At 43.2% G+C, this 113,559-nt stretch carries 121 protein-coding genes, 9 tRNA genes and 2 riboswitches; of the genes, 33 read left to right on the forward strand and 97 right to left on the reverse strand.

The features are described 5' to 3' along the window. Window positions 1-74: 74 nt before the first annotated feature. The 25 genes from E2626_RS05105 to acpS form a co-directional block, all read right to left on the reverse strand. Window positions 75-151 (reverse strand) — tRNA-Arg (locus tag E2626_RS05105). Window positions 152-160: 9 nt separating this feature from the next. Beyond that, window positions 161-246: transfer RNA gene (locus E2626_RS05110), tRNA-Leu, on the reverse strand. Between the two features lie 73 nt (window positions 247-319). Continuing rightward, window positions 320-401, reverse strand: a tRNA-Leu gene (locus E2626_RS05115). Window positions 402-413: 12 nt separating this feature from the next. Next, window positions 414-489, reverse strand: a tRNA-Lys gene (locus tag E2626_RS05120). A gap of 4 nt (window positions 490-493) precedes the next feature. Then, a tRNA-Gln gene (locus E2626_RS05125) sits at window positions 494-568 on the reverse strand. Between the two features lie 8 nt (window positions 569-576). Then, window positions 577-652 (reverse strand) — tRNA-Asp (locus E2626_RS05130). Between the two features lie 30 nt (window positions 653-682). Continuing rightward, window positions 683-757 (reverse strand) — tRNA-Glu (locus tag E2626_RS05135). A 6-nt stretch (window positions 758-763) separates the two neighbouring features. Further along, window positions 764-854, reverse strand: a tRNA-Ser gene (locus E2626_RS05140). A gap of 7 nt (window positions 855-861) precedes the next feature. Beyond that, a tRNA-Asn gene (locus E2626_RS05145) sits at window positions 862-936 on the reverse strand. Between the two features lie 310 nt (window positions 937-1,246). After that, complete coding sequence (locus E2626_RS05150; protein ID WP_134380398.1) at window positions 1,247-1,720, reverse strand: SprT family protein; 474 nt, start codon at window positions 1,718-1,720, stop codon at window positions 1,247-1,249. Window positions 1,721-1,736: 16 nt separating this feature from the next. Further along, complete coding sequence (locus tag E2626_RS05155) at window positions 1,737-2,150, reverse strand: hypothetical protein (protein WP_134380401.1); 414 nt, start codon at window positions 2,148-2,150, stop codon at window positions 1,737-1,739. A gap of 14 nt (window positions 2,151-2,164) precedes the next feature. Further along, the gene (locus E2626_RS05160) at window positions 2,165-4,336 is read right to left on the reverse strand and encodes a Tex family protein (RefSeq protein ID WP_134380404.1); all 2,172 of its coding nucleotides are present in this window, start codon (window positions 4,334-4,336) and stop codon (window positions 2,165-2,167) included. 99 nt (window positions 4,337-4,435) lie between these two features. Beyond that, on the reverse strand, window positions 4,436-5,029 hold the full coding sequence (locus E2626_RS05165) for a PP2C family serine/threonine-protein phosphatase (protein ID WP_134380407.1): 594 nt from the start codon (window positions 5,027-5,029) through the stop codon (window positions 4,436-4,438). After that, a complete protein-coding gene (gene sigB, locus E2626_RS05170) occupies window positions 5,029-5,823 on the reverse strand; it encodes an RNA polymerase sigma factor SigB (protein WP_134380410.1) in 795 nt (264 codons plus the stop codon). Before sigB ends, E2626_RS05165 begins: the two co-directional genes overlap by 1 nt. Beyond that, on the reverse strand, window positions 5,801-6,271 hold the full coding sequence (gene rsbW / locus E2626_RS05175) for an anti-sigma B factor RsbW (protein ID WP_134380413.1): 471 nt from the start codon (window positions 6,269-6,271) through the stop codon (window positions 5,801-5,803). The genes sigB and rsbW overlap by 23 nt, the downstream gene beginning before the upstream one ends. Window positions 6,272-6,273: 2 nt before the next feature. Beyond that, window positions 6,274-6,606 carry an anti-sigma factor antagonist gene (locus E2626_RS05180; RefSeq protein WP_134380416.1) on the reverse strand — a complete coding sequence of 111 codons (333 nt, stop codon included), beginning with the start codon at window positions 6,604-6,606 and terminating at the stop codon, window positions 6,274-6,276. Window positions 6,607-6,770: 164 nt separating this feature from the next. Continuing rightward, window positions 6,771-7,781, reverse strand: coding sequence for a PP2C family protein-serine/threonine phosphatase (locus E2626_RS05185; RefSeq protein ID WP_134380419.1), 1,011 nt, complete (start codon window positions 7,779-7,781; stop codon window positions 6,771-6,773). A 16-nt stretch (window positions 7,782-7,797) separates the two neighbouring features. Beyond that, window positions 7,798-8,199 carry an anti-sigma regulatory factor gene (locus E2626_RS05190; RefSeq protein ID WP_134380422.1) on the reverse strand — a complete coding sequence of 134 codons (402 nt, stop codon included), beginning with the start codon at window positions 8,197-8,199 and terminating at the stop codon, window positions 7,798-7,800. Window positions 8,200-8,203: 4 nt separating this feature from the next. Continuing rightward, window positions 8,204-8,560 carry an STAS domain-containing protein gene (locus tag E2626_RS05195; protein WP_039807352.1) on the reverse strand — a complete coding sequence of 119 codons (357 nt, stop codon included), beginning with the start codon at window positions 8,558-8,560 and terminating at the stop codon, window positions 8,204-8,206. A 3-nt stretch (window positions 8,561-8,563) separates the two neighbouring features. Continuing rightward, entirely contained in the window at window positions 8,564-9,391 is an 828-nt protein-coding gene (locus E2626_RS05200; protein ID WP_134380425.1) for an STAS domain-containing protein, read from the reverse strand. Between the two features lie 115 nt (window positions 9,392-9,506). After that, window positions 9,507-9,857 carry a type II toxin-antitoxin system PemK/MazF family toxin gene (locus E2626_RS05205; RefSeq protein ID WP_134375994.1) on the reverse strand — a complete coding sequence of 117 codons (351 nt, stop codon included), beginning with the start codon at window positions 9,855-9,857 and terminating at the stop codon, window positions 9,507-9,509. Between the two features lie 4 nt (window positions 9,858-9,861). Further along, on the reverse strand, window positions 9,862-10,143 hold the full coding sequence (locus tag E2626_RS05210) for a CopG family ribbon-helix-helix protein (RefSeq protein WP_134380428.1): 282 nt from the start codon (window positions 10,141-10,143) through the stop codon (window positions 9,862-9,864). 151 nt (window positions 10,144-10,294) lie between these two features. Continuing rightward, window positions 10,295-11,449, reverse strand: a complete 1,155-nt coding sequence (alr, locus tag E2626_RS05215; protein ID WP_424955117.1) for an alanine racemase — start codon at window positions 11,447-11,449, stop codon at window positions 10,295-10,297. A gap of 45 nt (window positions 11,450-11,494) precedes the next feature. Then, window positions 11,495-12,508, reverse strand: a complete 1,014-nt coding sequence (locus E2626_RS05220; protein WP_134380434.1) for a LolA family protein — start codon at window positions 12,506-12,508, stop codon at window positions 11,495-11,497. A gap of 565 nt (window positions 12,509-13,073) precedes the next feature. Next, on the reverse strand, window positions 13,074-13,430 hold the full coding sequence (gene acpS, locus E2626_RS05225; protein ID WP_134380437.1) for a holo-ACP synthase: 357 nt from the start codon (window positions 13,428-13,430) through the stop codon (window positions 13,074-13,076). Between the two features lie 65 nt (window positions 13,431-13,495). Here acpS and E2626_RS05230 point away from each other — a divergent pair, with 65 nt between their 5' ends. Then, window positions 13,496-14,092 carry a rhomboid family intramembrane serine protease gene (locus tag E2626_RS05230; protein ID WP_134380440.1) on the forward strand — a complete coding sequence of 199 codons (597 nt, stop codon included), beginning with the start codon at window positions 13,496-13,498 and terminating at the stop codon, window positions 14,090-14,092. Window positions 14,093-14,131: 39 nt separating this feature from the next. Here E2626_RS05230 and E2626_RS05235 read toward each other — a convergent pair whose 3' ends face one another. After that, complete coding sequence (locus E2626_RS05235) at window positions 14,132-15,652, reverse strand: PH domain-containing protein (RefSeq protein ID WP_134380443.1); 1,521 nt, start codon at window positions 15,650-15,652, stop codon at window positions 14,132-14,134. After that, entirely contained in the window at window positions 15,645-16,127 is a 483-nt protein-coding gene (locus tag E2626_RS05240; RefSeq protein WP_134380446.1) for a PH domain-containing protein, read from the reverse strand. The genes E2626_RS05235 and E2626_RS05240 overlap by 8 nt, the downstream gene beginning before the upstream one ends. A gap of 162 nt (window positions 16,128-16,289) precedes the next feature. Between E2626_RS05240 and E2626_RS05245 the strand changes: the two genes are divergently transcribed. After that, a complete protein-coding gene (locus E2626_RS05245) occupies window positions 16,290-16,844 on the forward strand; it encodes a hypothetical protein (RefSeq protein WP_134380449.1) in 555 nt (184 codons plus the stop codon). Window positions 16,845-16,884: 40 nt separating this feature from the next. Here E2626_RS05245 and cshA read toward each other — a convergent pair whose 3' ends face one another. From cshA to E2626_RS05270, 5 genes are all read right to left on the reverse strand, one after another. Beyond that, complete coding sequence (cshA, locus tag E2626_RS05250) at window positions 16,885-18,345, reverse strand: degradosome RNA helicase CshA (RefSeq protein ID WP_279587251.1); 1,461 nt, start codon at window positions 18,343-18,345, stop codon at window positions 16,885-16,887. Window positions 18,346-18,423: 78 nt separating this feature from the next. Then, complete coding sequence (locus tag E2626_RS05255; RefSeq protein WP_134380452.1) at window positions 18,424-18,624, reverse strand: hypothetical protein; 201 nt, start codon at window positions 18,622-18,624, stop codon at window positions 18,424-18,426. Between the two features lie 82 nt (window positions 18,625-18,706). After that, window positions 18,707-19,420, reverse strand: a complete 714-nt coding sequence (locus tag E2626_RS05260) for an alpha/beta hydrolase (protein WP_134380455.1) — start codon at window positions 19,418-19,420, stop codon at window positions 18,707-18,709. Between the two features lie 594 nt (window positions 19,421-20,014). Continuing rightward, window positions 20,015-21,376 carry a UDP-N-acetylmuramoyl-tripeptide--D-alanyl-D-alanine ligase gene (locus tag E2626_RS05265; protein WP_134380458.1) on the reverse strand — a complete coding sequence of 454 codons (1,362 nt, stop codon included), beginning with the start codon at window positions 21,374-21,376 and terminating at the stop codon, window positions 20,015-20,017. A gap of 13 nt (window positions 21,377-21,389) precedes the next feature. Next, entirely contained in the window at window positions 21,390-22,460 is a 1,071-nt protein-coding gene (locus E2626_RS05270; RefSeq protein ID WP_134380461.1) for a D-alanine--D-alanine ligase, read from the reverse strand. 280 nt (window positions 22,461-22,740) lie between these two features. Here E2626_RS05270 and E2626_RS05275 point away from each other — a divergent pair, with 280 nt between their 5' ends. Then, on the forward strand, window positions 22,741-23,928 hold the full coding sequence (locus E2626_RS05275; protein ID WP_134380464.1) for a dicarboxylate/amino acid:cation symporter: 1,188 nt from the start codon (window positions 22,741-22,743) through the stop codon (window positions 23,926-23,928). Window positions 23,929-24,146: 218 nt separating this feature from the next. Here E2626_RS05275 and E2626_RS05280 read toward each other — a convergent pair whose 3' ends face one another. Then, window positions 24,147-25,226: an NAD(P)/FAD-dependent oxidoreductase gene (locus E2626_RS05280; RefSeq protein WP_166786743.1), complete on the reverse strand. Its 1,080-nt coding sequence runs from the start codon at window positions 25,224-25,226 to the stop codon at window positions 24,147-24,149. Between the two features lie 136 nt (window positions 25,227-25,362). Here E2626_RS05280 and E2626_RS05285 point away from each other — a divergent pair, with 136 nt between their 5' ends. Next, on the forward strand, window positions 25,363-27,093 hold the full coding sequence (locus tag E2626_RS05285; protein ID WP_134380470.1) for an ABC transporter ATP-binding protein: 1,731 nt from the start codon (window positions 25,363-25,365) through the stop codon (window positions 27,091-27,093). A gap of 262 nt (window positions 27,094-27,355) precedes the next feature. On the opposite strand, the gene E2626_RS05290 is transcribed toward E2626_RS05285, so the two are convergent. The 7 genes from E2626_RS05290 to E2626_RS05320 form a co-directional block, all read right to left on the reverse strand. Further along, window positions 27,356-27,937 (reverse strand): CDP-alcohol phosphatidyltransferase family protein, encoded by a 582-nt coding sequence (locus tag E2626_RS05290; RefSeq protein WP_134380473.1) that lies wholly within the window; start codon window positions 27,935-27,937, stop codon window positions 27,356-27,358. Window positions 27,938-27,949: 12 nt separating this feature from the next. After that, complete coding sequence (locus tag E2626_RS05295; RefSeq protein ID WP_134380476.1) at window positions 27,950-28,615, reverse strand: TVP38/TMEM64 family protein; 666 nt, start codon at window positions 28,613-28,615, stop codon at window positions 27,950-27,952. A 25-nt stretch (window positions 28,616-28,640) separates the two neighbouring features. Then, window positions 28,641-29,600, reverse strand: coding sequence for an ABC transporter ATP-binding protein (locus E2626_RS05300; RefSeq protein ID WP_134380479.1), 960 nt, complete (start codon window positions 29,598-29,600; stop codon window positions 28,641-28,643). Beyond that, a complete protein-coding gene (locus E2626_RS05305; RefSeq protein WP_134380482.1) occupies window positions 29,597-30,388 on the reverse strand; it encodes an ABC transporter permease in 792 nt (263 codons plus the stop codon). The genes E2626_RS05300 and E2626_RS05305 overlap by 4 nt, the downstream gene beginning before the upstream one ends. An 8-nt stretch (window positions 30,389-30,396) precedes the next feature. Beyond that, complete coding sequence (locus tag E2626_RS05310; RefSeq protein ID WP_134380485.1) at window positions 30,397-31,260, reverse strand: ABC transporter permease; 864 nt, start codon at window positions 31,258-31,260, stop codon at window positions 30,397-30,399. After that, a complete protein-coding gene (locus E2626_RS05315) occupies window positions 31,241-32,458 on the reverse strand; it encodes an ABC transporter substrate-binding protein (RefSeq protein WP_134380488.1) in 1,218 nt (405 codons plus the stop codon). The genes E2626_RS05310 and E2626_RS05315 overlap by 20 nt, the downstream gene beginning before the upstream one ends. A gap of 106 nt (window positions 32,459-32,564) precedes the next feature. Further along, window positions 32,565-33,329: a hypothetical protein gene (locus E2626_RS05320; RefSeq protein ID WP_134380491.1), complete on the reverse strand. Its 765-nt coding sequence runs from the start codon at window positions 33,327-33,329 to the stop codon at window positions 32,565-32,567. 232 nt (window positions 33,330-33,561) lie between these two features. On the opposite strand from E2626_RS05320, the gene E2626_RS05325 reads away from it, so the two are divergent. Beyond that, the gene (locus E2626_RS05325; RefSeq protein ID WP_134380494.1) at window positions 33,562-34,743 is read left to right on the forward strand and encodes an FtsW/RodA/SpoVE family cell cycle protein; all 1,182 of its coding nucleotides are present in this window, start codon (window positions 33,562-33,564) and stop codon (window positions 34,741-34,743) included. A 50-nt stretch (window positions 34,744-34,793) separates the two neighbouring features. On the opposite strand, the gene E2626_RS05330 is transcribed toward E2626_RS05325, so the two are convergent. Both E2626_RS05330 and E2626_RS17435 read right to left on the reverse strand, forming a co-directional pair. After that, the gene (locus E2626_RS05330; protein ID WP_134380497.1) at window positions 34,794-35,693 is read right to left on the reverse strand and encodes a diacylglycerol/lipid kinase family protein; all 900 of its coding nucleotides are present in this window, start codon (window positions 35,691-35,693) and stop codon (window positions 34,794-34,796) included. Between the two features lie 113 nt (window positions 35,694-35,806). Next, entirely contained in the window at window positions 35,807-35,941 is a 135-nt protein-coding gene (locus E2626_RS17435) for an Lmo0850 family protein (RefSeq protein WP_279587252.1), read from the reverse strand. A 382-nt stretch (window positions 35,942-36,323) separates the two neighbouring features. Between E2626_RS17435 and E2626_RS05335 the strand changes: the two genes are divergently transcribed. After that, window positions 36,324-36,731: a CBS domain-containing protein gene (locus E2626_RS05335; RefSeq protein ID WP_134380499.1), complete on the forward strand. Its 408-nt coding sequence runs from the start codon at window positions 36,324-36,326 to the stop codon at window positions 36,729-36,731. Between the two features lie 456 nt (window positions 36,732-37,187). Here E2626_RS05335 and E2626_RS05340 read toward each other — a convergent pair whose 3' ends face one another. From E2626_RS05340 to E2626_RS05350, 3 genes are all read right to left on the reverse strand, one after another. Beyond that, window positions 37,188-39,590 (reverse strand): heavy metal translocating P-type ATPase, encoded by a 2,403-nt coding sequence (locus tag E2626_RS05340; protein ID WP_134380502.1) that lies wholly within the window; start codon window positions 39,588-39,590, stop codon window positions 37,188-37,190. 78 nt (window positions 39,591-39,668) lie between these two features. Then, a complete protein-coding gene (copZ, locus tag E2626_RS05345; protein ID WP_134380504.1) occupies window positions 39,669-39,875 on the reverse strand; it encodes a copper chaperone CopZ in 207 nt (68 codons plus the stop codon). 24 nt (window positions 39,876-39,899) lie between these two features. Beyond that, window positions 39,900-40,223: a metal-sensitive transcriptional regulator gene (locus tag E2626_RS05350; protein ID WP_279587253.1), complete on the reverse strand. Its 324-nt coding sequence runs from the start codon at window positions 40,221-40,223 to the stop codon at window positions 39,900-39,902. A 283-nt stretch (window positions 40,224-40,506) separates the two neighbouring features. Here E2626_RS05350 and cls point away from each other — a divergent pair, with 283 nt between their 5' ends. Beyond that, a complete protein-coding gene (gene cls / locus E2626_RS05355) occupies window positions 40,507-41,970 on the forward strand; it encodes a cardiolipin synthase (protein WP_134380506.1) in 1,464 nt (487 codons plus the stop codon). Window positions 41,971-42,169: 199 nt separating this feature from the next. Here the strand turns inward: cls and E2626_RS05360 are convergent, their stop codons facing one another. The 4 genes from E2626_RS05360 to E2626_RS05375 form a co-directional block, all read right to left on the reverse strand. Continuing rightward, window positions 42,170-43,153: an NAD-dependent epimerase/dehydratase family protein gene (locus E2626_RS05360; RefSeq protein WP_166786744.1), complete on the reverse strand. Its 984-nt coding sequence runs from the start codon at window positions 43,151-43,153 to the stop codon at window positions 42,170-42,172. Between the two features lie 18 nt (window positions 43,154-43,171). Then, window positions 43,172-44,062: an ABC transporter permease subunit gene (locus E2626_RS05365; protein ID WP_134380513.1), complete on the reverse strand. Its 891-nt coding sequence runs from the start codon at window positions 44,060-44,062 to the stop codon at window positions 43,172-43,174. Then, window positions 44,059-45,003 (reverse strand): ABC transporter permease subunit, encoded by a 945-nt coding sequence (locus E2626_RS05370; RefSeq protein WP_166786745.1) that lies wholly within the window; start codon window positions 45,001-45,003, stop codon window positions 44,059-44,061. Before E2626_RS05370 ends, E2626_RS05365 begins: the two co-directional genes overlap by 4 nt. Window positions 45,004-45,153: 150 nt before the next feature. Further along, window positions 45,154-46,005, reverse strand: coding sequence for a M15 family metallopeptidase (locus E2626_RS05375; RefSeq protein ID WP_134380519.1), 852 nt, complete (start codon window positions 46,003-46,005; stop codon window positions 45,154-45,156). A gap of 168 nt (window positions 46,006-46,173) precedes the next feature. Here E2626_RS05375 and E2626_RS05380 point away from each other — a divergent pair, with 168 nt between their 5' ends. The 3 genes from E2626_RS05380 (at window position 46,174) to E2626_RS17170 (ending at window position 48,133) form a co-directional block, all read left to right on the forward strand. Beyond that, entirely contained in the window at window positions 46,174-46,590 is a 417-nt protein-coding gene (locus E2626_RS05380) for an organic hydroperoxide resistance protein (RefSeq protein ID WP_134380522.1), read from the forward strand. A gap of 166 nt (window positions 46,591-46,756) precedes the next feature. Beyond that, window positions 46,757-47,896, forward strand: a complete 1,140-nt coding sequence (locus E2626_RS05385; protein ID WP_134381116.1) for an MFS transporter — start codon at window positions 46,757-46,759, stop codon at window positions 47,894-47,896. A 63-nt stretch (window positions 47,897-47,959) separates the two neighbouring features. Further along, the gene (locus E2626_RS17170; protein ID WP_166786746.1) at window positions 47,960-48,133 is read left to right on the forward strand and encodes a hypothetical protein; all 174 of its coding nucleotides are present in this window, start codon (window positions 47,960-47,962) and stop codon (window positions 48,131-48,133) included. A gap of 242 nt (window positions 48,134-48,375) precedes the next feature. On the opposite strand, the gene E2626_RS05390 is transcribed toward E2626_RS17170, so the two are convergent. The 4 genes from E2626_RS05390 to E2626_RS05405 form a co-directional block, all read right to left on the reverse strand. Continuing rightward, window positions 48,376-48,975, reverse strand: a complete 600-nt coding sequence (locus E2626_RS05390; protein ID WP_134380525.1) for a pyroglutamyl-peptidase I — start codon at window positions 48,973-48,975, stop codon at window positions 48,376-48,378. A 125-nt stretch (window positions 48,976-49,100) separates the two neighbouring features. Next, window positions 49,101-49,379 (reverse strand): DNA primase, encoded by a 279-nt coding sequence (locus tag E2626_RS05395; protein WP_244094249.1) that lies wholly within the window; start codon window positions 49,377-49,379, stop codon window positions 49,101-49,103. 117 nt (window positions 49,380-49,496) lie between these two features. Next, a complete protein-coding gene (locus tag E2626_RS05400) occupies window positions 49,497-50,237 on the reverse strand; it encodes an SDR family NAD(P)-dependent oxidoreductase (RefSeq protein WP_134380528.1) in 741 nt (246 codons plus the stop codon). A gap of 25 nt (window positions 50,238-50,262) precedes the next feature. Then, window positions 50,263-51,162, reverse strand: a complete 900-nt coding sequence (locus E2626_RS05405) for a diacylglycerol/lipid kinase family protein (protein ID WP_134380531.1) — start codon at window positions 51,160-51,162, stop codon at window positions 50,263-50,265. Between the two features lie 126 nt (window positions 51,163-51,288). Here E2626_RS05405 and E2626_RS05410 point away from each other — a divergent pair, with 126 nt between their 5' ends. Both E2626_RS05410 and E2626_RS05415 read left to right on the forward strand, forming a co-directional pair. Beyond that, a complete protein-coding gene (locus tag E2626_RS05410; protein WP_134380534.1) occupies window positions 51,289-52,101 on the forward strand; it encodes a DUF368 domain-containing protein in 813 nt (270 codons plus the stop codon). A gap of 98 nt (window positions 52,102-52,199) precedes the next feature. Then, a complete protein-coding gene (locus tag E2626_RS05415) occupies window positions 52,200-52,526 on the forward strand; it encodes a DUF4870 domain-containing protein (protein ID WP_166786747.1) in 327 nt (108 codons plus the stop codon). Window positions 52,527-52,530: 4 nt separating this feature from the next. Here the strand turns inward: E2626_RS05415 and E2626_RS05420 are convergent, their stop codons facing one another. Continuing rightward, on the reverse strand, window positions 52,531-53,154 hold the full coding sequence (locus E2626_RS05420; RefSeq protein WP_166786748.1) for an FMN-dependent NADH-azoreductase: 624 nt from the start codon (window positions 53,152-53,154) through the stop codon (window positions 52,531-52,533). Window positions 53,155-53,401: 247 nt separating this feature from the next. Between E2626_RS05420 and pulA the strand changes: the two genes are divergently transcribed. From pulA to E2626_RS05440, 4 genes are all read left to right on the forward strand, one after another. Beyond that, on the forward strand, window positions 53,402-55,936 hold the full coding sequence (gene pulA / locus E2626_RS05425) for a type I pullulanase (RefSeq protein ID WP_134380543.1): 2,535 nt from the start codon (window positions 53,402-53,404) through the stop codon (window positions 55,934-55,936). A 34-nt stretch (window positions 55,937-55,970) separates the two neighbouring features. Beyond that, a complete protein-coding gene (locus tag E2626_RS05430; RefSeq protein ID WP_134381118.1) occupies window positions 55,971-56,156 on the forward strand; it encodes a YqaE/Pmp3 family membrane protein in 186 nt (61 codons plus the stop codon). A 50-nt stretch (window positions 56,157-56,206) separates the two neighbouring features. Then, entirely contained in the window at window positions 56,207-56,434 is a 228-nt protein-coding gene (locus E2626_RS05435) for a DUF2164 domain-containing protein (protein ID WP_134380546.1), read from the forward strand. 80 nt (window positions 56,435-56,514) lie between these two features. Beyond that, complete coding sequence (locus E2626_RS05440) at window positions 56,515-56,772, forward strand: metal-sensitive transcriptional regulator (protein ID WP_134380549.1); 258 nt, start codon at window positions 56,515-56,517, stop codon at window positions 56,770-56,772. A 59-nt stretch (window positions 56,773-56,831) separates the two neighbouring features. Here E2626_RS05440 and E2626_RS05445 read toward each other — a convergent pair whose 3' ends face one another. Then, window positions 56,832-57,101: a hypothetical protein gene (locus E2626_RS05445; RefSeq protein ID WP_134380552.1), complete on the reverse strand. Its 270-nt coding sequence runs from the start codon at window positions 57,099-57,101 to the stop codon at window positions 56,832-56,834. A gap of 406 nt (window positions 57,102-57,507) precedes the next feature. After that, window positions 57,508-57,969 (reverse strand): hypothetical protein, encoded by a 462-nt coding sequence (locus tag E2626_RS05450; protein ID WP_134380555.1) that lies wholly within the window; start codon window positions 57,967-57,969, stop codon window positions 57,508-57,510. A 253-nt stretch (window positions 57,970-58,222) separates the two neighbouring features. On the opposite strand from E2626_RS05450, the gene E2626_RS05455 reads away from it, so the two are divergent. Then, window positions 58,223-58,414 (forward strand): DUF2187 family protein, encoded by a 192-nt coding sequence (locus tag E2626_RS05455; RefSeq protein ID WP_134380558.1) that lies wholly within the window; start codon window positions 58,223-58,225, stop codon window positions 58,412-58,414. 24 nt (window positions 58,415-58,438) lie between these two features. Here the strand turns inward: E2626_RS05455 and E2626_RS17175 are convergent, their stop codons facing one another. Both E2626_RS17175 and E2626_RS05460 read right to left on the reverse strand, forming a co-directional pair. Continuing rightward, entirely contained in the window at window positions 58,439-58,600 is a 162-nt protein-coding gene (locus E2626_RS17175) for a hypothetical protein (protein ID WP_166786749.1), read from the reverse strand. Further along, the gene (locus E2626_RS05460; protein ID WP_134381119.1) at window positions 58,597-59,067 is read right to left on the reverse strand and encodes a GNAT family N-acetyltransferase; all 471 of its coding nucleotides are present in this window, start codon (window positions 59,065-59,067) and stop codon (window positions 58,597-58,599) included. The genes E2626_RS17175 and E2626_RS05460 overlap by 4 nt, the downstream gene beginning before the upstream one ends. 82 nt (window positions 59,068-59,149) lie before the next feature. On the opposite strand from E2626_RS05460, the gene E2626_RS17440 reads away from it, so the two are divergent. Then, window positions 59,150-59,281 carry a hypothetical protein gene (locus E2626_RS17440; protein WP_279587254.1) on the forward strand — a complete coding sequence of 44 codons (132 nt, stop codon included), beginning with the start codon at window positions 59,150-59,152 and terminating at the stop codon, window positions 59,279-59,281. 7 nt (window positions 59,282-59,288) lie between these two features. Here E2626_RS17440 and E2626_RS05465 read toward each other — a convergent pair whose 3' ends face one another. Both E2626_RS05465 and E2626_RS05470 read right to left on the reverse strand, forming a co-directional pair. Next, window positions 59,289-59,714 carry a pyridoxamine 5'-phosphate oxidase family protein gene (locus E2626_RS05465; RefSeq protein WP_134380561.1) on the reverse strand — a complete coding sequence of 142 codons (426 nt, stop codon included), beginning with the start codon at window positions 59,712-59,714 and terminating at the stop codon, window positions 59,289-59,291. A 182-nt stretch (window positions 59,715-59,896) separates the two neighbouring features. Beyond that, a complete protein-coding gene (locus E2626_RS05470; protein WP_134380564.1) occupies window positions 59,897-60,862 on the reverse strand; it encodes an ABC transporter substrate-binding protein in 966 nt (321 codons plus the stop codon). A gap of 158 nt (window positions 60,863-61,020) precedes the next feature. Between E2626_RS05470 and E2626_RS05475 the strand changes: the two genes are divergently transcribed. The 3 genes from E2626_RS05475 to E2626_RS05485 are packed head-to-tail and all read left to right on the forward strand — an operon-like array spanning window position 61,021 to window position 63,790. After that, window positions 61,021-62,022 carry a FecCD family ABC transporter permease gene (locus E2626_RS05475; RefSeq protein WP_134380567.1) on the forward strand — a complete coding sequence of 334 codons (1,002 nt, stop codon included), beginning with the start codon at window positions 61,021-61,023 and terminating at the stop codon, window positions 62,020-62,022. Continuing rightward, on the forward strand, window positions 62,019-63,077 hold the full coding sequence (locus tag E2626_RS05480) for a FecCD family ABC transporter permease (RefSeq protein WP_134380570.1): 1,059 nt from the start codon (window positions 62,019-62,021) through the stop codon (window positions 63,075-63,077). Before E2626_RS05475 ends, E2626_RS05480 begins: the two co-directional genes overlap by 4 nt. Next, the gene (locus E2626_RS05485) at window positions 63,077-63,790 is read left to right on the forward strand and encodes a hypothetical protein (protein ID WP_134380573.1); all 714 of its coding nucleotides are present in this window, start codon (window positions 63,077-63,079) and stop codon (window positions 63,788-63,790) included. Before E2626_RS05480 ends, E2626_RS05485 begins: the two co-directional genes overlap by 1 nt. 44 nt (window positions 63,791-63,834) lie before the next feature. Here E2626_RS05485 and E2626_RS05490 read toward each other — a convergent pair whose 3' ends face one another. The 5 genes from E2626_RS05490 to E2626_RS05510 form a co-directional block, all read right to left on the reverse strand. Then, window positions 63,835-64,296: a DUF4064 domain-containing protein gene (locus tag E2626_RS05490; protein WP_134380576.1), complete on the reverse strand. Its 462-nt coding sequence runs from the start codon at window positions 64,294-64,296 to the stop codon at window positions 63,835-63,837. 81 nt (window positions 64,297-64,377) lie between these two features. Beyond that, window positions 64,378-65,160 carry an HAD family hydrolase gene (locus E2626_RS05495; RefSeq protein WP_134380579.1) on the reverse strand — a complete coding sequence of 261 codons (783 nt, stop codon included), beginning with the start codon at window positions 65,158-65,160 and terminating at the stop codon, window positions 64,378-64,380. Window positions 65,161-65,455: 295 nt separating this feature from the next. Continuing rightward, window positions 65,456-66,205, reverse strand: coding sequence for an amino acid ABC transporter ATP-binding protein (locus E2626_RS05500; protein ID WP_134380582.1), 750 nt, complete (start codon window positions 66,203-66,205; stop codon window positions 65,456-65,458). A 12-nt stretch (window positions 66,206-66,217) separates the two neighbouring features. Next, on the reverse strand, window positions 66,218-66,919 hold the full coding sequence (locus E2626_RS05505; RefSeq protein WP_134381120.1) for an amino acid ABC transporter permease: 702 nt from the start codon (window positions 66,917-66,919) through the stop codon (window positions 66,218-66,220). After that, the gene (locus E2626_RS05510) at window positions 66,906-67,706 is read right to left on the reverse strand and encodes an amino acid ABC transporter substrate-binding protein (RefSeq protein ID WP_134380585.1); all 801 of its coding nucleotides are present in this window, start codon (window positions 67,704-67,706) and stop codon (window positions 66,906-66,908) included. The genes E2626_RS05505 and E2626_RS05510 overlap by 14 nt, the downstream gene beginning before the upstream one ends. 187 nt (window positions 67,707-67,893) lie before the next feature. Here E2626_RS05510 and E2626_RS05515 point away from each other — a divergent pair, with 187 nt between their 5' ends. The 3 genes from E2626_RS05515 to E2626_RS05525 are packed head-to-tail and all read left to right on the forward strand — an operon-like array spanning window position 67,894 to window position 70,271. Continuing rightward, on the forward strand, window positions 67,894-69,306 hold the full coding sequence (locus E2626_RS05515; protein ID WP_134380588.1) for an MBL fold metallo-hydrolase: 1,413 nt from the start codon (window positions 67,894-67,896) through the stop codon (window positions 69,304-69,306). A gap of 16 nt (window positions 69,307-69,322) precedes the next feature. Further along, on the forward strand, window positions 69,323-69,670 hold the full coding sequence (locus tag E2626_RS05520) for a rhodanese-like domain-containing protein (RefSeq protein ID WP_134380591.1): 348 nt from the start codon (window positions 69,323-69,325) through the stop codon (window positions 69,668-69,670). Between the two features lie 19 nt (window positions 69,671-69,689). Further along, a complete protein-coding gene (locus E2626_RS05525; protein WP_134380594.1) occupies window positions 69,690-70,271 on the forward strand; it encodes a sulfurtransferase TusA family protein in 582 nt (193 codons plus the stop codon). A 251-nt stretch (window positions 70,272-70,522) separates the two neighbouring features. Here the strand turns inward: E2626_RS05525 and E2626_RS05530 are convergent, their stop codons facing one another. After that, window positions 70,523-71,167 carry a DUF4166 domain-containing protein gene (locus E2626_RS05530; protein ID WP_134380597.1) on the reverse strand — a complete coding sequence of 215 codons (645 nt, stop codon included), beginning with the start codon at window positions 71,165-71,167 and terminating at the stop codon, window positions 70,523-70,525. Between the two features lie 123 nt (window positions 71,168-71,290). After that, window positions 71,291-72,343, reverse strand: coding sequence for a ribosome small subunit-dependent GTPase A (rsgA, locus tag E2626_RS05535; RefSeq protein ID WP_244094250.1), 1,053 nt, complete (start codon window positions 72,341-72,343; stop codon window positions 71,291-71,293). Window positions 72,344-72,810: 467 nt separating this feature from the next. On the opposite strand from rsgA, the gene E2626_RS05540 reads away from it, so the two are divergent. Next, on the forward strand, window positions 72,811-73,329 hold the full coding sequence (locus E2626_RS05540; protein ID WP_134380603.1) for a DNA topology modulation protein: 519 nt from the start codon (window positions 72,811-72,813) through the stop codon (window positions 73,327-73,329). Between the two features lie 129 nt (window positions 73,330-73,458). Then, window positions 73,459-75,015 (forward strand): BCCT family transporter, encoded by a 1,557-nt coding sequence (locus tag E2626_RS05545; RefSeq protein ID WP_134380606.1) that lies wholly within the window; start codon window positions 73,459-73,461, stop codon window positions 75,013-75,015. Between the two features lie 51 nt (window positions 75,016-75,066). Here the strand turns inward: E2626_RS05545 and E2626_RS05550 are convergent, their stop codons facing one another. The 6 genes from E2626_RS05550 to E2626_RS05575 form a co-directional block, all read right to left on the reverse strand. Further along, window positions 75,067-75,549, reverse strand: a complete 483-nt coding sequence (locus tag E2626_RS05550; RefSeq protein WP_134380609.1) for a hypothetical protein — start codon at window positions 75,547-75,549, stop codon at window positions 75,067-75,069. Window positions 75,550-75,731: 182 nt separating this feature from the next. Beyond that, window positions 75,732-77,231, reverse strand: a complete 1,500-nt coding sequence (locus tag E2626_RS05555) for a phytoene desaturase family protein (RefSeq protein WP_134380612.1) — start codon at window positions 77,229-77,231, stop codon at window positions 75,732-75,734. 18 nt (window positions 77,232-77,249) lie between these two features. Beyond that, window positions 77,250-77,804: a methyltransferase family protein gene (locus tag E2626_RS05560; protein ID WP_134380615.1), complete on the reverse strand. Its 555-nt coding sequence runs from the start codon at window positions 77,802-77,804 to the stop codon at window positions 77,250-77,252. Window positions 77,805-78,135: 331 nt separating this feature from the next. Beyond that, window positions 78,136-79,593, reverse strand: a complete 1,458-nt coding sequence (locus E2626_RS05565) for a carbon starvation CstA family protein (RefSeq protein ID WP_134380619.1) — start codon at window positions 79,591-79,593, stop codon at window positions 78,136-78,138. A 138-nt stretch (window positions 79,594-79,731) separates the two neighbouring features. Next, entirely contained in the window at window positions 79,732-80,451 is a 720-nt protein-coding gene (locus tag E2626_RS05570; RefSeq protein ID WP_134380621.1) for a LytR/AlgR family response regulator transcription factor, read from the reverse strand. Between the two features lie 2 nt (window positions 80,452-80,453). After that, a complete protein-coding gene (locus tag E2626_RS05575; protein WP_134380623.1) occupies window positions 80,454-82,214 on the reverse strand; it encodes a sensor histidine kinase in 1,761 nt (586 codons plus the stop codon). Window positions 82,215-82,318: 104 nt separating this feature from the next. Between E2626_RS05575 and E2626_RS05580 the strand changes: the two genes are divergently transcribed. From E2626_RS05580 to mscL, 3 genes are all read left to right on the forward strand, one after another. Continuing rightward, window positions 82,319-82,660, forward strand: a complete 342-nt coding sequence (locus E2626_RS05580; RefSeq protein WP_134380625.1) for a CHY zinc finger protein — start codon at window positions 82,319-82,321, stop codon at window positions 82,658-82,660. Between the two features lie 80 nt (window positions 82,661-82,740). Then, window positions 82,741-83,535 (forward strand): alpha/beta fold hydrolase, encoded by a 795-nt coding sequence (locus E2626_RS05585; protein WP_134380628.1) that lies wholly within the window; start codon window positions 82,741-82,743, stop codon window positions 83,533-83,535. 79 nt (window positions 83,536-83,614) lie between these two features. Next, window positions 83,615-83,995, forward strand: coding sequence for a large-conductance mechanosensitive channel protein MscL (mscL, locus tag E2626_RS05590; RefSeq protein ID WP_166786750.1), 381 nt, complete (start codon window positions 83,615-83,617; stop codon window positions 83,993-83,995). Between the two features lie 36 nt (window positions 83,996-84,031). Here the strand turns inward: mscL and E2626_RS05595 are convergent, their stop codons facing one another. The 7 genes from E2626_RS05595 to E2626_RS05625 all read right to left on the reverse strand — a co-directional run bounded on the left by E2626_RS05595 (window position 84,032) and on the right by E2626_RS05625 (window position 92,740). Further along, window positions 84,032-84,928 carry an ABC transporter permease gene (locus tag E2626_RS05595; protein WP_134380634.1) on the reverse strand — a complete coding sequence of 299 codons (897 nt, stop codon included), beginning with the start codon at window positions 84,926-84,928 and terminating at the stop codon, window positions 84,032-84,034. Window positions 84,929-84,959: 31 nt separating this feature from the next. Continuing rightward, complete coding sequence (locus E2626_RS05600; RefSeq protein ID WP_134380637.1) at window positions 84,960-85,964, reverse strand: ABC transporter permease; 1,005 nt, start codon at window positions 85,962-85,964, stop codon at window positions 84,960-84,962. 232 nt (window positions 85,965-86,196) lie between these two features. Beyond that, window positions 86,197-87,840, reverse strand: coding sequence for an ABC transporter substrate-binding protein (locus E2626_RS05605; RefSeq protein ID WP_134380640.1), 1,644 nt, complete (start codon window positions 87,838-87,840; stop codon window positions 86,197-86,199). Continuing rightward, window positions 87,833-88,861 (reverse strand): ABC transporter ATP-binding protein, encoded by a 1,029-nt coding sequence (locus E2626_RS05610; RefSeq protein ID WP_134380643.1) that lies wholly within the window; start codon window positions 88,859-88,861, stop codon window positions 87,833-87,835. Before E2626_RS05610 ends, E2626_RS05605 begins: the two co-directional genes overlap by 8 nt. Beyond that, window positions 88,833-89,852, reverse strand: coding sequence for an ABC transporter ATP-binding protein (locus E2626_RS05615; RefSeq protein ID WP_134380647.1), 1,020 nt, complete (start codon window positions 89,850-89,852; stop codon window positions 88,833-88,835). Before E2626_RS05615 ends, E2626_RS05610 begins: the two co-directional genes overlap by 29 nt. A gap of 394 nt (window positions 89,853-90,246) precedes the next feature. Continuing rightward, window positions 90,247-91,182 (reverse strand): DUF1002 domain-containing protein, encoded by a 936-nt coding sequence (locus E2626_RS05620; RefSeq protein WP_424955118.1) that lies wholly within the window; start codon window positions 91,180-91,182, stop codon window positions 90,247-90,249. Between the two features lie 79 nt (window positions 91,183-91,261). Further along, window positions 91,262-92,740 (reverse strand): methyl-accepting chemotaxis protein, encoded by a 1,479-nt coding sequence (locus E2626_RS05625; RefSeq protein ID WP_166786751.1) that lies wholly within the window; start codon window positions 92,738-92,740, stop codon window positions 91,262-91,264. Between the two features lie 185 nt (window positions 92,741-92,925). Here E2626_RS05625 and E2626_RS05630 point away from each other — a divergent pair, with 185 nt between their 5' ends. Beyond that, window positions 92,926-93,840, forward strand: coding sequence for a ketopantoate reductase family protein (locus E2626_RS05630; RefSeq protein ID WP_134380659.1), 915 nt, complete (start codon window positions 92,926-92,928; stop codon window positions 93,838-93,840). Window positions 93,841-93,906: 66 nt separating this feature from the next. Further along, complete coding sequence (locus E2626_RS05635) at window positions 93,907-94,221, forward strand: winged helix-turn-helix transcriptional regulator (protein ID WP_134380662.1); 315 nt, start codon at window positions 93,907-93,909, stop codon at window positions 94,219-94,221. 38 nt (window positions 94,222-94,259) lie between these two features. Here the strand turns inward: E2626_RS05635 and E2626_RS05640 are convergent, their stop codons facing one another. Together E2626_RS05640 and E2626_RS05645 are read right to left on the reverse strand one after the other, a co-directional pair. After that, a complete protein-coding gene (locus E2626_RS05640; RefSeq protein ID WP_134380665.1) occupies window positions 94,260-95,402 on the reverse strand; it encodes a S1C family serine protease in 1,143 nt (380 codons plus the stop codon). A 9-nt stretch (window positions 95,403-95,411) separates the two neighbouring features. Continuing rightward, complete coding sequence (locus tag E2626_RS05645) at window positions 95,412-96,521, reverse strand: hypothetical protein (protein WP_134380668.1); 1,110 nt, start codon at window positions 96,519-96,521, stop codon at window positions 95,412-95,414. 233 nt (window positions 96,522-96,754) lie between these two features. Here E2626_RS05645 and E2626_RS05650 point away from each other — a divergent pair, with 233 nt between their 5' ends. Beyond that, window positions 96,755-97,294 (forward strand): YceI family protein, encoded by a 540-nt coding sequence (locus E2626_RS05650; protein WP_134380671.1) that lies wholly within the window; start codon window positions 96,755-96,757, stop codon window positions 97,292-97,294. 47 nt (window positions 97,295-97,341) lie between these two features. On the opposite strand, the gene E2626_RS05655 is transcribed toward E2626_RS05650, so the two are convergent. After that, on the reverse strand, window positions 97,342-98,925 hold the full coding sequence (locus E2626_RS05655) for a long-chain-fatty-acid--CoA ligase (RefSeq protein WP_134381121.1): 1,584 nt from the start codon (window positions 98,923-98,925) through the stop codon (window positions 97,342-97,344). A gap of 354 nt (window positions 98,926-99,279) precedes the next feature. Between E2626_RS05655 and E2626_RS17445 the strand changes: the two genes are divergently transcribed. Then, a complete protein-coding gene (locus E2626_RS17445; RefSeq protein WP_279587255.1) occupies window positions 99,280-99,411 on the forward strand; it encodes a hypothetical protein in 132 nt (43 codons plus the stop codon). A 41-nt stretch (window positions 99,412-99,452) separates the two neighbouring features. On the opposite strand, the gene E2626_RS05660 is transcribed toward E2626_RS17445, so the two are convergent. The 14 genes from E2626_RS05660 to E2626_RS05725 all read right to left on the reverse strand — a co-directional run bounded on the left by E2626_RS05660 (window position 99,453) and on the right by E2626_RS05725 (window position 112,905). Continuing rightward, complete coding sequence (locus E2626_RS05660; protein WP_424955119.1) at window positions 99,453-100,310, reverse strand: dimethylarginine dimethylaminohydrolase family protein; 858 nt, start codon at window positions 100,308-100,310, stop codon at window positions 99,453-99,455. 78 nt (window positions 100,311-100,388) lie between these two features. Next, window positions 100,389-101,126: an ABC transporter ATP-binding protein gene (locus tag E2626_RS05665; protein ID WP_134380674.1), complete on the reverse strand. Its 738-nt coding sequence runs from the start codon at window positions 101,124-101,126 to the stop codon at window positions 100,389-100,391. 14 nt (window positions 101,127-101,140) lie between these two features. Further along, window positions 101,141-101,914: an ABC transporter permease gene (locus tag E2626_RS05670; protein WP_134380677.1), complete on the reverse strand. Its 774-nt coding sequence runs from the start codon at window positions 101,912-101,914 to the stop codon at window positions 101,141-101,143. Between the two features lie 13 nt (window positions 101,915-101,927). Continuing rightward, window positions 101,928-102,902, reverse strand: coding sequence for an aliphatic sulfonate ABC transporter substrate-binding protein (locus E2626_RS05675; RefSeq protein WP_134380680.1), 975 nt, complete (start codon window positions 102,900-102,902; stop codon window positions 101,928-101,930). Between the two features lie 53 nt (window positions 102,903-102,955). Then, window positions 102,956-104,026: a homoserine O-acetyltransferase MetX gene (metX, locus tag E2626_RS05680; RefSeq protein WP_134380683.1), complete on the reverse strand. Its 1,071-nt coding sequence runs from the start codon at window positions 104,024-104,026 to the stop codon at window positions 102,956-102,958. Between the two features lie 16 nt (window positions 104,027-104,042). Continuing rightward, window positions 104,043-105,344, reverse strand: a complete 1,302-nt coding sequence (locus E2626_RS05685; RefSeq protein WP_134380686.1) for an O-acetylhomoserine aminocarboxypropyltransferase/cysteine synthase family protein — start codon at window positions 105,342-105,344, stop codon at window positions 104,043-104,045. A gap of 114 nt (window positions 105,345-105,458) precedes the next feature. Next, window positions 105,459-105,575: riboswitch (SAM riboswitch) on the reverse strand. Window positions 105,576-105,672: 97 nt separating this feature from the next. After that, window positions 105,673-106,380: a hypothetical protein gene (locus tag E2626_RS05690; protein WP_134380689.1), complete on the reverse strand. Its 708-nt coding sequence runs from the start codon at window positions 106,378-106,380 to the stop codon at window positions 105,673-105,675. Further along, window positions 106,377-107,117: a hypothetical protein gene (locus E2626_RS05695; RefSeq protein WP_134380692.1), complete on the reverse strand. Its 741-nt coding sequence runs from the start codon at window positions 107,115-107,117 to the stop codon at window positions 106,377-106,379. Before E2626_RS05695 ends, E2626_RS05690 begins: the two co-directional genes overlap by 4 nt. Further along, a complete protein-coding gene (locus E2626_RS05700; RefSeq protein ID WP_134380695.1) occupies window positions 107,089-107,994 on the reverse strand; it encodes an ATP-binding cassette domain-containing protein in 906 nt (301 codons plus the stop codon). The genes E2626_RS05695 and E2626_RS05700 overlap by 29 nt, the downstream gene beginning before the upstream one ends. Beyond that, entirely contained in the window at window positions 107,991-108,374 is a 384-nt protein-coding gene (locus E2626_RS05705; RefSeq protein ID WP_341785734.1) for a GntR family transcriptional regulator, read from the reverse strand. The genes E2626_RS05700 and E2626_RS05705 overlap by 4 nt, the downstream gene beginning before the upstream one ends. Before the next feature lie 146 nt (window positions 108,375-108,520). Further along, the gene (locus E2626_RS05710) at window positions 108,521-109,708 is read right to left on the reverse strand and encodes a cation:proton antiporter (RefSeq protein WP_134380701.1); all 1,188 of its coding nucleotides are present in this window, start codon (window positions 109,706-109,708) and stop codon (window positions 108,521-108,523) included. Window positions 109,709-109,720: 12 nt separating this feature from the next. Next, window positions 109,721-110,518: an SDR family NAD(P)-dependent oxidoreductase gene (locus tag E2626_RS05715; protein WP_134380705.1), complete on the reverse strand. Its 798-nt coding sequence runs from the start codon at window positions 110,516-110,518 to the stop codon at window positions 109,721-109,723. Between the two features lie 99 nt (window positions 110,519-110,617). Next, window positions 110,618-111,790: a cystathionine beta-lyase gene (gene metC / locus E2626_RS05720; protein ID WP_134380707.1), complete on the reverse strand. Its 1,173-nt coding sequence runs from the start codon at window positions 111,788-111,790 to the stop codon at window positions 110,618-110,620. Then, on the reverse strand, window positions 111,787-112,905 hold the full coding sequence (locus E2626_RS05725; protein ID WP_134380709.1) for a methionine biosynthesis PLP-dependent protein: 1,119 nt from the start codon (window positions 112,903-112,905) through the stop codon (window positions 111,787-111,789). Before E2626_RS05725 ends, metC begins: the two co-directional genes overlap by 4 nt. Window positions 112,906-112,983: 78 nt before the next feature. Next, a riboswitch (SAM riboswitch) is annotated at window positions 112,984-113,081 on the reverse strand. Between the last annotated feature and the right edge of the window lie 478 nt (window positions 113,082-113,559).

Raw genomic sequence — 113,559 nt, forward strand, 5'->3', positions numbered from 1 at the left:
CGAACTCACGACATCAGCTTGGAAGGCTGAGGTTTTACCACTAAACTACACCCGCGGTATGTTATGAAAAAATATGGCGCGCCCGAGAGGAGTCGAACCCCTAACCTCTTGATCCGTAGTCAAACGCTCTATCCAATTGAGCTACGGGCGCTAACTTGTTTGGTGCGGTCGAGAGGAGTCGAACCTCCACGGGATTTCTCCCACTAGGCCCTCAACCTAGCGCGTCTGCCATTCCGCCACGACCGCTCGTATCCGAGCGATAAATAATATTATATCAATATATCATTTCGTTGTCAATCATTTTTAAAATAAATAATAATGCGGGTGGAGGGACTTGAACCCCCACGCCTTGCGGCACTAGATCCTAAGTCTAGCGTGTCTGCCAATTCCACCACACCCGCATATAAAAATCATGGTGAGCCATGAAGGACTCGAACCTTCGACCCTCTGATTAAAAGTCAGATGCTCTACCAACTGAGCTAATGGCTCTAAATGGCTGGGCTAGCTGGATTCGAACCAACGCATGACGGAGTCAAAGTCCGTTGCCTTACCGCTTGGCTATAGCCCAATAAAAAATGGCGGTCCCGACCGGGATCGAACCGGCGATCTCCTGCGTGACAGGCAGGCATGTTAACCGCTACACCACGGGACCAAATCATAGTATGTACTTTTCAAAAATAAGTGGTGACCCGTACGGGATTCGAACCCGTGTTACCGCCGTGAAAGGGCGGTGTCTTAACCACTTGACCAACGGGCCTAATTCTGGCGGAGAAGGAGGGATTTGAACCCTCGCGCCGCTTACACGACCTACACCCTTAGCAGGGGCGCCTCTTCAGCCACTTGAGTACTTCCCCATAAAAATGGCTCCACAGGTAGGACTCGAACCTACGACCGATCGGTTAACAGCCGATTGCTCTACCACTGAGCTACTGTGGAACGATAACATTCAATTTTGCAGCAAGCCTTATGTATTTCATATAGCGTCTCTCTTGCCGACGTTTAATATCATAACAGACACTCAAAACGAAAGTCAATCATTTTAATAAAATAATTCAAATGAATTTTCTTATGTAATTCGTCTGCTTCTAAGCCTAGTGAATGTAATTTACCACATTTAAATGGTGATGTCAAAAGCAATACCCCCAGAAGAAACAACTATATAAAAACTGATTACGTTCCTTCTATTATGATATCAACCATTTAAAAAAGTTCCCGGAACTTTCAAGATCTCCGGGAACCTTTCGTGTTAAACAAGCGACTGATCCACACCTAAGTAGTTCAGCTTTCCTCTGCATTTGCCGCAGCGGTATTTGCTAGTATTGAATTTTCTTTTTCGGTGATATACAATTCCGCAGGCTTCACATTCATAAACCTTGTTTCTCGGAATCTGCCTTTTCTTTTGTGATGGAAGCGGTGTACAGAATCTTGGCGCACCTACTCTTTTAATCAGTTCCCTGAAATCACGGTCACGATGCTGATACCCTTTTCCTTCTATATGAAGGTGGTAGTGTGCGAGTTCGTGTTTAATGATTCCCACAAGTTCTTCATAACCGTGCTCATCCAGATACTTTTTGTTTATTTCAATGTGATGACTCACTAAAAGATATCTTCCACCCGTTGTTCTGAGCCGTCCATTGAAGTAAGCAAGGTGACAAAACTTCTTTCCGAACGACTCAAGAGAAATGTGCTCTGTTAATTTTTGCAGTTCCTCATTTGTCACAGTCTGAACACTCCATTTAAATGAATAGGAAGATGACAGCCACTAATGGCATGGAAATGATTAATTGCAGACTGATTAAAGAGAATGAACGGACCTGCCCTTTCACTTCTGCGGGAACTTTCTGGTTCATTCTTGTCAGCACTTGCATAATACCAAAGGCAGCTGCAGCAAATATGATCACGAGCGGTATGATCGGGAGTCCGTTGTCCGGCTTATCCATTAAAACATACGCAAGTATCATGACGACGATTGGCACGAGTTCGATGATCATTGTTGAAAAGAAGAAGCGTGTTAAGACTGTTGATACTGTCATACCCTGATCACCGCGTCCCTCTGCAGTTTTTACAACTGTACCGAGGTGGGCAATATAATTAAACGTGATGCCAAGCGCTGCAATGGCTGCAGCGATGGCAATGATATAGTAGACCATTTATTTTCCTCCAATTAATTAGCTTGATCTGCAGGCGGCAGCATTGTGATTGCGATTCTGCCTTTTTTCACATCAACCTGCTCAATCCATACTGTTACAACGTCACCTAGTGATACGACATCGAGCGGATGCTTAACAAATCCCTTTTTTAATTTCGAGATATGCACTAAACCATCCTGTTTTACACCAATGTCTACGAAGGCTCCGAAATCCACTACATTGCGGACAGTGCCCTGAAGTTCCATGCCAGGCTTCAAGTCTTCCATTTTTAATACATCTTTTTTCAGAATCGGTTTATCGAGCTCATCACGCGGGTCTCGTCCCGGGCGGATCAGCGCTTCAATGATATCTTTCATTGTATGAATGCCGATGCCGGTCTCTTCAGACCAATTTTCCGGTGTTTTTTGGATGATGGCTGCTTTCAGGTCTTCTGAACCGATCGCATTCAAATCAAACCCAGTCTGTTTGATCATTTTTTCAACGTCCTGATAATTCTCAGGGTGAATGCCTGTACGATCTAAAGGATTTTCCCCTTCTGCAATACGGAGGAATCCGATACACTGCTCATATGTTTTTGCGCCGAGACGTGGAATCTTCTTTAACTGCTTTCGGTTGCTGAACTTACCAGCTTCATCACGTGCTTTGACAATATTCTGTGCAACGGTTTTTGATAAGCCTGCCACATATTGCAGAAGTGATGGTGAGGCTGTGTTCACATTCACTCCGACTTTATTTACTGCCGTTTCAACAACAAATGTCAGAGATTCATTCAGTTTCTTTTGTGAAACGTCATGCTGGTACTGACCGACACCGACTGATTTCGGATCAATCTTCACAAGTTCAGCCAGCGGATCCTGCAGTCTTCTTGCAATGGACACTGCACTTCGTTCTTCTACCTGCAGATCAGGAAATTCTTCGCGTGCAACTTCAGAAGCAGAATATACACTTGCTCCCGCTTCATTGACGATTAGATAATATACTTCCTGATCGATTTCCTGAAGCTGATCCGCTACAAATTGTTCAGTTTCTCTGGAAGCAGTCCCGTTCCCGATTGCAACAAGTTCAATGTCATAGTCTTTTACAACTTTTTTAAATATTTGAGCTGCCTTTGAAGGATCCTTTGTTGTATGCGGATAAATAACGCCAATATAAAGCATTTTCCCTGTATCATCTACAACCGCCAGTTTACAGCCTGTCCGGTAAGCAGGGTCAACTCCCAGCACTTTCTTCCCTTTTAAAGGAGCCTGAAGCAGAAGGTTTTTAAGGTTTTCAGAAAAAATATGAATTGCCTGGTTTTCCGCTTTTTCTGTCAGCTCGTTCCTGATCTCTCTTTCGATCGAGGGTAGGATCAGTCGCTTATAGCTATCTTCAATGGCTTCTGAAATTTGGCCTGCTGATACCGACTGAGGATATTTCACATGCTTACGTTTCAATTCAGACAAGATTCTTTCCTGATCAGGATGAATTGATACGCGCAGCACTTCTTCTTTTTCTCCTCGGTTAAGCGCAAGGGTACGGTGCGGAACAATTTTCGAAACGGGCTCTTCGTATTCATAGTACATTTCGAAGATTCCTTTTTCATCAAGCTCTGCTTTTTTAACGGCAGAAGTGATTTTACCGTTTCTGAATGTCTGGTTTCTTATGTATTCACGTATCTTCGCATCATCTGCGAGCATTTCAGCGATGATATCTCTTGCACCTGCAAGTGCTTCTTCTGTGGTTGGTACTTCTTTTTCCACAGAAATAAATTCGGAGGCTTTCTCTTCCACGTCTCCTGATTTAGGGAAAGATAACAGCCATTTCGCCAGCGGTTCAAGTCCTTTTTCTTTCGCTTTTGTCGCACGTGTTCTTCTTTTTTGTTTATATGGACGGTAAAGATCCTCTACTGCCTGAAGTTTATCTGCTTTTACAATGGACTGTTTCAGCTCATCGGTCAGCTTGTCCTGATCTTCTATAAGGCGAAGCACTTCTTCTTTTCTTGTTTCAAGATTCTGCAGGTATACCCAGCTGTCAGAAATATTTTTGATCTGAACTTCATCAAGCGCACCTGTCATTTCTTTCCGGTAACGTGCAATAAATGGCACTGTATTTCCTTCATCTAAAAGCTGAATGACTTTCTCAACTTTAGTGGCGTCAATTGAAATATTTGCTGCCAGACGGGCGATCTGTTGGTTATGTGTTTCCATCCCATTCACTGCCTTTCTATAATGATATCCGTGATCAATTGTACCACAATCACGCTAACTGCTTTGCGACTTGTCATTGCAAAAAAAAGAAACCACCTTTTAAGGCAGTCTCCCAATGATAAAAGTTGTATCATCATCTTCCGAAACAATCGAATCGAGATACGTTGAAATATAGTCAATTGAACGTCCTGACTGTAGCAGCGGCCGTACACGCGTGATCTGAAGTCCGTCTGAGTGAATAAGGAAAGATGCGCCATCTTCATAGGTAAAACTCTGGGTTTTGTATTCCTGGGGTCTGCCTGACAAATAACCTGTTACAGGTAAAGGGTAAGTCAGTTTCCCTTCTTCAGAGTAAAAGTAAAAACGGATATTTCCCACACAGCTGTATGTAACCTGTCTGGTTGCATATTCAATTTTCACAATTGCGACTGCCGCTCCTCTTTTTTTCACCACAGAATCATTCGCTCTTACCATCAGCTGCGCTACATCTTCCTCCACATGTTCTTCCACAACACTACACACAGCCTGGGAAGCTTCATGGGCATATTTCCCACTTCCAAGACCATCTGCTAAAACACAGATGAAATAATCATCAGTCGCAGTGAAATAATAACTGTCACCGCAGTCCTGACGTCCTTTTTTTGTGTACTGTCCAGCGTGTACTGTTACTAAACTGTTGTCAAGTACTTCCATCAGGCAAAATCACTATCTTGTGAATTTTCCTGCTGGATCGCATCACGCAGTTTTTTGATGGCTCTTCTCTGCAGTCTGGACACATGCATCTGAGAGATACCAAGCATATCACCGGCGTCTTTTTGACTCATGTTTTCAAGGTACGTATATTGAATAATCTGTTTTTCTCTTTCACTCAACACGTGAAGTACTTTTTCAAGTACCATACGCTGATCCGTTTTTTCATAATTGTCATCCATGCTTCCAACAATGTCGAGCAGCGTAACGGTGCTGCCGTCAGAGTCAGCTTCGATTGAATGATCCACCGAAAGAGCCTGATAACTTTTACCCATCTCCATCGCTTCCAGAATTTCTTCTTCAGAAACTTCAAGATGCATCGCAATTTCGCTTACCTTTGGCGAGCGCTGCAGATCTGTTGTCAGCTCTTCTACAGTGGCTTTGATTTTCGGACCGAGCTCTTTAATTCTTCTTGGAACATGAACGCTCCAGGTTTTGTCACGTAAAAATCGTTTGATCTCACCAATAATCGTTGGGATAGCAAATGCTTCGAAGCTTTTTCCAAAAGTATCATCATAACGACGGATCGCACCAAGCAGACCAATCATGCCAACCTGAGCGATGTCTTCATGATAAGATTTACCTTTTGAATATTTTCTTGCAATGGATTCTACAAGGTTCTTGTAATGCACAACCAGGTTATGCTGTGCTTCCTGATCTTCTGTTTCCTGGTAGGCTTTAATCCATTTCAGCACTTCGTCTTTGCTTGGTTGATTAGGTTGAGACAGTTTCCGCATCCCTCTCCACCTGCTCTTCCTCAATGTACTTTGTCATGAAGACTGTTACACCCTCTTTTTGACTGATCTTCACGTTGTCCATCAGACTTTCAATCAGGTAAAGACCAAGCCCGCCTTCACGAAGCATGTCGACATCAGAACCTTCATTGTAAGGCCCCACTTCTTCTTTCACCTTCACAAAATCAAAGCTTGAACCATGATCTGCCACAATGACTTCCAAACGGTCACTATACAGCGCAAAGCCAACAACGATTTCACCTTCATCATTTTCTTTATAAGCATGCTGTACAGCATTTGTAATGGCTTCGCTCGTTGCAATCTTCAGATCTTCGATATCATCATAAGTGAAGCCCATACGACTTGCTATGCCTGAAATAGTCAGACGTATAACACCTACGTACTGGGCTTTAGCGGGAATTTTCATTTCGATATAATCAAATGGTTTCATTTTTACATTCCACCTTTTACTTCGGGGTTAATATCCATGATCTCTGCAAGCCCAGTAATATCAAAAAGTCGTTTGAGACGGTCAGAAAGTCCAGTTAGCTGGAGGTGTCCGCCATTCGCTTTAATCCCTTTGAATAACCCGACAAACACACCGATGCCTGTACTGTCCATATAGCTTACTTCAGATAAATCTGCCACAACCTTCATACCTTCCTGCTTTGAAAGCGGCTCAGTTTTTTCTCTCAGCACTGGCGCTGTATAAGCATCTATTTCACCGGCGATAACAAGTTTCGCAAAATCCTCTGTCTGCTCTTTTATATCAACTTTAATATTCATGTTATTTCCACCTTTTTTCTAATGTCCTGCTTCAGTGTCTGACTGCCACTCAGCTTTAATGTATAACTAAAGTGAGCAGTGCACTGTCACTGTTCTCAAAATCTCCGTAAGACGTACTTGTAAACTACCCTAACTTTTGATAGCTAAACCTCTTAGTCTTAAAACTATTTCGTTCTTTTAAGGATAATAATTGTAAAGTCATCTCTCAATTGAAAATGCTGAAGACGTTCAAGGTCCCGGAATATTTTATTCACAATTTCCTGAGGCGGGAGCTCTATGTACTCATTAATGTAGGAGATTAAAGTTTCACGTTCAATAAACCCTTCATCTGTACGGCATTCCGTTACACCATCTGACATGAGAATCACCATATCCCCTATTTCAACAGCCTGCTCATACCGCTTATATTTAGCGTTTTTATCAACGCCGAGAAGAAGTCCTCTAGCTTCAAGGTCCAGAAACTCCTTATCTTTATAGCGATAGAAGAAGCCGGGCTCATGACCTGCAGAAGCAAAATGCAAAATATTGCTTCTAAGTTCATACATTCCGTAAAACATGGTGATAAACATTGAATCGTCAACGTTCTGTTCAACCACTCTGTTCAAGCTTTCAAGTACAGCACTTGGGTCTTTTCTGTACTCAGGAAGACTGTCCATTGCATATTTAATCATAGACATGCAAAGAGCAGCAGGTATCCCTTTTCCGATTACATCAGCAATCGCAATATTGACCGAGTGATCGCCGTCGTGAACAAAGTGATAGTAATCACCATTCATCTGTTTGGCAGGCACACTGAGCGCTCCTATTTCAAGACCGTCTACTTCAGGCACTGAGGTCCCGAGCAGAGTCTCCTGAACATTCGATGCAATTTCCATCTCATTTTTTAACTCTTTTTGTGTAGCCAGCAAACTCTGGTGTTCTCTAAAAGCAAATCCATAGGCAGTCATGACTTCCAGCAGAATATCAAAAGAATGCCAGACTTCCGGTGAGAGGTCGGGCATTAACTCCTGCATCGCGCTTTTTTGCAGACTGATCACTTCTTCCGGCGGCACCTTTTTTTCAAGGGCTGTCCGGCTGAATTGCTGAGCAGCGTATAAGGCCTGCTCAGACTGGTTATTTATATATTCCTGTAAAATCTTACTGAATTGCTCTTCTAATGTTTCCTGTTTATTCATTCGTCAAACGCCTCCCTTATCGGAGCCATTTAGTTGAGCGGATTTCTGTACCTTCACCCGGGTCAGAGTCAATGTTAAAGTCATCCATTAACCTTCTTACACCCGGTAGGCCAGCCCCCAGACCCCCTGAAGTTGAAAAACCATCTTCCATTACTTTTCTGATATCTGGAATACCCGGACCTTTATCCAGTGCAATAATCCGAAGCCCTGCTTTACCATTTTCATTTAATCGGTCAATACATAACTGACCTTCTCCTGCATAGAGGTAAATATTTCGGGCAAGCTCACTGATGGCTGTCGTAATTCTAGCCTGATCCACAGTTCCAAATCCCAGTTCTTTCGCTACGTTTCTACCGAGCTGACGGGCAGCTACGATATCCCATTCATTGAGAATGGATACACAGGATTGGATTTCCATATGGTCAGTCCCCCAATTCCTGTTGAAGTTTCTCTAAACCTTTTTCCAGGTCGAGGGCTGTCATCACGTCATCAAGTCTGATTCCAAGCTCGATCAGTGTAATGGCTACTGCTGGCTGAATACCTGTAATGACGACTTTAGCTCCCATCAACCTTGACATATTGATCACATCTCCAAGTACCTTGGCAATAAATGAATCAATAAAATCAATTGATGTAATATCAATTACAACGCCACGTGCGTTGGTTTCGTGAATTCTTTTTAGCAAATCTTCCTGAAATTCAAGGGCAGTCTGGTCATCCAGCTCCCATTGAATCGAAATCAAAAGGCAATCGTTCAGTTTTAAGATAGGAATTCTCACTGTTTACCCCTCCAACTCCACTATTTTTCTGCCAGTCATCTCTAGTGCCAACTCAACACCTTTTTTCATTGTGCTGGTGGTAATGAATCTATCCAAATCAATGCCCAGATTCACAATCGTTTGAGCAATTTCCGGGCGTATGCCTACGAGCATGCATTTTGCGCCTACCAGGTGAACAGCTTCTGCTGCCTGGATAATATGATGAGCGACCATTGTATCTACGACAGGTACGCCTGTAATGTCAATCAGCACGACCTCTGAGCGATGGTTTACCACTCCGTCAAGCAGATTTTCCATCACAAGTCTTGCACGCTCTGTGTCAATTGTTCCGACCAGCGGCATGACTGAAATCTGGTCAACTACCGGGATTAATGGAGCAGAGAGCTCCTGAAGCGCCATCTTTTGCAACGATACGGTTTTTTCCCATGTTTCAGCATAAGTTTGTACAATTTCATTTGAAATAGGGGTCATCCATTTATCAAGCAGCTCAAGATAATCGCCTTCACGTTCTTTATCAATACTTCCATATTGGACTAAGTTTTCCTGCACAGTATGTACAAATTCTCTCAATCCTTTCATAACCAGCGCAACTGGCCAGCCGAGCCTCACAACCTTATCAGAGAAGTTTACAAGTTTCACCTTGTACTCTCTGCCTTTGTCTTTAAGATTCAGAAGAATAATGTCAAAAAAGTCCGTGCTTGTTGATTCAAATATATGCTGAGGCATCACGTCAATGATGCGTTCTTCTCCATCGTTGATCAGCCTGTCCTTCCAAATCTTTTCGAGCTCTTCGCGATGTTCTTCGATATGCCCGGCTATTTTGTTATACAAAGAATTCACCTCTTACCTATCATTCTATATTCGTACTTATGTTCCATTATAGATGAGTGTAGCCTGTGGGTCTATTCATAAGAAAAAAAACGCTCCACAAAGAGCGTTTTCCACATTAGAGGTCAACCAAGCCAAGGCTGATTTGAAGTGCCTCGTCTACCTTATCCATCGTCTCGTCATCCAGATGGGTTATTTTGTCTGTTAATCGTTGTTTGTCTAACGTTCTGATCTGTTCCAGCAAAATAACTGAATCACGTTCAAAGCCGTTACGCTTTGAACTGATTTCAACGTGGGTAGGGAGCTTGGCTTTTTGAATCTGTGCTGTAATTGCGGCGACCACTACTGTGGGGCTAAACCGATTTCCGATGTCGTTTTGGATGATGAGAACGGGGCGGACTCCACCTTGCTCTGAACCGACAACGGGAGATAGGTCAGCAAAAAATACGTCTCCACGCTTCACTATCAAAGCGTTATCCCCCACTTACCAGTCGTTCAATGGTATGGTCTGCTTCGTATTCTGCCTGAAGTGCTTCCGAAGCCATTGATAAATTGATTTTCGCCATTTCCATATAGCCCCGGCGCATAGCATCCTGAGTTTGTTTTCTGCGTCTGTCACGGACATAAGATTTTGTTGCGCGATAAATACAATCGCTGCAGCTTAATTCTTCTTTCTCCGCAAACGCTTCCAGTTCTGTGAGCAGTTGCTTTGGTAAACGTACCAAGATTTCTGTTGTTGCGCTGGATTCCGACACAAACTACACCTCCACCATCATGCGTACCTATTTTTTGTTATCAATTATTCTCTTGTTCATTCATCATTCAAGTCCATGTTTATATTAACACTAAATGTGGAACCTGAAAAGGTACTCTGAGAAAATATCTGACAATTCTTTGCAAAAATGATTAATTAAGATGATTAAAGACCTTATTTTTTATACCGTTTTTCCTATAAATCCGTGGAACCCGTGCTGCTAAAAGACAGGCAGATTCATAGTGAATGGTGCCATTGTGGGCCGCGATATCATCCAATAGAATACGATCTTCACCCTCGCTTCCAACTAGAATGACTGTTGTCCCTTCTTTCATTTCAAAAGGAAGCCTGATCATGCACTGATCCATGCAGACCCGTCCGACGATCTCTGCACGCTGTCCTCCTGCAATCACTTCAAACCCCTGCATTTGCCTGATCCACCCATCAGCATAACCAATTGGCAGCGTTGCAATCCATTCGTCCTGTCCTGCTGTGTAAGTGGCGCCGTAACTGACTTTCCCGCCCTGCTTCAGCTTTTTAACCTGAACGATCTTCGTGAACAGGGACAGCGCCGGGTTTAACCGCACAGGCATTTCACTGCGAATGTCACCTGAAGGCACTAGTCCGTACATTGAGACCCCGAACCGGACAGCATTAAAAGCCGTATTATCCCGCAAAAAAGCACCTGCACTATTAGAAGCGTGAATCATCTTCGGCTCGTGATTTAACACATTCAGATATTCCATGAAACGCTCATGCTGCTGATCAGCATAAGCCCGGTCAGGCTCGTCCGCTGTTGCAAAATGAGTAAACGCGCCTTCAATTTGCAGCTGCGTATAATCCGATGCAAGCCTTTCCGCTTCCATCAGGTCATTTTTTTCAGTAAAGCCCAGCCGGCCCATACCTGTATCAATTTTAAGATGAATATTAAGTGTTTCATGGTCTAAAAATCCCCGTGCCGCTTTCATCCACGCTGCTGAAAATACAGTGAGACGTATTCCGTGCTGTGCGGCAATACCCGCATCTTCAGGACGTGTTGCGCCAAGCACCAGAATCGGAGCGGTAAAACCGTGCTTTCTCAGAAAAAGTGCTTCATCTAAAAACGCAACTGCAAGCCATTCCGCTCCGCTCTCAAGTGCTGTTTCCGCAACTTCCAAATAGCCATGTCCATAAGCATTCGCTTTTACAACTGCCATAATGACTGTGTCTTTATGAAGCTGTTCAGACAGTTGACTGATATTGTAACTGATCGCATCCAGATCAACTTCAATCCAGGTATCTCTGTAAAATTCGCTGTTTGTCATCATATGGCACCTTCTCTTATAACAGGATTCTCTCCTGTCAGGATGCCGTTATTTTATCATAGACCCTTGAACTGAGCGAGCTACTTCGAGCATTTCTTCCTGTGTCAGATCATGGGAAGCAAGAAGATAACTTACACCATTGTAGGTCCACTCAAGTGAATGCTCTGTCATTGCGCCTACTGCAAAACCGAGATCTGCCATTTCTCCTGACGCCTCAGAGGTTGTCAGCATCACTGGCGCAGCATCCAGCTTCTCCTGAATAATGGTATAACTTTTTGCTCCTTCATATGTCAGGATCATGCGGCTTCCGTTATCTGTTTTCACTTCTTTTTCTTCCGTCAGGGCAGCCCCTTCAATTTCTGCTGTCGGGTAAAGCACAGCCCAATCCTCTGTTTCTTCACCATCACCGGATACCGGCATTTCAAGCTGGGCACCCATCATATTCTTCTCAAGGTTAAAATCACTCTTGTCGAATGACGCTTCATAATCCACTTCACTGAAGCTCAGCTCAATCTTCACGTTCCCTTCCTCATCCTTCACCTTCACGTCTGTAGGTGCCAGTGTTTTTTTATCAAAAATAACCTGCTGGAGAGGGAACATATGCTGATGCTTGTACCTGGTTTTCGTATCAAATACATATTGTCCTTCTTTTTCAGTAAAGACTGCTTCCTTGTCTTCCTGAATATCCTTTACAAGAGATTCTGCCAGATAAGCCTGACTGCCGTTTGAAGGCCAGTCACTCTGGAAGCGGAAGCTTTTATTGAGTGCCGGCGTCAGTACAAATACACCTTCGTCGTTTCTGATAATCATCTGGCTTTGCTTATCTTCAGCATGCTTCAGGTGAACACGGTAAAAGTGAGGTTTCATATGCCACACTTCCACATCGTATTCCTGAGGAGTTTCCCCAGTTTTAAATACCATTTTCGCCTTTGCTTTGTAGCTGTCTGTCTGCTCCACCTTGTCCATTAAATCCTTAGCCGCTTCTTCCCTTGTCTTCTCACCGCACGCAGCCAGCAGCATCACTAAAAAGACCGTTATCAAACAGAGAGCGATTTTCTTCATGGTTTCCTCCCCTTCACTCATTAAGCGTCTTTGCCAATGCACTCTAAGTGTATGAAAGGAGATGGGCTTGTATGACATGAAAAGCGGAGGGTGCTCGTTCAGCTCCGACAGGCATAAGACGCGGAGCGGGAAAAGGGTGCACTTCCCCTTTTTCGCTGCGTGACTTATGACCCGAGGAGCTAGCGCCCGGAGCTGGACAACATGAAAAGCGGAAGCGGGCGTTTAGGGCGTATGCGCTGGACTGAAGCGATTAAGATAAAGGAAACACGGTGAACAGAGTGAGCCGATGTTGACTGATCGAAATGAGCTGCGGGAAGCGCACTAGTCCCTGCGAGCCGGAGCTGGACAAGTAGAAAAGCGGAGGCGGGCGTTTTTGGGGACGGACACAACATTCAAATTAGCAAATTGCTACCGCTCACCCGGTGCATTACTACAACTTCCCGGGTGGATTGCTACCTACTGCGTGCGGAACGCTACAACCTGCACAGTAATTGCTGCATCTCCGGACCTCGCGCGAGCTGCGAATCCCGCCATGCACGCGATTCACATAAAAAGACAGGCGTACCTACTCGCCTGTCTTCTCTATCACTACCTGCGCGGCAGCATATTCTTTTGTATGGGTAATACTCACGTGTACTTTATAATCCGAATTGTAAATGTAAGGACGTCCTGAATCCTCTTTTAAAATTTCTATATTCTGAAAAGATAATTCACGTCCAATGCCGCAGCCAAGTGCTTTAGCATAAGCTTCTTTGACCGCAAATCTCCCTGCGAGAAATTCAATTTTTCTATTTTTTCCAAGCAGCTCAAACTGTTTCTGCTCCCGCTCAGTCAGCACGCGGCTGCTTATTTTCGGCTGTCTTTCCAGCAGTTTTGCAATCCGGTCTATTTCTACGATATCCAAGCCGATTCCATGAATCATCTGAGTCACCTTTTTCGTATAAAATCCTGTATGATTAAATTAATCAGTTACAGGGAGGATTTCATTTGTTTTTACGTACTGAAAGCTTATCACAGTTTATCAGGTTTTACCCTGTCGTATCGCTGTTGATTTTGATACATGCGCTTGTATTTATTGCCACTTCCATTCCGGGTGGTACTGGATGGAATGTTCTTTTGTCTCTGGCTGGAATCAATGGTTTGATTTCCGAGGGAGAATACTGGCGGCTTGTCACACCGATCTTTGCACACGCTGATCTGTGGCATGTTCTGTTTAACACTTTTTCTTTAGTGTTGTTTGCACCGGCGCTTGAGCGGCTTCTTGGGTCATTCCAGTTTATCGTCGTGTACATGCTTGCAGGTATTATTGCCAACGTAGCAACCTGGATGCTGCAGCCTCCCGATTATCTCTCAGTCGGCGCTAGCGGGGCGATCTTTGGATTATTCGGTCTGTATGGGGCGATCTGGCTCATTTACAAACAGGCTGCCCCGATGGAAATCAGGCAGGTCATGGTACCCGTTATCGTCATCAGTGTTGTCATGACGTTTTTCGGATCAAACATCAACATAACCGCGCACCTTGCAGGACTTGCAGCCGGTATATTCATTGGTTTGTTCATCTTTCAGCAGCGGCGACGTGAATAGAAAATGCCTGGAGCTCAGTGGCTCCAGGCATTTTTCACGTTAATGACCTTCAACTTCAGGATCTAACCTGACCGGATCATGCACCTTTTTCACTTCTGCTTCAGGACTATACCATTCCATCAGCAGTTCTGCATCGTCCTGCGCTACATGTGCAATACTGCTGTGACTTCCGCTGGCAAAAGATTTAATCGTTGAATGAATCGTTGCGACATCACCTCTGCGCTGGAAGATCGTCTGCGTCCACGCAAGGGATTGTATCCGCTTCTTCTTCATATACACAATCTGTTTACTGAATCCGCGGTACTTCAACGTCAGCTGATCATGAGAAGCACTCCAGCCGGCAGTTTTGTACTGAAGCCAGCCAAGTCCGGCAGCAAGCGGAATCAATACGAGTGAAATAAGACCAAGCGGGAAAAAGAAGTAAGACACCGGCCCGATGATGACAAGCGAAAATAGCATCTTCCAGAATATATATCGCTTTAGAGATCGCTTCGGCACGCCTGTAAATGCTGTTTTCCATTGATAATCCGGCATAATTTCGTTGAGAATTGGAAATGCCTCTTTTTCACGAATCATCGGGAGCAGCCTGATCGCATTGGAATCTTTTTCAAGCACCGAACCACCCGCACTTTCAATCGTGACAGAGGTATAACCAAAAGGTTCTCTTGCAATATTCTGATCAAATCGGATACCCTGAATTCTTTTCAAAGGAACAGTGGTCTGTTTCTTTTCAAGCAGACCTCTTGTAATCACAATGTCCTTATCAACCAATTTCACTGTGAAATCTGCATAACGGAGAAAAGTCATACCTACAGCAATCAGCCAGGCAATTAAAAATACAAATACTGCCGCAACACCCGCGAGCAGAAATCCTGTCTCTACAATATCAACAAGTTCTTCAAAAACGGCTTCGTAAGGAATAAATTCTCCGAACTGTGATAGAAATATCAGCACACCACCGAGTACAACACCCGCGCCTCCTGAAGTCGTTGCCATCACGATGAGATCTTTTGCGCTCATTTTATACAAAACACGCTCTTCCGGCTGTTCCTCAACAATTGAAGTGTCACCATCAAACTCTTCTGTATTACCTTCTTTAAGCTTTTTCTTTGCAGCAGATATAATACGATTCAGTTCATCTGCTTCCTCTTTCGTAATCGCCGTTAATTCGGCTTCTGATTCCTGACTCGCAGAGCTGCCCGCCGTTTCGACCTTAATTTTAACGAGCTTTAAAGGTCTGTGAAGGATGCCTTCTGTATAATTCAGGCTTTGAATACGCTCAAAAGGAATATATCGCTTTTTCTTAACAAAGAGCCCCTGTTCAATTCTGAGCTCTCCTTCCTCAAGCCAGTACTTGAACCTCCACCATTTGATAACACCGAGAAATAAAAAAAGAATAATCATTGCACCCATGATAAAGAATGGTAAATAGTCCAAAATTGACTCAGCTTCACCACGGTTCAAAAATACGAGTATCACAATCGGAATAAACGCTTCTTTTAACGTTTTCAGTGCATTCATGACGGTTGTAATCGGATGCAGGCGTTTCTCTTCAGACATCGTCTTCCGCCACCCTTGCTAAAGCAGAAATCGAGTCTCTCAGCTCATCCGCTTCGTTAATATCAAGTGCAGGGATCTGATGAATCGTTGCTGCTGTTGAAATGCTGATCGTAGCTAGATTGTATTTACGCAAAATAGGCCCCTGCTCTGTATCAACGTGCTGCACGCGAACCATCGGCACAAGTGTACGTGTAATAATAAAAATCCCGTGCTGTAATTCTATTTCTTCTTCTCTTACTTCGTAGCGCCAGCGTTTCCACTTCAGTGTCGGCAAAACGAATACAAATAATATGATTTCAAGTATTAACGCTGCCACAGCGCCAATAATAAACCACACAGACCAGTCAAATAAAATAGCCAATACCGTAACTGCTGCCCCCGCAAGCAAAGTAAATGCTGCAGAAATCCAGCCATACAGCTTCCAGACGGTTAAAGCCCGCTCTGAAATCCGCATTTTAGGCTCCTGTCTCCCCATCGTTTTCTCTCCTATCTATATGTCTCTTATGTACTTACTTTATCATACGAGTCCGGTTCCTTATATGTTTCAGAAATTTTTAGCGCAAATAGTTAAAAAAATGAAACTTTTCTCAAAAAAATCTGTATAGTAGAATATGAAATTATTGTAAGGAGGATTTACATGAACCCGGATTTTTCTGAAGGGAATATGATGTGGATCGTGCTAAGCGTTATCACATTTATTACCGGTCTTATTCTTGCTTTTATCGGCCCGAACATGCTTCATTACTTATTCTTTTCTTATGGTGATGTGATCACTATTCAGACACCGATGATCTCCAATATTTTGTTTGGTGCTTTCGGTCTTCTGCTCTCAGCCTTTTTCTTTTTCATGTATAAGGAAGGAAAGGTTTTCAAAGGAGCCGGATTTGGGGCATTAGCTGTTGCACTCATAGTTCTTGTGCTGAGTGTTACAAACTACTCCATCTTAAGAGAGGAAAAGATTATACATAATGACTTATTTTCTTTCTCAGCAGATGAGTACGCCTGGAGTGAAATTGAGGGTGCAGTATTGCTGAAACAAAACGAAGAAGTGGAGCATGATACATTAATTCTTAAAATGAGTAATGGTGAAGATCTCGCGTTCCATAGAAATGGGCAGATGCAGAGTGCATTCCCTAAAATCGATGGTATGCTGCAGTCCAATGGAATTATTTTTACGTTTGAAGAAAGATAAAAGCTGCTCCGGATTTCCGGAGCAGCTTTTTCATACCTAATTATGAGTCTCTAGATTGACGCTTCGGCTGACGCTGACGGCTGTTGTAAGGTTTGCCTCCGCCGCCGGATTTGCCTCCACGGTTTCCACCGCGGTTGCCGAACTTTTTATCGTCTTTGCGATATGATTTCTTTTTAGAAGTGAGTGGGCGTTCAGGTGTGATGTCAATTGGTGTTTCGTCAGGCTCTTTTGTCAGAATCTTAAGAGCAGCTGCGATTAGATCCAATGAGTCGTCACCATTGTTTACCAGCTCACGTGCAAGTACTTTGTACTCTTCAAGGTTGTTCTTCTTAACTGTTTCTGTCAATTCATCAACAGCTGCGCGCTGAAGTCCTTCAAGTGCTTCAGATGAACTTGGTGGACGCATTTGCTCCATTTTCTTTCTTGTTGTCTGCTCAACAACACGAAGATAGTTCATTTCACGAGGTGTAACGAATGTCATCGCCATTCCCTTTTTACCAGCACGGCCTGTACGTCCGATACGGTGTACATAGCTTTCTGGGTCCTGAGGAATATCATAGTTATAAACGTGTGTTACGCCTGAAATATCAAGTCCACGTGCAGCAACGTCTGTTGCAACAAGCACATCAATGCGGCCTGCTTTGAACTTCTTAAGAACGCTCATACGTTTCGCCTGTGTAAGGTCACCGTGAATTCCTTCAGCCATGTAGCCTCGGATTTCAAGTGCACGTGCAAGCTCATCAACGCGGCGCTTCGTACGTCCGAAAACAATTGCAAGTTCAGGTGACTGAACGTTAAGCAGACGTGAAAGAACGTCGAACTTCTCGCGTTCATGAGATTTTACGAAAAACTGTTCGATGTTCTCTACAGTCATCTCTTTTGCCTGTACTTTTACAACTACAGGGTCTTTCATGAAACGATCAGCAATTTTGCGGATTGGTCCAGGCATTGTTGCTGAGAACAATAGCGTCTGGCGTGTGTCAGGAACATTTTTAAGAATCGATTCGATATCATCGATGAATCCCATGTTAAGCATTTCATCTGCTTCATCAAGTACAAGTGTGTTTACTTCATCAAGTTTAAGCGTGCGGCGCTTAATATGATCAAGAAGACGACCAGGTGTACCTACAATGATATGAGGTCCTTTCTTCATTGCGCGAATCTGGCGCTGAATGTCCTGTCCGCCGTATACCGAAAGAACGCGTACACGCTTTTCGCTACCGATACGGTCAAGTTCTTCTGATACCTGAATCGCAAGTTCACGAGTTGGAGCAATAATCAGACCCTGAATATTTTGTGATTTTGTATCAATTTTCTCCAGCATAGGAATTCCGAAAGCAGCAGTTTTACCTGTACCTGTCTGCGCCTGTCCGATAATGTCTTTTCCTTCTGATGATAAAGGAATTGTTTCAGCCTGAATCGGCGTTGCCTCTTCAAACCCCATACGTGTTATTGCTTTTTGGATAACTGGACTAATTGGTAATTCTGAAAAAAGTGTCAAATCCTTCAAACTCCTTTGTTTTGTGAATCATCTATTTCATACACATAGCTAAGATCGCTCAGAAGACTGCGACAGCCTTTATTCGTTGTCCTTAACGGTTAAAATAAGCGGGGGCATTTCTTCCCCAAAAAATAAAACCCGGTCATAGGCCGAGTGCGTCAGAGATGCCAATACTTCAATTGGTCTTTCATACTGGTTAAAGACAACCATCAAAAATACGCAGGACGCATTCAGTCCATTACGGAGAAATCCGTTTAACGTATTTAAAAGTTTTATCACACTCTTCTCATAAATAAGAGAGCTTTTTGCTAATTGTAGCAGATGTCTTACGTATCTTATCATGTCTATTTTCAAAACACAATCATCCATTGTCGGGAACTTTCTCCTGTTTCAAAAAGAAAGCGATCTCATAAAAAAGCTTGTCACAGTCGGACCCATAGCAGATCAGGTGTTTCGACGATTTTGATAAATATAATCTTTTTTGGTAAGTTCCAACGCGATCATAAACGAACCTTGCAGCTTTTGGAGGGACGATTCCATCCATTTGTCCCTGGGCAATGAAAACGGGTACTCTGATTTTTGGCAGGAGCGGTACAACGTATGAAGCCAGCCGTCTGAATTCTCTCGCAGATCGGATGGGTGTGTGAAAAAGCTTATATTTATAATGACCAAACCACTCATTTTCATGCAGTTTTTTTCGCAGTGTATCCGTCATCACGACTTTCATGTCGCTGAAAATCTGTTTCGGGTTTATATAAAGCGCTGCTGCACTTAACAGGACAAGTTTTTTTACCGGATAATGTATAGTCAGATAGGTTGCAATTAAGCCTCCCATTGAAAAACCGATGACATATACTTCGTCACAGTATAGATAGAGTCTTTTCAGTTCTTCTTCAGCATAGGTGATCCATTCTACTGCATTTGTTTCGTGAAGTCTGAGGTGCCTTCCGTGTCCTGGAAGCACTGGTACTGATATGATCCAGTCGGTGTGTTCGCGCAAGTATCTCGCGAGCGGGTTCACTTCATAAGCACCGCCTGTAAACCCGTGAAGCAGTAAGCATCCTGTCTGTCCCATGACTTCCCTCCGTTCAACCTTCTGTTGTTTTTATACCCATTTTTGTGTTTTTTGAATCAGCATGTTATTTCTACAAGTGTCTTCTTAAAAAACCGCTGCCCCTCTCCGTGGAGGACTGCGCTTTCCTGCCCCCGGGCGGTGAGCCTCCTCATGCTTCACATTCCGGGGTCTCACCTGTCCCTTCCTGGGGCGGGAGTCTCCGCCCTCCACTCCGAGGGGCAGCTAGTTTCTGCATAAAACAATAGCTGCACCGTTATAGTCATAGTGAATATGACCCGATCAAGAAATTGATCTTCCATTTTACAGACAGCGCAGCAGAGCGGAGTCTGCCGGTTTAATTTTAGAATGATTAAAAAAGTGTCTCTTTGAACTCCGACCCCGCTGTGTTGGCTTGCGACGGTTGTGATATGTCCGTTGACGGTAGGATACATCAGGGTTCACGGTCGTATCGGCAGCGTTGACGGCAGTATCCGGCCATTCCATGGTAATGATACCGAAATTGACGGTTTATTGTCACCAGCATCGATCACACCACCAGCCTATATAGTCAACTCAAAAAGCCGCCCTCAATGGACGGCTTTAGAAATACGTTCTTTATCTGAATGCGTCGATTACTTTTTCGAGTTCCATGCCGCGCGATCCTTTTACGAGGATGAGGTCACCTTTTGAGAGATGTTTTTTCAGTTCTCTTACCAATTCTGCATGATCTCTGAACCAGTAGACGAGCGGTGTTCTTAGTATGGCTTCTTCTGCCAGCCATCTTGATCGCGGTCCGAAAGTCAGGAGTACTGGGATTTCGTTCACATTCATTTGCTGTCCAATTTCACGATGGAATTGTTCTTCGTTTTCACCGAGTTCGAGCATATCACCGAGAACAGCAATTTTCTTACCTTCAACCTTTGCTTCTTCAAGAAATTGAAGTGCAGCCATCACTGAAGTAGGACTGGCATTGTAGGTGTCGTTGATAAATACTTCGCCACCGGATCCTTCAACACGTTCCATACGCATTGCAGTCATTTCCATCTTCCCAAATCCTTCTTCAATTTCCTCAAGCGTCAGCCCGAGGTGAAGTGCTGTGCGGATTGCTGCCAGACCATTCAGCACATTATGTCTGCCCAGTACCGGAATTGATACCCACGCTTCTTCCGTGCCAAGCTGAATACGACTTCCTGCTTCATCAATTTCTGTTTTTCGTGGATAAAGTCCATTTGTTTCATCATAACCATAGGATGCACTCTTCAATCCATCTGCTTTTTCAACGAGTGATCTTAGCAATGGTTCGTCACCATAGTAAAACAGTATGCCATTTTGATTTAACCCGGAGATGATTTCAAATTTCGCTTTAGCAATGTTTTCTCTTGAACCAAGATCCTGGAGGTGGGATTCACCGATGTTCGTGATAACCGCAATGTCCGGCGTAGCGATATTACTCAGCAGTTCGATTTCACCAAATCCGCTCATACCCATTTCCAGCACCGCAACATCAGTCGTTTCTTTGATATTCAATAATGTCAGCGGGAGTCCAAGGTTATTGTTGAAATTGCCATCAGTTTTCTGCACGCTGTATTTTGTTGAAAGGACGCCGGCAATCATATCTTTTGTTGTCGTCTTCCCGTTGCTTCCGGTAATTGCAACAACTTTAAAATGGTTTTCCCGTCTATAAGCCGCTGCCAGATGCTGAAGTGCTTTTTCAGAATCATCCACTAAAATAACCGGCAAATCTTCCGGTGCATCCGGCACATCTTTTTGCCATAATGCAGCACCGGCTCCTTTTTCTAAGGCCTGGCGAACATATTTGTGGCCGTCTGTACGCTCACCTTTAAATGGGATAAAAAGATTCCCGGGCTGGATGGTCAGCGTGTTAATACTGGCCCCTTCAACGACTGTGTCTGCAAATTCCGGTGAAGGAGCATCTGCATGAAGCATCGCAGCAATCTCTTTTAACGTTTTTTTCATAGCTGACTTCTCCTTAAATTGAAGTTTTTAATTTCTGTTTCTCTTGATAACGTCCGATTCCAAACTGGACGAGCTTTTCAATCAGTTCAGCATATGCAACGCCTGTGTTTTCCCATAATAACGGGAACATGCTGTAAGGAGTAAATCCTGGCATGGTGTTGATTTCATTGATAAAGATTTGATTGTCCTCTGTGACAAAGAAGTCTGCACGGACTAAACCTGAACAGTCGACTGTCTGAAATGCTTTTTTAGCCATCCGCTGTAGTTCTTCAGTCAATCCTTCAGAAAGCTCTGCAGGGATGACCATCACGGAATCACCATCGACATACTTCGATTTGTAATCATAAAAATCCTTTTTAGCCACAATTTCACCTGGAACGGATACTTCAGGAAAGTCGTTTCCAATCACACCAAGTTCTATTTCACGGGCTTTAACGCCTTGTTCAATCACAATTTTACGATCAAATTGAAACGCTTCTTCAAAGCCTGCTTCAAGTTCAGCACGGTTCGTACACTTACTGATTCCCACACTTGATCCCAGGTTGGCCGGTTTAATAAAGCATGGATAGCCAATTTCTTCTTCTGTTTTCAAGTAACTTACTTCCCGATCCTGTTCCCATGCAGAACGGATAAATGAAGTATAGTTCACCTGGGGCAGCCCAGCATCACGGAAAAGATTTTTCATAATCACTTTATCCATTCCTGCTGATGAAGCCAGCACACCATTGCCCACATAAGGAACATTCAACACTTCCAAAAGTCCCTGGACAGTACCATCTTCTCCGTTTGGTCCATGCAGCAGCGGAAAGACAATATCATACGTCGCACCGGGTGCTGCCGGCACATTTGTCATTGCTTCAGCAGGTGAAACTTCTGACTGTTGACCAAACTGAAGCTCTTTTACATCTTCTACAGGCGCCGATAAGGACGCCCCCTTTCTCCATTCACCATCTTTAGTAATGAATACTGGATCAATATCAAATTTTGTTAAATCCAGCGCTTTAATGACTGCTTTAGCAGTTTGCAGTGAAACTTCATGCTCTGCAGACTTTCCTCCGAACAATAAACATAACTTTATTTTCATTTATATAATCCTCCAATTGATCTCTATGTAAAAAAATTGTTTTTAAAAATCTCTTTCCATCTTATCACGTTTTTCAAAAACAGAAATGAGTTTGACGAATCGAATTTTTGTTTTTTTACTATAACAAAAAACCTACTTCACCCACCATAAACCTTTAATTTTACTGATAATTCTAAATAATTTTATTATTATTTTTTAAGTTTTTTCCCTTAACAAGCTATAACCATCACGTTATAATCCTTCTATTAAATACAACTGTACACAACAGGAGGACTTTACCATGAGAAAAATTGGATTACTTCCCCGCATTATCATTGCGATTGCGCTTGGTATAGCAATAGGCAGCATCAGTCCCGAGTGGCTGGTTCGCGTAGCGGCAACTTTCAATGATCTATTCAGCGGCTTTCTGTCATTTGCGATTCCTTTAATCATCATTGCTTTTATCGCTCCAGGTATTGGTGCAATGGGTCGAGGTGCAGGTAAAGCGCTTGGCCTGACTGCCGGTATTGCCTATGCGTCTACGATTATTGCCGGGGTACTTGCTTTTTTAAGTGCTACAACCCTATACCCCATTTTGCTGGGTTCTCAAGCATCAAGAGCATTCGATAATCCTGAGGAAGCATTGCTTAGCGGATACTTTGGTGTAGAAATGACACCAGTGATGGGCATCATGTCTGCTCTATTACTGTCATTCATATTAGGAGTAGGGATTTCTGCTTTCAAAAACAGCGTTCTGCAAAAAGGACTTGAAGAATTCAGGTCGATTATTCAAATGCTGATTGAAAAGATCATTATTCCACTCCTTCCTATTCACATATTCGGTATTTTCGCTAATATGACTCAGGGTGGGCAAGTAAGTGCAATTATCAACGTTTTCCTGCTTGTGTTTGTCATGATTATCATTTTGCACATCTTGTACCTGGCGATGATGTATACAACTGCCGGTTCACTGCACGGAAAAAATCCATTTGTCATGTTCAAAACCATGATGCCGGCATACTTTACTGCACTTGGTACGCAGTCTTCTGCGTCAACGATTCCTGTGACACTTGAACAGTCAAAGAAAATGGGCGTCCGTGAAAAAACAGCAGACTTTTGTGTACCGCTCCTCGCAAATATTCATTTAGCAGGAAGTACGATTACGCTTGTCAGCTGCGCAATGGCTGTCATGCTGATTCAGGGAGAAACTGCAACGTTCAGTCAAATCTTCCCGTTCATCCTGATGCTTGGTGTCACGATGATTGCTGCACCAGGTGTTCCTGGAGGTGCTGTTGTGGCTTCACTCGGACTCCTCGAATCAATGCTTGGTTTCTCAGGTGCCATGACGTCACTGATGCTTGCACTATATCTGGCACAGGATAGCCTGGGCACTGCAACAAATGTAACTGGCGATGGTGCCATCAGTTCAATTGTAGACCGTTTTACTAAGCGGAAAGTGAAGGGTGAAGCGGCGGTGAAGGCTGGTTAATTAGTGGGGTAACAGGTTCGGAGAAAAACACGTGGTGTTCGGAGAATAAACGCGGTTGTTCGAAGGTTACCGCCCAATGTTCGGAGAAAAACATCCCACGTTCGGCGTTCAGACAGGCATGTTCGAAGCTTCATGACAATATACCCACTACCCCGAAACTGACTATTAACAGAAAAACCGGAGCGTGCACCCAGCACGTTCCGGTTTTTTCTGTTCACTCACTGATACTTCTTCATATAACTCCGGTCGATATAATCCTTCCACCACCAGGCCCAGCTACCGAATTGACGCCACTTTCCGTAAAGCATAAGTGCCTGTTTCCCACCTGCGGAAAGCAGGATCAATGCACGGCGTTGAGGTGTATAGTCTTTCATTCCCTCACGCTTGAGGCTCGCCATCAGGTTATGATGGAGTACTTCCCCCTGCCTCACCGCATAGACGCCGCTTTTTGGCAGTTCCGGGTGTGTGGTCAGCGCAGCGCAATCTCCTGCTGCAAAAACCTTGCTGTCATCAGGCGTCTGAAGGCAGGCGTTGACTTTGATAAAGCCTTTTTCATCAACCGGCAGGCCGGATTCTCCCAGCAGTTCAGGTGCCTGGGCACCCCCGAGGAAGATGACTTCATTATACGAAACCTCTTCCCCGCCTTCGGTTACCACATAACGGTCTGTTACCTTCACTGCGACATCGTTCTTAAAATAGCGGATGCCTTTATGGTTAAAAAGTGTTTCAATTACAGCATCTGATTTTTGATCAATCAGGTCGCTCGATGCGATGACAGTGACGCGGTCATATTTACGGCCGTTCTGCTGCTTCCACTGATGAAATGAGAAAGCCATCTCAACGGCTGCTGCACCTCCGCCGATGATCACAAGCTCTTTTGCTTTACGGCAAGCTTCAATCCGATCCGGAAACAGATGAGCAGGTTTAATCTGCACCTGCTTTTCTGTGAGACCTTCTATTTTGTCCGGCGCTGTGTGTGAGCCGATATCGAGTGAAAGACGGTCGTAGGGCAGCCGCTCTCCTGATGATAAGACGACTTCTCTTTTTTCAGGGTCAAAAGATTGAAGCGTATCTTCTATAAAATCAATATTTTTATCTGTGCATATTTTCTTCAGATCAATCCGGATTTCTTCAAGCGTATAGAGTCCTTCGGCAAAGCCTGAGAACATGCCGGAATAATAATGGTAGCGGGATGCTGACACGAGAATCCACTTCACCTCTGTATCACGTTCAGCAGTAAGCCGGCGTAATACTTCAAGATGCGTGTGCCCACCCCCGGCAAGTACAATTGTTTGCATCATTTCCTCCTGAGCGTTTTCTCTATTCTATCAGGCAGCTGCCGGGAAAATAAAGCGTACATGCTTCTGACACAGCTTGCGGGGTTGAAATAGGATATAATTTTCATAAGAAAATCTGAAAAGATGGGAGTCTTTTATGGCACAGAATGACGCAGGGTTGAAACCTTTTATTCAATTAATATTATCAACTAAAATTCCGAGGCTTGCTTTAACGCTTGGATTGGTCGGGAGTATTCTTACGACGCTTGTCGGACTGACGATTCCGTTGCTGACGCGCGAGCTGGTCGATGGCTTTTCAGTTTCTATAAGCGGATGGCTCGTCGCAGCGATTGCGATCGTCTTTATTGTGCAGGCACTGATTGATGGCGGCTCGACTTATCTGCTCGGTTATACGGGTCAGGTTGTTGTGGCGAGGCTGCGTGAACAGATGTGGGAGAAGATGATTCGCCTGCCTGTCAGCTACTATGATCAGAAGGCAAGCGGTGAGTCGGTGAGCCGCGTGGTAAATGATACAGGGATTGTGAAGGATCTGATTTCCCAGCACTTCCCGCAGTTTATCACTGGCATTATTACGATTTTCGGTGCTGTCATTATTCTTTTAGTGATGGACTGGCGGATGACGCTTCTGATGCTGATATCTGTTCCTGTGACGGTTGGGATTATGATTCCACTCGGCAGACAGATGTCTAAGATTTCACGCGGACTGCAGGATGAGACGGCTGATTTTACAGGAAAGATCCAGCAGACTTTAAGTGAGATCAGATTGATGAAGGCCTCCAATGCAGAGACATTTGAATCAGCAAAAGGTAAAGGCGGCATCAGAAATTTATTGATGTTCGGCTTAAAAGAGATGCGGATTTTTGCGATTATCGGACCGCTGATTTACCTGGTGATGATGGCTGTCATTGTGGTCATTATCGGATATGGCGGCATCCGGGTGGCAGAAGGGTCCATGACGACAGGGTCGCTTGTTGCTTTCCTGCTGTATCTGTTTCAAATTGTCTTTCCAATCACGTCATTTGCGATGTTCTTTACACAGCTTCAAAAAGCGAAGGGTGCAACTGAGCGGATTATCGGAATCATTGAGCTTACACCGGAGGACGGCAGAACTGGAGAAGACATCGATATCAGCGGGATGCCGGTTCATGTGAGAAACGTATCATTTGCTTATGAAGCGGGTGAGCCGATTATTTCGAATGTGTCATTTGACGCTGCACCAGGTGAGATGGTCGCTTTTGCGGGACCGAGCGGCGGCGGTAAGTCCACAATGTTCGGTCTGCTTGAACGCTTTTATGAACCTGCAGAAGGCGGCATTTTTATCGGAGGCACACCGATTACCGACCTTTCAATGAATGCATGGCGGAGTCAGATCGGGTACGTGTCACAGGACAGTCCGATGATGGCAGGGACGATCCGTGATAATTTAACTTATGGATTAGAGGATGCGGATTCCATCAGTGATGAGAGGCTCTGGGAAGTGGCGGCGATGGCTTATGCTGAGCCGTTTATCAGAGAATTTTCTGAAGGACTGGATACTCAGGTTGGTGAGCGCGGCGTGAAGCTTTCAGGCGGGCAGCGTCAGCGGATTGCGATTGCCAGGGCTTTTCTGAGAGATCCTAAAATCCTGATGATGGATGAGGCGACAGCAAGCCTTGACAGTCAGTCTGAGGCCATTGTTCAGCAGGCGCTGAGCAGGCTGATGGAGGGGCGGACGACATTTATCATTGCACACCGGCTGTCGACGATTGTGGATGCGGATAAAATTATTTTTATTGAAAAAGGACGGATTACAGGGATCGGGACGCATCACCAGCTGATCCAGACGCATCCGCTTTATAGAGAGTTTGCTGAGCAGCAGCTTGCATAGTATTGAAAAGAGGATGGGCTAATGCTCATCCTCTTTTCATCGTTCCACTGCGCTTCGGGCGGATGCTTTCCGGACGTCGGACCGTTTTGTGGTCCGATCTTTATCGCTCGCCCTTGGCTGCGGGGTCTCAGCTTCCCTCTATTCGTCCCGGAGTCACCGCCCTCCGCTCCGTTACACTATAATGGCTTCACTCAAAATGAAGGTGCTTTATCATTCAGAAAATCTCAGCAACTATGTTATCTGCTATCAACCTAATCTATACTCACCCAAGCAATCTCTTCGCTTCCATAAACCGCTGACCTGCTGTAAATAGTTCTACTGCGAAAAAGGCGAGTATGGTCCATAAGACTATGGATGGCGCGAGCATCATGACGCTCAGGAAAATGAAGCCTTCGGTCCGCTCGGCAAGTCCTGCCTGATAGCGGAATGACTTTACTCCGTTATTTTCAGATACGTTCCCTACCGTGAGGAAGATCGTCATTGAAACTACGATTGACGCCATTAATAGCAGTGCAGCCCACATGATGTCCGGATAGAGAAATGCAACGCCAAGGATGACGCTGATTTCTACGATGCGGTCAAAGGTGACGTCCATGACTGTTCCGAACGGGGACGTTTTTGTGGCGCGGGCCATTGAGCCGTCGACTGCATCAAGAAAGCCGGATAGCCATAGCACAATGACTGCGATGACCGGAAATCCGAGATAATAAATGAGACCTGAAGTGGAGCCGATGATGAATGCACCGATCGTTACCTGATTGGCCGTCCAGCCAAATGTCAGGAAGCGGTCAGCTGTTTTACGGATGACAGGCTCTGCGTATTTTCTTCCATATGTATCAAGCAGCTTCTACACCCCCTACTCCTCTTTATCTTCTTTTTGCAGTCCTAACCAGACTGCCATTTTCTTTCTGAATATGATCGGAATCGTAATCACGACAGCAAAAAACGCCAGTCCAAGCAGAATAATTCTAATATCCCCTTCTGCCAGGCTCGATCCTAAAAAGATGTAGCCAAACGTACCGGGAAGAATGCCAATGATCGTTGCCAGCGTAAAAGCTTTAAGCTTTACATTTGCAAGGCCGGCAGAATAACTGACCAGATCAAAGTTTAACAATGGAGCGAGCCTTAAAAGCAGTACATATAAAAAACCTTTCTCCTCCATCTTGGTCGTGACCAGCTGTACGCGGGGATCCTGAATCTTTTTTATAAAAGTATGGTTGAATCTCCGGGCAATTAAGTAAGCAACAATTGCACTGAGGACCGCACCAATCATGACATATATAAATCCGAAAATCGCTCCAAAAGCAAGACCGCCTGCAATAGAGAGGATTGAGGCAGGAAACAATATAAGCGGTCTGAAAGCATAAATGGTCATAAACAGCATTGGGCCCCACCAGCCGATGGACTGGATCCAACGCTGAATATCTGTAGGCGACACATCCAGATAGGTCCTGTTGAACCAGTACAGGAAGATCGCGATGATTAACACGCTCACTGCCGCTGTAACTGTTTTCCTTTTCATCATCTATCCCCCTCTCTATGAAACGTTATTGTGCATGAAAATATCTGATCTCGTCTTCCGGTATGATGACATATCCCTTTAAAGCTGAATGTTGTTCTCCAGCTGGAATCGTTATACTCCCGCCACCATCCAGCAAAACATGGGCATACCTGCGGCCGAAGTGGTATGTTTCATTTACCCATTCTGCCGCGAACCACTCCCCATCCACTGTTTTTTCTGAAGACCACCTTGCCTTCTCAGCGGGACAGTAGCGCGTTTTATCAAGAACAATCACATCAGAATAAAGAGAGGCCACGAGGGCATTTTGCGGTGAATGGTAAAGCTCCTCAGGATAACCGATCTGCTGGATACGCCCCTCTGCCATGACTGCTGTACGGTCGCCGAGCAGCATGGCTTCTTCCTTATCATGGGTCACAAAGATCGAGGTCATATCTTCTTTTTTCAAAAATGCCCTTACCCACTCTCTTAAATCTTTCCTTAGCCCCGGGTCCAGACTCGAAAATGGTTCATCAAGAAGAAGCAGCTTCGGCTTTAACAGCAGGGCACGGACAAGCGCTGCCCGCTGCTGCTGACCGCCTGAGAGTTCGTGTGGATACTGATTCAACTGCTGATCAAGCCCTACTTCTTTTAAATAGCTGCGCGCCATCTCGTAAGCTTGCTTTTTTCCATCTGTCAACTTTTTACCGTAAGCTACATTTTCAAGCAGCGTCATATGTGGAAAAAGCAGGGCCTGCTGAAAGACCATGCCGACCGGTCTGTGTTTGATCTGTTTATTTAACAGGTCAGACCCTTCGATCATCACTTCGCCTTGTGAAAAATAATCAAGCCCTGCAATGCAGCGGAGAAGTGTTGATTTCCCGGTTCCGGATGGGCCTGCCAATGAGAGGATTTCTCCTTTTTGCAGAGAGAAAGAAAGGTCTGTAAATATATTGTTTGTATCAAAAGTTTTTGACACGCTTTTTACGTCTAAATAGGGGAGACTCATACTTCGCCCCTCCTTTTCATAAATGATCTTCCTGCTACGAGCATTGCCGCTGCTTCTGCGATGATGATTGCGGCTGCAGGAATGAGTACAAAAGCAATTGAAAATGCCGCCATGACCGTATCATCAGCTGACTGCAGGAATGGATAGTAGATCATTGGCATTGTCAGTACGGTGCCTCCACCGATAATCGCAGTGAGAACGTATTGTCCTGCACTGATTGTCACCGCAAGAAAAATCGAGCTCCTGATACTTGGGATCAATAGTGGCAGTTCGATCGTACGAAATGCCTGCCACACCCCGGCTTTCAGCATCCTGCCCTGACTCAGCATATCCTGAGGAATCCGGTCGTAGCCCGCTTTTAAAACCTTGATTGTATAAGGAATCGTTGGGACGAGGTGGACGATTGTAACACCAAGCCATGTATTGGCGAGTCCCATGCGGATCATTGTAATATGAAGGCCCATTGCTGCCGCCATAATCGGCAGGAATAACGGAAGAAGCAGAATCACTTCGAGCGTATTTTTTAATGGGAATGAGCGGTGGGATAATGCTTTTGCAATCGGTACACCTGCAAGCAGATTAATCAGTGCGACAGCAAGCGCAATGAGAAGCGTTGTCCACATTGATTCAATGACCCTGCTGTCCTGAAAAACAACCTCCCATCCCCTCGATGTCCAGTCAAGATCAACTCCTGACCGCCAGGGTGTTGTCACACTTTTGATCAGCATTAAAAGGACCGGGACGATAAAAAAGATCAGACAGCTGATATAGAAAAGTTTCTTTTTCATAGTCCCTCCTAATAACGATGGCTGCTTTTTGACAGCAGCATTCTTCTTTTATTCATCAGTGCAAAGCCTATGAGTGCAATTGTTCCAAAGATCAGCGCAACAAACATTAATAGGGCAAACGCCATTGTACGCTCATCCTGCGAAGCACTGTAAAACCACTCATAAGCGAGTACCGGCGTCATCTGCGGATAGGATACACCGAGCAGACCCGGCACTTCATAAGCAGTGAAGACAAATGCACTGATGATCAATGCCGTCTCAAACATCACGGGCTTCACCCACGGCCATTCAACCGTTTTGAACCAGTCAGCCCCGCTCCCGCCAAGCACTGCATTCACTTCTTTAAACTGCTTTGGCAGCTGAAGGTATACGGGGAGCAGCATTAAAATAACAAAAGGGATTTCCTTCCATACGTAAGTAATGAAAATTCCGATACCTGACTGATCCTGCACAAGAACCGGAAAAAGTGTTCTGTCTTCAAGCAGACCAGTCTGCAAGAGGAAGGTTGAAATCAATCCACTTTGTCCAAGTAAGAGCAGGACAAAATATCCCCACACAAAATGCGGGAATAGCATTGGAATCCACACCATCCACTTGCCATTGCCATCAATAAACGGATAAAAGCTTCTGACAATCAGCCAGCCTGCAGCGAGTGAAACAAGCGTTGAGCTGAATGTGATGATAAGACTGTAGAGCAGACTGTCAACAAGCTCCCGCCTGTCAAAAAGCGCGCTGTAATAGGTCCAGGAGAAGCCACTTTCTCCTCTTACACTTTCCATAAATGCGAGTAGCAGACTCCCTCCTGCCAGCAGTAAAAATGCGCATGCAGGAAGGAGTAGAAGAATGAGCCCGTTAGTCTGCCGCCACTTCATTGCGCCACTCCGATTCAATCCATTCCACATAACCCGCATCTATTTCAGGAAGATATGACTCAGCCAGCACTTCCGCATCAAGCACAGTATTTCCCCGGTCCAGTTCCTCAAAGCCTGCCCGCTCTTCCTCACTTAGACTGCCAATATCAATCGGTGAACTCTCTCCCCAATAGTCAGGCTTTAACTTTTCAAGCTGAGCTTCCGGACTTAGCAGAAAATCGATCGCAGCCATTGCGGCTTCTTTATTTGGACTGTTATAAGGAATTGACAGGAAATGCGTATTCCCGATTGATCCTGGATCTTCAAGTACAAATGATTCAGTTGTCTCAGGGAAGATACCATCTCTCACAAGCGATTCGGCACGTGCTTCGTTATAGCCCATTGTCATCCAGACCTCTCCCTGACTGTAAAGCCGATCCAGCTCTTCAAGAGAAGAAGGATATGTCTCTCCACTTCTCCATAAGTCAGGTTCAATTCCATTTAAGTAATCCCACATAGCAGCTGCCTGCTCTTCTTCAAGCGGTGCATAAGGTTCTCCAAGCAACTCTTCTGCTTCAACTGCTTCACCGAGCATCACATGTCTGACAAATGCGTTGCCAGTAAAATCACTCGCTTCAGGGTAAGTAAATTTCCCGGGGTTTTCTTTCACCCAGCTTTCAAGCTCATCCAAGGTCGACGGTGGATTGTCAATTCTTGCTGCATCATAATTGAACACAAATTGTACTTTGCCCCACGGCGCCTCATAGCCTTCTGTTGCTGTGCCAAAGTCATATGCATAGTCATCAGCCTGATAGAACTCCTGATAAGAAGGAATCTCTTCTGTAAAAGGACCGAAAAGGAGCTCCCCTTCTTTTGCGCGTTTGAAGTTTTCACCGTTCATCCAGATGAGATCAATCGTTCCTTCATCCTGATTCGCTCTTTTTTCAGTTTCAAGCTTCTGAATAATCTCATTTGTATCAAGCGGCACCCGCTCAAGTGTGACACCATAGGCTTCTTTTAAAGCCGGTGCTGCATAGTCATCAATGTAACTGTTGATTCCAGGGTCACCGCCCCACATGTACAGTCGCACTGTTTCACCTGATGCAGTTTCAGTAATATCGTCCCAGGACAGTGAGGACAGATCCACTTCTTCCTGCTCTGATTGCGCATTACAGCCTGCCAGCATTATTGCCACTAATAAAACAAATATCTTTTTCATCTGAACACCTCTTTACACCAATCTATACTTTTAACAAGCATTCTTACTGTTAGCTACACGTCAATCTAAGAAAATAAGCACTTGCATGAAGCAAGTGCCTGAACGTTCATGTTGCGGACCATTCTTTTGTTTTCCGGTCATATGAAAATACTGCTGAAGGCTCACGTTTATATTTTTTCTGCATATCCTCCTGCAAATCATCCATATTGACATAATCACCGGCAACCCAGACTGGTATTTCAATCTTCCCTTTATTAATCACACCATGTTGAAAAGAAATGACCACACCTTCTCTTAAAAGATGAGAAATCGTCATCACGACTTCTTTCGGAATTGAAGGAAAAGCCTTTTCTTTTTTCCATTGCAGAAGCCTCGCATTTTTACGATCGGTCATTTTCTCCGGAATGACCCTTCCAACCATCATGAAGAAATCTGTCCAGTCTTTGTAATATGTACGATTCAAATATCCATCTTCAGTGGATAAATAAGCGAAGCGATTGTTTAATTTTTTATAGAAGGGAATATTCAAATGATATTTCATATGTCCCATATATAACAGTTCAGCAAGCTCCTGAGCACTCATCTCACTAACGCCTGCTTCATCTTCAAAATCGATCCAGCAAAACTCTCCATATGAAGCAATGTCTTCTTTGATCAAATCCTGAACTTCCTGTTCATGTACGTATTCAAGATACGTATGCATATTGAAAGAAGACTGCTCAAATTTGTGTTTTAAAAGGAGCAGATGATGAAGTCTGTCCGATAATGCATGATAAAAGTCTGTCATATTAATACCGCTGGACATTACAAAATCCTGCGTCGTATTCAGGTGAAGGTATATCCATCCCTGACTGCCTCCCTGGTTTTTCATGCCATCATCTCCTCACTGTTAACCTCATATGTTCAATTGTATCAAATTGCTTGTAAAAGGAGAAAAAGAAACTTTATTGAATACTCAAACGTCTAAAGATGTACCAGTTGTGACAAAAGTAATGATTAAATTTCAGGTGTTGTGACTTTAGTAAATTGTGAAACAGTACATAATCTGATACGCTGAATGCATTGTGTAAAAGAGGAAAAATTAGAATTCAGGTGAATAGATATTGAATACGAACAAACACTTTTCAGACAGAATAGACTGGACGCTCGCTGCACTGCTGATTTTATTTATGCTCGCTAGTGTACTTGCAATTTCATCAGCCCAGACGACCGGACAATACGCTGCAATTGGAACAAACTTTGCAATCAGACAGGGCATGATTTATGTCGCAGGATTTGTTCTGATTGGGATGATGATGTATTTCGACATGGACCAGTACAGGAAAATGGCATGGGTTCTATATGGTATTGGGATTGTATTATTAGTCGGGTTACTTGTACTGCCAGAAAGCCTCGTGCCTTACAGAAATGGTGCATACAGTTGGTATAATTTCCCGGTTATCGGTACACTCCAGCCTTCAGAATTCATGAAGACTTTTACGATCATTGTACTTGCAAGAGTGGTAGCGACTCACAATGAGTCATTTGTGAACAGAGATTTAAAAAGTGACTTATGGCTGCTGGTGAAAATCGGCATGATCGTCGGTATTCCACTAGTGCTCATTAATGAGCAGCCTGACCTTGGTACGATGCTCGTATTCTCAGCAATTACAATCGGCATCATTCTTGTCTCAGGCATTACATGGAAACTTCTGCTCCCTACATTTACATCTGTTGCCCTTGTGTCTTCAGCTGCTATTTATCTTGTGCTGTTTCGCCGGGACCTGATGGAACGATTTTTCGAAGATTATCAGCTTCGCCGGATTTATTCATGGCTTGACCCTTACAGTTATGCCTCCGGGGACGCTTATCAGCTGACAACCGCAATGAGCGCAATCGGCTCAGGCGAAATTTTTGGTAAAGGGTATCAGGACAGGCAGGTATATGTTCCTGATAATCATACCGATTTTATCTTTGCGGTCATCGGAGAAGAATATGGATTTATCGGCGCGAGTATCGTCGTCAGCTTATTCTTTTTGCTGATCTATCATTTAACAAAGGTTGCCCTTGAAACAAAGAGTCAGTTCAATGTGTATGTTTGTGCCGGTGTGATCAGTATGATTACGTTCCACGTATTTCAGAATATCGGTATGACGATTCAGCTGCTGCCGATCACGGGTATCCCCTTACCGCTGATCAGCTACGGAGGAAGTTCTCTGATTGGTACGTTATTTGCTCTCGGGCTACTGTTTTCAATGAAATTCCACCATCGAACGTACATGTTCTCCAACGAAGATGACGAATAACAAAAACGTGTTAAGGCAAAATGCTTTAACACGTTTTTACGTTTCATTTTCTACTGTTCAGGCACAGGAGCGATGACAGAAATGTGCTGTTTCAATACAGAAATCGTGTCGTGGCTGCCTTTGTAATGTTCTCCGTCAAGATCAATCGTTTGAGTTTCATTCAGCGTCACTTTACATGATGACGTCTGGTGCTGAATAATTGTCGAATCATCCTCTTCCCAGTCAACTGTTGTTTTTGCAGTAAAAATTTCTTTCAACAACGTAAAACCTGCTTCTTTCACAATGAGGACGTTCAATAAACCATCATCCAACTGGATTGAATCCATCGGAAATTCAGTAGCGCCTATTGACTTCCCGTTCATAAAAAGGAGCATCACTGCTTCGTCTTCAATCGTCTGATCACCAATTTCGAGTTTAAATGAAAATGTGTCCTGTTCAGAAAGTGTTTTAAGTGCACTGATATAGTAGCTGAAGCGCCCAAGCATGCCTTTCGAAGTTTCATCGATACTTTCTGAAGCTGCCGCAATTAACCCGGTACCCCAAAAATTACTGAAATAGCGGTGGTCTGTTTCAACCAAATCAACCAATCGCTCATTCCCATTAAATGCAATCAGCTCAGCAGCCTGCTTCAAATTAAGTGGTATGTTGAGGGAACGGGCGAAATCATTACATGTACCGGCCGGAAGAATCGCAAGACTGGGTCTCTTATCAAGCGGTGCGAGACCATTGATTGATTCATGAACTGTTCCATCTCCGCCCATCACAATCACAAGTTCAACTTCCTCACCGTGCTGACGGCAAAAATGTTCTGCATCACCCGGCTTCTGCGTTTGATACAAAAACAGCTGGGGGATTTTTGAAGCCAGAATGGGTGCAGTCTGGCTTAAAATTTTTTCAGCATCCCGCTGCCCTGCATTACCGTTATAAATTAACATTGCTTTTTGAAACATCTCTGCACCTCCCGCGCTTTCTTAATTACTATGTATATTCCCATTATTCGAGCAAAAAATCCTCCAAACAAAAAAGGCCCTCTATAACTGAGCACCTTTCGACTTATTGCTGATTATGTGCCGGATACCTGATGGGGCTCTTTGACAGCTTCGAGTATTTCAAGACGTGATTTTGTTGTGGTGATCTTAACGCCTACTTCAGTCATTTTCGTCATCAGTTCTTTGATGCTATCCCTGCTTCTTGACATTTTTGAGCACCTCTTCCGCTATATAGTCTGCTTAGATGAATATACGAATCGACAATTGAAAAAGTTTCATTGAGTTTAGTTCTTATTGATAGCTCTGTTAAAGCTGTCTGTTGATTTCCGCTCCAGGCAGACGTGCACGGTCGGCGGTAAGCCTCCTCGACGCAAGCGCGTGCGGGGTCTCTGTCAGATGTCTATACTGAACCCGTTAAGTGTAGAATTAAATAAGTATCATTACGATTATCATACCACCTGAACAGATAGTTTAACCTTAAATGTCAAAAAAATTAATAAAATGAACAAAATTTTTTGAACACTGTCACATGTGCATAATAATCCATTTCAGAGAAATAATAATTGCGTATTAAATATGGAGGTGAAAGTTATGAAGATTAGAGAATTTATGACGGATGATATTGTTACTTGCAACATGAAAGATACTGTTGAATCAGCTGCTGAATTAATGAAGGAGCATAATATCGGGGTGCTGCCTGTGCTGGATGAAAACGGCAGTCCTGCTGGTATGGTAACGGACCGGGACATTGTAATCCGGGGTGTTGCTGAACATAAAGACCAAACCGTGGATCAGGTCATGACGCATGAGTTAATCCATGTAACACCTGAAACACCGGTTGAACATGCTGCAGATCTGATGGCTTCCTCACAGGTGCGCCGCCTTCCGGTTATTGAAAATGGACAGGTAATCGGGCTTGTCTCTCTTGGAGATTTATCTGTAAATCCCCAATCAAACGAAAAAGCCGGGGATACATTGACTGATATTTCCCAGCAGTAAGGTGTTGTGCACTTAATTTTGGGCGGGGGTGCACTCAACTCTGGATCTTGTGCACTCATTCCGCGCGTGTCGCGCGCTCAACTCTGGATCTTGTGCACTCATTCCGGGCGTGTCGCGCACTCAACTCCGGATCTTGTGCACTCATTCCGGGCGTGTTGTGCGCTCAACTCTGGATCTTGTGCACTCATTCCGGGCGTGTCGTGCACTCAACTCTGGATCTTGTGCACCATTCCGGGCGTGTTGTGCGCTCAACTACGGATCTTGTGCACTCATTCCGGGCGTGTCGCGCACCCAACTCCGGATCTTGTGCACTCAACCCGGGTGTGTCGCGCACCCAACTCCGGATCTTGTGCACTCAACCCAGAACCTTGCACACCCAACACGTGCCCGACGCACGGAAGCCTCAAATTATTCAACAGAAAAAACCTTTCAGCAATCCGCTGAAAGGTTTTTTTACTACAGTTTTACTCTTTGAAGTCGCAATGCATTTAACACAACAGATACTGAACTGAATGCCATCGCGGCTCCTGCTAACCATGGGGCAAGGAGTCCGATCGCCGCAATTGGAATACCGAGCGTGTTATAGCCAAACGCCCAAAACAAATTCTGACGTATGTTTTTCATCGTTTTACGGCTCATCATAATCGCGTCCGCAATGCTGTTCAGATCTCCACGTATGAGTGTAATATCTGCAGCTTCCATTGCAACATCTGTTCCAGTTCCGATCGCGAGGCCCGTATCTGCTGTTGCTAGCGCTGGTGCGTCATTGATGCCATCTCCGACCATCGCAACAGTGAGCCCCTGGTTCTGAAGCTTTTTAATTTCATTCGCTTTTTCTTCAGGAAGGACTTCTGAAATGACTTTATCTATACCAGCTTCGTGGGCAATGGCACGCGCTGTCCGTTCATTATCCCCCGTCATCATAATCACATCCAGACCCATGTCTTTCAGACGGCTGACTGCTTCTTTTGAAGTGTCTTTTATTGTATCAGCAACTGCGACAATACCTGCCGCTGCGCCATCTACCGCGATCAGCATCGCTGTCCGTCCTTTTTCTTCAAGCTCAAGCATAATGTTTTCTACATGTGATACATCTATTTTCTCCTGATTCATCAGCTTCCTTGTACCTGCAAGGACGTTTTTTCCGTTCACAACCGCACGGATACCGAACCCTGATACCGCTTCAAAACCATTCGCTTCCTGCATGGAAACATTCCGCTCACGCACACCATGTACGATTGCTTTGGCTAAAGGGTGTTCTGATCCTGCCTCGGCCGCTCCTGCATAAGACAGCAAGTCTTCTTCCGCCCAGTCATTTAACGGAATCACATCTGTTAATACAGGCTCGCCCTTCGTTACCGTTCCTGTCTTATCAAGCACAACAGTATTGATTCCCTGAGCTGCTTCAAGGTGTTCTCCACCTTTGAATAAAATTCCTGCTTCCGCTGCACGACCTGACCCTGCCATAATTGAAACCGGCGTTGCGAGACCCAATGCACACGGACATGCAATGACCAGCACTGAAATAGTTGCTTCAAGCGCAGGTGCAACTTCTCCTGGAGACACAAGTGTGATCCATACGATAAATGTGATTAGCGCAATGCCGACTACGATTGGAACAAAAATTCCTGAAATGCGGTCTGCCTGACGCTGGATTGGTGCTTTCGAGCCCTGAGCCTGCTCTACAACGCGGATAATCTGTGCGAGTGCTGTATCTTTTCCTACCTTAACAGCCTCTACTTTTAAGAAGCCCTGCTGATTAATCGTTGAACCGATGACTGCATCTCCAGCAGTTTTATCAACCGGCACACTTTCACCGGTAATCATTGATTCGTTTACCGCTGATTGTCCTTCTTTAATGATGCCATCGACCGGAATTTTTTCTCCCGGGCGTACTGCAAGCAAATCTCCGGCCTTCACTTGTTCAAGTGGAATTTCAACTTCTTCCCCATTACGGATCACAAATGCTGTTTTCGCCTGGAGACCCATCAGCTTTTTGATCGCTTCAGATGATCTGCCTTTTGCTTTTGCTTCAAATAGTTTTCCAAGTACGATGAGCGTGATCAGAACTGCACTCGTTTCAAAATAAAGTCCCATCATATGACCGGGCATAGATAAACTTTGAATCGCCAGATATACGCTGTAAAAGTATGCGGCTGAAGTTCCGAGCGCCACTAATACGTCCATATTGGCACTGCCGTTTCGGAGCGCTTTGTATGCTCCTGTGTAAAATGGTGCACCTACTATAAACTGTACAGGTGTCGCAAGCGCCATTTGTACCCATGGATTCATCAGAAGGTCAGGCACATACATCCATTCAGTAAATGAAAAATGACCAACCATTGTCCAAAGGAGATGTATGGCAAAAATCAATGAAAATAAAAAGCGCTTCTGCTGACGTATAATCTCCGTCTGACGGTGATCTTCTTCAGGTGCACGATCTTCTCTCCGTGTAGCACCGTATCCGATTTTTTCAACTCTTGCTACGATATCCTCAACTGATAAAACACCATCTGTATACTCAACTGTTGCCTGTTCAAGTGCAAGATTGACTGTCGCACTTTTCACGCCTTCAAGTCTGTTCAGACCTTTTTCAACACGTGTGGAGCAGGCTGCACACGTCATGCCGGTTATATCAAACTCTTCTTTTTTCACTGACACCCCATAACCGAGGCTTGAGACTTTATCCTGAATATCATTCAGACTTAGTTTGTCGGGATTATAAGAAACTGTCGCACGTTCCAAAGCAAGATTAACGTTCGCTTTTTCCATCCCTTCCATTTTATTCAAACCTTTTTCAACCCTTGTTGAACAGGCAGCACAGGTCATGCCGGTAATATTCAACTCTTTATCCGCCATAAAAGTCTCCTCCTCTATATACCTATATAGGGTATATTATTTCACGAAATAAAATGCGCAGAAGAACTGCGCATTTACTTATTTAACATCGTAACCCTGGTCTTCAATTACATCTTTAATCTGATCAACCGTTACTGATGCGTCCTGATAATCAACGTCTACAGTTCCCTGGTCCAAATGAACTTTAACAGATTCTACGCCGCTCATTTCACCAACATTCGATTCAACAGCCTTCACACAGTGCTGGCATGACATTCCTTCAACATTTAACGTTACTTGAGACATGATTAATTCCTCCTGAAACTTGTATTATTTTTTCATTAATCTTTTCATTGTGACAAGAAGTTCATCAACAACTTCCATGTCCCCTTCTTGAATACGGTCAACAATACAGCTCTTCATGTGCCCTTCAAGAAGCAGTTTCGACACACTGTTCAGTGCAGACTGAGTTGCGGCGATTTGGGTAATGACGTCATCGCAATAAGTATCTTTGTCGATCATTCCTTTAATTCCACGGACCTGACCTTCTATACGATTCAATCGGGTCGTAAGATTTTTTTTCATATCCTCTGAGTGATGACTTTTACGCTCACTGCTGCAATGTGTATGTTCGTTCAGTTCAGTTGCTTCCAAACGTATTCCCCTCCCTGCACCTCATTCGGTTATTCACAATATAACATACCCCTATAAGGTATTCAACTTATATACTCACAAATGATTATCTACTATTCAAAAATATATGATAAACATGAACATTTCAACTCTTTAAAGCGTTTTTATGCTAAAAAGTTCTGGATTAATTTTTCAGCATGCAGGACAGTGAAACTTTTAATCAATTTAATCGGTATTAGAGATTGTCACACATTATGCGTATAATGTAAGAAAGAAGAAATTTGCAGATGGGCAGGGGCGTAATATGGACTTAAACTCCTTTGATTGGATTTCAATATTTGTAGGATTTGTATTTATTTTAAACTTTTTCTTTGCAGGGATCCTGATCTTTCTGGAAAGAAAAGATGCAAGCGCAACCTGGGCATGGCTGATGGTTCTGTTTTTCATACCAATTGCAGGGTTCGCCTTGTATCTTTTGCTCGGCCGAAGTCTCAGAAAGAAACACCTCTTTAATTGGGAAGGCCGCAAGCGTGTTGGTATCGAGCAGCTGATCCGCTATCAAATCGACGCCATTCACGACCGGAAGTTTCATTTTAAATCTGAAGAAACTGAAAAGATGCATGATCTCATTTATATGCAGCTGGTCAATAATGCTGCTGTTCTGACACAGGATAATCAGGTTGAGATCTTAGTAGACGGCAGAAAGAAATTCAAGGCACTTTTCGATGATATCGAAGCGGCAAAAGACCATATCCACATTCAGACATATATACTCAGAAGGGATAACCTTGGGCGTGAGCTTTACCGTTTACTTGTGAAAAAAGCAGAGCAGGGTGTAAAGGTCAGAGTACTCTATGACGATATGGGTTCACGCGGTCTGACAAAACGATACTTCCGGGAGCTGCGTGCGGCAGGCGGAGAAGTTGAAGCCTTCTTCCCTTCTAAAGTACCTGTGATTAATCCGCGACTGAATTACCGTAATCACCGTAAAATCTCAATTATTGATGGGCGTGTGGGGTATATCGGCGGATTTAATATTGGTGATGAATATCTTGGGCTCGATGCCCGTTTTGGTTACTGGAGGGACACTCATCTTCGCATTGAGGGAAGTGCTCTACATCCACTTCAAACGAGGTTCATCCTTGACTGGAATCAGGCTTCCTACCGGTATGATATTGAATATGCTGACGTATACTTTCCGCCAATTCCCCAAAAGGGTGATGTGGCAATGCAGATCGTATCAAGTGGCCCTGACTCGGATTGGGAACAGATAAAAACCGGCTATCTGAAACTGATCAATAATGCTGAAAAGTATATTTATATCCAGACACCATACTTTATTCCGGATGTCAGTTTACTTGATGCACTAAAGATTGCAGCGCTTTCGGGAATTGATGTGAGAATTATGATTCCGAATAAGCCGGATCATATGTTTGTGTATTGGGCTACCTACTCTCATGTAGGTGAGCTGATGAAAGCAGGCGCACGCATTTATATTTATGAAAAAGGCTTTATTCATGCAAAAACACTTGTGACTGACGATGAATCAGCGTCAGTAGGTACAGCAAACATTGACCTGCGGAGTTTCAGTCTGAATTTTGAAGTGAACGCTTTCCTTTATCATCAGGAAACTGCTACTTCTCTGGCGATGATTTTTGAAGAGGATATGAAGGATTCAACAGAATTGACACCTGAGCTTTATCAGCAGCGATCAAATCTGATTAAGTTTAAAGAATCGATCTCAAGACTGCTGTCACCAATTTTATAGTGAAAAAAGCCAAGGCTGGGACAAGAAACTGTCTCAGCCTTGGCTTTTACCTAATAAAACATGATGAAATCAAAGGTCAGGTTAAGGAAAAACAACGTATGCAATGCCGCGAAAATATACCCCGTCCGCGAAATACGATTCATTTCTTCCACCCCCGCAGGTATTTAACATCATTATACCATATTTTCAGAAAAATCAATTAATTCTTATTTAATAATTCCTGTTCTCTTTCTTTTGAAAGACCTGCTTTCCATTCATCTCCGGAGCGTTCATTCAACCATAGCAATGTGTCGCTGATCGTTTCTTCAAGCGGTCTGAATGTCAATCCTTTATTAATTGCTTTTGAAGCATCTGCGAGTATAAATCCATCAGGATAATCTTCAGAAACTGGCAGCCAAAATGGAACTTCTACAAATGGACCAGCTTCATTCTCTGTAAGCACCTGGTCGTTAACCCACTCATAGGTGACATCAGAATTCGAAACTTTTTTTGCTGTATCCAGATACTTTTCCATTGTTGGAAGTGGATCTCCACCGGCAGCATTGAACGTTCCGCTTTCTCCTTTTTCGATCATGCTGATGGTCCATTCACTCAAGTCACGGACATCAATCCACTGCACTTTCCGCTCCGGTTCTCCCGGTGCCAGCGCTTTGCCACCCTGCTGGGCACGCCAGACCCAATAAGTGAAACGGTCAGTCGGATCATGAGGCCCCACGATTAATCCCGGTCTGACAATCAATGAATGATCTCCGTACTGATCCTTTATGATTTCCTCACACTTTTGTTTCAGCGGTCCATATGATGCGCCATTTACTTCTTCCGTCTCTTCTTTTAATTCAGCGAGCTTCGTAACACCTTCAACTGCAGGGCCGTTTTTATAATCCTCATAGACTGAAATCGTTGAGATAAAAGCATAATGTTGTACTTTATCTTTTAGCAGTTCAGCAGTTTTTTCTACCTGAGAAGGCGTATAGCCTGAAACATCGAGAACTGCGTCCCACTTTCCTGACTCCAGGGTGGACAGTTCCCCGTTACGGTCTCCTGTCAATTTTTCAACATCAGGGAACAGTGAAGTATTCGTCTGTCCCCGGTTAAAAAGCGTTACCTCATGACCCCGATTGACCGCGCTTTCTGCAAGATGTCTGCCAAGAAACTTTGTTCCACCTAAAATTAACAGTTTCATATTTTTTAACATCCCTTCTTAGTTCGATTGATGGTACTTATCCTGGTAGTAATTTCTAATCCCGCTGCTTAAAAGGTAAAACGTAATCATCGTAAAAGTGATGACCCCTACTGTCGATATGACAACCCATTCAGCAGTAATGATATCCTGGTGAATATTCATCAGTAAGGTTGGCCAGATATAAGAGTTATTGACTGCTTCAACACCACCGCCCCGTATGGACCAGAATGCGCTCTGAAGAAATACGCCAATTACTGCAAATTGAGCGATCAAAAACAATGTTCTCCCCATATCACTGATGAAATTTGTCACAAGAGTCAGCCGCAGCTCCGGCCAAAAGTAATTTTTGAAAAGTGTCCACCGGGAACAGCCTGAAACAATACCCGCTTCAAAAAATGGCTTCTCTGCACTGTAATCCATTGAAGCTTTGAACACATCTCCAATTCTCCCTACTTCTACTGCAGCGATGACTACGATCAGCCAAAGCTGCCGGTGTTCTGAAAAAACCATGAAAGGCAGCCCTGCAAAGAAAATGACAAAAAAGATGGGCGGCAAAAAAGAAAACAGCTGGCTCCAGACTGAAAGTAATCCCTTTATTGTTTTGGAATAATAACTGCCGACACCAAGGATAGCTGAAATCATAAATCTGATGATGACAATTGCCAGAATCACAAGAAATGTTTCCTTCGCTCCTGCTACAAGAAGACTCAGCACATCCCTTCCTTCCCTGTCAGAACCAAGTGGGTCCTCGGCTGATGGAGGGAATGGCGGTACCTCAATCCCATTATCCGTAAATCGTGCGCCTTCCTCAGAAATCCCGTTATCAATGACTGGCAAAAGCGGTCCTATAAATGTAAAAACAAGTAATATAACCAGCATAACGCTTCCGATCGTCAGATTTTTATTCACGACCTTCCACCCCTTTCATGAGGCAGAAGAAATCCTCTGGCCACCTGACTGATCAACCCTGCAAGTAAAATCAGAACCGTGAAGAAAAAAGTAAAGGAAGCAATGGCACCAGTTTGCAGCATCAGTGATTGACCATCATAGATCTTACTTGATGCTGTTATATACTCTTTAAAATAATATGCCGCCCCTCTGTATTGAGTCAGATACTCAATGACAAAGAGGTTTGAAAGCAAATAAAGAACAACTGTATTCGTATGAACGAAAATCTTTGCCAGACCATTTTTCAGCATATGTACATAAAGCAATTTGAATGACGGTATCCCTTTTGCCCTTGCTGTTCTGATATATTCAGCCCCATTTTCATCACTAAGAGCCGAAAATGTGACATTCGCTAAATAAAACATTGGGAAAATTGACAGGTAGATCACATTCATCACGACGGCTTCAGGACTGCCTGCTCCGTAAAGACTTAACCCTGTGACAATTCCTTTAATGTTTAAATACATCAATATCATTTGAATCACAATGATAAAAACTAAATCAGGCACTGAAAGCCCTAACCATGTAGTGTGTAAACCAGCTATCCTTCTTTTCCGGTTTCTTGTCTGGAAATCAAATACACCTTTCGCGATTCCAAAGAAAATACTAATGAAAAATGCCGGAACGACAAGCCAGAGACTTCTCTGCATCATCTCCCACGCATGATCAAAAAATGGACGATCATATCTGTCTGTACCTAGACCTTCTCCACTTAATAGTGGTGTCAGAAATTGTTGAATACTTTCTGCATGTGCGCTGATTGAATACTCATAGTGAGCAGCTACGAACTCTCCAGAGGGTCCGGATTCAATCTCCATCTCTCTCGGAAGCAGCAGTAAAAGCATCAGTATCGAAAATGCTGCCAACCATTGTATGACCATCTTGACAATCCTGTTCCCCATCATGCGCCTCCATTATTTGACTCTTCTGAATAGTAGTATAACGGAAATTTTTGTTTAGGGAAACTAAGAAAGTAAAGAATGAAGTAAAAAAGACTGACAGGTATATTCACCTCTCAGTCTTTTGTCACATTTCCCAGGAAATATTCAATTTTAGATACCTAGATATTCCTCCAGCGTTAAGCCGCTGTTGTGTACTTTCCCGGCCAGGTCCTTTCCGATATATCGAAAGTGCCAGGACTCATACTGGTAGCCTGTAATTTGTTCTTTACCGGCTGGATAACGCAGAATAAAGCCGTATAAATGTGCGTTTTCTGCCAGCCACTTTGCTTCAGGAGTGTCCTTGAAACTGTCGCTTGCCCAATGTTCTTCCTGACCTTCAGCTCCAATATCAAATCCAAGTCCAGTCTGATGCTCTGAGTACCCCGGTCTTGCACTGAATCTGTCAGCTTCTTCCTGACCATGCTGCGCTACATAGTTGTTGTAAAGGTCTATTTGATAATCATATGACCTGTATGTACTGAATGCGACCAGGCTGTGTCCTGCTGCCGCTGCTGCTTCCTGCATTTCATTATACGATGCACGGGCTTCAGGGTCTTCACCAGGTGCATAACCTGCTGGCAGTGGATATTCTTTATTCGCAATTAATACACCTTTAACATAAGTCGGTTCTTCAATTGTTTCAGGTGTTCTTGGCTCCTGTTCTTCAGCAGGAGGCGTCTCCTCTATATCTTCATCTTCTGCAGGCAATTCTGATTCGTCGTCTGCCGGTTCAGATTCTGATTGTTTGATTTCTTTCACGTCTTCGTCTATATTCCGCTGTTCGTGCTCACTTTGCAGTATTTGTTGTTGTGACGTACCGAATAAGCCTTCAATCGCTTGTTCAGGAGACCAATTATAAGCGCTTAGTGCACCTAATGAAGCGCCGGCAAAAATTGTGACACCTGCACCCAACGCTATCCACCATTTTGTTTTTTTCTTTTTTTGATTATTTTCGAGTCTCATGATGTTCAGGTCCCTTTCTCATTGCGTTTCTTACATTCTCTCAGTTTATCAAAATTCTGCCCATCAATGTAGCAATTCACTTAAAGTCCTTAAATGTTTAACACATTTTAAAAAAGTGAATGATATAAGAGAGTCAAATTTTTTAATAATGAAATGGAGATGAGATTGATGGCAATTTTAACGAGCACTGCAACTGCACAGAATGGTAGAAATGGACATGTTAAATCCTCAGATGATTTAATCCAGCTTGACCTTGCAATGCCAGGTGACGGTCAGGATCCGGAAGGTAAATCCAATCCTGAACAGCTATTTGCAGCCGGCTATTCAGCCTGCTTTGACGGAGCGTTTAATCTCATGGCTAAAAATGCCGGTAAAAAAGTAGAATCCACTACGACTGCACATGTCAGTCTGAATAAAGATGAAAAAGATGATGGTGTGAAAATTTCTGTCAAACTGGACGTTGAAGTAAGCGGCGTATCACAGGACGAAGCAGAAGATCTGTTAAAGAAAGCACATGATTTCTGTCCTTACTCTAAAGCTACGCGCGGCAATATTGACGTTGACCTAGAAGTAAAAGCAGTATAATACAAACGGACTGTCAGTTTCGTCAGCACAAGCTGACTGCTGACAGTCCTTTTTTTGTGGATGAATACTCAAACTGTATACCCTTCGTTCACTCATCAACGCCCCTTAAAATTGTGCTATACTAGCTTTTGGCAAAACTCTTATTTGTCAGATGGGGCGTGAGAAAATGAAGGCACAATCCTGGCTTTCTGTTAACTTCTTTACTTTCTTCTTTACATGGGGAATTTTTCTTCCATATTGGACAGGGTGGCTCGTGTATGAAAAAGAGCTGTCGGTAGCCGCGGCAAGTTCAATTATTGCAGCAGGGTTATTCGCCCGTTCATTTTCAACTTTATTCTTATTTCCGGAACTCAGCAAACGCTTTTCACTGGCGATCTTAATGAAGGCATTGCCCGTGATTTCTACATGTATTCTATTGTTGTTTTTGCCTGTTGATTCTTTCGCAGGGCTAATGCTGGTTATGATTTTATTCAGTTTATTCTATCCCAATATACTTCCGATGATGGAGAGTAATGCTTCCCTGTTAATGCGTACGGACCGTATTCATTACGGAAGAAGCCGTTCGTGGGGTTCTGTTGGTTACACTGTGGGGCTCATCGTTGTTGGACTGGTTACAGCAATCTGGACCGAGTCTTCTATCTTTGCTGTGATGACGGTTGGTTCTGTCATGATGATTGCAGGGGCTTTTCAATATGCACCTGAAGCGCTTCAGGAGAAAGTCAGTCCTAAGCGTGGCAGTTATAAAGCTGTTTTTCAGACTCCGGGTTTTATCCTTGTTATTTCAATTTGTGTATTGATTCAGGGTGCGCACGCCTCTTACTATAATTATGGCTTTATATACCTGCAGGAGCTCAATGTTTCAAATGCGTACATAGGTTTTATTTTAAATATAGCCGTGTTATCTGAAATTGCATTCTTTGCCATTGCAGACCGCTTTTTCAAAGACAGACCTGCAGCATTTATGTTTTTCATCGCTTCAATCGCGGCTGTTGTCCGCTGGGCACTTGTCGGATTGTTTCCGTCGCTTTGGATCTTTTTGTTTACACAGCTATTCCATTCGCTGACATTCGGCCTGGCTCATTATGCCTTCATCCGTTATTTGTACAGATCAGTAGACAAGCAGCTGATTCCGACAGCTCAGGGTGTCTATGCGTCACTCGGAATGGGCCTCAGTGCAGCAGTACTCACACAGGTTGGAGGTCTGCTCTATGATATTGATTCAGGGCTCGCCTTTACAGGAATGAGTATTGCGGTCCTTCCTGCGATCTTGCTGTCAATCATCATGCATCAGAAAAGAATTGCCTGAGACCCCCATAAATCGAAAAAGCCTCCGTATGTTTTAGTAAATAAAATAAACGGAGGCTTTTTTATGAAAAAAGATTCTTCTTTTAATAAAAATCATGTACTTTCTCTTATAGATTCAATCGACCGGCTGGTAGCTGCAAGAAAAAAAGACCGCGCTGCACTTCTGGCATCGCTTGATGAAATTGAAGAAAGACTTGCAACCTGTGATTCCCGTATTAACCAGATTCGCAACGCATAATTAAAAAAGGGGATGGGAGATAAAATGTCTTATCCCTTTTTTAGTAACCGGCTCACTGCGCGCCAGGCGGAAGCTTTCCGCATGGACGGCGGTGAGCCTCCTCGTGCTTCGCACTGTGGGGTCTCACCTGTCCGTCTTCTCATGCCGGAGTCACCGCCTTCTGCTCCGTTCGCCTTAAAGAGTCGAAAATAAGATATCACAAGAAACTAAAAAATTTTAAACTTTTAATCCACTCTATATTTTTACAACTGCTCAATACAAAGCCTGATTCCGGCAGTGAGGTCGTTCTGGGACCAGCTTGGGAGCCTTCTGGATTCGATGGCTATGTCGTGTGAGGCGGGAATGTGAATAAATCCGGATGGGATCTCCCGTCCTTCGTTTTGTATATGATTCAGCATTCGATACATTACGTGGTTACACAAATAGGTGCCCGCAGAGTTTGAAATGCTTGCCGGAAAGCCTTTTTCATTTAAATGAGCGACCATATTGCTTATTGGCAAGGTTGAAAACATTCCATCCTGACCATCCGCAATAATCTTTTCTCCAGAAGGCACATATCCGCTGTTATCCTGCTCGCCATCATTACAATTAATGGCGATACGCTCAGGAGTAATGTGCGTTCGTCCCCCGGCAAGTCCAAGGGAGATGACTGCATCCGGCTTCACCTCTTCATAGAAGTGAATCACCTGATCCCCGGATTGATTGAAATCCACTTTCAGCGTACGTCCAGCGATCTTCCAGCCATTGATCGTTTGTCCATCCAATTCTTTGATGATTTCCATCGTCGGATTCTTTTTAAATTGCAAAAATGGTTCAAAGCCAGTTAATAGTAGTGTTTTCATTTTGTGTACTCCTTTTTGTTCAGCTTACCATTTTATTTCGCCCGACGAAAGAGACGCTCATTTATAATAAAAAAAGCTGCCCTGACAAAATATCAGGTGCAGCTTCATTTAGACTTGCATACCTATTAAGATTCTGTGTCTTCCTCTTCCATGTCACCTTCTGTATCTTCTTCCATATCATCTGTTTCTTCTTCCATGTCGTCACCGGTATCTTCCATATCTTCTTCCATGTCTTCACCAGTGTCTTCCATGTTATCATCTGTGTTTTCATCCATTGGCGCTTCTTCCTCTTCCATACCCGGCTCTGCCGGATCCATTTCTTCTCCGTCATCACCGCATGCTGCCAATACACTTAAACTGAGGATTCCTGCAGCGCCTACTTGCATGAATTTTTTTAATTTCATATTGATTGACTCCTCTCGGGTTGCTTGTATTTGTTCATACTCATTTTTACCCTAAGTGGAGCAATTAAAACGCTTTCAGCACATTACATTTCCATTAAAAAACATTTCAGTTAAATGTCACTTCGTAGAAGGCAGGTAATCATTCACGTGATAGAGCTTCCCATTTTTAAGCTGCTCTTCTAAGAGAATGTTGACAAGTACGCCTCCGACTTCTTCCGGTTTGCGTAACTTCCCTTGCTCCTTGTATTGTTGAAAAGTCTCTACTGCTGCGAATGAATCGGCATTAGTTGATCTGATTTCTTCCTGCATGCCGGTATCCATGATACTTGGGCTATAAGAAATGATTGTATGTCCATGATCTCCCTGTTCAAGTGCTGCTGTTTCTGTGAATAAGTTCAGTGCTGCTTTCGTGCTGCCGTATACACTCCAGCCATGATTCGGCTTCTCTGCTGCGCCGGAAGTTATGTTTACAATGATCAGTTCAAACCCCTGTTGATCTGCCAATTCAAAAGCAAGATTTGCCCACGCAACCGGAGCTGTATAGTTCAGCTTAATGGCTGTTTCTATCGCTGAAGGATCCATACTTCCAACTGTTTCCACCGGCTGGACAGTTCCTGCATTTTGTATGAGGTAAAGTTTTGTTAAATCTGTCTGCTCTTCCGTCCACGACCTGAAAAAGTGAAGCGAATCAGAGAGTGATATCATATCTGTCTGTTTGTGATGGTATAGCTTATTTTCTTTCAGACTGCTGTTTCCTGACCTGGATACGTCAGTTACTTCGATATCACGATTTATTAAATGGCTGACAACCGCTGCGCCAAGCCCTTTGGATCCACCCGTTACAATTGCTTTAATCATGTTCAGTCTCCTTTAATATGAATTATCAGTCTGATTGATCTTCTGATGGACACAGAATTGGAATGTGACTGCCTAACACTTCTACTGTTAAAGGAACATGCGCACCTTCATCTCCATCAACATTTGAAATCAAATCTTCATCAGCATTTACATGGACTTCTTTGGCCTGAAAGTAGGTGACGTTCTCATCTTCTTCAAGTTCACCTTTGACTAAAGCTGTCATAATGGTAATCAGCTTGTACAGCGGTACATCTTTAATAATAAAGCAGTGCAGCTGACCGTCATTCACTTCTGCATCAGGCGCAAGTTTTTCAAATCCTCCGACCGAATTTGTCAGTGCCATTAAAAATAATAGAGCTTTGCCTTCCCATTTTTGACCGTCATATGTAATATCTGCTTCAAACGGTTCTTTTTCACGGATCGTTTTAAAACCTTCGATCATGTATGCAAGCGGTCCTAATTTTGTTTTCTGCTCTACCGATACGCCAAAAGTTGCTTCTGCAATACCACCAAGCGCAATAATATTCATAAAGTACCTGTCGTTAATGCGACCAATATCCACTCGTTTTGTTTCTGCAGTTTTTAATTGCTGAATCGCTTCTTCAGGATCCATCGAAATGTTCAGCGCACGCGCAAAGTCATTGACTGTGCCCAGTGGTACGATCCCCAATGAAGGCTGGTATTCCTTTTTTGCAAGGCCGGTGATGGTTTCATTCAGTGTACCGTCCCCACCCATTGACACAACAGTATCAAACCGCTCTTCGCATGCCTGTTCAGCAAACTTTGTTGCATCATCTTCTTTTTCTGTTTCTTTTAAAGTAATTTCATATTCCATTTCCTTTAGCACATTCAGCACTGACTCCTTGTGATCCAGTGCCTCTTCTTTGCCGGAAGAAGGATTTAAAATTAACATTGCCTTTTTCATCTTTTCAGCCTCCCTGATTGTGAACGTTATCTCTATATCTTTCCTTTTTTCAGCCATGACGAAACCGTTTTGTTCACGTATAATGAATATTGTTGATTTAACCAACTTAAAAGGAGCATGCTATTTATGTTTGACTGGAGAAATATATTCCGCGGAATGGCGATGGGCGCTAGTGATGTTGTCCCGGGCGTCAGCGGAGGTACGATTGCCGTTCTTCTTGGCATTTATGATCAGTTTATCAACGCCTTGAGCGGTATTACGACAAGAGAATGGAAAAAACACTTACCTTTTCTTGTGATGCTCGGAACTGGCATCCTGATTTCAATTATCGCACTCAGTAACCTGATAGAATGGCTGCTTGAAGTTCATCCTCAGCCTACATATTTCTTTTTTATCGGGCTGATTGGAGGAATTCTCCCTTTCTTACTGAGAGAATCAAATGCAAAAGAAAATTTTAAATTGAAACATATTTTAATGCTTTTAACCGGTGCGGTTATTGTTCTGGTTATCGGCTTTATGAATCCTTCCGAGGAAGGCGCGATTATTACGAATTTAAATGTGCCAAATATGATTCTTCTGTTCGCTGCAGGTATACTGGCAAGTTCTGCGATGATGCTTCCCGGCATCAGCGGATCTTTTCTGCTTCTTGTTATTGGCGTATATAATACGGCGATTTCAGCAGTCAGCAACTTTAACATCCCGGTCATTGCCCTGATTGGCGCGGGGGTTGCGTTTGGTTTTGTGTTCAGCAGTAAAGCCATCCGTTTCCTGCTGAACCGTTATCCGATCATGATGTATGCCTTCATCATCGGACTGGTGTTCGGCTCTTTATTCGTCGTCTATCCAGGTTTATCACTGGCAGTCGGAAACGTCATCATTTGTGCAATCACGACTGCAGCTGGCTTTTATGCAGCAGTATTGCTTGGCAGAAGCAGTTGATTAAAGGACCTCTTCCTATTTTGGATGGGGTCCTTTTTGAAACTTATGTACGTCTGATACGTATAATGTAGTACGCAGTTTCAGAAAGGAGCATGATCATGCATTCATCAGAAGACCGCTTAGTCGCCGCACTGATTTACTTTACAAGTCTAGTTACATTCATCGTCGGACCGCTCATTCTGTGGTTCATTAAAAAAGATGCCCCCTTCGTCAGGGAGCACGGTTATGCTTATTTGAATTTTGCTGTCAGCTACTTTCTGTATCAGGCCGCGGCAGGATTTTTCTACTTTATTGGCATTGGTTTTGTTATTAACTCAGTTCTGACAGTATTATGGGTTATTTTCGCAATCATTGCCGGGTTGTACGCATTAAAAGGCAGTGTTTTCCGAATCCCGCTCGTCATAAGGTTTTTTACACCTGATTAACTGACTACTCAAGTCTTGCAAGCTTTTGAGCCAGTTCTCTCGCTTCAGCCTTTGATTCTTCAAGAATTTTATCTGCCATATCAGGGTACTGGCTCATCCCTTCGCAGACAACTGAATCGTACTCTTTGATTCCGAGAAAACGCATGACTTCACGCAGGTAGTCCTCTGAGAAGTTCAGGCCGGTACCTTTATAAACACCGCCCACTGATTCGATATGAACAGCACGCTTCCCTTCAATCAAACCTTCCTGTCCATTTGCCGTATAGCGGAATGTTTTGCCAGGAATACAGAGTGAATCAATATAAGTTTTTACTCTTGGCGGGAATAACAAATTCCAGAATGGCGTAATAAACACATATAAATCAGCAGCTAAAAACTGATCCAGTACATCGTCCATTTTTTTCACTTTCTCTTTTTCAATCTCAGTGAAAGCTTCACCCGTGCGATGCTTTCCCCACGATCCCAGTACATCCTCATCGATTTCCTGCAAGTCCATTTCATATAAATGAGCGTACTCAACTTCTACACCATTTTCGGCTTTTTTTAATTCTTCTATAAATGTATCCGCTATTTCTTCACTAACCGATTTTTTAGTTCTTGGATTTGCATTAATGTACAATACTTTCATCATAATTCCTCCCTCAACCGAAATTTTCTTCTTCCTCTATTTTAAGCGATAATCAGAATGTTGCCACTTTTCCGCACTCATATTGTATAAAATCAGACCTTTAGCGGAGAAAGTGAATACATAACATACTTATATATCAACTAATAGTGCCCCAATGATCAATCTGCCGTATAATATAAATTAATACGCACCATATAAGATATTTATTATATTTGAACAGCACACCACAGAGAAGGGTTTGATAGCCATGGTTAGAATTGAGTCTTACGAAAAACAGCCACCTTTACTAAAAGAAGTGACCGTTACACTACATTACCATCGCTACGACAATGACTATGAAGGATGGAATCTGTGGGTGTGGCTTGAAGGCGAAGCCGGACAAATGGCTGAGTTTTCGGGCGAAGACAGTTATGGTAAAACGGCTGTTTTTTCTATACAGAGTACTGAGGAAATAAAGCGTGTGGGTTTTATCATCCGAAAAAGCACAGCTGAAAATGACTGGGCCGGTAAGCGTTTTGATGACAGGTTCATTACCTCTTTCGACAGCTCAGGCCAGGCTGAAGTCTGGTTAATGCAGGGAATGGAGCGTATTTATGAAAACCTGAATGATGTCATGGTGTTTCCAGGTATTATCAGTGCAAAAATTGATAAGTGGGATGAGATCTCTGTTCTGACCAACCTTTCATTTGACTGGGAACACGACAATTTGAATGTGTCGCTTGATGGGGCTGAAGTCAAAAACATCCGGGTGGAAAAAGACCATGCAGGCTCTGACCTTGCTAATAGATTGATTATCAAAACGAAGAATAGATTATCTTTAACAAAAAATTATCAGGTGAATATATCACATTTCGGTTATTGTGATGTTACTTTCGGTGATATCATGCGCACAAAGAAATTTGATCAGACTTTTGAATACAATGGTTTTTTAGGCGCTCAATATTCGCCTGACCATACACTTTTCAGCTTCTGGTCACCTTCTGCACAGCAGGCAGAAATTAAACTTTTTATGAATGATGAGGTTTTTTTGTACAAAATGCAACAGGCTGAACGCGGAGCATGGCAGATCGACCTCCCCGGTAATTGGGAAGGTGCGCACTATGTATATCGCGTCCGCATTGGGAAGGAATGGCGTGAAACGCAGGATCCTTATGCAAAGGCAGTCAGTGTGAATGGACTGCGCAGTGCAGTCGTGGACCTTCAGCATACAAACCCTGTTTCATGGAAGCCTTTTAAAAGGACACTTGAATCACCGGTTGATGCTGTCATTTACGAAATGCATATTCGCGATGCAACCATACACCAGGACAGCGGCAGTTTCAGCAAAGGCAAATATCTCGGGCTCGCTGAAGAAGGCACTGTCACTGAACACGGATTTTCAACAGGGCTCGACTATTTATCAGAGCTCGGCGTAACCCATATCCAGCTGCTGCCTATCTATGATTACTGGACAGTTGATGAAACAAAGCTTGATCAGCCTCAATATAATTGGGGCTATGATCCAAAACATTTCAATGCGCCCGAAGGTTCCTATTCGACTGATCCATACAATCCGGCTTTGCGAATTAAAGAGCTGAAAACACTGATTCAGGCCATTCACGATCGGGGTATGAGCGTGATTATGGATGTCGTCTACAATCATGTTTATGATGTAAGCAGATCTCCATTTCATCAGCTCGTGCCAGGCTATTATTTCCGTTACACCCGCAGCGGTAAACTCTCAAATGGTACAGGAGTAGGAAATGACACAGCTTCAGAACGGGCAATGATGAGACGTTTCATTGTTGATTCTCTTGTTCACTGGGCAACTGAATATCAAATTGATGGGTTCAGATTTGATTTGATGGGTATTCATGACGTCGAAACAATGAATGCTGCAAGAAAAGCGCTTAATGACATTGACCCTGCAATTATTATGCTTGGTGAAGGCTGGGATTTACAAACCTCTCTGCCGGACCATTTAAAAGCAAACCAATTTCAGGCTGATCAAATGACAGGAGTTGCTCACTTCAATGATGCACTGCGTGACCATTTGAAAGGCAATACTTTTTCGAAGCAGGACAGTGGTTTTATAAATGGCAGCCTCGGAATGAGATACCACTTACTTCAGGGTGTATCTGCAGGCATGAAGGTTCCTTATGACCGGAAGACTTTTATTTCACCCGAACAGGTGGTTAATTATGCAGAAGCGCATGATAATCACACATTATGGGATAAATTGTGCTTCACAACTCCAAATGCTTCAATGAGTGATCATAAAAGAATGCATCGTCTGGCAACATCCATCATTCTTTTATCTCAGGGTGTTCCGTTCCTGCATGCCGGTCAGGAATTTATGAGAACAAAGTTCGGTGTTGAAAACAGCTACCGCTCCCCTGATGAGATCAATCAACTCGATTGGCATCGACGTGAAGAGTTCAATCAAACGATCAATTTTGTCAAAGGCTTAATTGAACTCAGACGGACACACGCTGCTTTCAGAATGAGAACAAAGCAAGACATTATTGACTGCATGCACTTTCATCCAACTGACGAAAGACTGATTGCATATGACCTGATGGCCAAAGAAGGTTCTTATGAGCGTTTCACTGTCATACACAATGCACATGGAACTCCCGTCAAGTTTCATCTCGAATCCGAAGGACCCTGGCATATACTTTCGGATGGCATACATGCATCCAGTAAACCGCTTAGTATATCAAGATCAGACATGATTGAAGTCAGCCGCTACAGCACATACGTACTCGCTCTTCCGTTTAGATCAGAGAAAGTAAGGGAATAAACATACTATCTGAATGCGAAGGGTAGATGATGTTATGCTTTATATTCTTGCAATATTTCTGCCGCCTCTAGCGGTATTATTTACCGGCAGATTTGGTTCATTCCTGCTGAATATTCTATTGACGATTCTCGGATATATTCCAGGCCTTATCCATGCGGTGATCGTCGTAAGGGATGAAAAACATAAAAAAGACATGGACCGTTACATGAAAAAATCATAGAAAAAAGATGTCGGAATGCCCGGCATCTTTTTTCTTTCAGGAGTGATATGATGAAAGATCCATTTTCTTTAACCAGTGATGTCAAGCAGGAAATGACAACCCACATTCAAACCTACTTTTCCAATGAACACGATGAAGAAATAGGTCAACTCAAAGCTACTCTTCTCCTTGATTTTTTTCTGAAAGAAATTGCACCGGCAGTCTACAATCAAGGTGTGACCGATGCGCACAAGTTTATTGAAGAAAAACTTGAAGATGTCTTTACGATACAAAAGTAATACAGCTAACTTCTTTACAAATCCCGAGTAGCCTTATACGATATAACTAGTTAGACATTTTATTTAAAGGAGTTAATCCTATGGAATACGATAAACAGCAGATTAATCGCTTAAAACGTGCTGAAGGTCAGATCAAAGGTATTTTGCGTATGATGGAAGAAGGCAAGGACTGCAGAGATGTGGTCACTCAGCTTTCAGCTACACGAACTGCGCTGGACCGCACAATCGGTTTAATTGTCGCACGAAACCTTGAAGAGTGTTTACGAAACGCTGAAAAAGATGGAGATTCTGCAGATTATATTAATGAAGCAGTTCAGCTGCTTGTAAAATCCAGATAAAAAAAGCTGTCCAACTTGTGGACAGCTTTTTTCATATACAAACTGCCACATCAGCAGTTTTATGCGCCGGTTTTAATCCGGTCCTTGTACCGGGCAATGCTTTTTTCAACGCTAAGTACCAGCTGTTTTTCCTTGCGTTTCTCGACCCATTTGGATGCAAGAGAATGAAGAAACATCAGCCCGATAAATGGAACAATGCTTATGTAAATAAAGTGAGACGCTCCCTGGAAGATCTCCTGGAGAATTAACCACCAGTAACCGATATAAATGATGGTGAAAGTAAGATTAATGGGTCCTTCTCCTGACGACCTGCTTCTTTTTTTGCGCATTCATTCACCTGCTCTGTCATAAAAGATAGTCTAATCCTATCATAATTTTTCAGAAAATTCATTTCCTTCTCTATAAAAAATTCCCTCTTAAAAGTAAAGCCACTGAAGAAGTCTCAAAAAAGGGACCGGTTCATTTACGCTCCAGGCGTATGCTTTCCGGATCGGTGGACCGTTTTGTGGTCCGATATGGCCTCCTCACCTTCGGTTGCGGGGTCTCAGCCTTCCCGCTAATCGTCCCGGAGTCCACGCCTTCCGCTACAATGAACCTAAGTTTCTACAAAATTTAATGTAATGTATAAAAAGAAGATGATGCTCAGAAAACTGAGAGCACCATCTTCTTTTCTTTTGCTTACAATAGAAAAATTCTACATTTTTCAGCGGCTAACTTACAGGAGATATAAAGTTTTTATTGAACAGCAGATTGAAATACCTGATCCAGATATTGAATGCTTCCACTCAGCGAAATCAACAGCATGATCATCATCACAACAGAAATGAGCAGAAGGACTGCATACATAATATCTTTCACCCTGTATCCCTCTTCTTTTCTATTTTGATAGACGGGGATCACACGCTGTAGCAAATACACCGCAAAAATCCCAAGCGTCAGCGCAAGCACCCATGACTGAATCGCCTTGTTCACTTCTTCCTGGTACAACACGTAGCTCAGTGTATTATTGTCCGTCACTTGAACAGTCACATCTTCTTTCACAAACATGCCCCGCTCCAGCGTCATTTCCTGTGAGTTTTCTTCATAAATATAGCCATAGCCGCCCGGATATACATTCAAAGTCACTGCCAGTGTGATCAGCAGGATTATAATAATGTTGGCGCCGGCTGTGAACCAAAACGATCGATTACTTTTCATTTATTAATGCCCTCCGCTTTAAATCAGCTATTGTTTATTCTATCAGACTGTACTCACGATCGTAAGTGAAAGCGATTTTTTTGCAAAATTACAGAAATTTCACCCTATTTCAAGCGTTTTATAGTAGAATACATAAGTACTAATGGGGTATACATCAATTAAATACATGTAGTATTTAAAGAATTGGCTCATCTGATGTATAATTGGTTGCAGTCCGTTACAAATTAATTTTTTAAGAATATGGGGTGCTGATATGACACAGGCTATTGTAGGACAGAAAGTTAAATTTAACCGTCACGGTTTTGATATCACTGGTGAAGTGACAAAGATTCTCGAACGATCTGTGATTGTAAGTATTTCAGAAGAGGACGCTTTACTATTAGATTACGGTACAAACTTCACTGTCGTCTCACATGAAAATTATAAAGTTGTTGAGAAGGCTTAGCACTTAACCAGCAAAAAGCTCCTGTCATGCCGACAGGAGCTTTTGTTCTGTTAAGCTATAAGCTGTGTGTAAAATTTCTGCTGAAGCGTATTGTTCCGGATCAAAGTTAAGCATTAATATAAATATTAGAATAATCATTACAATGACCAGCGCAACAATTGCGATTACACTTTTTTTGCCACTCATTTACTTTCACTCTTTTCTGTCTGATCTAATGTTAAAAGCATGTCCACATGCGGAATGTCATCCTCTAAATACTCTTCAGACGTTTCTTTAAATCCAAACGAAGCGTAGAAATTCCGTAAATATGTCTGACCTTGAAGCATAATTTCCTTAGTACCCCATTGACCTTTCATTATGTCGATCGATTTCTGCACAAGTTTCCGTCCAAGCTGACGGTTCCTGAACTCTTCTAATACAATGACTCTTCCGATAGAAGCTTTCTCATATTTCGTCCCTGCTTCCATCAACCTTGCATAAGCGGCAAGCTTTCCGTCAATTTTAAGCTGAAGATGCCACGAAGCCGGATCATTTCCGTCAACTTCGTGATAAGCACATGACTGCTCTACAACAAAGATATCAACCCTCGCTTTCAAAATATCGTGAAGTTCAATTGCTGTCAGTTGTTCAAATTCTTTCAGTTCCCAATGCATTGTTAGCCCCCATTCTTCTTTCTCATCTAAGTTCATTATAATAGAATGGAAAGAGAAATTCACATTATGGGAGGGTTTTCAGATGGGTACTGCAGCAGATTGGATTTTTCAAGTACTGTTTGGTATTGGCATTTTATTTACCATCAGCTTTGGTGTGATCATCATGCTTCTTTTACAAAAAAAGAACCCTAACCGCCGTAAATACGACGATTAGAGTTTTTTTACTTATCCAAATCAAGTGATTGTGGTGCCTCTCCTGAATTCATCAGGCGAATAGATGTCGGTTCTATTTCCAGCACTACATATTTCGGATCATCCTTACCATCAAACCAGTTGGAAAAGCGTTCATTCCAAAGCTTATCTTTTATTTCCTTAGAATCGCGGATCACAGCAGTCCCCTCAACTTCCACATAAGAGTCTGCATAACCGTCACCTTCATATCCTAAAAGAACGTGTACAAAAGGATTTTCTTCTACTTCTTCCGCTTTATGCGTATCAATACTCGTTGGCGTATGAAGTATATATCCCTCGTTATAAAAAGTCATATACCGTGAGTGCGGACGATTATTTTTAACCGTTGCCAGTGTTCCGGTTTTATTATTTTCCAATACATTTAAAATATGATCTTTCAGCTCTTTCTGGTTCATGAATACTCCACTCCTTCATTTGGTCATGTTATTAGTATTTCCACAAATGGTGGAGTTGAAAACATATTGATGTTTTCGACACTGTGGGGACGGAGGTTAAAGTGTCATTTCATGACACTTTAACCTCCGTCCCCACAGTGCACATAGAAAAAACGCTCTGCCGGCAGCAGAGCGTTTGTGAATTATTCAGATAAGAAGTATTCTTCGATGTCATCAAGCATGGCATTTGCCGCAAGGACGCCGCCTGCTGTGTTCCAGATTGTATCGCTTACTTCGTGAATGTTACCTTGCTGAACGACCTCTAGGTTTTGGAACAATGGATCATTCAGCCAGTCTTCAGCGTTCTGATTAGCCTCTCCATCACCTGTTTCGTATGTGAAGTAGAATAGTACGTCACCTTCCATTGCCTCTACCCGCTCTTTCGTAACACCGTTTTCTGAGAAGTCATCAACATCCTGCTCAGGTGGACGGGCAAAGCCGAGCTGATCTAAAATGATGCCTGAGAATGAATCTTTATGATAAATACGCGTATCTCCTGCCAGGAAGCGCACCATTGAAATTTCTTTTTCAAGATGCCCGCCTTCTTCAAGCTGTCCGCTCAACTCATCCACACGGCTTTCAAAATCAGCCATGACCTGTTCGCCTTCATCAGACTTGTTCAGCGCTTCAGCGTAAAGTTCAAAGTTTTCCTGCCAGTCACCTTTTAATGTTTCTGACATGACAGTTGGTGCAATTGCTTCAAGCTGCTCGTACACTGCTTCCTGACGAAGCTTCGTTCCGATAATTAAATCCGGATCCAGTGCAGCAATCGCTTCAACGTTCACTTCACTTTCAGTTCCAACTACTTCTACACCATCCATCTGGTCAGAAATATGATCATACCAGGGGTCGCCAGTCCACGATTGAACTGCTCCAACAGGTGTTACATCCATTGATAATAGCGCTTCTGTTCCTTCATTTGTCAGGATTACGACTTTTTCAGGTGTTCCTTCAATTTCAGCCGTTCCCATTGCATGTTCTACTGTATATGTTTCTTCAGCAGTTTCTTCTCCCGAGTCAGCCGTCTCTTCATCTGAAGAACCGCCGCACGCAGCCAGAATAAGTGCCGCTACGCTCATCATTAAAAATAATAAACTGAATTTCTTCATTGTATACGCCCCTTAACCTTATATTGATAATGGTTCTCACTAACTGTTTAAGCATAATCAACAAAGGCTTTTGTGTCAACATCTAAATGAAAACCATTTTCATTAAACAGTTTCTTCGTTATAATAGACCTACTTGTGGTCAGGAAGGATCTTTCATCATGAAATCATCAAAACTCTTTACGCTATTCTCAATTTCAGGCGCATTTATCGTGATGCTGCTGCTGTTGTTTGCCAGCGTGCGGTTTGGTTATCAGCAAACCTCACTTCAGCAGATTATTCAGTCCTTTACAGCGTTTGACGGTTCAAATGCCCATCTTATTATACAGAGTGTCAGAGTGCCCAGAGCACTCATTGCAGCGGCAGTCGGAGCAGCACTCGCAGTATCAGGTGTGCTGATGCAGACACTGACGAAAAACCCGCTGGCGTCTCCCAGTATATTCGGTGTGAACGCAGGAGCGGGGCTTGCGGTCGTGATTGGCGTCACGATTTTAAATGTCAGTTCGCTCCATACATTTGCAATCCTTGCTTTTATAGGTGCAGCAGTCGCAATTACTGCTGTTTTCGCATTAGGTTCACTGGATCAAAGAGGATTGTCTCCACTGCAGCTGACATTGGCTGGCGCAGCACTGTCGGCTCTTTTCGCTTCAGTGACACAAGGTCTTCTCGTATTGAATGAGTCAGCTTTGGAATCAGTGATGTTCTGGCTTGCAGGATCTATTCAGGGCAGGGACCTGGCGCTATTACAGACAGCCCTTCCATATCTGGCTGCCGGCTTTATCATTGCACTGGTATTCTCCAGATCCTTTAACATTTTAGCAATGGGCGATGATGTGGCAAATGGACTTGGTGTCAAAACGGGACCTTTGAAAATATGGATCGGTGTGATCGTTGTCCTTCTTGCCGGCGGAGCAGTTTCAGTTGCCGGACCGATCGGATTTATCGGTATTATGATTCCCCACCTGGCGAGAAAATGGATCGGCGTCGATCACAGAACTCTTTTACCGATGTCTGCATTACTCGGCGCAATTCTATTACTCGCTGCTGATATCGCTGCAAGGTATGTCATTATGCCGCAGGAAATCCCTGTAGGTGTCATGACTGCAATCATCGGGACACCAATCTTTATATATATTGCTAGAAAGGTGGGGTCTTCACAATGAGTCGTTTTAAACCCGTCCGTCTTGGTAAAAGAGGACCTTCCTTTCTTATTGATAAACGTACGACGATCAGTATGCTGATTGCATTGGTTGTCGTAATTGGTGCATTTCTCATCAGTCTTGGCTTAGGGGAAGTATGGGTTCCGCCACAGGATATTATCAAAGTATTCTTTGGAGCAGGTGAGCCGCTGAATGAGCTGGTGATCAAAGAGTTCAGACTTCCGCGTGTGCTGATTTCACTGCTGGTCGGGATCGCACTCGCAGTAGCAGGTGCATTGCTGCAGGGAATGGTCAGAAATCCGCTCGCATCACCCGATGTCATCGGAATTTCAGGTGGCGCCAGCGTATTTGTTGTCGGGTTTCTTGTATTATTCAGTGATTCGAACGGGGCACTGTCTGTATCGATACAATGGTTACCGGTAGCAGCTTTTCTCGGTGCTTTCATTGCAGCCGTACTTGTTTATGTTTTCTCATGGAAAAATGGTCTCTCTCCAATCCGGCTTGTGCTGATCGGGATTGGTCTTTCATTGTTTGCCAATGCGGTTACGACAATGCTGATGCTGATTGGACCAATCTATCGTGCAAGTCAGGCAAATATATGGATTACCGGTTCAGTAAATGGCTCGACGTGGAGTCAGGTCTGGATTCTGCTTCCATGGGTCAGCGTACTATTATTGGCCGCACTATTCATGGCACGTCACCTGAATCTTCTCGAACTGGGGGATGACATCAGCACCTCTATGGGCTCAATCGTGTCAAAACAGCGTATATTGATCCTTTTGATCAGCACTGGACTCGTAGGCGGCTCTGTCGCATTTGCAGGCGGTATCGGCTTTGTAGGGCTCATGGCACCTCACCTTGCTAGGAAACTGATTGGTTCATCCTTCGGCTCTCTTATCCCGATGTCAGCTCTAATCGGTGCAGGACTTGTCATGCTGGCTGACTTAATGGGCCGTTTGATTGCTGCACCGCTCGAAATACCAGCAGGTGTTTTCACAGCAGCTATAGGTGCACCTTACTTTATCTATCTATTATTTAAGGAAAGGGGCAAAAAATAGTGAAACAAAATGAACTTTTTTCATATATAGAAGACGCTTTCCCTGTCAGATTCAGTGAAACTGAACTGGGTACGGAATGGAACCTTTCAGAATGGTCCGATCCTGATACCGCTGCAGATGACATTGCGTACATCCAGCAGCTTCAGGAAGCACCAAAGCTGATGGTGGCCGGTTCACTTTCAATGAAGCGAACAGCCTTTACACTCGTCAGTGTACTGCTTGCACATTATAAAAGCGGTGAAAATTGGGACCTGGCTTCTTCTGATGTCAAGCTCGTGCACGATCAGGATGCTCCTTTTCAAATCGGTGTACACTTGAGCGGGATACGTTCTTACGAAGAGGATCTTGAATGGGATGAATTACTGCGCAAACTGTACTTCGATTGGGTCAAACCATTGATCCTGTCAGTTGAAAAAGCCGGGAAAGTAAAGCAGATTGTGCTTTGGGAAAACTTCTTTATTTATTTGAGATGGTTTTATAAAAGCCTGGCACCTGAGTTACAAGGACTCGAGCAGCGTGACTGGGACGCTCATTGGCAGCAGATTGTCACTGAGGATTTCTTTGGAGAGGATGAACTTAATCCATTCTCACATCTGGATGCATTCAAAGCGAAGCGGGAACTTGAGGATGCACGTGTTCGCAGTACGTGCTGTTATAAATACATGCTGCCCGGTAAGAAAAATTGCCGGACTTGCTGTCTGATTAAAGAATAAGGAAAAACGCGCTGTTCCTCACTCGGGAACAGCGCGTTTTGTGATTATAAAGGTCTCATCTCATCATCTGAATGCGTATAAGGATCTTCTACTACTTTCGGCTTGCGCGCGAAGCACATGATACCTGCAATCAGGAATAAGAGTGCCGGCAGCCATCCTAAGAGAAGCGTACCCAATCCTACAACCAGTGCACTTGCAATGAGTAATCCGCCTGCAAGCTTTGGTTTTTTGTTGCGTTTCATTGCGAATAATGAGATTAAGCTTAAAATTGTACTGATAATAACGACTACATTAAAGAATACGCCCAGGTTTTCAAACCAGCCTGCTATCACCGAAGGGTCTATCCCTGCATCAGCCAAAGCCGGGTCATTTTGAAATTCCCTCTCAATTTCCTCCTGCATGGCCGGATCGTTAAATAATGCACTCATAATAAATACACCGATCATCATTAAAATATTGACGACGATACCAATAATCGTCAATACACCTTCTGCTGTTCTTTTCATCTGATTACCTCCCAGTAATGTAATATGTATGATTTCCTTATCCCCTTCTTTACGAAATCTTACACATAAAGGTTTCAACTTTTATAGCAGATTTAATATTTCTTTCAAACGGCTAACAGTCTGATCAGGTGAACCTTCACCTTTCCCCGGCACAACTGACGCGTCATGCTGAATCCAGACACTATGTATACCCATTCTATTTGCTCCGAGAATATCTGTTTTCAAATTGTCTCCAACCATCCATACGTCTTGTGCAGATTGATTCGTTACTCTCAGGGCATGCTCAAAGATTGCCTGACCCGGCTTTCCTTCTCCTATGTTCCCTGATATCACAATGTGATCAAAGTAAGAAACCAACTCAGGTGTAATACGCAGTTTTTCCAGCTGAAGTGAAGGAGCGCCGTTTGTAATAATGGAAAGTTTAATTCCTCTACCTTTCAATTCCTTTAATACATCAAGCGTTTCTTCATATAAAAATGGAGAATTTTTTCTGTGTGCAATGAAACACTTCCTCAGCACGTTGCCTGATTGATCAATACCACATGAGCGTAAAGCTGTCTCCCACACGCTGTTTTGAAATTGTTCAATCTCTGCTCCCATTTCCCTGAATTGATGATGGATCGGGTCTCCGAAACTTCCCCACAGTCCTTCAAATGGATTAATGCCAATCATTTTTGTGAAATCGTAAAACGAATACTTCTGATAAAGCTGCGGTGCTGCTTTTTTTACTTCAGCAAGCAGTTCATCCGGGTTTGCCCCATATAAATCTTCAGCATCCTTCACTGTTTTTTCAAGCGCGGTTTCAATGCTCTTTTTATCCCATAAAAGTGTATCATCAAGATCGAAAAAGATTGCAGATGGCATATCGTCAGCTCCAGTTCAGTTAGATTGTAATATTGTCACAAAATTCGGTGGATAAAGCAATTGGTTTTTAGGATTTTGGTGGTCCGGGCGGTGCAGTGCATTTGCTGGTTCGTGAAATTTCGAGCGGAGTTCGTGGAATTACACGTGATGTTCGGAGAATAACATGCCCTGTTCGGAGAATAACTCGGGTGGTTCGGAGAAAAATCACGTTGGTTCATAGAATAGTGTAATTTGACCTATCCCCATCCGTAGAAAATTCCCCGCAGCCATCACAAGCTGCGGGGAACAATAAAAATTATGATGGATTCAGCACCCGGTCAAGAAACTGCTTCGTTCTCGCTTCTTTTGGTGCTTTCAGTATTTCTTTTGGCGGCCCTTGTTCTACTACGACACCGCCGTCGATAAACATGACATGATCGGCAACTTCTTCAGCAAACTTCAGCTCATGTGTCACAACGACCATGGTCTGTCCTTCTTTGGCGAGTTCTCTCATAACGCTTAGCACTTCGCCCACCAGTTCAGGGTCAAGTGCTGAAGTCGGCTCATCAAATAACATCAGCTCCGGCTGAATCGCCAGGGCGCGTGCTATGCCTACACGCTGCTGTTGTCCGCCGGAGAGTTGATGCGGATGAAGGTGCATCTTCTCCCCGAGACCCACTTTTTCCAGCAGAAAGACTGCTTTTTCACGCACTTCTTCTTTTTTCAGACCCTGTACAATCACAGGACCTTCCATGACGTTTTCAAGTGCTGTTTTATGTGGAAAAAGGTTGTATGACTGAAAGACCATACCGGATTTTCGGCGAAGCTTCAGGATTTCATTCTTTTTTGGCTGTTTGGAAAAATCCAGCTTGAAACCATCAGAGAATTGATACAGCCCCTGATTTGGCATTTCAAGTGCATTTAAACACCGTAAAAAAGTTGTTTTGCCGGAACCGGATGGACCGATAATTGCGACGACACTTCCTTTTGGCACGTCTAGATCAATGCCCCGAAGCACGTCAAGATCGCCAAAAGATTTATGAAGATTTTTCACCTGAATCTGCATCTGATCAACTCCTTATTTTGCGACATAGCGATCCAGCTTTTTCTCAATCCTGCCCTGAACAAGTGACAGGACAAAGCAGACAATCCAGTACAGAATTGCAGCTGTAATATATAACTGAAGAAAATCGTAAGTCCTTGCGGCAATTTCCTGCGACTTTCTGAACAGTTCTATCACTAATATTTGAGAAGCAAGTGATGTATCCTTTACCAGGCTGATAAAGGAATTTGATAACGGCGGAATAGACACCCTTGTTGCCTGCGGTATGATAATGCGGCGCAGCGTTTGAGGATAAGTCATCCCAATCGTATACCCCGCCTCCCATTGTCCTTTTGGAACTGAAAGAATAGATGCACGCAGGATTTCAGAAGCGTACGCACCTACATTCAACGAAAATGCAATGACTGCACTCGGAAACGGTTCGAGCGTAATTCCCAGATCCGGAAGACCATAAAATACGATAAACAACTGAACAAGCAGCGGCGTTCCCCGGATTGCTGATACATATACTCTTGCAATGCCTGAAAGGATTTTATTACCCGAGAGGCGTGCAAGTGCTGTCAAAAGCGCAAGGATCAAGCCAAATGTAAAAGCAAAAAGAGTAAGCGGAATCGTATTTTTGATTCCGCCTCCCACCATCGGTCCAATTGAAGACCAAAACAGCTCCCAGTCAACTAATGGATCCGCTGCTCCTAGTATAAAATTACTGAGAAACATCTTCGCCAAACCATTTCTCTGAGATTTCAGTCAGTGTACCGTCTTCCTGCATCTCTTCTAAATGCTTATTAAATTCTTCAACCAGTTCTTCATTTCCCTGACGGAACATGAATGCACTTTCTGAAACGTCACTTTCTTCGGCAGCAATTTTAATTCCTGCATTTGGCTGCTGCTGTTCGAAGTCCAGAATGGCAAGCTTATCATTGACCGTTACTTCTGCACGGCCTGTTTTAATCAGTTCAATTGCCTGTGCAAGTCCTTCAACCTGTACAAGCTCAGCACCATATTCAGTTGCGATATCAGCGTAGTTACTTGTTAACGACTGTGCTGACTGCTTTCCTTCGATATCTTCAAATGAAGATACATCACTGTTTTCTTCAGGCACTACGACTACTGCAGATGAAAGTGTATATGGATGTGAGAAATCATACGTTTCAAGACGCTCATCATTAATCCCAACCTGATTCGCAATCACATCAAAACGCTCTGAGTTTAGTCCTTCAAACATGGAGTCCCATTGTGTTTCGTTATACTCCACTTCCACACCCATACGTTCTGCTACTTCGTTCATTACTTCTACGTCATAACCTGTGAGGGCATCAGAGTCATCATGGAATGTAAATGGTGCATACGTTCCTTCCGTTCCAACTGCGATGACGCCTTCTTCCTGAATTGATTCAAGAAGATTCTGGTCCTCACTTGACGTATTATTGCTTTCTTCTTCAGATGAACCGCAACCTGCAAGTACCCCTGTTAATAGTATTGATGCTGCTAAAGTTTTCTTCATATTAAAACCACCTATTCTTATCGGATTTATGTCATAAGCATGATTGTACGTTGATTCGGGTAAATTGTAAATACCGAAATTTTTTGAGCTCCGGGGTTGCATTTATTTTCAGGAGATGTTTTAATACAAATATACCCCACAGGGTATTAACAAAATCTCTGTGAAACGAACTAGGAGGAGTTAAACAATGTTATTCCGTTCTTATTTTGACGATAAACTTGCACAATATTCATATTTAGTTGGATGTCAGCGTACTGGAGAGGCCATTCTTGTAGATCCCCCACGCGACGTTGAGCCAATTCTGGCAGATGCAAAAAAAGAAGGGTTGAATGTATCGGCTGCGACTGAAACTCATATCCACGCTGACTTTGTATCAGGTGCCCGCCAGCTTGCTGAGAAGCATGGTGTAAAACTATACCTTTCAGATGAAGGCGATAATGACTGGAAATATCAATACACTGACAACTTAAATGTTCAGCCGCTTACAGATGGTGACGAATTTAAGATTGGAAATATCAAATTTGAAGTCATGCACACACCAGGTCATACCCCTGAGAGTATCTCATTCGTCTTAACTGACCTTGGCGGCGGTGCTGATAAGCCAATGGGTATCTTTACAGGAGACTTTGTCTTTGTTGGTGATATCGGACGCCCTGACTTACTTGAAAAAGCTGCAGGTGCTGCAGGTACTGCTGAAACCGGTGCAAAATCAATGTTCAAATCACTTCAGCGTTTCAAAGATCTGCCTGATCACATGATGGTATGGCCGGGTCACGGTGCAGGAAGTGCATGTGGCAAATCACTTGGTGCTGTCCCTCAATCTACTGTAGGGTATGAAAAGCAATTTAACTGGGCTTTAAATGAAAACGATGAACAGAAATTTATTGATGAGCTATTGAAAGATCAGCCGGAAGCACCTAAATATTTTGCTCAAATGAAAAAAGTAAATAAGCTTGGACCTGCAATCGTTGAAGATCCAACTGTTGAGTGGTTCGTAAACGCTGAAGACGTAGTTGAATTCAGCAAACAGGATGGCAACATTCTGATTGATACACGCCAGTCTAAAGAAGCTGAAAAAGGACTTGTTCCCGGTTCAATCAACATTCCATTCGGAAAAATGCTGCCAAACTGGTCTGGCTGGTTAGTCGATTACGATGAAAAAATTGCGCTTGTTGTTGAAAAAGACCAGGCTGAAGAAGCAATGAAGATTCTGCGTTCTATCCATTTAGATAACGTTGTAAAGCTGGCTGAACCTTCACTGATCGAGTCTGTTGCAACTGAAACGTATCAGTCTGTTGATACTGAAGAGTTTGCAAAGCAGAAGGATCAGACTGATTATCAGGTCATTGACGTGCGTAATGATTCTGAATGGAACAGCGGACGCATAGAAGGAACAGAGCACAAAATGCTTGGACACCTTCGCGACGCAGGTAAAGAGCTTGATAAAAACAAGCCGGTATTAATTCACTGTCAGTCAGGCGCACGCTCTGCAATCGCTGCAAGTGTGATGCTGTCACTTGGATTTGATGACGTGACACACCTGAACGGCGGATTCAACGCATGGTCTAATAACCGTCCTAAAGAAGTTGTAACCAACTAAGAAAGGGGCCAGCTTAATGGAATGGATTTTAATTGGTGCAGTCGTACTCTTCTTCGTCTGGCGCATGATGCCGGCGAAGGGTGTACGCACCATTTCCCCGGATGAACTAAAGAATATGAAAAAAACAAAGGATTCTCAGTGGATTGACGTCAGAACACCTGGAGAATTCAAATCACGTAATATGAGAGGGTTTGACAATATACCGCTTGGCAGTCTGCCGAATCAGACATCCATGCTGGACCCTGAGAAAGAAACAGTTGTGCTGTGCCAAAGTGGAATGCGCAGTGCACAGGCAGCAAAAATTTTAAAGAAAAAAGGATTTAAAAACGTTGCGAACGTTCGCGGCGGGATGAATCAACTATAATGAGGAGTGTTTACATTTTATGCATGCAGATCACAAATTAGATGCAAAGGGCTTAGCTTGTCCGATGCCAATCGTACGTACAAAGAAATCAATGGCGAACCTACAGGAAGGTGAAGTGCTTGAAATCACAACAACTGACCAGGGTTCCCTTGCAGATATGAAGGCATGGTGCAAATCTACAGGTAATGAATACTTGTCAGGAACTGAAGAAGGCAAGGTTCAGGTACACTATATTAAACGCGTGGAAAAAAAGCAGTACGTGCCAAAAACAGAACTGAAGTCTATTAGTAATGAAGAGCTTGAAGCAATTATTGCTGAACAGCCGGCAGTGATTCTTGATGTGCGTGAGCCTGAAGAGTATGCAGGCGGACACATTCCTGGCGCTCACTCTGTTCCCCTTGCACAGGTTGAAAACTACATTGCAGCACTGCCTGAAGAAGAAACAGTGTATGTACTATGTAAATCAGGTAAACGCAGTCAGGCTGCATGTGACAACATCAGATCAAACGGACGCGAGAACCTGATCCGTGTAACACCAGGTATGAGTGAATGGAATGGTCCAATCGCAACTTCACTTGCAGCAACTGCAGGTGCGAGATAAATCATGGTTGATGAAACCCGAAAAGCAGATCATGCTTTTCGGGTTTTTGTGCTTTTTGGTGCGGGTGGTTGACGAGAGTAACAGAGGTTCGTAGGATTGTTGCTGATGTTCGGAGAATACAGTGAATGGTTCAAAGAATAACAGGTCCTGTTCTGAGAATAAACCGGGGGGTTCAGAGAATCATCGCGGTGGTTCGTGGAATCATGTAATTTGAACTATTCCATATTCAATAAAAAACCGGAAAGCGTCATCTACTCTCCGGTACCTACAGATAAAGATGGGAACAACATCTCAACAGACCCTTTATAGGATAAAATTGTTCCAAACAAAGGCTGGTAAATATGAATATGAACGTCAATCAGCTCAGTTTTATCATTATATTCTTCAAGTACAGTCGCCCTGACACCGAGCAGCCTTGGAATCTTTATATATTTCTTTCCAATATGAAACGTCATGTCACGTGAAGTGAGTAGCATGCCACCTGTCTGAGTGGCTTTTAACATAAGCGGCAGCCGTGCAATGCCCCATTGATCAGTGAAGTTATCCACTGAATTCGGGCGCTCCCCTTCTTTCATCTTATCGTAGAAACAGCGGACCGTTTCAGGAAAAGTAAAACTCCTTCTCCATGACATCGTTTCCCGTCCATGTCTGTCTCTGTATGCAGCGTTCTCCATATAAAAAGGAATCTCTTCTCCTCTTTCAGGAAAAGCAAAGTTCATTTTCACACCTAAATGAGATACTTTCCGCACCAGCCTGGAACCGCCCTTAATTTCATGCATGGTTCCTTTCGTAATGACTTTATAGTCAGATGTACTGTTCAACGCATACTTTTTTTGCAGAGATGGGTGTAATCTTGAAAACTCCTCGTCCATTGCTTTTTGAAACATTGACTTCATCCGGACACGCCTCCTTTGGACTTACTTAACACATTTATTATATCACGGAACTCAGCGCGTTCATTGAATGGGTCTGCAAAAGCGCCACTCATCAGAAAAGATGAATGGCGCCAATTGAAAAGATTATTTATGAATCTGTTTTTGATATTGGGAGATCTTTTTCCACTTTTTCTTCTCCAAAATCTGTTCGCGCTTATTTGACTTTCTATCAAGATAAGCAAGTTCCTTCTGCAGCTTCACATAACTGTCGTAGCGATCCTGTTCCAGCTCCCCGTCTTCAATTGCCTGCTGAATTGCACAGCCCGGCTCTGTTTCGTGGCTGCAGTCTCTGAACTGACATGATCCAGCCAGTGCCTCAATATCCTGAAAGCCCTGTGACAAGCCGCTGTCTGATTCCCACAGCTGCAGCTCTCTCATTCCCGGCGTATCGATGATGACACCTTTTTCAGGCAGCATGATCAGCTCCCTGTGTGTAGTTGTATGCTTTCCTTTACTGTCATCTTCACGAATATCATTGACCAGCATCTTTTCTTCGCCAATCAGTGCATTGATGATAGACGACTTCCCGACACCTGATGAGCCCATGACAGCGACTGTCATGCCCTCATCAATGTAAGTTTTTAATGTTTCTAGACCAGTACCTTCATAAGCGCTTGTCACTAGTACCGGAACGCCCATCGCTGCAGCACTTGCTTCCCCTGCTTTTTTATCACTATTTTCGCAAAGATCCGCTTTTGAAAGAACAATTACAGGATTTGCCCCGCTCTCCCACGCTGCAATTAAATATCTTTCCATCCTCCTCAGATTAAAATCATGATTTAAAGACATCACGAGAAAAGCTGTATCGATATTTGCAGCAACGATTTGTTCATTTGTCAGTTCCCCGGCTGCTTTTCTTGAAAATTTCGATTTCCTTTCAAGCACTTCATGAATCATTGCATGCCCTTCACCATCAGGAAGCGAGACCATCACCCAGTCCCCGACTGCAGGATAATCTTCCCTTACCTGCGACTGGTGACGGAATTTCCCGGTTACTTCAGCTAAATATATTGTGGAATCTGTTTGTATTTTATAAAGGTTTTTGTACTCAGTGATGATTCTTGCAGGTGTGTATGCTGATGATCCTGCTTTCTTTTGCCAGTCTTCGTTCCATCCTAATTTCGTTAATGTAGTCAATATTGTTTCCTCCTGTTTTTCAAATAAAAAAGTCCGCTGATTTGTGAGTGTACACAAACCCGCGGACTTCTGATATTTAACCAGAAAGATCCTATTCCTTAATTGGAAGCCTCTAAGTGGGCAAACGGGTTGTGTACAATTGAGACAATGATTTTTTGGCTTCTCATCATACATCACTCCCTTTCCAAATACTTCTTGTTCATTATAATTGAAAGCGCTATGATTGACTAGCGGTTTTTTTGAAAACAATTCTTGCTATATTAAGTTGGCTGTTGATTTACACTTCAGGGGGACGCTTTCCGCGGACGAACGCTCAAGCCTCCTCGGGCAGAAAACCATTGCCCTGCGGGGTCTTTCCCGATCGTTTTTCCGCAGGAGTCGCCCCCTTACGCTTCAATCACCAGCTGTGCAGAAACAAATGATAGTACTTTTACGCATCAACTATTTTTGATATGGAGGTTCTAAAAATGAAAAGAATTTTGATCATTGGTTCAGGCGGAGCTGGCAAATCAACCCTTTCAAAACAGCTTGGCGAGAAACTTTCAATCCCTGTCTACCACCTTGATACAATTTTCTGGAAACCCGGCTGGACTCCCACAGACAGAGATATATTCCGGGCGGAGATAGAGCATCTGATGGCAGCGGATGAATGGATTATGGATGGCAACTTTGGCGGTACATTAGATAGTAGATTGCAAAGATGTGACACTGTTATATTTCTTCACTACTCAAGATGGACCTGTTTGCTGCGGGCAGTTAAACGCAGGCTGATGTATCACGGAAAAAGCCGTCCGGACATGACGGAAGGCTGTAAAGAAAAAATAGATCTGGACTTCTTAAAATGGATTTACTTTTATAATGACCGGCAAGCGCCTCAAGTGATTGAAAAGCTAAGCCGTTCTTCTATAGAGCGGATCGTTCATTTAAAATCACCATCTGCAACTTCAAAGTGGTTCAACAATCTCCCCTCTTCATATAGCAAATAGCTGTCACTCCACCCCTTTCGTACTAAAACTTAGTATGTTAACTTACGTATAATCCGTTTAGTCATTTTACATATAGGGAATTAAGCACTAAGACGGATCAAATAACTAGGGATTTGGAAAGGAGACATTATGAAAGAAGAGAAAAAACCGCTCGGCAGGGTATTTTACATATCTGCTGCAATCATTGCTACGCTTGTGCTGATTGGAGCATTCTTACCCAACCAGTTCGCCTCGGGTGCGAATGCTGCGTTCGGATTCACAACCCAATCATTTGGATGGCTTTATCTGCTAGCCGTATTCTTCTTTGTATTATTTTTAATATTTATCGCTTTAAGCAGATATGGACGTGTAAGACTTGGTGGGGATGAAGAACGCCCCGAATATCCGGTTTTCACCTGGATCGGGATGTTATTCTCAGCAGGATTCGGTGTAAGTCTTGTATTTTGGGGTATCGCAGAACCGATGAGCCATTTCTACGCATCTCCTGAAGCCGGAACTGAGCCACTAACTCAGGAAGGTGCAAGACTTGCCATGGCCTATTCTTTCTTCCACTGGGGTGTCAGTCAGTGGTCAGTGTTTGCCATTGTCGGCTTGATTATTGCTTACTTCCAGTTCCGCAGAAAAACAAATGGCTTAATTTCCACGAGTCTGTCACCAATTATTAAAGAAGGAAAAATGAAGCAGCCTCTTAATCAGACAATTGATATCCTGGCAGTGATCGCAACAGTGATGGGTGTTGCAACATCACTTGGACTCGGAATACTGCAGATCAATGGTGGTCTGAACAGTGTACTTAATATTCCAAATAACGCCTTTGTACAGGTCATGATCACATTGGTGCTTACTGCGTTGTTTCTCATATCAACGACAACCGGAATTGATAAAGGGATCAAATGGCTGAGTAATATCAACCTTGGCGCAGCACTAGTACTAATGATATTCGTATTCTTTGTTGGACCAACAGTCTTTATTTTGGAAACATTCGTACTTGGACTTGGAGATTACATTACAAACTTTGTCCGATACAGTCTGCGTCTTCAGCCATACGTAGAAGGCACATGGGTTCGCGACTGGACGATTTTCTATTGGGCATGGGCGATTGCCTGGTCACCATTTGTCGGTGCATTTATTGCACGTGTATCCAGAGGACGTACAATCCGTGAATTCGTTGTGGGTGTACTGGTTGTTCCCCCGGTGATTGCAATTTTGTGGATTGCCGTTTTCGGCGGTACTGCACTACACCTTGATTTATTCCAGGGGACTTCTATTGCCGAAGCTGTTAATAACGATGTAACGAGTGCGTTGTTCGCAACATTTGATCAATTACCGTTATCAACTGTATTATCAGTGCTTTCGATTCTGCTGATTCTGACATTCCTGATCACTTCAGCAGACTCAGCCACTTACATTATCAGCAGTATGACAACAAGCGGCGGATTAAACCCACCGTTAGTCATCCGCATCGTATGGGGTGTGCTGCTCGGTTCTATCGCTGCTGTACTGCTTGTTGCGAGTGGCCTGGAAGGTCTGCAGACAGCTTCACTCGTCTCAGCTCTGCCATTTACGATCATTTTGATCTTTATGGTGTTTACATTATTTAACTTGCTCAGAAAAGAGTTTCCGCGACCAAAACTGAAGACAGCAAAACAAATGAAAGCCGAAAAAAAAGAACGTGAAGGTAAATAGTGATCAAACTGCCAGGGAATAGTCCCTGGCAGTTTTTTTGTCAGTCTCTTGTCAGTCATCCTCACTTTCTTCCAGCTCAGCAATGATCGCGCTTTGTTGAATATCAATCTCGCGCTCTATGGAAGAAGGTACATCCCCATTCGGCATTCGCCACCTGACATGCCATGGAAATAACTTTTTCATGCTGTCAGTATACAGTTCTCCTTCTGCCGGCAGTTCATGACCGATTACTTTTCCATTCTCCATGAATAGTTTCACAGCGAGAGATCCAGACGTGCCGTGATCATTTTTCTCTACCAGAAACTCTTCAAAAGAGTACCAGATATACAACTCTTCATCATTTCCTCCGAACACTTTAAAAGCGTCAGTTACAACTCCCTGCCGATTAACCTCTGCCACTTCTTTTTCTAAATATGAAGATGCGTCTTCATGATCAAATGAAGGGATTGAAATCATTGCATTCACGGTAATCAGTGCAGCTGCTGAAAGAGAGATAATCGCTAGTCCGATTTTTGCAGATTTCTTTAATTTCATACGTATACATCCTCCAGCCCTGTTTACCATTACATTCTCTAGAAAGATGGAAATTCCTGTTTTTTAAAGCGCTTTTTAAACATATTTTTCATTCATGTATATACTTCTCCAAGCATATAAAAAAGCTGTTCGTAACATCATCCTTCACTGACGTTACAAACAGCTCACTATTACATGTTACATCAAGACATTTGTTTTTGTGTTTCATGTTCCTTAATCAGATCTGCTGTCAGCTGACCTGAGAGCGTCACCATTGGCACTCCGCCGCCGGGATGAGTTGAGCCACCTACGAAATAAAGGTTTTCATACAGCTCACTTTTTGCAGGTATCTTAAATCCACTGTTCTTTTTCTTATCAGAAGCTACTCCATAAATTGAGCCCCCGTTAGGTCCATACAACTCTTCAAGATCTTCAGGCGTGAAGCGATATTCGAATTCAATCGAATCTCTCAGCCCTTTCATGCCATTTCGCTCGAGTTTGTCTAACACGAGCTCACGATACTCAGCCCAGTCGTACTTACCCTGCTCTCCTTCTTTTAAAGGAGGCACATGAGTCAGTACAAACAGGTTGTCCTTTCCTTTAGGAGCCTGTGTTTCATCAGATCGGGCAGAGATTCCGATGTATACGGTCGGGTCATCAGATGGAATGCCTTTATCAAAAATATCACTGAATTCTTTCTCCGGATTTTCCGAGAAGAAGAAGTTGTGATGCTTCAGATCATCGAACTGTCTGTCTACACCAAGCAATAATACGAGTCCTGACACACTCGGCATGAACTTTTTATTTAATTTCTTCGCTTCTTTTTGACCTTCTTTATGCGGGACAAGGTTACGGTATACAGGAATAGCTTCCAGGTTTGATACGACAATATCTGCTTCATGCAGCGTACCATCTGCAGTACGAACTCCTTTCACTTCCTTGCCCTCGATTACCAGGTGGTCTACAGGTGAGTTTAACTGAATATCCACACGCAGTTCACCAAGCAGTTTTTTCATTCCCTCAGCGATGTTATACATGCCGCCTTTTACATAATGGATGCCAAGTCCAAGCTGCACATAGATCAGCTGATTTAAAATGGCTGGTGCCTGATAAGGGTTTGAGCCCACATACATGACAAAGAAATTAAACATTTGCTCAAGGTATTTGTTATTGAGACGCTTTTTTGTACCGTCTGCTACTGTACTCAATGGGTCCATTGCCATAAGCTCTTTTAAAGTATGATGCTGTTTCAAATCCTTCAGATCAGCAAGGCTGTATTTATAAAAACTCTTCATACATAGCTCGTACATATTCTCAGCATAGTGGATGAGCTCAGTCAGTTTTGCAGATGAGTCGCCGGATACTTTTTTCATTTCTTCAAGCATGTCAGGCAGATCGCTTGTGACATCAATTTTTGTCCCATCTTCAAAGAAAGTACGCCATTGAGGCTCCACTCTTTGAATTGTTATGTAATCTTCAACTCTTCTATGGACACTTGTGAACAGTTGTTCTAGTACCCAGGGCATCGTTAAAATTGAAGGACCCGTATCAAAGCTGAAACCTTTTCCTTCACGTTTATTTAATTTGCCGCCTACATTACTGTTTTTTTCAATGATTTTCACATCATATCCGTCACCTGAAAGGCGAATTGCTGCTGACATTCCTGCCAGTCCTGCTCCAACTACGATTGCTTTCTTTTTCATACTTCCACTCCCTTATAATCAGTATATAAATGGAATCAGCCTGAACCTGTGCTTCATCCATTGTTCATATTCCGGTCCGAATTTTGATATGAGCAACTTCTCTTCATAACGAATCCGGATTAATAAAGTGAATACCAAAACAATGATACCCAGGATTGTTGCAATGACACTTGTGAAAAAAAGCGTCATTCCTGTTCCAATAAAAAAAAGACCTGTATACAGCGGGTGCCTCAGTTTACGATAGGGACCTGTACTGACAATCTGATCTCCTTCTCTGATCGTAACATGACGGGTGAATTGGGCCTTTAAGTGCAAAATGCCCCAATATCTTAAAAACACACCCAGCGCAAAAAAAGTCAGTCCAATCCATATCAGCACTTCGCCGATACCAGTACCTCTCAACTCCTGAAGAAACAGCGCAAGCAGGATCATCCCCATCAGACTCGCCAGAATATAATAAAAAGATCTTTGTTCCAAAGGGTCTCCCTCACCGGTACCCCGATTGCGGAAGAATACAAACTCCCCAACCCACGCAATACTGACGACAATAAAAATCCATTCAGCTACAGACATTGGACTCTCCTTCCGCTCACTCTTTAAATATATAGAATTTTCAGATTTAAAACAATGAATAAGATGCTCATATATTACTGTTATTGCCTATTTTAAGCATGAAAAAACCTTCTAATGTGCGTAAAGAAGGTTTTTTCAATTGTATTGAGTTTTATCAGAATAATTGTTGATTTCTCAGGCTGGCCTTTATGCCCTTTAATAAATGAGCTGAAAAAACAGTGTTCCTGAAAACGAAAGGATCCTCAACACAGGGCAGCGTAAAACGAATGTTCTTCGCCACCGCTCTGGGTTGAGGACCCTTTCATATATTCACTGAAACGCCTTCATTATTTTAGGCTGATTGATCCAGATCTTCATCCACAACAATCGGACGCAGTCCTGAATCGCTTGCCGCAAGACGCGCACGTACTGTATAGAAAAACGCCACAATTGATCCGGCTGTGATCACAGCCGCTCCGACATATGCAACACTAATCGGCAGTTGGAATCCGATTTCTGCATTGAGAATATAAGTGAACGTTGCCATTGTGATAAATGCCGCAGGGACCGCTGCAATCCAGAAATTTTTACGCTGGAGTGCCAGATACATTGCACCTACCCATAAAGCAATCATCGCGGTTGACTGGTTTGCCCAGGAGAAATATCTCCACAACAGATTGAAATCAACCTGTGTCAGTACGGTTGAAATCACAAATAGCGGTACTGCAATCCATAGACGGTTGGACATCTTCTTCTGACCCACTTTAATATAATCCGCAATAATCATACGCGCACTTCTGAATGCAGTATCGCCTGATGTAATTGGAAGGATGATAACCCCGATAATGGCTAGTGTTCCGCCAATTGCACCAAGTGTTGTAATTGAAACTTCTCTTACAACTGCAGCTGGTCCGCCCGCAGCCAGAATTTCATTCAGGTTTGCTCCGTTAAACAGCGCCATGCCGGCAGCTGCCCAGATCATTGCGATAATACCCTCTAAAATCATCATGCCGTAGAAGATTTTTCTTCCCTGACCCTCTTTTTGTGTTGTTCTTGAAATGATTGGTGACTGTGTTGCATGGAAGCCTGACAGTGCCCCGCATGAAATTGTCAAAAATAACAATGGAAATACTGCCAGTCCGGCCGGATGCATGTTCTCAAAAGTCATTTCAGGAATCGGATGCCCTTGAACGACCAGTGCACCACCAATTCCAATCGCACTGATCAAAAGCAGCGCGCCAAAGATCGGATACAAGCGTCCGATGATTTTATCAACCGGAAGCAGTGTTGCGACAACATAATACAGGAAGATGCAGACGATAATTGCGCCCATTGTAATCCAGGCTGGTGAAATGTCTGCAATTAATGCTGCCGGTGCCGTCACAAATACAGTTCCGACAAGCACCAGTAAAAGGATTGAAAATGCATTTACTACATGTCTGAAAGCTTTTCCTAAAAATTTACCCGCAAGTTCAGGCAGGTGAGCACCTTTGTTTCTGATCGAGATCATCCCTGTTAAATAATCATGAACCGCTCCGGCGAAAATACAGCCGAATACAATCCATAAAAATGCAACAGGTCCGTAAAGCGCCCCCATGATCGGTCCAAAGATTGGCCCAACTCCTGCAATATTCAGTAATTGAATCATTGAATTTCTCTTTGTATCCATCGGCACGTAATCCACACCATCAGCATTTGCATATGCTGGTGTCATCCGTTCTTCTTTCACCCCGAATACTTTTTCTACAAACTTTCCGTACGTAAAATACCCAACAATTAAAATGGCAATTGCGACGAGAAATGTAACCATTTATGTTTCCCCCTCATCTTTTTTGTATCCGCTTACATTTTATCGCCTCCGTTCATTTTTTGGACAAGAATCGGTTAACGTGACATTTATTCAGGTTGAAAAGTAAAAATAAACGCCTGAACTGTATGAAGAGAATCTTCACAGTTCAAGCGTTTCCCGTAACTCTTTTACATAATTTCTACTGACTGGAATCAGTTTTTGGCTATTTCTTACTTTCAATTCAAATACATTGGTACTCCATGATACGAGCTCTTCGACTTTTTTGATATTCACAAGATAGCCTTTATGAACCCTGAAAAATGAGTAATGTTTCAGTTTCTGCTCTAGTTCTTTGAGCGACAATTTAGTCGGATACGTTCCTTTTTCACTGACTAAAAACGTATCCCGCCCTTCTCTGTAAACGTATAAAAGTTCATCCGGCTCCAGATAAATAATCCGGTCTTCGCTCTGAACAGCCAGTCTTCCTGTAGACGGTGGTTTTACTTCAGCCGGCTTCAACCTTATCTTCAGACGATTGACAGCCTGCACCAGCTGCTTTTCGTCAAATGGTTTTAACAGATAATCCACCGCTTCAACACGAAAAGCTTTTACGGCATAATCCTGATAGGCTGTTGCAAATATAATCGCCGGCGGTTTTTTCATATTCTGAAGCGTTTCTGCAAGCTCGACGCCATTCATACCGGTCATTTCAATATCCAGAAACAATACGTCCGGCTCTTTTGTCAGAATGATCTCCATTGCTTTTTCAGCAGACGGCGCCTCCCCGATCACTTGAATATCAGGGTGCTCTGATAAAAGGTGAAGTAGTTCCTGTCTGCTAAGCGGCTCATCATCAATAATCACTGCACGTATTTCCATTGTTACATCACCTCTTCCAGACGCTTCGCATTCGGGCATGGGACTGAAAAGCTTATTACTGTGCCTTTCCCTTTCTCTGATTGAATCGACAGCCTGGATTTTTCATCTATCATTTTAACCAGGCGTTCATTCAGATTATACAGGCCGATCCCTGTTCCTTTTTCTGATGCAACCGGACTTTCAAGGAGAGAAGTAATTCTGGCTGATTCAATTCCTTCACCGTTATCTTCAACCTCTATTTTAATACGGTTTTCTTCTTTATTTGCTCTGACAGTTAATTTACCGTCTTCACTTTTCCCCTTCAACCCGTGCTTAACAGCATTTTCAACGAGCGGCTGAAGTGTGAGTGGCGGCACTGCCGCTAACAGTGCTTCATCTTCAATATCATAATAGACATCAAGCCGGTCATAAAACCTCGCTTCTTCAATGGATAAATATGATTTCACATGCTCAACCTCTTCACTCAGCGTTGACACCTGGCGCGTTGTACCCGCCAAATTCTGCCTGAAAAATGCTGAAAGAGAAATTAACAGCTTTCTCGCATGGTCAGGGTTCGTTCTGATCAAAGAGACGATTGTATTGAGCGCATTGAATAAGAAATGCGGGCTGACCTGTGCCTGCAGCATTTTAATTTCTGATTCCCTGGCAAGTTCTTTGTGCTTTTCACCGTCTGCAATTTCAAGCTGGTGGCTGAGTAATGTCGATAAACCCCTAATCAGTTCAAGCATAATTGGCGAGATCATTCGCTCTGAAGAAAAATAGACCTTCAGTGTTCCGATTGTCTGATCTTTTCTTTTCAGCGGCGCAATGACAGCTGCCTGAAGCATACAATCCGGATTATCACACTGAATAGATTCTTTTCCAACGGTTACCCCCTGACCGGATTCAATCACATATTTCGTTGCTTCTGTCCGGATCTCTTCCCCTGTGCCATGGTGATCAAGCCCCTTGCCAATATGGGAAAGAATTTTATTCCGGTCCGTAATTGCAACAGCTAAAGATGGAATTTCCTCATACAGAATAGCGCACACTTCTCCAGCTGAAACAGGCGTTAACCCTTTTCGCATATGTGTCAGCGTCAGGTTCGCGATTCTAAGCGCCTTTTGAGACTGGACAGCTCCCATCCGCTCTTCCTCCTGAACGACACTGCGTATAATGAGTATAAATAATGCTGTTCCGATTCCATTTGCAATAATCATCGGCAGACCAATATCCTGTACAAGTGCCAGTGCCAGATCAAACGGACGCGCAATTCCAAGAATGATTAACATCTGCACTGCTTCTGCAGATGCCCCTACAATAAATGCAACCTGCGGAGTGACAATCCTGTTTTTCTTCTGTTTCTTAGAAATAATGCCGGCAATTGCACCTGCGACTATTGTTGCAAGACCACATGCAAAGCCTGTAAAACCACCCAGGAAAAAGCGGTGAGCACCTGCAATAAGACCTGCACCCACACCGATTCTCCAGCCGCCAAGCAGACCTGCTACGACAACACCAAGTACCCTTGAGTTTGCCAACGCTTCATCTTCATTTAATACTGTTGTCCACCTGTTCATTGAATCATCAATGGGGTTCACAACAATACCTGTATACGTTCCAATAATCCCAAAGCAGCCGAATACAATAACTAAAATCAGCCGCTGCCTGAAGTTAATTTGCAGCTGTGCGTCAAAGAGTCTTCTGAAAAAGGGCAGTCTCGTCAGCAGGAAAGCAACTGTTACGATAATTCCAAGTCTTTCAAGCATTGCGAGTACAAGCATAAGATCACCTTCTGAATTTTTGTTAACGCTATCATATCACCTTTTTAAATAAATGGAGAACCTGAATTCTTCATATGATAAGCTAAAGATTAAGAGGTGAAAAAATGAATTCGACACAATTTATTCACGGTCGTAAAGTATACGGTGCAGTAACTGATTCTGAGACAAGATGTGTCCATTACCACAGCGAACTAGATATTATCGCGATCAAGTTTTACTGCTGTGGTCGTTACTTCCCATGTGTCAGCTGTCACAATGAGCATGGTTGTGACAACAGACAGGTGTGGCCTTCAGAACGTTTTGATGAAAAAGCAATTTTGTGCGGAAAGTGCGGAATGGAACTCACCATAAGTGAATACTTAAAGTCAAATTCCCAATGTCCATCATGCCATTCGCACTTCAATCCGGGGTGCAGTCTGCACAAACACTATTACTTTGAAGCATAACCATTACTCTTTATAGTTGATTAAAAGCTTCATAGTGTGTTTAGATGATAGAAGAAAAAGTTTGTAAAGGAGTTGCCCCTTTGCTTCATTATCGTTCATATTTTAAACAGCAGTCCCTTCCCTGGGTGACGTTCATTCACGGTGCGGGAGGCAGTTCAAGCATCTGGTTCAAACAAATTAAAGAATATAGAAAACATTTTAATGTGATGGTAATCGACCTGCGTGGTCATGGTCAGTCTGAACGCGGCCGCTGGAGAAAAGGCGATACATTCAAAGATATTGCAAAAGAAATTGTTGATGTACTTGATGAAGAAGGAATCCGACAGTCGCACTTTATCGGAATCTCACTCGGAACAATCGTTGTGCAGACGATTACAAGCGAGTACACTCAGTACGTAAGATCGCAAACACTATGCGGTGCAATCATTCAACTTGATATCCGTACGAAATTTCTATTGTGGGTAGGCCGCACAACGAAGCGCTTTATCCCATACATGCTTTTATATAAGCTGTTCGCATGGATTATTATGCCGAACCGCCGTCATGAAGAGTCCCGTCTTGCTTTTGTTAATTCAGCAAAGAAGATGTGCCAAAAAGAATTTATCAAGTGGTTTTCACTTACAAAAATGATTAATCCTTATTTGTCGAAACTTCAGCTCGATCATAAAGGCATTCCTACCTTCTTTGTTATGGGTCAGGAAGATTACCTTTTCAGAGCACCTGTTGAAGAGCTTGTCAAACGTGACCCATCCCTAAGTTACGTTACAATCCGTAAATCAGGACATGTTTGCAACATTGATCAGCCTCAGGAATTTAATGACCGCACAATTGAATATATATTACAGCAGGAAGAAATCCTTTCTGTGACCGGCTGATTCTTAGCCGGTTTTTTCTTTATCTGCATCTCTACTAAAGTAGATTAGTATATAATGAACAAAAAGGATGGTGATTACCTTGTTAAAAGAATTTAGAGAGTTTGCCATGCGCGGAAATGTGCTCGAGCTTGCAATTGCAGTAGTACTTGGTGCTGCATTTGGAAAAATCGTCACTGCGCTTGTAGAAAATATTATTATGCCGTTCGTAGGAATCATCCTTGGCGGAGTTAACTTTTCAAGTCTTATCGTAACGGTTGGAAATGCTGAAGTTACATACGGAATTTTCATTCAGGCAGTCATCGATTTTATTATCGTCGCATTTGCGATCTTTCTGTTTGTGAAATTGATCAATCGTTTCAAACGTAAAGAAGAAGCAAAAGAGGAAGCAGCACCTGTAATTGATCCTCAGACCGAGCTGCTGACTGAAATCAGAGATTTACTAAAAAAAGAAAGCATGTAAATGCAAAAATTCCGCCGGGAGCTCCGGCGGAATTTTTTAAGTTTTCATTTTAGGATCAAGCGCATCTCGCAATCCGTCTCCCATTAAGTTAAATCCAAGAACAGCCAGCATGATCGCAAGTCCCGGGAAGAACAGCGTCCAAGGTGCCTGTACCAGTAGTGCCCTCGATGCAGCAAGCATTGCTCCCCATTCAGGTTCTGGTATTTGTGCACCCAGCCCAAGGAAACCGAGCGCTGCTGCTTCCAGAATAGCTGTTGCAATCGCAAGTGACCCCTGTACAATGATCGGCGTCATTGAGTTAGGTAACACGTGTGAAAATAAAATACGGCTGTCACTCATCCCAATCGCTTTTGCAGCCATAATATATTCCTCTTCTTTTACACTTAATACGCGGGATCTGATTAAACGTCCGAAGTTCGGAATATTGATAATGGCTATTGCGATCAGTGCGTTTCTAAGTGATGGGCCAAGGATTGAAACAACCGCAATCGCCAATAGAATACTAGGGAACGCAAGCATGATATCAAAAATACGCGAAATAATCGTATCTACCCACTTACCATAATACCCGGCGATAATCCCGAGCATACTTCCAACTATGGCAGAACCCACTACTGCCAGAAAGCCTACAGTCAACGAGAGTCTTGCACCAAAAACAACGCGGGAAAAGATATCACGCCCGAAGTCATCTGTGCCAAACCAGAAGTCTGATGACGGGGGCTGCAGTCTGTTCGGAAGATCCTGTTCATTAATTCCCTGCGGTGCGATTAACGGTGCGAAAATCGCAATCAGAATAAAGAAAAATACGATACTAGTACCAACCAGTGCAATTTTGTTTTTCCTGAATTTTCTCCAGGCCTCTTTCCACGGGGAAATTGTTTCCTCCTGAGGCGATTTATTAACCGGATCCAGTTTTTGAGCTGGTTCACCCATGTTCGGTCACTCCTCTCCTGTCTATATTTCTCTAGTTATAACGAATCCGCGGATCGATGATTGAGTAAAGAATGTCTACAATCAGATTGATCATGACGAAAATGAAGGCTACGATAAGAATACCGGACTGAATAACTGGATAATCACGAGAAGATATTCCCTCGTAGATATAGCGTCCAACCCCCGGCAGTCCGAAGATTGTCTCAGTCAGTATCGCCCCTCCAAGTAGTAACCCCGTCTGCAGACCGATAACTGTAAGGACAGGAATAACTGCATTTTTCAAAGAGTGCTTATATACAACCCAAAACATTTTTTCACCTTTCGCACGCGCAGTACGGATGTAATCTGATTTCATTACTTCAAGCATACTCGAACGTGTCATACGTGCGATGATTGCCATCGGAATGGTTGCCAGCGCAATTCCGGGCATAACCAGATGTTTCAATACAACGACAAATTGATCAAAACGGCCCTGAATCAACGTATCTAATAAGTATAAGTTCGTAATAGCATTTACCGGATCACGAACGTTTTCACGTCCTGTAGTGGGAAACCAGTCCCACTGAAGAGAGAATTGATACTGCATCATTAGCCCAAGCCAAAAAATCGGCATTGATACACCAACAAGCGCAAGCACCATTGCTGTATAATCAAACCATGAATTTTGGAACCATGCAGAAATGATTCCTGCATTCACACCAACAATGACAGCAATCACAATCGCAAAAAATGAAAGTTCAAAAGTTGTTGCCAGATATGGCCAGATTTCTTCATTTACCGGCGTTCTTGTACGAATTGACTCACCAAGATCACCAGTCATCAAATTCCCCAGATACTGAAAGTACTGAACGTACCACGGATTATCCAATCCCAAAGATTCTCTGAGAGCCGCTACAGCATCCTCAGTTGCCTGCTGTCCAAGAATAACGAGCGCAGGGTCTCCAGGGATCGCACGAATAATCAGGAAGACAATAAAAGTCATTCCCAGCAATACAGGAATCAGCTGCAGTAATCGTCTAATAATATACTGGAGCATTTTCACTCACCCCTCAAAGTTCAACATGATGTTTTGATATGTAAAACAAATAATTTTTTGAAACAGGATTTTTAACAAGTCCAGCTGGTTACCGTGCAGCACTTCTCTTTCTGTGTCGTGCACTCATCCCGTCTCTTAAATGTTGTTTTGAGAAAGATTTTCCTTTCTCATTTTTCAACAAAAAGCGGGGAAAGGCGAATGTTCACCTTCCCCCGAAAAAGGTCTTGCTTAATTATTCAAAAGATACTGTATGCAACCAGTCAGAACCAGTTGGGTGAGGCATGAAGCCTTGAAGATTTGCACTACCAGCCATCAGAGGCGTAGAGTGTGCAAGTGGCACCCATGGAGCATCAGCATGGATAAGCTCCTGTGCTTCCATGTAAAGCTGGTTACGCGTATCTTCGTCTGTTTCAGACTGAGCTTCAATTAGCAGATCATGTACTTCCTGATTTTCATAGTAAGTGTAGTTGTTGCTTCCGATATTGTCCTGATCAAGAAGAACATAAAGGAAGTTGTCAGCATCACCGTTATCACCAGTCCATCCAAGAAGGAATGCGTCTGCTTCTCCCATACGTGCTTTTTCAAGGTACGTTGCCCACTCATAAGTAACAATTTCAGCATTGATTCCTACTTCAGCAAGGTTACTCTGAATTGCTTCAGCTACCTTCTGTCCATCTGGCATGTAAGGACGTGGAACCGGCATTGCCCAAAGCTCCATATCAAATCCGTCTCCAAGTCCAGCTTCTTCAAGAAGTGCTTTTGCTTTTTCAGGATCATACTCATAGCCCTCAACCTCATCATTGTAACCAGGGATTACTGGAGGCATCGGATTTTTTGCTACTTCAGCGCGTCCTTCGAAGAATGCATCAACAATTGCCTGACGGTCAATTGCATGGTTCATCGCCTGACGTACTTTTGGATCATCAAAAGGTTCACGAGTAGATGTAAGACCAAGGTAACCAACGTTCATAGAAGGACGTTCAAACAACTGAAGGTTGTCATCTCCTTCGATTTGAGCCGCATCACTTGGATTAATACCATCTGCAAGGTCAATTTCTCCGCTCATAAGGGCGTTAAGACGTGCAGAGTTTTCAGGAATTGAACGGAAGATTACCTGATTTACTTTCGGATATTCAGAATTCCAGTAGTCTTCATTTTTATCAAGGACGATACGTTCGTTTCTTCTCCACTCAACAAACTTGAATGGACCTGTACCTACAGGGTTTTCAGCAAGCTCATCTTCACTCATTTCAGAAATTGCTTTAGGTGAAACGATTGCAAACGGGCTCATTGCAATATTCTTCAGGAATGGAGCCTGCGGACGCTTCAATGTAATTTCTACAGTTGATTCATCAACTGCCGTTACAGATTCAATTACGTGACCTTCTTCATCACCGAATCCACCAAACATTGACTTGTAGTAGTAAAATTTGTCTTCTGTTCCATTTGCCCAGCGGTCAAAGTTTGCTACAACCGCATCAGCATTGAAAGCTTCTCCATCATGGAAAGTAACGCCTTCACGAAGCATAAACGTGTAAGTTAATCCATCTTCAGAAACTTCCCACTCTTCAGCCAGACCAGGATTAATTTCTGTATCCTGCTCTCCGAATTCCACCAGTGTTTCAAAGATATTCTTTGTTACTTTAAAAGACTCACCGTCAGTAACCGTAATTGGATCAAGTGCTACAGAGTCGCCTCCACGTCCAAATACCAGTGTGTCCTGTGTTTCCCCATCTGTTTCTTCAGCTGCGTCGCCGCCTCCGTCATTGCCGGAACCGCCATCATCAGATGATCCATCATCGCTTGAACAGCCAAACAATGCAGTTGATACCGTAAGTAATAATACAAAAAACAATAGCCAAGCTTTCTTATTCATGCTTTCCCTCCTCAGGTAGTTGTTTATTTTGACCCGCTGCACTGCCTTCTTCTGTATATAAATGGCAGGCAACGTAATGTCCAGGTTCATGTTCCCTTAACTCAGGAACTTTTTGAGTGCACACGTCCATTTTATATGGACATCTTGTGTGAAAAGCGCACCCGGAAGGCGGATTGGATGGACTAGGAATATCCCCTTCGAGTACAATTGAATCCTTTTCATACAGAGGATCCGGAATTGGAACTGCTGATAGTAGTGCCTGTGTATAAGGGTGGAGAGGCTTATCATACATTTTTTCACTCTCTGTCAACTCAGCCATCCGGCCAAGATACATCACACCTACACGGTCACTTATATGGCGAACGACACCGAGATCATGAGCGATCACGATATACGTTAGCTGAAATTCTTTCTGCAGATCCTGCATCAGGTTCAGCACCTGTGCCTGAATGGATACATCAAGCGCTGACACCGGCTCATCTGCAATAATTAATTTGGGCTGGGTCATCAATGCACGGGCAATTCCGATTCTCTGACGCTGACCTCCGCTGAACTGGTGAGGATAGCGCTTCGCATGATAACTGCTCAACCCTACAATTTCCAGTAGTTCCCGCACTTTCTGCTTGCGTTCTTTTGGTGTACCAATTCCATGCACCTTAAGCGGTTCTTCAAGGATTTTTTCAACTGTATGACGTGGATTCAGCGATGCAAATGGGTCCTGAAACACCATCTGCATATCCCGCCTCAGCTTTCTCATATCACTCGTGCTGAGCTCTGTAACGTCCTGATCTTCAAAGTAAATTTTTCCGTCAGTCGGTTCGATTAATCGCAGCAGCATACGTCCGGTAGTTGATTTCCCACATCCCGACTCACCAACAATACCGAGTGTCTCCCCTTTTTTCACTTCAAAGGAAACACCTTCTACTGCCTTAACTGACCCAATTTCTTTTCCGAGAACACCGCCCCGGATCGGGAAATGTTTCTTCAGATTTTCAACTCTTAACAGTGTTTCTGTTGTCATGAACTGTTTCCTCCTTTTCGTCAAATAGGAAACATCTTGTCGAATGTCCCTCCGCTGTCTTGTATAAAGGAGGATCTTCCTGTCTGCAGCGGTCAAAAGCGAATTCACATCTGTCAGCAAAACGACAGCCCTGTTTGATTGAACCAGGTTTTGGCACATTACCGGGAATCGAATACAGACGCTGTTTCTTATAGCGCATATCAGGTACTGATTGAATCAGTCCTCTCGTATAAGGATGCTGCGGATCTTTAAAGATTTCTACCGCCGGGCCGGTTTCCACTACCTTCCCTGCATACATCACGACAATGCGTTCACATGTTTCAGCTACAACACCAAGGTCATGCGTAATCATCATAATTGCAGTATTCATTTTTTCATTCAAATCTCTCATAAGCTTTAAAATCTGAGCCTGTATCGTTACATCCAAAGCGGTAGTCGGTTCATCAGCAATTAATAGCCGTGGATTACAAACCATCGCCATCGCGATCATGACACGCTGACGCATTCCGCCCGACAACTGGTGAGGATAGTCGCTCATCATCTCTTCAGCTCTCGGAAGCCCAACTAGTTTCAGCATTTCAATTGAACGCTGCTTTGCCTGTTTTTTGTTCCCCATTTTATGTATGAGCATGGCATCCATCAGCTGGCTGCCGATTGTGAATAACGGATTCAATGATGTCATTGGCTCCTGAAATATCATCGCTACTTCATTTCCACGAATTTGTCTCATTCTTTTCTCGGAGGCCGTTGTCAGCTCTTCTCCGTTTAATTTGATTTCACCGCCAATAATTTTACCCGGCGGATTTGGGATAAGCCCCATAACCGAGAGTGAAGTTACACTCTTTCCACAGCCTGATTCTCCTACGATTCCAAGAACTTCTCCCTCCCGGACGTAAAAGTCGATATCATCTACTGCAGGTACTTCTCCTTCATCGGTAAAAAACGATACGCGGAGACCTTTTACATCGAGTACCTTTTCCTGTGTCTTCATTGTGATCCCCCTCAAGTGACGCTCTCTTTTTGTTTTTCTAATATACTTAGTTTTCTGAATTTTTATAAGACTTATTATACGATGTTACAGCAATATTTCAATAGCTATTCGTCACTTTTTCGTCAAATTGAATAAATTTGCATTAAATATTTTAGCAAACAGTTAATCCAAGTAAGTTATATGGAATTAGTATATCTATTGATTTCATTGGCTTCAACTTGATATTTCTTGTCTGTTTACATAAAAGAAACATTTCTGATTGCGACATATATTTTATTCGTATAATTTTATATTTATTTATTTCCATGAATAAATATAATCGATTTTTGACTATACAAGAAAAAGAACTGTCCATGGAATTCCCGGACAGTTCTTTTTTACAACAATATTCAGCTTATTCATTAGCAGATTCATCTTCTGTGCCCCCGCCAAACAGGTTCGAGATGGCATCAATCAGTCCCTGGAAAAAGTCTCTGACGCTTTGCCAGAATCCCTCGTCATTCACTACATCGCTCAGTCGATCCTGTATCGCTGTTGAAAGGTCGTTAAGTTGCTCTGAAACGTTGTCAAAGTTAATATTTAAATTTCGCATCTGATCAAATAAATCAGTTAATCTTTGACGATCTTCTTCACTTAAATTAATTTCAAGATTTGAAAGCTGTTCGTTAATGATCTGCTCAATATCCTCTCGTGTTGCAGGATTTTGCTCTGCAATCGCCTGCTTGATTTCTGCAAGCAGCTCACTCACTTTTTCCTGATCGATCCCTTCTTCTTCTGCAAGGTCCGTCGCCAGGTTCAGTTCATCATTTGCCACTTCTAGACGGGCTGTATCCAGCTCTTCTCCGCTTACTTCATATGCCTTATAGATTCCTGTAAGTGCTGAGTGTCCACTTACTTTTACAGGTGATGCGATCTCTACGTCAGCATTCTCAATTCCCGCAGTAAGCAGGGCATTGGCATACATCGTGTCTGTCACCTGCGTGATATTCTCAGGGTTAACCCTTTCAATTACAAGGCCGTGTCCTTCATCCTGACGCGTGATTTTTGCTGAAGAAAACATTCTTGCTCTGCTGTCTTCTCCTTCAATATAACGGACAAGATCTTCTCCAGTAACGGTTACTTCCTCGACCATTTCAGGATCATCCACACCCAGCATCTCTCTTACTTCCTGCTTCTGTGCTTCATCAAGATTGCCCCCAAGCACAAGAATAGGAAGACCAAACCTTTCATCTATTCCTTCTTCTGTATCATGGTCTGATGCATTCGCTGTCATACTGAATGCCGGAATGATTAAAACGAGTGCTAAAAGTGCGATCGTAAAACGCTTCATCATATAAATTCTCCTTTTGTTTTCAATTCAGCAGAATTTTCCTCTGCCTCTTATAGACGTTCAGAAGGTTCAAAAGGTTTCAGGATTGTCTCAGGTCCTCTGTCAGATGTCCCGCCTGTTCTTTCACTGCGTATGCAAAACGGGCAATTTCATCAAATGCAGATTCCAGCTCGTGAACAGCATGGACAATACCGTCAATGCTGTGGTCATTATCAGCAGCGTGCTGCTGCATTGTTTTCATTGTGTCCTGAACTTCCGCTCCCCCTTCAGCAGAAAGCCTTGATGCGTCAAATATCCGTTTGAATTGTGACTTCAGCTGTTCCTGCTTGGTAATCAACTCTTCAAATACTTCTGATGTCTGATGAATGGCATTGACACTTCCATTGATCTTGTTTCTTGTTTCCTCAAGTGAAACAATCACCTCTTCTTTCGCTGATGAGATGTCTGCGACAACATCTCTAATGTTAACGGAAACCGTAGCTGACTGCTCTGCAAGCTTTCTCACTTCATCAGCTACAATCGCAAATCCCTTCCCGTGTTCACCTGCCCGGGCTGCTTCAATTGATGCATTCAGCGCCAGTAAATTTGTCTGTTCTGCAATGCCTGCAATTTGATTGAGTGCAGCATCAATTTGTTGAGTTTTTTCATCAAGAACCTGTACAGTATCAGCAGAGTGTCCCGACTGCTCTTGAACCAGTGACATTTGCTGTATCGTTGCTTTTAAATTTTCTTTATTGTCTCTTGCAGCATCAATCACTTCGTCAGTCAATCTGTTCATTTCTTCAGACCTTATGGAAACATCAGTAACTTCAGACACAATACCCGAGACATTCTCCTCTGCAGCTGCAGAAGATTTTCGATAGTGCGACGATGATTCTTCCATTCTTTTAAGTTGACTGCTGACTGACGCAACAGATTTAGAAGAATCCGTCAGCTGTCCAGTCAGATCGTCCACCATATTCTCAAGGCGCTCTGCTGTTTTTTCAACATTTGTCAGCATGTGCTTCAGCTTTCCCTGCAGCTCCATACTTTGTGTGTTTTTAACGCTTGCTCTTTTGACGGCATATAACAAAATAACCGCAATTGGCACATATTGAACGATATGATAAGCACCCGTCAAAATCGAGTATTCCATAGAAGTCTCAACGATCATTGGTTCTGCAAAATAAAGATGGACAAACTGAGCTGCTGCCAATAGAAAAGCTGTTGCAATGAGTGACTGCTTCATCAGTTTTGCGTCCGCATAAACTGCGGCAATGCCAAGTGGAACAAACCAGAAATACGGTACATTTACCCAGGCATTCGAATAGAATATAAACGCCAGCAGTAAGGTTGACAAGACAGACAATTCTTTAAAATATGCTGCCTGTTTAGATAACTTAAAATACAATGCAGGCATGACGAGCAGTAAAAACTGCGTATTGTAAAGTACATTCATTAAAGTGAATTCCGGCACCCCATACATTGCTACCTGTGCAATCATATTAACAAGCATCAATGCAGCCGAAACTAAAAATATCCTGCTCAGTAACCCCGAAAGCTTTCTCTCTGTTTTCATACTATTCCCTTCCCCATTCATTATTTAACCCCCCACGAGTATGTAAACCAACACCATCATTATAGTGATAAAATTCCTAAATGAAAAGAAATTTTTTACAAAATTCTGTATAATGAGATTATTTTTTCGTAACAAATTCGAGAATAGCGTATGATAAGAATAGACAAAATGAAGGAGGCTACATGATGGACATTCTAATAGCAGGAGCAGGTGGAATTGGCGGTTATTTCGGTGGAAGACTGATGGAAAAAGGACAGGAAGTGACCTTTCTTGTAAGAGAAAAAAGGAAGCAGCAACTTGAACAAAATGGACTTGTGATTCAAAGTCCCCATGGAAATTTCAAAGGTGAGCCCACGCTTATTACAAAAGAAGATAAGGGAAAGACCTACGATGTAATCATTATTACTACAAAGGCCTATCATCTTGATCAGGTCATAAAAGATATTGAACCATTTACCAATGAGTCTACTTTAATTCTGCCGCTGCTCAATGGTATTGCACATCTTGAACCTTTAATAGAAGCTTTTGGAGATCGTGTCATTGGAGGTCTGTGCTTTATTGAGACAACACTGGATTCAGAAGGAAGAGTCATTCAAACCAGCCCGATTCATGACCTTGTGTATGGAGAAAGAGACGGTCAGCAGTCTGATCGAATCATTGAGCTTAAACATGCTTTTGAGCGAGCAAATGCCGGATTCAGGCTAAGTGAAAACATTATGCAGGATATGTGGCACAAATACTCCTTCATTACTGCGATGTCAGGGATCACTACATTAATGAGATCACCCGTGGGGCCTGCAGTACATATACCTGCTGCTCGTCATACACTTAAAAGGCTCTTCAACGAGATTTCATCTGTCATGAAAGCGATACATGCACCCATAGCAGAAAATCTACCTGACATCCAAATGGCAAAGATGGAGGAAATGAATGAAGAAATGAAATCCTCCATGCAGCGTGACATGGAAAAGGGACTTCAGACTGAGACATCACACCTTCAGGGATGGCTGCTTGAAAAAGGGCAGGAGAACGGGCTGGAAACACCTATTCTTGAAGCTGCATTCGCTCATGTTAAGATCTACGAAACCCTAAAACCCTAACAGATGACGATTGCCTTCCGCCTGCTGTATAATTAGTTCATCATACAGTTTTAAGGAGGGAGAGATATGGCTGCGATGTCACTATGTCCGAAGTTCGAACAAGCCTTTCAAATCCTGGGCAAACGCTGGAATGGCGTGATCATACGCGTACTCGCGGATGGTCCAAAGCGCTTTTCTGAAGTTGCAGAGCCAATCCCTCAGATCAGCAATAAAATTTTAACTGAACGTCTGAAGGAACTTGAAGAGCACGGGCTCGTTATCCGGGAAGTTTATCCTGAAACTCCAGTGCGCATTGAATATAGATTGTCCGGTAAAGGAGAATCACTCACACCCATTCTGGACGAAATTCAGAATTGGGCAGATAAATGGATGATCAAATAGCAAAAAACCTGTCACTTATTTGAGTGACAGGTTTTTTGCTATTCCTCTGAAAATTCCAGCCTCTTAATTTTGTACTGTCCATTTTCCTGGGAAATCAGAAAGCGATAATTGTATAAAGTCGATTCTCTCTTGTTATTAATCAGTTCTTCTTTCTCGACAGAAGCTCTCACTTCCACTTCACCCGATACAACAAATGAATCTGAAGATTTAAGTGAAATTGACAATAAGTTTTGAAAGTAATCCTTATACTCTGAAAATGTATACTCTTCCTGCATGGATACTCCAAGGAGTGAATAGGCAGTGACATAGTCACCAAACTCAATACTTGATAGGTAGTACTGGGCAATATATAGTGCCTGTTCTTCCATCGTTGGTGTCACAAAGTCTGATGGCTGGTCTGCATATTGATCAAATTCCGGAAGTTCATCCATAGGATTTTCAATCCAATTGTCTACCATCTCAGTAACGTCTGCAATCGGAATGCTGTATCCGAGATTCTGGTCAGGTTCTTCAGCAGAATTGATCCCGATTACTTTCATCGAATTTGCATCTAACAAAGGGCCTCCACTATTTCCCGGGGAAATCGCTGCTGTAAACTGATCAATGTTTTCGTATTTAAAAGGTTCAATCGCAAATGAACGATTCGTACCATCAATCACGCCTGAAGTCACTGTGTTTTGGAACCCGAGCGGACTGCCAAGCGTTAATACCTGATCAAGTAGTTCGGCATCTTTCTCTGTTTCTAACTCCATCGGTTCCCTTCCGGCCAGCTCATCAACCTGAATCACAGCAACATCTGTTGTATCGCTGATTCCAATCACATTACCTGTATAACGCGCTGAATCTGCTGTAATCACCGTTACTTCTGATGCGTTAGCTACGACATGAGCGTTAGTAATAATTGCACCCTCCGTATTGTATATAAACCCTGAGCCGATTGAGCCAATTGGCGTTTCGATTTGTATCACTTTTTGCTGTGCTTCGAAAAGTGCTTCTTCCCTGGTCATCGAAAGCTGACTCAGAAAATTTTCTTCGTCTTCATCAAGCTGGCTATTTGCCAGATAAGAAGGCTCCTCCGTAATTGAACCGGCTACGTACTCTTTGATTGCCACACCGCCCCAAAGAGTCAATCCAGTAATTACCGCTGACACTAAAAGGCTGCTGGCCCATTTTTTATTCATAATTCACCTCTATTCCAAATACCATGTAATTGACTCTATCTCCACTTTTTCGTAAGGTTCGCTCACTACTACCTCATCTGTAAATACACCCGTTCCATTCGGCACAAGATATTCAGGCTCAGCAACTGTCAGACTTTCGGCAACTGTTCCTCCGCTTTCATCAAACACACTCCATGAAATTTCGATCCAGCTGATTGGACGTGAGCCGTTATTTTTCACTTCACCTGTCAGTTTTATTAAGCTCTCATCTGTAGTCACTTCCCAATCCTCAACAGAGACGGCCTCGGTGCGGTTAAAATGATCCTGTTCCTCAGCTTCTTTCATTGCTTCTGCCAGGCGCGTATATTCCTCTTCCTGATAAGCATTTCTCTGAGCTTTAATTTCTTCTTCAAAAGAAATTAATTGATCATTTCCCGGTGCATATCCAAGTCCGATTTCAATCATATTCAGCGCCTCGGAGAAATGATAAAGTTCCAGTTCCTGAGAAGCATTACTGATGGATACAGCTGCAATCTGATCAATAATCTGATCTTCAAGTTCTGATGCACCCGCCTCATCTATTTCAGATACTTCTAACAGTTTTCCTGCAAGCGACTGTATTGAAAGCTGTTCATTCAGATCTTCCTTTATAGAAAGTAAAAGTGCTTTTTCCTTTATATCAATCATGCGCTGTTGTTCTGCAAACAATAACTCGTTATTATTTTCTTTCATTTTTAAAGTTAAGTTTTCAATTTCTTCCTGAATGTCTCTGTATTCTCCGTTTTCAAGCTTTTGCTCCAGCTTTGACAGCTGCTTCTGAAAGCCTTCAGCCTGCCTGACTGCGCTTAAGCTTTCCCGGAGAGATTCATATTCGGGACGGGCATTCGCAGCTCTCGCCAAATTCTGCTCCGCTTCACTCCAGTTTTTATAAAAAGCAGCATTTTCTCCTGCAGATTTCCATTCTGTTACTTTGTTATTTGTCCAGGTTTCATACCCATATACAGTGCCTAAAGACAATATACTAATCGTGATGACAATCATTAGGAATCTAAGTGGCGTCAGGATGCTATTATTGCGTTCACTGAAATCTTTAGAAGGAGATTTGGACGATGTCTTTTTTTCAAATTCGTTAGGTTCCATCGATTCATTCCCCTTTCCTTATCTATTGTACTACCCTTTTTTCCCTAATTTCACTCTAAATGAGACAATTTGCTAAAATTCTTTCATTTTTCATCTGAATAAAAAATATTGATAAATACAAGTCTGAAAAAAGTTTAAATTAACGTGTTGACATTATCTCGAATTCGAGATAAACTAATTACAAATAACAACCGAGTTACGAAAAGTAACTCTAAATTAGGAGGAATTTTATAATGACTAACAGTACAGCAAAGAAATGGGCAGTAGACACAGCACACTCAAGCGTGGATTTTTCAGTGAAGCACATGATGATTTCAAAGGTAAAAGGTTCTTTCCATGAATTCAGTGCAGATGTTGCAGCTGATCCACAGGATCTTACTGGAGCAGATATCAGCTTTTCAATTAAAGTAAACAGCATTGATACGCGCAGCCAGGATCGCGATAACCACTTACGTTCAGCTGACTTCTTTGAAGTTGAAACATACCCTGAAATCACTTTCCGCTCTACGGACATCAAAAAGACTGGTGAAGATGAGTATGAAATGACTGGTGACGTGACAATCAAAGATGTAACACGTCAGGAAACGTTCAAAGTAGAATATGAAGGTTCTGGCCAGGATCCATGGGGCAACCAGAAAGTCGGCTTCACGGCAGACGGCAAAATCAACCGTAAAAACTATGGTCTTACATGGAACCAGACACTTGAAACTGGTGGCGTTCTTGTAGGGGAAGATATTAAAATCAATTTACAGATTCAGGCACAGGAAGCATAAAAAATAATTAAACCCGCTGAAGCATCATGCATCAGCGGGTTTGTTGTTCAGTTAATCATTTTACCTTCATTACCTTTCCAAAACTCTTTCCTGAGAACGACCTTTTGAATCTTCCCTGAAGCAGTCTTTGGAAGCTCCTCTGCAAAGCTGAAGCTCTTTGGAATTTTAAAACGCGCTAGTTTTTCATTGGCAAAAGCAATGATATCCTCTTCAGTCAGGTCAGCACCCTCCCTTTTTACTACAACAGCATGAGGCACCTCACCCCATTTTTCGTGTGGCACAGCAATGACTGCAGCTTCCATAATATCCGGATGATCATATAGTGCAGCTTCTACTTCTATAGAAGAAATATTTTCACCCCCACTGATGATTACATCTTTTTTGCGATCAACAATTTCCATATATCCCTGCTTATCAATGACTGCCATATCGCCTGTATACAGCCAGCCGTCGCGTATCGTTGAGGATGTCGCTTCAGGGTTTTTATAGTAACCTTCCATTACATTATTCGAACGGACCACGATTTCTCCGATCGTATTTCCGTCATGTGCCACCTCATCCCCATTCTCATCAAACACACGGACTTTTGTGCCAATCAGTTCATAACCGGTTTTCGCTTTTAACCGGGCATAAGCACTTTCGTCTTTTGCTGGTGTATTCACACGTGGTTGTGACGTTGTAACAAGAGGCGAGATCTCCGTCATACCATATACATGTATGAACTCCCACCCCAGCTCCTCTTCCACCTTTCTGATAAATGCTGGCGGCGGAGCTGAACCGGCAATGACAATTCTGAGCGGATGATCAAACGTTGATTTAGTATGCTGCGATTCCTGGAGCACCATATTTAAAACAGTTGGTGCCATATGCATGATCGTAATCTTGTACTTTTCAATGCGCTCAAGCATTTGCTTCGGATCAACTTTCCGCTGCATAACCTGTGTTGCACCGTTAGCCGTATAGTAAAATGGTGAGCCCCATCCGTTTACATGAAACATTGGAAGAACGTGCAATAACGTATCACGGTCACTTACTCGTAAATGGTGCATGGTTGACAATGCATGAAGATAATTTGAACGGTGTGATAGCAAAACTCCCTTTGGATCACCCGTTGTTCCACTCGTATATAAAAGTGATGCAATATCATTTTCTTCAAGCCACTCTCTGGCAAATGGTTCTTCTGTAAACGTCATTAACCATTCTTCATATTCAATGCAATTTTCAGCAGAACCTCCCTGTATCACGATTGTATGTACACTTTCCAATCTGTCCCTGATCGGCTCCACAAGCTGATATAATTCTGCATCTGCAAACAGGATTTTACTTTCACTGTGGTTCAGAATAAACAGGTAATCGTCCGGTCTGAGACGTGTATTAAGTGACGTCATTATGGCACCTGTCTGATAAATTCCATAAAAACCTTCATACATTTCAAGTGAATTTGGAGTTAAATATGCAACTTTATCACCTTTTTTAACGTCCAGACTTCTTAAACCATGTGAAAGCCGGTTCACACGTTTTTCAACTTCTTTATAGGTCAGCTCCCGATTCCCATCGATTACTGCAGTTTTATCACCGTAAAGTGTGACAGCTCTGTCCAGAAAGTCCGTCAATATGAGTGGCACATGCATGATTACATCCCCTTTGTATGAACTTAAATATGGGTGTATTGTATCCGTTTTCATCAAGCAAATCAATTATTGACAGAAATTTCAGGCATTTAACCTCAGTACTTTATTTCTACTTGATGGAATCGCTTAAGGTTTCCGTGGACGAACGCCCAAGCCTTCTCGGGCAGAAGATCATTGCCCTGCGGGGTCTTGCTCGCCCGTTTTTCCACAGGAGTCTCCGCCCTCCACTCCAACCTTAAGCTGAGTATGTAATATTACATCGATATTAAAAGTAAAAAACTCCCTCCCATAAATGATTAATTCATTGTCAGACGGGAAGTATATACAATATACAGACTTAAGGAGATGACTAAAATGGCAGATAAAGATAATAAGAACGAACAAAATAATAAGAATGATGCAGAAGAGAAGATGCAGGACATGTTTGAGCAGGGAACTGTTGATCGAAAGAAAGATGACGATGACAAGAAGAAAGAAGATAAATAATTAAAAATGCTGCCCCGTGTTTTAAACGGGGCAGCATTTTTTTAGTTTCGGTTAATAGGCAGTGTACAGCATCTGAAAGAACCACCTGATTTGATAATTTCCGATATGTCACATTCAATGACATCATAGCCGGCTCTTCTCAATTTTTTATTAATATCCTGATTTACTGGCAGACTGAAGATTTTATCCTGACCAATGCTGAGTACATTTGGTCCCATAGTAAACTGTTCTTCATCTGTTACGTCAGTGAGGTCATAGTGTGCTTCGAACTTTTCAATCATCTCCTGGGAGAAAGCCGGTTTATAGATCAGCGCCTCCTGTGGTGAGATAATATTGAACAGACAGTCAAGATGCAAATATTGAGAATCAAATGGCACTGAGATCATTTCGTGTTCAGGGAGCAATTCGCGAAGCTCTTCTACTGCTTCTTCTGTTGTTCTGCTGCTGATCCCAACCCAGATCTTCTTGCCATCAGTGATTACATCGCCGCCTTCAATTGAAGGGGTACTGATTTTTTTATGTTTCAGTTCTGACTCCTGCAGCCATTCCTTCAGAATGTCATCTTCACCGCTTCGCATATCAGTTCCCATTGTTGATATATATACTGTATCACCAATGGTAAAACCGATATCCCGTGTGAAAACCTGTTCGGGATACATCGCAAGCGGTGGCAGCTGAACAACATCAGCCCCGTGTTCGTGAAGCATCTGAATAAAGTTACGATGCTGCTCCATTGCTTTTTCACGATCTATATTATCTTTCAAAAAGTGTTTTTGTGTTTCATTTATTGCTTCCTCGATTTTCATAAATGCAGGCGGACAGACAAGTACCCGTTCAAGTGCGCCGAATTCATTTTGACAGCCGGCCTGGTTATGATTTTCTTTTCGTTCCATCAGCATGCTCCAGTCCTCCGTTTTTACTCTTTTTGTATGTTATTCCTTTTTAACAACAAAATTAAACAGAGCTTAAAACGGAATTTACCGGACTGAATACTTCTGAAGCCCGGTGTTACTGTACTCAAGGATTGAAAATATTTTTTCTTTATAAGTGGCAAGGCTCAGGTCACTTCTGCTGCGTGGTTTTGGCTGGCTGATTTTAAATTCAGCAGCAATTTCACCAGGCTGACCACTCAATACAATCACCCTGTCACAGACGTGAAGGGCTTCATCAATATCGTGGGTGACCATCACCATCGTTGTTTTTTCCTCCTGCCATATATCAAGCAGCAAATCCTGCAACTGCATTTTTGTAAATGCATCCAATGCGCTGAACGGTTCATCAAGTAATAATACGGATGGTTGTGAAGCAAGTGCACGTGCGATCGCTGTGCGCTGAGCCATCCCGCCAGATAAGTCTCTCGGTAATGCACCGGCAAATTCACTTAATCCCACCAGGGACAAGTAATGCGCAGCTTGCTTGCGATATTTCGAAGGATTTTTAAAACCGAACAAGACATTATCTTCTACTGATAACCAGGGCATCAGACGGGGTTCCTGAAAAATAACCCCTGCCCCACTGGGACTTCCATCGTTCAAGTGAATGGTACCGCTGTCAGCATGATCTAAACCTGAAAGCACTCTTAATAGCGTGCTTTTCCCACAGCCGCTCGTGCCAAGGATCCCAACGATTTCTCCTTTTTGAACTGTGAAGGTTATATTCTTGAATCCCGCAGCCCCATCCTTAAACAGCCGTGATGCTTTTTTAACTGTTAGCAAATTTACCACCTCTTTTACTGAGCATTCTGCAGGTTATCCTGCCATTTTAATGATCTTGATTCTATGCTTTTCAGCAATGCGTCAGTACCTTTTCCAAGTGCTGCAAATAATATAATGCTGGCAATAATTAATTCAGGGGAGGATGTATTTTGTCCAAGCACCAGTAAATAACCAAGTCCTTCACTGGCACCAAGCAGCTCTGCAGCAACTACAAACATCCAACCCAGACCCAGTCCACTTCTGATTCCTACAAGAAAAGATGGTAAGGACGCCGGCAGAATAATTCTTCTTACTAATTGCAATGAATTAAAATGATACACCTTTCCAACTTCAATCAGCTTCCGATCGACTCCCTGAATGCCCGAAACGATATTCAGATAAACCGGGAAAAACACACCTACAGCGATCAATGTCACTTTTGACGGTTCACCGATGCCCATCCATAGTAAAAATAACGGTACCCAGGCCAGTGAAGGGATAGATCTGAATGCCTGCAGAATGGGGTCCAGAAGATGTTCTGCCTTCTTAAAGTAGCCGACAGCCGCCCCAATGAACACTGCTGCAGCTGTTCCAATCAGAAATCCTGCACCAACACGGTAAAGGGTAATCGATACGTGTGCCCAAAGCGTTCCCTCCTGTGCCATTTCAATAATGGATTCGATGACAACGGTCGGAGCCGGAAGCAGATAGGATTCAATCCATCCCAACCGGGCAGCCGCTTCCCATATAGCGATCAGGAGTACCGGCAGAATCATGCCGAGTCCAATCAGATTCAACTTACTTTTCATCACGATTCCTCCTTTACTTCAGGTTTTCCGTAAATGAAGGATTCAGTAATTCCTCAACAAGCGCTTCAATATCTGCATCCTGATCAATGACTTCCTCCTTGCGCAGCACCTCACCCGCTGCAATCAGTGCCTCAGTATGTTCATCACCAATTACAGGATTTGAAAAATCGTTGCGGGCAAGACTCGCTTTTGCCACATCAAGATTCATTTCCGCTTCATCAGCCAGGATCTGTGCCGCATCATCCGGATTCGCAACTGTCCATTCACGTGCTGCTTCATACTGCGCAATGACTTCTTCCACGATTTCAGGATAATCCTCAGCAAACGCTGATCGGACATTGAGCGTGCCATACGTGTTAAAGTCCGGGTTACGGTAAAACAGATCTGCATTTGTATCCAGCTCGGCTCTTGCCATATGCGGATCCAGCCCGGCCCATGCATCCACCTGACCTGAACTTAACGCATTTGCGCCGTCCGGGTGCTGGAGGTTCACGATCTCGACTTCATTTGAGGATACTCCCGCTTCTTCAAGTGCACGCAGCAGGAAGATATAAGGATCTGTTCCAAGTGTCGCAGCTACTTTCTTTCCTTTTAAATCCCCGACCGTTTGAATATCAGATCCCTCAGCAGCTACAAGTGCTGTCCATTCCGGTTTTGCATATAGGTACACTGATTCAACCGGCGAGCCATTTGATTTTGCAATTAATGCAGCTGCTCCTGCAGTGGAACCAAAATCAACACTTTTTGAATTCAGAAATTCAAGTGCTTTGTTACTTCCCTGACTCAGTACCCATTCCACTTCGATCCCTTCATCCTCAAGCGCTTCCTCTACCAGTCCCTGTTCTTTTAGCACCAGGCTCGTTGGTGAGTAATAAGCATAATCAAGCGTGATTTTCTCAGGCTGATCATCTGCACTTGCATTCCCTGAGCATCCAGCGAGGACCCCGATTGCTGCTGTTGAAAGTAATAATGTGTATATTTTATTCATTTAAATTCCTCCCTGTTTACTCAGAATTATGTTTAAAAGAAACGGACAGCTGTTTACTGTCCATTTTCAAAATGCTCTTTTACGATTGGGCCCCATTTATCAAATTCAACGAGGAAACCGTCATGGCCGAATTCTGTATCTACTTCATGGAAGCTCGCTTTCGGCACCTGGTTTACAAATTCCTGAATATCATCCGGCGGATATAACAGATCTCCTTTAAAACCGATCCCGAGCAGCTTTGATTTTATGTTGCCGGCTGCTTCAGGAATGCCTCCGCGGTTTCTGCCAATGTCATGGTGATTCATTGCATAGAGAAGTGTCAAATAGCTGTTTGGATCAAACCTTTTTGTGATTTTTTCTCCCTGATATTTCAAGTAGGATTCCACCTGATAAAAAGGCTGCTCTTCTACTACCTCTTTTTCTTCTCTGTTGAATCTTCCTGTAAAAAGGTGAGGACTTCTGTAAGTGACCAGCCCTACCATTCTTGCAACTTCAAAGCCTTTTACGTCTGAAGCATTTTCGTAAGAGCCATTGTTCCACGCAGGATCGTTTTCTATTGCATGTATTCCGATCCGGTTGAACGCAATGCCATAGTCACTCAGGGAAGGCGTAGCTGCCAGCAGTACCGCTTTTTCAACAAAATCAGGATAGCTGATACACCATTCCAGCGTCTGCATCCCGCCAAGCGACCCGCCAATCACACCCTGCAAATTTGAAATACCAAGCTTCAGTAATGCCTGATACTGTGCATTCACCATGTCTTTTACCGTAATAAACGGGAAAGCAGAACGGTACTTTTCATCATTTTGATCAAAGGAATCAGGTCCGGTAGAACCACTGCATCCCCCAAGCACGTTAAATGTGATGACCTGAAATTTAGTTAAATCGAGGTAGGAATGTTCGCCGGCAAAACCCCGCCACCAGCCTGGATCCTGCTCTGTCCCAATCGTCTGGTGAGTACCGGTTAATGCATGACAGATCAAGATTACAGGCAATGATGGATCTCCTGCCCGCTCATAGCGGAGAGAGACATCATGAAGCACTTTTCCGGATTCAAGTGTCAAAGAACCGATCTCAACTGATCCTTCACTATGTCTGACCTTCTCAGTTAATGTCTCTCCCATATTAATTCCTCCCTGCTTATGAATGAGCGGGTATTGCCGCTTTTTCTATTGCCTGATTCAAATCGTTAATCAGATCATCGATGGATTCGATTCCGACAGATAATCTGATCTGCTCTTCTTTCACGCCAGCTGATTCAAGTTCCGCTTCACTCAGCTGTGCATGAGTTGTTGATGCGGGGTGAATAATTAATGACTTCGCATCTCCCACATTTGCTACGTGTGACCAAAGCTGCGTATGATCGATCACATTTCTGCCTGCTTCGCGGCCACCTTTAATGCCGAAAACAATAATTGACCCAGCACCTTTTGGCAGATATTTCTTTGCCGCCGTATAAGATGAATGACTTTCAAGTCCAGGATACTGAACCCAGTCCACTGAAGGATGCTGTTCAAGATGTTTTGCCACTTTCAATGCGTTCTCTACATGACGCTCAACTCTTAAGTGAAGCGTTTCAAGTCCCTGAAGTAAATAAAATGCATTTTGAGGACTCAGGCATGCACCCGTGTCGCGCAGCAGGTTGACCCGCAGTTTAGCGATAAAAGCGGCTCCTTCCAAATCTACAAATCGTAAACCATTGTAGCTTGGGTCAGGCGTTGTAAAGTCAGGGAATCGACCATTATCGTAATTGAAATTACCTGCTTCAACGACGACACCGCCAATTGTTGTCCCATGCCCGCCAATCCATTTAGTAGCTGAATGGACCACGATGTCCGCACCGTGTTCAATCGGTTTATTCAGGTATGGAGTTGCAAATGTACTGTCTACAATCAACGGTACACCTTCTTCGTGTGCCACTTTCGCAACGGCTTCTGTATCGAGTACGTGCAGACTCGGGTTGCCGATCACTTCAGCAAAAACTGCTTTCGTTTTCGGTCCAATCGCTTTTCTGAAGTTCTCCGGGTCATTGCCATCAACGAATTTCACATTCACTCCGTATCTCGGCAGTGTCTGGGCAAACAGATTGTACGTGCCGCCATACAGATTACCGGCTGCTACGATTTCATCGCCTGCACTTGCAAGATTCAGCACTGCATAAGTAATTGCCGCCATGCCTGAAGCAGTGGCTACTGCACCAACTCCGCCTTCTAAAAGAGCAATACGGTTTTCAAAAGCAGCGACTGTCGGATTCCCAATACGTGTATAAATATTTCCTTCTTCAGCAAGTGAAAATAAGTTTTGCGCATGTTCAGCGCTGTCAAAAGTGTAAGATGTTGTCTGATAAATCGGGATTGCTCTCGAGTTCGTTGTTGGATCCGCTTCTGTTGCACCATGAAGTAATAGCGTCTCAATATTGTATTGCGGCTGATTGTTTGTCATGAATAAATCTCTCCTTTAATGAGTTGATGAGTTTTTGCAGTGAAGTGTGTACTGGATGAAGGTGAAAGGGGAAAATAAAAAACCCCCTTCATAAGAAGAGGGTTATATATCCTCCTCTTATCTTTCAGACCACTTTAGGATCTGTAGGAATTAGCACCTTTCCGAATCAGGTATGACTCGTTGGTTGCCGGGCATCGCAGGGCCTATTCCCTCCGCCACTCTGGATAAGAGTTTATTAAGTTTTGTTTTAGCATTTCTAAAAGTAATCTCTTGTTGAGGATTATAAAGAGGTTGAAAAAAGAAGTCAACCTTTTTCTGAATATTTATTTTATTGTGCCTGGAACTGTAATACATCTCCTATGATTGCAACTTCTTTTGGTACACGCAGATGCACAACCGTCACACCATAAGAATAGCTGAACCCTGATGAGAGGTTCTGACGCTCTTCACTTAAAAACTGTTCTACTGCAATAGAAGGCGTGAATTGAATATAATATAAATCATTTTGCTCGTAGACGTTACTGACCTCAACCAAATTGTTTGTGATTGAAACTTCAGGTCGTTTCACTTCATCGGTAATGTCCAAACCGTTTAATGTAAAGGGTGTTTTATACACGTCCATCAGAATTTGATTACTGAGCTTTTCATCGATTGTCACGACAAAAACAGGATCACCATTCTCATAATAAGATTCGGGAAAGACAAGACTTGTAAGCGAATAATCGAACTCCTTCTGTTCTGCCAGGAACTCAGGATCGATTTCATCAAATTTGTTCTGAGTCGCTTTCTCATGAACCTTCCATCCCTCATATTCTTCTGCTCTCTGAGAAAGAGTATCATCAGCAGAAACTGGCAAAATATAATAAAGCATCATTGAGATGAAAAGAACAGATGCATAAACGGTGAAGATCATACGCACCATTTTTCTGCGTGGTTTTCTTGGCTTAACAGATAAATTCTTGTTTCTGCTTTTGAGATATAAAGAAATGATCAGGACAATTAATGCAAGAGGCAGGATTTGAACGAATACCATCATATTTCTCTCACCTCTTTTTTATTCAAGATCAGGCTTCCTGCGCCATATAAAACGAGAGCTGTTCCAATCGCTTTGATCATAAACAGAGTGATAGACGTTTCCAGCGCATAAAACTGATAACCGAATTCGTATATTAAATATGATCTTACAAACAAGGGTCCAAACAATATGACCGGAATAATTCCTATAAATAGTTTGCTTATCTGTATAAGAATACCGAAAAAGTAGCCCGCGCCAGCTGCAACCAGCAGATAGCCGAAAATCGCCAGAAATGATAAATACACTTCACCGGGAGTGCCGACACTTGCAAGGCCGGGATAAAAATCCCCTTTATCAAAGACAAGGATCGTCATGAAAATAACATAACTGCTCATGATCGTAAAAACTGTGGCTGTGAACACTGTTAAAAGCAGTAAAATCCCATTAGACGCCTGACTGATGCCTCGAGTTGTTACATATGAGAAATCTTCAAAACGGTAACTTTTCGATGTAATTAATGCTGAAGTAACAATCAGCCAGAAAACAGTAAATAAAAACACTGTGTCCGTTGAAAAAGTGGTCACATCGAGTGAAAACATATCATCTGATGTTCCCATTCCTCCTGACCCTAAAGCAGAGAAAATAATCGCAATTAACTGAATCACTACCAGGCTTCTCCACAAATCAGCCATTGCATAACACTTATAGATAACTTGCTGACGGATCACATCACCCGTGCTGACTGTCGCTAAAGACATCATCAATCCCCCCTTTATTACGTCTGGTAAGATACACACACAGATCACTCGCTGAAACAGGCGTAAACCTTAGATCACGTGCAGCTGCTTTTTCTGCAGCGGTGAAATGATTTTTTACAATCACTGTTGAAAGTCCACCCTTATCCTCAAGGTGCACGATGACTTCCTGATTATCGGACCATTGCTTCACCTGAAGAGACGGTCCTGACACTGACATTGCATATTCCTTCACTTCTTCTACAGGCAGATGAAGTACTGACCTTCCACCATCAATCAGCAGCAGGTCTTCAATCAATTCATCAATTTCATCCAGGTGATGACTTGAGATCAGAATCGTTCGCGGGTGTGCAAGGTAATCCTTTAGCAATGCCCGGTAAAAATCTTTTCTCACCGATGCGTCCATACCGGTTGTCGGCTCATCGAAGATCGTCAGCGGGCATCGTGCAGCAAGCCCGAGAATACCGTAAAACGTATTTTTCTGACCTTTTGATAAATAATCAGTACCTACTTTCATCGGTATACTGAAGTAGTCAGCGAGCCGCTGTGCAAGGCCTGCGTCCCAGTTCGGATAAAAGCGGCCGTGGTGATCAAGAATATCTTTAGTCGTCAGCGCATTTGAAAACATCGTGTACTCATCAAGGTACATACTGTTCGCAGATACATTCAGGCTGTTGAACGGATTTTCACCAAACACGCTGACCTCTCCACCCGTCTTTTTTAAGTACCCGGCAATGGTTTTTAACAGCGTGGTTTTTCCAGTTCCGTTTCTGCCGACAATGCCGGTAATTGTATTTTCCTGAATGGTAAAATCCGCGTCTTTTACACCCGCTCCGTTTTTATATCTTTTTTCTAAATGTCTGCATTCAATCACAGTCATGACGTTTCTCCTTTCCGGCGACTTTGTTCAAGCTGAATCATGTCAATCAGGTCCTGTTCTTTTACATTGAGGTGTTCTGCCTCAGCCACAATGTCAGATACGAGCGCTCTTAACGTTTCGTTAATTCTCCGGTGACGGATCTGATCAGCCGCCTCTTCTGTCACAAACATCCCAAGTCCCCTTTTCTTATATAAAATGCCGGCATCTGCGAGTATGGTCAGTCCTTTTGCTGCTGTTGCAGGGTTGATATTAAACTGGTCGGCCAGCTGGTATTGTGAAAACATTTTTTCGTGCGCTTTAAATTTTTCATGTAAAATTTCTGTTTCAAGCCATTCCGCAATCTGTATGTAAATCGGTTTTGTACTGTCTGCATTCAGCATCAACAAAGTCACCTCCTCTATCCAATATAGTGCATTACTGTTGTAATGTACTATATACTATTCTCTAATTTTTGGCAATGTGAATCCGGCATTTTTCTCAAACTAAAAAACTGCACAGCGCTGTGCAGTTTTTAGTCAGACCATATTTACGACTTCAATAGTTTCGCCAAAGGATGTACGCCCAGACTCTGGATAAATAATGACATGAGAACCACAAAAAATGAAAGGGTCATCACTGTGCCGATTCCTTCTGTCCCTGAAGCCTCCAGCAGTAAAAGCAGCACAACTGACATTGTACCTTTTACCCCGCCAAACGAAATAAGCAGCGATTCCTGCCAGGACATATTCCTGCGAACTGGCGGCACACTTTGAGCAGTCAGCACAACGATCCCAGTTCTGACCACAAGTGACAGGACGAATACAATCGCAGCAAATCCGAGCCATTCCCATTTTAAATAATCAACAGCTGTATAGCCGATCAACAAAAAGACTAGTGACAACAGTGAAGGTTCTACCACATCCCAGAAGTGATCAAGCGATTCTCTGTAATGGTCTTCTTTATTAATTCTGTTAAATTCCCAGGAAAGCATCAGCCCCGCCGCAACCGTGGCAAGGACCCCTGAGATCCCAAATGATTCAGCCAGCAGAAACAAGCCATATGCCATGACGATACTCAGCATGACCTGATATTCCTGATGATGAGTGAAATGGACTGCACGGCTGACGATCCATCCAAAAACAATTCCGATAACGGCTCCACCGATCGCTACATACAGAAATTCACCCAGAAAAGATACAAACGAAAATGATTCATGTCCCTGATGAATGGATAAAAGCGTAGCAAAAATAACATAACTCGTACCGTCATTAATCAGTGATTCACCTTCTACAATGTCACCGACTTTTTCATTATCAAGGGATTTATGTAAAATTGAAGTCACTGAGACCGGATCCGTTGGTGTCAGCACAGCAGCAATCAATAGTGCCTCTGTAAAACTGAGCGTCGTAAATAAAGAAGCTGTTAAATAAATCCCCCCGCCAAGTCCGAGTACGGTCACAATAAGTCCAACAGTACTCAACAGGGAAATAATCCAGCTGTTTGCTTTTAATGCCCCAACTGAAAATTTATATGCTGATATGAACAACAATGCTGGCAGTATGATTTCATATAACGTTTTTTCAGATAATTGGATGCCGTCAAAAAACGGAATAAAATAAAGCAGCATACCAATCAGCACAAGGACAGGCGGACGTGGAAAGAGCTGCGTCCGCTTGTCAATTGTGAATATGATATATCCGATCAACAGGAGACCGACAATTTGAGCTGGTTCCATCTGACCTCCTCCTTATCTCATCACAGCGCCGCCTGAGATTTTAACTGATTCACCGATAATATTTTCTGCAGCGTCTGATAGTAAAAATAAAATGGTCCGGGCTACCTCTTCGGGCTGAGTAATCCTTCCTGAAGGCAATCCATCTTCAACAATTTTGAGCTGCTCTTCAAATGAGCGATCAGCCCGTTCACCTTTCTTCCGAATCGCATTACGTCCCATTTCTGTATCCACAAACCCCGGACAAACAGCATTTACTCTGACGCCATACTCAGCAGCCTCATGAGCAAATGCCTGTGTAAATGCAATCACAGCAAATTTTGAAGCCGCATAGGCTGTATTTCCATGTGTAGCTCTGAGTCCTGATAATGACGATACGTTCACCACTGCTCCACTACCTTTCACTTTCATTTCAGGGTAAACCAGCTGAGTCAAAGCCACGGTTGAGAAATAGTTCAGTTCCATCACCTTTCTCATATCTTTCTCTGAAAGATCTTCAACAGTACCACCGCCTGATATCCCTGCCGAATTGACAAGTCCTGTGATCGGACCTGCGTGCTTTCCTGCCTGATCAACAAGGTTTTTCCTGTCTTCCTCTTGATTCAAGTCTGCTGAAACAATCAGCAGCTTGTCGTCAATTCCTGTTTTCTGACAGTCTTCTTTTAAATCATCCAGTTTATCAATATTACGACCTGCAGCTGTAACTGCTGCTCCGGCCTTCAACGACTCTATCACTGTTTGCCAGCCGATTCCCCCGGTAGCTCCAGTCACTAAAATATGCTGACCTTTCATTCCATCCTGTGCAAAAATCATTGTTCATCCTCCTAAATAGTAGATAGAAGTCTTTACCACTTTTACCACAGAACAAACAAAAGCTGCACCTGTTTAGGGATGCAGCGGTTTGACATATGCTTACACTTGAAGTGTCTGATAAGCGGCTACCTTATCCAGTGCCTGACGAAGGTCTTTCAGTAAATCACCCGGATCTTCAAGCCCTACAGACAGACGGAGCAAGCCCGATGTAATGCCGCGTGACTCGCGCTCGGATAGCGGCATTGCAGCATGGCTCATCGTAGCCGGATAGGATAAAATCGACTCTACTGCACCGAGGCTGACCGCAAACACAGGAATTTTCATCGCTTCCACTAATACACCTGCACTCTTTTTATCAGGCAGTCTGAAAGATAGGACAGCACCTGCTCCAGTCGCCTGGCGCTGGTGAATATGATAGCCTGCATGAAAAGAGAAGCCGGGGTAATACACTTCGTCAATCAGCGGATGATGATGAAGATATTGTGCAATTTCTCTTGCAGAGTCTGATGACTGCTTTAATCTGACGCTCAGTGTTTTCAACCCGCGTAATAGCAGCCAGCTATCCTGTACGCCAAGAATTGAACCAAATGAATTCTGAATAAACTTCAGCTGCGCAGCAATCTCCTCGTCTTTAACAGCTGCAAGTCCTGCTACCACGTCACTGTGCCCTGACAGAAATTTTGTCGCACTGTGCAGTACAACATCTGCACCAAGGTCGAGCGGCTTCTGATAAAGTGGCGTCATAAAGGTATTATCAACAAACGTCAGGCAGCCGTGTGCCTTTGCTACTTTTGCAACCCCTTCAATATCAGTAATATTCAGTGTTGGATTTGAAGGTGTCTCAACATAGATCACTTTCGTATTCGGCTGGACGTTACGCGCTGTTTCATCGAGATCTGTCATATCAATAAAAGAATGATCAATATCAAACCGGGTCAATACTTCCGTAATCATGCGGTACGTGCCGCCGTATACGTCTTTGGAAACTAAAACATGATCTCCTGCTGACAGCAGCATGAACGCTGAAGAGATCGCAGCCATGCCAGAGGCAAATGCGAATCCCGCATGACCATTTTCAAGATCAGCAATCGTGTCCTCAAGAGATTCACGTGTAGGGTTACCTGAACGGCTGTAGTCATATGGACCAAATTCATCAATCGACTGCTGGTGGTAGGTTGATGAATAGTGCAGTGGTACATTGACGGCGCCTGTCTGCTTATCTATATAGGATGGCTGATGCAATAATTTCGTATCAAAGTGGTGATTCGTCATTGTTGATCTCCTCCTCGTTCAGCCGCTTCAAGCGCCTGTTTTAAATCCGTGATTAAATCTGCAGCTTGTTCTATTCCAACTGAAAAACGCAATAGTCTGCTGCAGATTCCTTTTGCTTCTCTTTCAGTTTCAGGAATATCTGCATGTGTTTGGGTAGACGGATACGTAATAAAGCTTTCGACCCCGCCAAGACTTTCAGCGAATGAGATGACATTGATCGCCTTTAAAAATGGTGCAATCCATTCAGCTTTTTCCAGCCTGAAGGAAACCATTCCCCCAATTCCCGGATAAATCACATCTGCTACCTGCGGCTGTTTTTCAAGAAACTCAGCTACTTTTGCCGCGTTCAACTGATGACGATCCATTCTGAGCGCAAGGGTCTTCATTCCACGAATTAAAAGCCACGAATCCATTGGTGACAATACTGCACCCGCGCCATTGTGCATCGCAAATAATTTTTCGCAAATCTCATCACCCTTAGCAGCTACTAGTCCTGCCAGCACATCATTATGTCCACCTAGATATTTGGTCGCACTGTGAATAACAATGTCTGCGCCAAGTTCAATCGGGCGCTGCAGATATGGCGTTAAAAATGTGTTATCGACGATTAAGTGAACGCCTTGTTTCTTTGAAAATGCAGATACGATCTTCAAGTCAGTTATTTTCATCAGCGGGTTGGTAGGCGTTTCAATAAAAACTGCCTTCACCCGCTTCGTACAGGCTTCCTGCAGTGCATCAGCATCATTTGTATCAACATACACAAACTCTATTCCATAATGCTCGCTATAATGATCAAATAACCGGTACGTACCCCCATACAAATCATCAGACGCTACAATTGTGTCTCCCGGTCTGTAAAGAGACAGAACGAGTTGAACAGCTGCCATACCCGAACTTGTTGCAAATCCCTGATCCGCTCCTTCAAGCGCTGCAATGCCTTCTTCTAAAATGGTTCTCGTTGGATTTTTCGTCCTTGTATAGTCATAGCCAGTTGACTGTCCCAATCCTTCATGTCTATATGCTGTAGATAAATAAATCGGCGGATTCACTGTTCCTGTTAGCTCGTCGCTCCTGTTCCCAAGCTGAGCGAGTATCGTTTCAATTGATGATGTCATAAAGAGCAGCTCCTTTTAACTCGTTCTGTATATACAAGAAAAGACCTTCCGATAAGAGAAGGTCTTTGTTATACACTCTTCTTATCTTCAGGCTGATTGCCTGCTGGAATTAGCACCGTGCACAGCCGGTTGCTGAGGTATCATAGGGCCAGTCCCTCCACCTCTCTGGATAAGTTATGAAATTGTCAGATAATAATAGTTGTTGTATAGCCTACATCATATTGAGATATAGTGCAAGATTTTTCGGGAAAGAATTGGTAAGCGGCGGGTTGATCTGTGACTGGACGTGGGCGGACGATAGATGTGACCTGAGATTTTGAGTATATGACCCGGGATTGGACGAATGTGACCCGAAAAATGATGAATGTGATCCAAAATCACTAGCTCTAAGTAGAAAATGACCGGGGTTTCCGGGAATCCGAACCGGGATGCTCAGTAAATCTTCCGTATGTGATCCAAAAGCCAGGCAGCCCTACAGCCTCCTGTCCACGCTCTAAAAACATAATAAAGACCGGACGCTGGTGTCAGGCAGCATCCGGCTAAGGGAGGGGGCGTCGCTTTCTTGTGAGCCTTGGTCATAAAAAGCCGGTGCGAATCGACTGTTTACGGGCATTTATAGTAAGTGCGACGTTTTATTTTTTAATTGAGAATGAA

The organism is Jeotgalibacillus salarius, from assembly GCF_004405125.1.
In the GTDB taxonomy this organism is placed as follows: Bacteria; Bacillota; Bacilli; order Bacillales; family Jeotgalibacillaceae; genus Jeotgalibacillus; species Jeotgalibacillus salarius.

Excerpts from the sequence above, each read along its gene's own strand:
- E2626_RS05155 (WP_134380401.1), bottom strand. The coding sequence starts at position 2,150 with ATGGTCTACTATATCATTGCCATCGCTGCAGCCATTGCAGCGCTTGGC.
- E2626_RS05160 (WP_134380404.1), bottom strand. The coding sequence starts at position 4,336 with ATGGAAACACATAACCAACAGATCGCCCGTCTGGCAGCAAATATTTCA.
- E2626_RS05165 (WP_134380407.1), bottom strand. The coding sequence starts at position 5,029 with ATGGAAGTACTTGACAACAGTTTAGTAACAGTACACGCTGGACAGTAC.
- sigB (WP_134380410.1), bottom strand. The coding sequence starts at position 5,823 with ATGCGGAAACTGTCTCAACCTAATCAACCAAGCAAAGACGAAGTGCTG.
- rsbW (WP_134380413.1), bottom strand. The coding sequence starts at position 6,271 with ATGAAACCATTTGATTATATCGAAATGAAAATTCCCGCTAAAGCCCAG.
- E2626_RS05180 (WP_134380416.1), bottom strand. The coding sequence starts at position 6,606 with ATGAATATTAAAGTTGATATAAAAGAGCAGACAGAGGATTTTGCGAAA.
- E2626_RS05185 (WP_134380419.1), bottom strand. The coding sequence starts at position 7,781 with ATGAATAAACAGGAAACATTAGAAGAGCAATTCAGTAAGATTTTACAG.
- E2626_RS05190 (WP_134380422.1), bottom strand. The coding sequence starts at position 8,199 with ATGGAAATCCAATCCTGTGTATCCATTCTCAATGAATGGGATATCGTA.
- alr (WP_424955117.1), bottom strand. The coding sequence starts at position 11,449 with ATGATGACAAACAGCGAATTTTACAGAGATACCTGGATTGAAGTTGAT.
- E2626_RS05220 (WP_134380434.1), bottom strand. The coding sequence starts at position 12,508 with ATGAAGAAAATCGCTCTCTGTTTGATAACGGTCTTTTTAGTGATGCTG.
- acpS (WP_134380437.1), bottom strand. The coding sequence starts at position 13,430 with ATGATTCATGGAATCGGCTTGGATATCGTAGAAATAGACCGGATTGCA.
- E2626_RS05235 (WP_134380443.1), bottom strand. The coding sequence starts at position 15,652 with ATGTCTGAAGAGAAACGCCTGCATCCGATTACAACCGTCATGAATGCA.
- E2626_RS05240 (WP_134380446.1), bottom strand. The coding sequence starts at position 16,127 with ATGGGGAGACAGGAGCCTAAAATGCGGATTTCAGAGCGGGCTTTAACC.
- E2626_RS05245 (WP_134380449.1), top strand. The coding sequence starts at position 16,290 with ATGAACCCGGATTTTTCTGAAGGGAATATGATGTGGATCGTGCTAAGC.
- E2626_RS05260 (WP_134380455.1), bottom strand. The coding sequence starts at position 19,420 with ATGGGACAGACAGGATGCTTACTGCTTCACGGGTTTACAGGCGGTGCT.
- E2626_RS05265 (WP_134380458.1), bottom strand. The coding sequence starts at position 21,376 with ATGAAAAAAACGTTAAAAGAGATTGCTGCGATGCTTCATGCAGATGCT.
- E2626_RS05270 (WP_134380461.1), bottom strand. The coding sequence starts at position 22,460 with ATGAAAATAAAGTTATGTTTATTGTTCGGAGGAAAGTCTGCAGAGCAT.
- E2626_RS05275 (WP_134380464.1), top strand. The coding sequence starts at position 22,741 with ATGAGAAAAATTGGATTACTTCCCCGCATTATCATTGCGATTGCGCTT.
- E2626_RS05280 (WP_166786743.1), bottom strand. The coding sequence starts at position 25,226 with ATGCAAACAATTGTACTTGCCGGGGGTGGGCACACGCATCTTGAAGTA.
- E2626_RS05285 (WP_134380470.1), top strand. The coding sequence starts at position 25,363 with ATGGCACAGAATGACGCAGGGTTGAAACCTTTTATTCAATTAATATTA.
- E2626_RS05295 (WP_134380476.1), bottom strand. The coding sequence starts at position 28,615 with ATGAAAAGGAAAACAGTTACAGCGGCAGTGAGCGTGTTAATCATCGCG.
- E2626_RS05300 (WP_134380479.1), bottom strand. The coding sequence starts at position 29,600 with ATGAGTCTCCCCTATTTAGACGTAAAAAGCGTGTCAAAAACTTTTGAT.
- E2626_RS05305 (WP_134380482.1), bottom strand. The coding sequence starts at position 30,388 with ATGAAAAAGAAACTTTTCTATATCAGCTGTCTGATCTTTTTTATCGTC.
- E2626_RS05310 (WP_134380485.1), bottom strand. The coding sequence starts at position 31,260 with ATGAAGTGGCGGCAGACTAACGGGCTCATTCTTCTACTCCTTCCTGCA.
- E2626_RS05315 (WP_134380488.1), bottom strand. The coding sequence starts at position 32,458 with ATGAAAAAGATATTTGTTTTATTAGTGGCAATAATGCTGGCAGGCTGT.
- E2626_RS05320 (WP_134380491.1), bottom strand. The coding sequence starts at position 33,329 with ATGAAAAACCAGGGAGGCAGTCAGGGATGGATATACCTTCACCTGAAT.
- E2626_RS05330 (WP_134380497.1), bottom strand. The coding sequence starts at position 35,693 with ATGTTTCAAAAAGCAATGTTAATTTATAACGGTAATGCAGGGCAGCGG.
- E2626_RS17435 (WP_279587252.1), bottom strand. The coding sequence starts at position 35,941 with ATGTCAAGAAGCAGGGATAGCATCAAAGAACTGATGACGAAAATGACT.
- E2626_RS05335 (WP_134380499.1), top strand. The coding sequence starts at position 36,324 with ATGAAGATTAGAGAATTTATGACGGATGATATTGTTACTTGCAACATG.
- E2626_RS05340 (WP_134380502.1), bottom strand. The coding sequence starts at position 39,590 with ATGGCGGATAAAGAGTTGAATATTACCGGCATGACCTGTGCTGCCTGT.
- copZ (WP_134380504.1), bottom strand. The coding sequence starts at position 39,875 with ATGTCTCAAGTAACGTTAAATGTTGAAGGAATGTCATGCCAGCACTGT.
- cls (WP_134380506.1), top strand. The coding sequence starts at position 40,507 with ATGGACTTAAACTCCTTTGATTGGATTTCAATATTTGTAGGATTTGTA.
- E2626_RS05360 (WP_166786744.1), bottom strand. The coding sequence starts at position 43,153 with ATGAAACTGTTAATTTTAGGTGGAACAAAGTTTCTTGGCAGACATCTT.
- E2626_RS05370 (WP_166786745.1), bottom strand. The coding sequence starts at position 45,003 with ATGGGGAACAGGATTGTCAAGATGGTCATACAATGGTTGGCAGCATTT.
- E2626_RS05375 (WP_134380519.1), bottom strand. The coding sequence starts at position 46,005 with ATGAGACTCGAAAATAATCAAAAAAAGAAAAAAACAAAATGGTGGATA.
- E2626_RS05380 (WP_134380522.1), top strand. The coding sequence starts at position 46,174 with ATGGCAATTTTAACGAGCACTGCAACTGCACAGAATGGTAGAAATGGA.
- E2626_RS05385 (WP_134381116.1), top strand. The coding sequence starts at position 46,757 with ATGAAGGCACAATCCTGGCTTTCTGTTAACTTCTTTACTTTCTTCTTT.
- E2626_RS17170 (WP_166786746.1), top strand. The coding sequence starts at position 47,960 with ATGAAAAAAGATTCTTCTTTTAATAAAAATCATGTACTTTCTCTTATA.
- E2626_RS05390 (WP_134380525.1), bottom strand. The coding sequence starts at position 48,975 with ATGAAAACACTACTATTAACTGGCTTTGAACCATTTTTGCAATTTAAA.
- E2626_RS05395 (WP_244094249.1), bottom strand. The coding sequence starts at position 49,379 with ATGAAATTAAAAAAATTCATGCAAGTAGGCGCTGCAGGAATCCTCAGT.
- E2626_RS05400 (WP_134380528.1), bottom strand. The coding sequence starts at position 50,237 with ATGATTAAAGCAATTGTAACGGGTGGATCCAAAGGGCTTGGCGCAGCG.
- E2626_RS05405 (WP_134380531.1), bottom strand. The coding sequence starts at position 51,162 with ATGAAAAAGGCAATGTTAATTTTAAATCCTTCTTCCGGCAAAGAAGAG.
- E2626_RS05410 (WP_134380534.1), top strand. The coding sequence starts at position 51,289 with ATGTTTGACTGGAGAAATATATTCCGCGGAATGGCGATGGGCGCTAGT.
- E2626_RS05415 (WP_166786747.1), top strand. The coding sequence starts at position 52,200 with ATGCATTCATCAGAAGACCGCTTAGTCGCCGCACTGATTTACTTTACA.
- E2626_RS05420 (WP_166786748.1), bottom strand. The coding sequence starts at position 53,154 with ATGAAAGTATTGTACATTAATGCAAATCCAAGAACTAAAAAATCGGTT.
- pulA (WP_134380543.1), top strand. The coding sequence starts at position 53,402 with ATGGTTAGAATTGAGTCTTACGAAAAACAGCCACCTTTACTAAAAGAA.
- E2626_RS05430 (WP_134381118.1), top strand. The coding sequence starts at position 55,971 with ATGCTTTATATTCTTGCAATATTTCTGCCGCCTCTAGCGGTATTATTT.
- E2626_RS05435 (WP_134380546.1), top strand. The coding sequence starts at position 56,207 with ATGAAAGATCCATTTTCTTTAACCAGTGATGTCAAGCAGGAAATGACA.
- E2626_RS05440 (WP_134380549.1), top strand. The coding sequence starts at position 56,515 with ATGGAATACGATAAACAGCAGATTAATCGCTTAAAACGTGCTGAAGGT.
- E2626_RS05445 (WP_134380552.1), bottom strand. The coding sequence starts at position 57,101 with ATGCGCAAAAAAAGAAGCAGGTCGTCAGGAGAAGGACCCATTAATCTT.
- E2626_RS05450 (WP_134380555.1), bottom strand. The coding sequence starts at position 57,969 with ATGAAAAGTAATCGATCGTTTTGGTTCACAGCCGGCGCCAACATTATT.
- E2626_RS05455 (WP_134380558.1), top strand. The coding sequence starts at position 58,223 with ATGACACAGGCTATTGTAGGACAGAAAGTTAAATTTAACCGTCACGGT.
- E2626_RS17175 (WP_166786749.1), bottom strand. The coding sequence starts at position 58,600 with ATGAGTGGCAAAAAAAGTGTAATCGCAATTGTTGCGCTGGTCATTGTA.
- E2626_RS05460 (WP_134381119.1), bottom strand. The coding sequence starts at position 59,067 with ATGCATTGGGAACTGAAAGAATTTGAACAACTGACAGCAATTGAACTT.
- E2626_RS17440 (WP_279587254.1), top strand. The coding sequence starts at position 59,150 with ATGGGTACTGCAGCAGATTGGATTTTTCAAGTACTGTTTGGTATTGGC.
- E2626_RS05465 (WP_134380561.1), bottom strand. The coding sequence starts at position 59,714 with ATGAACCAGAAAGAGCTGAAAGATCATATTTTAAATGTATTGGAAAAT.
- E2626_RS05470 (WP_134380564.1), bottom strand. The coding sequence starts at position 60,862 with ATGAAGAAATTCAGTTTATTATTTTTAATGATGAGCGTAGCGGCACTT.
- E2626_RS05475 (WP_134380567.1), top strand. The coding sequence starts at position 61,021 with ATGAAATCATCAAAACTCTTTACGCTATTCTCAATTTCAGGCGCATTT.
- E2626_RS05480 (WP_134380570.1), top strand. The coding sequence starts at position 62,019 with ATGAGTCGTTTTAAACCCGTCCGTCTTGGTAAAAGAGGACCTTCCTTT.
- E2626_RS05490 (WP_134380576.1), bottom strand. The coding sequence starts at position 64,296 with ATGAAAAGAACAGCAGAAGGTGTATTGACGATTATTGGTATCGTCGTC.
- E2626_RS05495 (WP_134380579.1), bottom strand. The coding sequence starts at position 65,160 with ATGCCATCTGCAATCTTTTTCGATCTTGATGATACACTTTTATGGGAT.
- E2626_RS05500 (WP_134380582.1), bottom strand. The coding sequence starts at position 66,205 with ATGCAGATTCAGGTGAAAAATCTTCATAAATCTTTTGGCGATCTTGAC.
- E2626_RS05505 (WP_134381120.1), bottom strand. The coding sequence starts at position 66,919 with ATGTTTCTCAGTAATTTTATACTAGGAGCAGCGGATCCATTAGTTGAC.
- E2626_RS05510 (WP_134380585.1), bottom strand. The coding sequence starts at position 67,706 with ATGAAGAAAACTTTAGCAGCATCAATACTATTAACAGGGGTACTTGCA.
- E2626_RS05515 (WP_134380588.1), top strand. The coding sequence starts at position 67,894 with ATGTTATTCCGTTCTTATTTTGACGATAAACTTGCACAATATTCATAT.
- E2626_RS05520 (WP_134380591.1), top strand. The coding sequence starts at position 69,323 with ATGGAATGGATTTTAATTGGTGCAGTCGTACTCTTCTTCGTCTGGCGC.
- E2626_RS05525 (WP_134380594.1), top strand. The coding sequence starts at position 69,690 with ATGCATGCAGATCACAAATTAGATGCAAAGGGCTTAGCTTGTCCGATG.
- E2626_RS05530 (WP_134380597.1), bottom strand. The coding sequence starts at position 71,167 with ATGAAGTCAATGTTTCAAAAAGCAATGGACGAGGAGTTTTCAAGATTA.
- E2626_RS05540 (WP_134380603.1), top strand. The coding sequence starts at position 72,811 with ATGAAAAGAATTTTGATCATTGGTTCAGGCGGAGCTGGCAAATCAACC.
- E2626_RS05545 (WP_134380606.1), top strand. The coding sequence starts at position 73,459 with ATGAAAGAAGAGAAAAAACCGCTCGGCAGGGTATTTTACATATCTGCT.
- E2626_RS05550 (WP_134380609.1), bottom strand. The coding sequence starts at position 75,549 with ATGAAATTAAAGAAATCTGCAAAAATCGGACTAGCGATTATCTCTCTT.
- E2626_RS05555 (WP_134380612.1), bottom strand. The coding sequence starts at position 77,231 with ATGAAAAAGAAAGCAATCGTAGTTGGAGCAGGACTGGCAGGAATGTCA.
- E2626_RS05560 (WP_134380615.1), bottom strand. The coding sequence starts at position 77,804 with ATGTCTGTAGCTGAATGGATTTTTATTGTCGTCAGTATTGCGTGGGTT.
- E2626_RS05565 (WP_134380619.1), bottom strand. The coding sequence starts at position 79,593 with ATGGTTACATTTCTCGTCGCAATTGCCATTTTAATTGTTGGGTATTTT.
- E2626_RS05570 (WP_134380621.1), bottom strand. The coding sequence starts at position 80,451 with ATGGAAATACGTGCAGTGATTATTGATGATGAGCCGCTTAGCAGACAG.
- E2626_RS05575 (WP_134380623.1), bottom strand. The coding sequence starts at position 82,214 with ATGCTTGTACTCGCAATGCTTGAAAGACTTGGAATTATCGTAACAGTT.
- E2626_RS05580 (WP_134380625.1), top strand. The coding sequence starts at position 82,319 with ATGAATTCGACACAATTTATTCACGGTCGTAAAGTATACGGTGCAGTA.
- E2626_RS05595 (WP_134380634.1), bottom strand. The coding sequence starts at position 84,928 with ATGGGTGAACCAGCTCAAAAACTGGATCCGGTTAATAAATCGCCTCAG.
- E2626_RS05600 (WP_134380637.1), bottom strand. The coding sequence starts at position 85,964 with ATGCTCCAGTATATTATTAGACGATTACTGCAGCTGATTCCTGTATTG.
- E2626_RS05605 (WP_134380640.1), bottom strand. The coding sequence starts at position 87,840 with ATGAATAAGAAAGCTTGGCTATTGTTTTTTGTATTATTACTTACGGTA.
- E2626_RS05610 (WP_134380643.1), bottom strand. The coding sequence starts at position 88,861 with ATGACAACAGAAACACTGTTAAGAGTTGAAAATCTGAAGAAACATTTC.
- E2626_RS05615 (WP_134380647.1), bottom strand. The coding sequence starts at position 89,852 with ATGAAGACACAGGAAAAGGTACTCGATGTAAAAGGTCTCCGCGTATCG.
- E2626_RS05620 (WP_424955118.1), bottom strand. The coding sequence starts at position 91,182 with ATGAAGCGTTTTACGATCGCACTTTTAGCACTCGTTTTAATCATTCCG.
- E2626_RS05625 (WP_166786751.1), bottom strand. The coding sequence starts at position 92,740 with ATGAAAACAGAGAGAAAGCTTTCGGGGTTACTGAGCAGGATATTTTTA.
- E2626_RS05630 (WP_134380659.1), top strand. The coding sequence starts at position 92,926 with ATGGACATTCTAATAGCAGGAGCAGGTGGAATTGGCGGTTATTTCGGT.
- E2626_RS05635 (WP_134380662.1), top strand. The coding sequence starts at position 93,907 with ATGGCTGCGATGTCACTATGTCCGAAGTTCGAACAAGCCTTTCAAATC.
- E2626_RS05640 (WP_134380665.1), bottom strand. The coding sequence starts at position 95,402 with ATGAATAAAAAATGGGCCAGCAGCCTTTTAGTGTCAGCGGTAATTACT.
- E2626_RS05645 (WP_134380668.1), bottom strand. The coding sequence starts at position 96,521 with ATGGAACCTAACGAATTTGAAAAAAAGACATCGTCCAAATCTCCTTCT.
- E2626_RS05650 (WP_134380671.1), top strand. The coding sequence starts at position 96,755 with ATGACTAACAGTACAGCAAAGAAATGGGCAGTAGACACAGCACACTCA.
- E2626_RS05655 (WP_134381121.1), bottom strand. The coding sequence starts at position 98,925 with ATGCATGTGCCACTCATATTGACGGACTTTCTGGACAGAGCTGTCACA.
- E2626_RS17445 (WP_279587255.1), top strand. The coding sequence starts at position 99,280 with ATGGCAGATAAAGATAATAAGAACGAACAAAATAATAAGAATGATGCA.
- E2626_RS05660 (WP_424955119.1), bottom strand. The coding sequence starts at position 100,310 with ATGCTGATGGAACGAAAAGAAAATCATAACCAGGCCGGCTGTCAAAAT.
- E2626_RS05670 (WP_134380677.1), bottom strand. The coding sequence starts at position 101,914 with ATGAAAAGTAAGTTGAATCTGATTGGACTCGGCATGATTCTGCCGGTA.
- E2626_RS05675 (WP_134380680.1), bottom strand. The coding sequence starts at position 102,902 with ATGAATAAAATATACACATTATTACTTTCAACAGCAGCAATCGGGGTC.
- metX (WP_134380683.1), bottom strand. The coding sequence starts at position 104,026 with ATGGGAGAGACATTAACTGAGAAGGTCAGACATAGTGAAGGATCAGTT.
- E2626_RS05685 (WP_134380686.1), bottom strand. The coding sequence starts at position 105,344 with ATGACAAACAATCAGCCGCAATACAATATTGAGACGCTATTACTTCAT.
- E2626_RS05690 (WP_134380689.1), bottom strand. The coding sequence starts at position 106,380 with ATGATGGTATTCGTTCAAATCCTGCCTCTTGCATTAATTGTCCTGATC.
- E2626_RS05695 (WP_134380692.1), bottom strand. The coding sequence starts at position 107,117 with ATGTCTTTAGCGACAGTCAGCACGGGTGATGTGATCCGTCAGCAAGTT.
- E2626_RS05700 (WP_134380695.1), bottom strand. The coding sequence starts at position 107,994 with ATGACTGTGATTGAATGCAGACATTTAGAAAAAAGATATAAAAACGGA.
- E2626_RS05705 (WP_341785734.1), bottom strand. The coding sequence starts at position 108,374 with ATGCTGAATGCAGACAGTACAAAACCGATTTACATACAGATTGCGGAA.
- E2626_RS05710 (WP_134380701.1), bottom strand. The coding sequence starts at position 109,708 with ATGGAACCAGCTCAAATTGTCGGTCTCCTGTTGATCGGATATATCATA.
- E2626_RS05715 (WP_134380705.1), bottom strand. The coding sequence starts at position 110,518 with ATGATTTTTGCACAGGATGGAATGAAAGGTCAGCATATTTTAGTGACT.
- metC (WP_134380707.1), bottom strand. The coding sequence starts at position 111,790 with ATGACGAATCACCACTTTGATACGAAATTATTGCATCAGCCATCCTAT.
- E2626_RS05725 (WP_134380709.1), bottom strand. The coding sequence starts at position 112,905 with ATGACATCATCAATTGAAACGATACTCGCTCAGCTTGGGAACAGGAGC.